The sequence below is a fragment of the Mycobacterium kansasii ATCC 12478 genome (assembly GCF_000157895.3).
GTDB lineage: Bacteria > Actinomycetota > Actinomycetes > Mycobacteriales > Mycobacteriaceae > Mycobacterium > Mycobacterium kansasii.
Genome location: NC_022663.1, coordinates 3,396,311 through 3,511,653, shown reverse-complemented (window position 1 = coordinate 3,511,653; position 115,343 = coordinate 3,396,311). Strand labels below are relative to the sequence as shown.

Below are 115,343 nucleotides of genomic sequence, written 5' to 3'. Positions count from 1 at the left end.
GCGTTGCCGCCGCCCGAGATACTGGCTCCGCCGACGTCGATCGACGGCTTGATCACCGACCTGCAGGCCGCGAACACTTATCTCAGCAACACCATTTCCGGTGGGCTGTCCAGCGCTTACGAGTCGCTGCTTCCGACCGCAGACATCCTCAACGCCGGCCTGACCGAGGTCCCGTCTTATAACCTCAACCTCTTCCTGGACGGCATCGAACAAGCGGTCAACGGCGACCCGGTCGGGCTGATCAATGCCATCGGTTATCCGATCGCCGCCGACGTGGGATTGCTTGCGCTTGCCGGCGGGCTCGAAGGGCTGGTCCTGCTGGGCGTCGTGGTCACCGACTTCTAACGTGACCCGGCGTCGAAGCCCCCATTGCGACCGTCCGCGAGATCGGGTCCCTGATCGCCTGACGGCGGCGCCAGTCGGCCGTCGAGCACCCGTGTGACGCCGGGTTCGGCTGAGTTCGGCTGAGTTCGGCTGAGTTCGGCTGAGTTCGGCTGAGATAGCCAAACTCGCAATATGTTCCAACGGACCGATCTAGGCTGACAGATGCCAGACCTCCCGATGGGCGGTGCCGCCCGGGCCATCGGTTTCGCCTCATCGGCGCTATCACAACGAAACACCCTGGGTTTGAAGGAAATTGATCGAATGACCAGCATGATCGCGCAACCGCAATTGATGGCCGACGCCGCCGCGAACATCGAGGGAATTCGCTCGGCGATCGCCGCAGCCAATGCCGCCGCCGCCGGCCCTACCACCGGTCTGGCGGCGGCCGCCGCCGACGAGGTGTCGGCAGCGGCTGCGACGCTGTTCGGCGCATACGCACAGGAATACCAGGCGGTCATCAAGCAGGCCGCGGTGTTCCATGACACATTCGCCCAGGCCCTGGCCACCGCCGCGACGGCCTACACAGAGGCGGAGGCGGCCAACGCGGCCATGGTGTCCGGGGCGCTTCGAGCGGTGACCTCGCCCATCGCGTCGTTGCTAGGCGGAGGCGGAGCCGCTGCAGCCCCGGCTGGGGTCGCGGCGCCGGCGCCGGCGGCGCTCGCGTCGCCGTTCGACGCGTTGATCATGACCGGCAGCGGCACACCGATTCCATCACTGGCGTACATGCAGGCCGTTGTGCCCTATATTTCGGGCACGCCCAGCCAGTTGATCCCCCTCAACACCCCCGAAGGCCTGTATCCGCTCACCCAGATCAAGGACTTGCCGCTCACCCAGTCAGTGACCACCGGTGTGCAGATCCTCCACGACGCGCTCTTCGGGCCGCAAGGGATGATCACAGCCGGAGGCAACGTCGCGGTGTTGGGCTATTCGCAGAGCGCGATCCTCTCCTCGATGGAGATGCGCCAACTCATTCTGCAGGGGAGCCCGAACACGGCCAACCTCAGCTTCACGCTGCTGGGTAACCCGATGGCCCCCAACGGCGGCCTGCTGTCGCGCTTCCCCGGGCTGTCCATGCCGGCGATGGGCCTGGAGTTCTACGGGGCGACGCCGTCGAATTCGGGTTACCAGCTCAGCCAGTACACACTTCAATACGACGGATTCGCCGACTTCCCGCGTTACCCGATCAACTTCCTCGCGGACCTCAACGCATTCATGGGCATCCAGTTCGTGCACACCGACTACTCGTATCTGGATCCGAACAACCTCCCTCCCGGCTACAACCTGGTGGAGTTGCCGGTGTCGCCCGCCAACAACGGCCTCGAGCACTACTACATGATCACCTACCCCGGGCTGCCGCTACTGGAGCCGCTACGGGCGCTGCCGGTGATCGGCGACCCGCTGGCGGACCTGGTCGAACCGAACCTGACATATCTGGTCAACCTCGGCTACGGCGATCCCCACTTCGGCTATTCGACCGGATATGCGGATGTGCCCACCCGATTCGGGCTGTTCCCGTCGATCGACCCGGTGACCTTTGCCGGCGATATGGTCGGCGCAGCCCAGCAGGGGGTGAACGCCTTCGCCGGCGATATCGGCGCCATGCTGCCGACGTCGCTGCCTGACTTCTCACTGCCGGCCGCCGCGCTGACCGGCGGCTCGCCGACGGCGTGGGCGTTACCGACTCTGCCTGCGCCCACCGGTTCACCCATCGACGGCATCATCGATACCCTCAAGGCGGCCAACACCCACATCACCAACGCCATCAGCAGCGCTGCCGCCGACACCTACGCGATGGCGCTACCGACTGCGGACATCGTCAACACCCTGGCTACCAAGGTTCCGTCGTATAACGTCAACCTCTTCCTGGACGGGATCCAAGAGCTGGCCAACGGTGACCCGGCCGGCTTAGTCAACGCATTCGGCTATCCGGTCGCTGCAGATGTGGCCCTGCTGACCCTCGCGGGCGGCTTCCAGACCATCGTCTTGCTGAACGGAGTCGAATCGGTTATCGGCGACCTCACCGGTGCGGCCTAGCCGTCGTCACGGTAACCAAAACCGCTGCGGCGCAGCTGTTCTGAGCTGGGCGACCCGGGCGAACTGACCGTCCGCGACATCGGGGCCGAGCATCCTGCGGGGCCGCGGCGCGTTCCCCGTGGCCCCGGCGGGCAAGGGGAGCGTTCCGCGCGGCCGATTTTCCGGCCAAATCGCAAGCGGCCCACGGTGACCCGGCAAGTCTGGTCAATGCGATCGGCCGTCCGATTGCGGCCAACATGGGACTGCTGACATTCGGTGCCGGGTTTTCGAGCTCATCGTCATCGGCAATGCCGTCGTCTCGATGCTCGGCGGTCAGATCGAGCCGGGCTAAGGCTCGAGGACCACCTTGCCGAGCACACCTCCGTCGGCCAGGCTCTGTAACGCGGCCTGGGCCTCGGACAGCGGATAGCGTTGCGGCGGAGGCGGTCTCAACCCCAGAGCGACCAGATAGTTCAAACCCCAGGAGAACAACGCCGCCGAACCGGGGACCTTGTTGAGGTACTCGCCCCACGCGACGCCGAGCACACCGACGTTGCGGAGCAGCAGCCGGTTGACGGTGAGCGTCGGGATGCTGCCCGCGGCAAAGCCGATGACTAGTAACTTGCCGTCGATGGCCAGCACCCGGATGGCGTCGTCGAAGCTCGGGCCGCCGATGGGGTCGACGACGATGTCCACACCGCGGCCGTGAGTGTGCTTGTGCACCTGTGCAACCCAGCCGTCCGTCAATCGCAGCACCACGTCGGCGCCGAGCGCGCCGACGTAGTCAACCGCCCCCTCGCGGTGCACCACGGCGATCACCTGGCGTGCGCCCATCGCCTTGGCAAGCTGGACGGCGGCCGTGCCCACCCCGCCGGCGGCACCGAGCACCAGCACCGTGTTGCCCGGCCGCATCGCGGCACGCCGGGCCAGCGCGAAGTACATGGTGTTGTAGTTGACCAACAACGACACGGCTTCGGCGTCGTCGAGTTCGGCTGGGCTGCGCACCACGTTGGAAACCGGAACGGCCACCTTTTCGGCGTAGCAGCCGAGCACCCCGAATGCCGAGACCCGTTCGCCCACATGGAAACCCGAGCCGGGCGGCGCATAGCGCACCACGCCAGCGGTTTCCAGGCCGGGCACGAACGGCGGCGGCAACTTCAGCTGGTACTCACCCTTGCTCAGCAGCAGGTCCGGAAAGCACACGCCGGCAGCGCGAACGTCGACGACGATCTTGTCGCCGTCATCGGGAATATCGTCGATATCGGTATAGACTATGCCGGATGGGCCGGAAAGCTCTTGTACGACACAGGCTTTCATGCAAACTACAGCTTGAATCCGGCTTTTTGCGCGCCGGACAGGTCGGTGATCTCGGCCCAGTGTGCCGCCACATCCTGCACCGAAGGCGGGGTGTCGAAGGTGACCCCGGCGTTCTGGAACAACGCGGCCCGCTGTACCTTGCCGCCGCCGACGATGAACACCGACGCGTTGTCCGCGCATTCTTCGGTGCACAGGTAGGCCACCACCGGCGCGACGAAGTCCGGCGTGAGCTTCTCGAACACCTCGGGCGGCAGGATGTCCTGGGTCATCCGGGTGGCCGCGATCGGGGCGACCGCGTTGGCGTGAATGTTGTACTTGGCGCCCTCCAGCGCCAGCGTGTTGATCATGCCGACCAGACCGAGCTTGGCAGCACCGTAGTTGGTCTGGCCGAAGTTGCCGAACAGCCCGCTGGTGGAGGTGGCGACGACGACGCGGCCGTAACTCTGCTCGCGGAAGTGTGGCCAGGCCGCGCGGATCACGTTGTAGCCGCCATAGAGGTGCACCTTGAGCACGGCGTCCCAGTTCTCGAACGACATCTTGTGGAAGGTGCCGTCGCGCAGGATCCCGGCGTTGCTGACCACGCCGTGCACCGCCCCGAACTCCTCGATCGCGGTCTTGACGATGTTGGCCGCCCCCTCGGGTTCGGCAACGCTGTCATAGTTGGCCACCGCGCGGCCGCCGGCGTCCTTGATCTCGGCGACAACCTGGTCGGCCATCGCCGACCCGGCACCGGTGCCGTCACGGGCGCCGCCGAGGTCGTTGACGACCACGCTGGCCCCTTCCTTGGCAAGGGTCAGGGCGTATTCACGGCCCAATCCCCCGCCGGCTCCGGTAACGACGACGACGCGATCCTGCACTCCGGGCATCAGGTTCCTCTCTATAGGTGCGGGGGTTGGCACGGTCAGGGTCGGCCCGGCAGCCGACCGGGTCGTGCGGGCGTCTGCGTCAGGCTAGAACAGCTTGCGCGCCAGCTTGAAGGCGCGCTCGGTGTAGGGCGGGTAGATGATCTTCGAGAAGTCGGGGCGGGTCGGCTTGGTCAGCACCGATTTGCGGTGGCTGAACTCGTCGAAGCCCCATTTACCGTGGTAGGCACCCATTCCGGAGGCGCCCACGCCGCCGAACGGCAGCTTGGCCGTCGACACCTGGAAGGCCAGGTGGTTGACCAGCATGCCGCCGGCCGGCACCTCCTTGATCACCCGTTCGCGGATTTCCCGTGACTTGGTGAACAGGTACGCCGACAACGGCTTGGGCCGTGAGTTGACGAACTTGATCGCCTCGTCCAAAGAATTGACCGTGAGCACCGGGAGGATCGGGCCGAAGATCTCGTTGGACATCAACGGGCCGGCCGGATCGGGGTCGACGACGACGGTCGGCTGGATGCGCAGGCTCGACGTGTCGCACCTGCCGCCCACCGCGACCTTGGCCTTGCCGTCGGCTTCGCCCTGGTTTTCGACAGCGGCGAGGTAACCGCTCAACCGGTCAAACTGGCGCTGGTTGACAATCCGCAAGCCCGCCGGGTTGTCCTGGGAGCGGAACCTGCCGATGGCGGCCCCGATCTTGGTGACGAGTTCGTCGCGGATCGTCGCGTCGGCCAGCACGTAGTCAGGGGCGACGCAGGTCTGGCCACCGTTGAGTAGCTTGATCCAGGCGATGCGCTTGGCGGCCACGTCGATGTCCGCGTCGGCGGCGACGATCACCGGGCTCTTGCCGCCGAGTTCCAGCGTGACCGGGGTCAGATGGGGCGCCGCGCCTTCGTAGACCTTGCGGCCGATCTCGGTGCCACCGGTGAACATCACCCGGTCCAGGCCCTGCGCGATCAGCGCCTGACTTACCGTGCCGTCGCCTTCGACCACGGCGATCGCGTCGCGGTCGAGGTAGCGGGGCACCAGCTCGGCGATCAGGCGCGACGACGCCGCGGCGATCTCCGAGGGTTTGAGGATGACCGTGTTGCCGGCGGCGATCGCGCCGACCGCCGGGCCCAGAGTCAGATAGAACGGGTAATTCCAGGCGCCGATGATCAGCACGGTGCCGTAGGGTTCGTACTCCACCCAGCCCCGGCCGGGTAGCTGCGGCGCCTCGAGGAGCAGGTACTTGCGGCGCATCCACTTGCGCACCTTTTTGGCCGCGTACTTGGCTTCGCTGACCGTAACCGCGATATCGGCGATATACGCCTCGACCGGGTTGCGGTCCAGGTCCTCGGCAAGCGCATCGGTGATCGCGTCCTCGTTCTCCTCCATCAACCGCTGCAACTGCAGCAATTGGTTCCTGCGCCACTCGACACTGCGAGTGCGTCCGGTGGCGAACGTCTTACGCAGCCGCGCCACGGTTTCGGCGACTGTTTCGGCGACATGGGTCGGCTTCGATGCTCTGGCTTCAGCGGACGTGGCGGCGGTTTCAGCGGCTTCAGCAGCTGCGGGTTGGGCCGCCTTGAGTTCCTGAGCTTTCGGTGCAACCGATTCGGTGGTCATCGTTGTCCTTTCTGTCCGGGTCCTATCCGGTTTCCGATCCGGGGCTTTCCGGGCTTCACGGGAAGTGACCCGGAGTGCTCAGCCACATCACGTGGTCGCACATCGGTGATATTGGCGATCCTAGTCATGCGGTTACGGCAGGAATAGGAAAGATCCGGTCCGATCTGCGCTACACCGGGGCAGCGGGTGACACTCTGCTACCGCCCGGAGGGCGTTCGGCACGAAACAGCGGTATCGCGACCGCCCCGGCGAGCAGCGACAAACCCGCAAACCAGGCAAAGGCGCCGGAGAAGCCGAGTGGCAGCAGGATGGCCTGGAAGACGAGGCTGCCAATCCCCATGCCAACCCACAGGACGCACGAGTTGAGCCCGATCGCCTGCCCACGCTGGCCGGAAAGGTCCGTGACGATGACGACCAGGGCCGGTTGGGTCATGTCGTACCCGAGCGACAGCGAGACGACGGCGGCTTGGAGGAATAGCAACGACGGCTCGCTGGCGAACACCGCGGCGCAGGCGGCGGTCAGGGCCAACCCGAGCGGGATGACGCGCGCCCGCCCGTAGCGATCGGCCAATCGGCCGATGGCGGGGCCGAGCACCAGGCCCGGGATGCCGTACCCGAGCAGAACCAGCCCGATCTGTTCCTCGTCGAGCTGAACGTGGTCATGCAGATAGACCCCCAGCCAGGTGTAGACCCCGGCGTGCAACACCGCGTTGACCAGCACGTAGCCGTAGGTCCGGCGACCGCGGGAGGTGCTTAGCAGCTCCGCGAATCCGGCCGCGACCTGGCGGACCGACGACGGGTGCGGCGCCGCGGCGGTGTCGGGAACCAACCACAGCCCCAGCACCAGCAGCACCAGTCCGCCGACCGCCACCACACCGAACAATCCGTGCCAGCCGACCAGAGGTTCACCCAGCGCGCCACCGGCCGCGCCGAAGGCCATGCCACCGGCTGCTCCACCGAAGACCCATCCCAGCACCCGGCCTCGGCGCCGGTACGGCACCAGGTCACCGATCAGTGCGACGCTGATCGGCACCACGCCGCCGGCGGCAACCCCGGTCACGAATCGAAGCGCGATGAATTGCCCGACATCGGTTGCCAGCGGGGTGACTATGGTCAGGACCACGAAGGCGCACAGCGACATGAGGATGACGCGACGGCGTCCCCACCGGTCCGATACCGTGCCCCACACCAGGACCGTCCACCCGTAGGGCACCAAGAACGCCGGCACCCCGAGGCCGACCATGCCCTCGGTGCTGCCGAAGTCGCGGGCCAGCGCCGGCAGGATCGGGGCAACCATGAAGATCTGCGCGAAAAGCAGGAACGCAGTCGAGGTCAGCAGAGCCAGCGTCAGCGCGAAAGAGGTTGCGTCAGAGTCCGAAGGGATCCCGCGCCCCGATACGTCGCCGCGGCCAACATGGCCCGGCGTGCCGGGCAGCAGGCCGTGACCATCGGCGCTCCGGGTCGACACGGCCACAACCCCGGGTTTGGCGGTTAGTCCGCGCCCGCCTGATGAGGTGGGTCACCCACCGATACCGGCGATACCGGCGATTCCGGCGATACCGGCGATAAGGAGAAGCCCCTGGTAGTTACCGATACGAGGGCTACCGTGCTGACCGCGGCGTCGAGGTCCATGCAACCACTTCCTTACCGGGTGACCGGACGGAGCCTCAGACTAACCCAGCCGCCGTCGGCCGGCCGTGGCTTTGAAAGCTTTGCTGCAGCGAATCCGAGCGCGCCTTGGCTTCGGATGCTTTGTCGTGTCAGGGTTTGGCCGCCGTGGTCGCAATGTCCCGGGAGTCGTCCGCGGTGCGCGGCATTACAGCCGATCCGCCGTCACGAACTCGGAGAACGCATCCTTGTCGTCGGCCATCGGTACGCCCTCGACCCAACGGCCCACCCGGCGCATCTCGTCGCCGGCGTTTCGCGCGGTGGCGCGCCAACCGTGTTCGTTGAGCCAGCCGGCGACCTTCGCCCGGTCGGGGTCGTGGTAGATGAGCTCCTGCACATCGACGGTCTCCTCCAGGCCCAGCGTCTCGGCCACCTTCTTGAATCGCTCCCGCATCTGTTCGCGCCGTTCGTCGGCGTGGTTGCCCGCGGTTTCGGCGGCGATCCGGCTCCCCGGCGGGCTGAGCTCGCCGATCTGGATGAACAGCCGGTCCTGGGCGTCGGCGGGCAGGTACATCAACAGCCCCTCGGCCAGCCATGCGGTCCGGGCCGTCGGGTCGAACCCGGCGGCACGCAGCGCGGCAGGCCAGTCCAAGCGCAAGTCGATCGGCACCTCACGGCGATCGGCCGACGGCGTCACCCCGTTTCCCGCCAGCGTCGCGGACTTATAGGCAAGAACCTGGGGCTGATCGATCTCGTAGACCGTCGTCCCGGCCGGCCAGTCCAGCCGGTAAGCGCGGGAATCCAGTCCCGAGGCCAGGATTACGACCTGACGGATCCCGTCGGCGACCGCGTCGGCGAAGTAGGTGTCGAAGAAGTTCGTCCGCACGGCCTGGTAGCTGCGCATGTGCTGGACGGTCGCGGCGGTCTCGGCGTCGAGAGCCTGCATCTTGGCCACCATCTGCTCGTCGAGCATCGCCTCCCACAGGACGCCGGCATTGGCGTTGGTGACCAGTAATTTGGCATACGGGTCGCGGATCAGCGGGGCGGGCTGTTCGGTTTCGACGGCCCGCGCCGCGGCCACCATCACCGCGGTGGCGCCGACGCTGGTTCTGATGTCCCAGGTGTCGTCATGCGTACGCAGGGTGCTCATTCGCGTGCTCCCGTTCTCTAGCGAATCTCTCGTTGGATGGGTCGGCGAAAAGTGGTGCGAGACCGTGGGATTCGTCCCAGCGGCGCGCAACGAAGGCAAACCAGGAAACGCCGGCCGGATCAGTCATACCGTGGCCAATGCTACCTAATAAGTTAGGCAACCTATACACTTTGTGGGCCAGGTCACTGCCGCCGGTCGGCTATTGGCGATCAGGCCTCCGACTTCCAGAGCGTGCCGGCCATCAACTGCCGCAGCGCCGCGATGATGTCCGCCATTTCCCGGTAGCTGCCCACGAAGCCGGCATAGAAGCCGACCCCGCACAAGACGAGCAGCAGCGCCTCGGCCAACGGAGCGACCTGGATACCGGCGGTCAGTTCGCCGCGCTCAACGGCATCGTGGACCGCCCAGATCAGGAATTTCCGGGAGCCGGCGACGGGGTCGTTTTCGGATCGCCCCAATTCCGGATGCCGCTGCGACTCGAGCACGGCGGTGGCCAAGAACGCAGCAGTGGAAGGATTTTTCTCGTCTGCCTCCATTGCCACGGTGATGAACGCGGCCAGCCGCCGGAGCAGCGTCGTCTCGCGCCGTGCCCGCTCGATACCGGCGGTGACGACCAGCTCGTTGGTTTGGTCCACCACTTCCCGATACAGCACCCGCTTGCTGGCGAAGTAATGGTTGATAGCCGGCCGGGTCAGGTCGGCGCGGACGGCGATCGCCTGGAAGGTCGCGCCGTCATAACCACGTTCACTGAACACCTGCCGGGCGGCGCTGACGATACGCCGTCGCGTCTCGTCCGATTTTGTGGCAGGCGGACGTCCGGGGCCGCGACGTGCGGCGGTGGGCGGCATGCCTAGAGTGTGCCACCGCCGCGGTGCGGCATCAGCGCGTTCGGCGGGATGCTACGAAACTTGCCGGCCTGGTAGTCCTCGAGCGCCTCGATCACTTCGGCCCGGGTGTTCATCACGAAGGGCCCGTAGTGGAATACCGGCTCACGGATGGGTCGCCCGCCCAGCAGCAGCACGTCAAGGGCTGTTGTCCGGTGGGCATCCGGCGCCGGGCCGGCGGTCACGGTGATCCGGTCGCCGGGGCCCATCACCGCCAACTGACCCCGGTGAATCGGATGTCCGGCCGCGCCGACCGAACCACGCCCGGACAGCACATAGACCAGCGAATTGAAATCCCGTCGCCACGGGATGTTCAGCCGGGCGCCGGGTGCGATCGTGGCGTGCGCCAGTGTGATCGGCGTGTGGGTGATCCCGGGTCCAGGGTGGCCGTCGATCTCCCCGGCGATGATGCGAACCAGGGCTCCGCCGTCGCCCGAGGCGATCAGCGTGACGTCGCCGCCCTCGATGGCCTGGTAGCGAGGCTGGGCGAACTTGTCCTTCTTCGGCAGGTTCACCCACAACTGGACGCCGTGGAAGATTCCGCCGCGCTTCACGGTGTCGATGGGCGGGGTCTCGATGTGCAAGATGCCGGATCCCGCCGTCATCCACTGCGTCGCGCCGTCGGTGATCAGGCCGCCGCCTCCGTAGGAATCCTGGTGCGCGAGTTTTCCGTCGATCATGTAGGTGACGGTTTCGAAGCCCCGGTGCGGGTGCCAGTCGGTGCCCCGGGGCTCGCCCGGCTGGTAGTCCACCTCACCGATCTGGTCCATATGCACGAACGGGTCCAGAGCGGCGGTGCCGATGCCGGCGAATGCCCGGACAACGGGAAATCCCTCGCCCTCGTAGCCTCGCGGGCCGGACGTGATGGAGCGGACCGGCCGCTCGGTCGCGTCGGCGCCGGGCGCAGCCACCCGCGCCAAGGTCAACGTATCGGCGGTTACAGCGGGCATTCCTACCTACTCCTCGGGAACTCATCAAGTAACTAGGTGATATAACCGGACCAGAGTCCACTTATTCCCGGTTGTCATAGGATGACCTGATGCTTGCGAGGCTCGCGCGGTGAACGACCCGACCCCGGACGCCCTGGAACCCCGAGAGGCGCCGCTCGCTGCCGCCGGCGGACGATTCGGCGCATCGATCAGAAGTGCCGGCTATTTGCGCAAGTGGTTGTTGCTGGGCGTCACGATCGGCGTCATCGCCGGCCTGGGCGCGGTGGTGTTCTATCTGGCGCTGAAATACACCGGCGAGTTCCTGCTCGGCTATCTCGCCGACTACCACATTCCGACTCCGCTGGGCGAGGGCGGTAGCCGTGGGTCCAGCGGTTTCGCCCGCCCATGGGCCATTCCACTGGTGACGACGGGCGGGGCGCTGCTCTCGGCCTTCATCGTGGCCAGGTTCGCACCGGAAGCCACCGGTCACGGCACCGACGAGGCCATCGAGGCGGTCCACACGGATCCGCGGGCCATCCGCGGACGGGCGGTGCTGGTGAAGATGGTGGCCAGCGCGCTGACCATCGGATCGGGAGGTTCCGGCGGGCGTGAGGGGCCGACGGCGCAGATCTCGGCCGGTTTCTGCTCGTTGCTGACGCGACGGCTGGGCCTGTCCGACGAGGATGGCCGGATTGCGGTGGCGCTGGGCATCGGCGCGGGTATCGGCGCGATCTTCGCCGCCCCGCTGGGCGGAGCGGTGCTGGCGGCGTCGATCACCTATCGCGACGATTTCGACTATCGCAGCCTGCTGCCCGGCTTCATCACCTCCGGGACGGCGTACGCGGTGCTCGGCGCCTTCCTGGGATTCGACCCGCTGTTCGGCTACATCGACGCCGAGTACCGCTTCGAGCGGGCATGGCCGCTGTTGTGGTTCGTCGTGATCGGGCTGGTTGCCGCGGCCGTCGGCTACCTGTATGCCCGCATCTTCCACGCGTCGGTGGCTCTCACCCGCCGGCTTCCCGGCGGGTCGGTGATCAAGCCGACCGTCGGCGGGCTGCTGGTCGGGTTGCTGGGGCTACTGATCCCGCAAATCCTGAGCAGCGGCTACGGCTGGGCGCAGCTGGCCGCCGACCGCGGATCGCTGATGAGCATCCCGTTGTGGATCATCGTCGTCCTGCCGATCGCCAAGATCATCGCCACCTCGCTGTCGATCGGCACCGGCGGTTCGGGCGGGCTGTTCGGGCCCGGCATCGTCATCGGTGCGTTCGTCGGCGCCGCGGTCTGGCGGCTCGGGGAGCTCTCCGGGATACCGGGCGTGCCCGACGCACCGGGAATCTTCGTGGTGGTGGGCATGATGGCGTGTTTCGGCAGCGTGGCACGGGCACCGCTGGCGATCATGATCATGGTCGCCGAGATGACCGGCTCGTTCTCGGTGGTGCCGGGGGCGATCCTGGCCGTGGGGATCGCCGCATTGCTGATGTCACGCACCAACGTCACCATCTACGAAGCGCAGCGGTTGAACCGCGAAGCCGCCGAGGCGGAACGAGCCGAACGCGCGCGCAAGGCGCCGCCCGGCTAGGACTGCTGCCGTGCGGTGCTGGCGGCATCGCGTTCACTCGTCGAACCGTCGTGGGTCAGTTTGCCGCCCGCGTTCTCCAGGTGCGCCCGGACGAACCACTGGAACTTCTCCAGGTCCGCGGCGTGCTCGATCAGCACGTCCTGGGTGACCCGGTCGAGTTCCTCGGTCTCGTCGATGGCTTTGCGGATGTCTTCGATCACGCCGGTGTAGACCAGGTCCAGCGCAGCCAGATGCGCCTGCACGCAGTCGCGGCCGACCGAGTAGTCGTCCCAGGTGCGATCCTTGATGATCGCTCCCGGGGTGCCCTGCGGCGACGCGCCCAGGGCCGCGATACGTTCGGCCACCTCGTCGGCATAGCCGCGCACCGACTCGACCTGCGGGTCGATCATCTCGTGCACGCCGATGAAGTTGGGCCCCACCACGTTCCAGTGGATGTGCTTGAGCGTCAGGTGCAGGTCGTTGTAGGTGCTCAGCTGCTTCTGCAGGAGTTCGGCGAGTCGCGCGCCCTGTTTGTCGGTCAATCCCGGAATGGTGAACTGTGTCATCGATCAGCCCCCTGAAGTTCGCCTACGGTCACTTTCCGGCAGGGATACCCGACGGCGACGGCGCTCACACGGGTCTGCTTGCGTCACAGCGAGTGGATCTGCTGCACCGGCAGTCGCGGCCCGCGGCGCGGCTCATAGGCCAGGCCGCTGGCTTCGAGCAGCCGGACCACCCGATGCCGGTGCGGCCGCATCGGCTCCAGCAGCTCGAGCATGCCGGCGTCGTCGACGGGACGGCCCAGCAGCGTCCAGCCGACCATTTTCGGGATGTGGTAGTCGCCCACCGACACCGCGTCGGGGTCACCGAAGGCCCGCTGCGCCGTCTCGGCCGCCGTCCACACGCCGACTCCGGGCAGCGACGTCAGCGCCTCGCGCGCCTGCGCGGCCGGCAGCGCGGTCAACCGCTCCAGCGACGCCGCCCGCCGGGCGCAGCTCACCACCGTCCGGGCCCGCCCGGGGTCGACATTGGCGCGGTGGAACTCCCACGACGGGATGTGCCGCCAGGCCTCGGCCGACGGCGGCACCCGCATGCCGTCGGGCGCCGGTCCCGGGGCCGGTGTGCCGTACTTGGTCACCAGCACGCGCCACGACCGGAAGGCGTCGGCGCCGGGGACCCGCTGCTCGATGACCGCCGGGACCAACGCCTCCAGCACCTGTCCGGTACGGCCCAGGCGCAGGTGCGGCAGCCGCCGGTGCGCGGCCGCGACCGTCGGCTCACTCGGCACGAAATCCGAGGCGTCGTCGTCGGCGCCCAGCAGCGCCGGCAGCAACCCGAGGAACTGCTCGGCGCCGGGGCCCCACGCCACGCAGTGGGCCGCGTCGGGGGTCGCCCGGCTGATGCACGCCGTAACCGGCCCGCTGGTCAGCAGGCTGGTGCGCCAGATCGTGCCGTCACCGGGGACGCGAAAGCAGGGATCGCCGCGGCCGCGCCGCAATGGCGCCAGGGTGTGCCCGAAGCCCGCCGCCCCGGGGAATGTGACTGTGCGTGCGCTGATCACCTGAGCCTGCCATGACTCCGGCGAGCGAACCGCGAACGGGACCTCGATTGACCGCTGTCGCCCTGCCGGGACAGGATGGCGATGTGATGACGCCGTTCGACGACCCACAGGCCGAACTGGCATGGATGTTCATGCAGAGCATGTGCGAGGGCGGAGACCTCGACGAGGGCTTCGCATTGCTCAGCGACGACTTCACCTACTGGAGCATCGCCACGCGTTCGGCGATCGATAAGGCGACGCTGCGGCGCGCGGTCGAACGCCGCAAGAAGAGGTCCGAGGTCAACATCGACCTGATCCGCTGCGTCAACGAAGGCGAGACGGTTGTCGTCGAAGGCCGAGTCGAGGCCGTCGCCGCCGGCGGCACCCGCTACGACAGCCCGTTCGTCTGCATCTTCGAATGCCACGACGGCCAGATCGTGTCGCTGCGCGAATACAGCGATACCCAGTCGTTGGCGAAGGTGTTTGCCTGAGCGGGTCTTACGCCGGCTCGACGCTGACGTCGGCCTTGTCGGGATAGAACGCGACGTGCCCGGCTATCGCAGCCACTGCGGGATAGGGCTGTTCGTAGGTCCAGATCGCATCCTCGACGGTGTCGCCGGCTAAGGTGGTCACGCTGTAATAGCCGGCCTCACCCTTGAACGGGCAGTAGCTGCGGGTGTCACTTCGGGTGAGCCGGTCCCGGGCGACGTCGGCCAGCGGAATGTATTGCACCGCAGGCAAAGTGGCCTCCCGCAATTCCAATGCCGCGGTCGTGTCCGCGACGAGTTCGCCGTGGATGCGGACCCGTATCCGGCCGGTGGCCGGTTCGATGGTGATCGGGTGCCCAGCGTTGGGTTCCAAGACTTTCCGGTGGCTCATGAGGTTTTCAACGCCGGCCGGCGATCAACATTCCCGGCCGAACGCGTAGCGGTGGTACTGCGACATGTTGGCCAGCGCCGGCACCCGGGACATCAGCCGGCCCATCACCTGGTAGGCGCGCGGCAACCGCGCGAAGGTGTCCGATTCGAACCAGCGGACCCAGGCCAGCAGGCGGGTGCCGGGCACCGCCCGCAGGATGTCGTCGGGCCCGTCGATGCCCCAGCGCAGCGTAGATCCGGATCGGCGCACCACGGTGTTCATCCACTGCGACTTGATGCCCAGCCGGTTGAACGCGTCGAACTGCAACTCACCGGATGGAAAGCGGTCGACCACGCGTCGCAGTAACCCAACCCCGTCCGGTTCGTTGAGGTACATGGTCAGCCCCTCGCCGATCAGCAGCGCGGGCCGGTCGTTCGGAATGTCGGCGAGCCAGGCCGGATCGGTGACCGACGCGGCGACGACGTGGTGGTGGGCAGCTGCGGGGTACAGCCGGGTGAACAGCGCTGCGACCTCGGGATGGTCGACGTCATACCATTCCACCGCCGAAACGGGCCGCACCCGGAAATATCGACTGTCCAGCCCGCAACCGAGATGAAGCACCACAGCGCCAGGGTGCACGGCCAGGAATTGGCGGGCCCAGGTGTCGAAGTGCGCCGTCCGCGTCGTCACCGCCGCCGAGTTGCGTGCGGTGATGGAGGTTCGTGACCAGTCATAGTCGATGCGCTCGACGACCTCCTTGGCATAGCGATCGCCCAGGATCGGATGCGGCAGGTCAGCGTCGAGCGCCTTGGCATACAGGGTCGCGAGCATGGTCTGCGGCGGCCCGCTGAGGTCGACCGCGACTTTGTCCATGCTGTTGCTTACTCCGGGCCTACTCTGATGCCGCGGTCTTGGCGTCCGGCCGGGCCGTGCGCATCGCGGCCCAGAACCGGGCGGCCTCGCGAATCGAGTCTTCGACCGGCCGTGGCTGCCAGCCCAGCTCGCGGACGGCCTTGCCGTGATCGAGCTCGGCTTCGGCGCGCATCATCCGCACCGACTGCAGGCTGAGTTCGGCGTCTTTGCCGGTGAGCCGGGCCCGCAGGCTGCCCAGCGCACCCAGCGCATAGAGCACCGGCACCGAGATCGAACGTCGCGGCGGCGGCACACCGGCCTCGTCCGCGGCGATCCGCACCACCTCGGTCAACGCGATCATCTTCTCCGAGACCAGGTAACGCTCGCCGTTGCGGCCGCGCTCGGCCGCCAGGATCATCGCTGTGGCGGCATCGTCGACACCCACGGCTTCCAGGTGGATCCCGGTCATCAGGAAGGGCAACTTGCCGAATACCGCGCCGGCGATGAAAGCGCCATGGGGTGTGCGGCCCCAGTCGCCGCTGCCGTAGGTCGTTGAGACGCACAGTGCGACGGCGGGCAGGCCTGCCTCTGACACGTACCGCATCACCAGGTTTTCGGCCGCAACCCGGGATTGGACGTAGGGACTCACCCGGTGGACGTCGACGACGTCGGCCTCGGTCGCCACGTGCCCGTGCCGGCGGCCCACGGTGGCATAGGTGCTGGTGAAGACGAACCTGTGCAGGTCCGCGGCTATCGGGCTTTCGACGGCCACGTCCAAGACGTTGCGCAGGCCTTCGACGTTGGTGCGAAACAGCGGCGACGGGTCGCGCAACCAGGCGCGCGTGTCGACCACGCAGTAGTACACGTCGTCGCAGCCGGCCATCGCCTCGCGCACCACCGCGGTGTCGAAGACGTCGCCGTGAAACCGGGTGAGCTCCAGGTCGTCGATCGACCGGGTATTGGCTTTGGGGCGCACCATCGCCCGTACCTGTTCGCCTGCTTCGACGAGCTGGCGGGCCACGTGTGAACCCAGGAAGCCGTTGGCGCCGATGACGAGTTTGGGCTTGGTGCTCATCGCGTCCCCCCATACCGTTGCATCCACTGCGCCGCGTCCTCGTCGAGAGTGCCCAGCGCCTGCGCCTTGCGACACCAGGTCAGTCCCGCCTTCAGGAAGCGCAGCGGGTTGTAGATGTCTTCCTGGCGGCACCATTGGCCGTGGCCGGCGTAGGTGATGATCGAGATGTTCGTCGCGCTGATCACGCTGCCGTCGCCGGGGTCGCGCATCGGGTTGTCCAGTTCCATGATGATGCGGCCGGTGGACTCGTCGATGACCGACCACAACGACGGAAACGCCACCATGTGACTGCCCGGGAAGGTCGACATCGTTTGCTGAATCCAGGCGCGCACCTGCTCGCGCCCGTGCATCGTGCCGGCGGCGTGCTCGATGTATTCGACGTCGGGCGTGTACTGGTCGACCCAGTCGTCCCAGTTCCGCGTCTGCGCCGCACGGGCGACCGTTCGCTCGAATTCGCCGAACGCCGCGGACAGTTCGTCGCGGCTGAACACCGGGCCGGTCACATCAGCTCCTCAGGACGGCCCGGCGCATGCCGTCCGTCGGTTTCTCGAAGGCGAGATGAGGCGAATCGTACGACGTCCGGCGCCGGCGAACTCGACGCGCACCGCGGGTGCGCCCGTCAGCCGCGGCCGACCATCCGTAACCGCCAGCTCAGCGCACCCGTCCACAGCACGCCGAAGACGAGCAGTATGCCCATGGCCGACAGCCACCAGCCCGGCGAATGTGTCCACAACTGGTCGTGACCGACCGCGGCCAGGTCCATGGTGGACGCCGAAGCAGCGAAGCCCCATCGCGATGGCACCAGCCAGGAGATCTGGTTGAGGCCGACCCGGTGGGCAAGCGGGAACACACCACCGGCAAAGACGACGGCGACCAGGCTCGCCAGCAGGAACAGCGCCGGCAGCTCCCGTCGGTGCTCGGCCAGTGCGGACAGCGTCAGGCCGACGACGGCCGAGACGACGGCCGTCGCGGCCAACGTCAGGTACAGCTCGACGAAGGGGCGATCGGGCAACACCGTCCCCCGGGCGGGGGCGGTCTTCCCTACCGCCGCGATGGCTGTCAACGCAGCGGTCTGCACGATCGCGACGAGACCGAAAACGAGGATCTTGGCGGCCACGTACGCGGGCACCGCTAACCCGACGGAGTGCTCGTGCCGGAAGATGCCCCGCTCGGCAACCAGGTCGCGGATGGTCGTCGCGGTGCCCATGAGGACCGCGCCGACGTTGAGAACCACCAGGAGCTGCACGGCTTCATACGGGTTGTCCCGGTGCGGCACCACCAGCGACAACGCACCGAAGACCACCGGCAAGACCGCCATCACGACGAGGTAGCCGCGGTCGGCGGCGATGAGCCGGACCTGACGGCGGATCAGCATGGAGGTTTGGCGCCACAGGCTGGTGCGCCGGCTGCGTTCGGGCGCCTCGCCGGGAGCCTCCGGCGGCTGTTCGGGTGCGTCGTCCGGCCGGTCGGTCGGGTCGGCGTCGTCTCCACCGCCGGCGTCGGCACCTTCCCGCGGAAAGGCGTGCGACCAGCGGGCCTTGCTCACCGCCTGCTCGATGTCCGCCGGTGACCCGGCGAAGGCTACCCCGCCCGACGCGAGCAGCAACACCTGGTCGCACAGGTTCAAAGCGGCCAGCGATTGGGTCGCCACCACGACGACACGGCCGGCGTCGGCGAGCCGGCGCGCCGTCGTCATCACCTGACGGTCCAGCCCGCGATCCGGTTTGCCGGTCGCGTCCTCGAACAGGACCAGCGACGGCCCGGTGAGCAATTCAATCGCCACCGACACGCGCTTGCGCTCGCCGGCGGAAAGGTTGCCCGCCTTGACCGCACGGTGCGCGCCCAGGTCGGCCTCGTCGATGACCTGGTTGATCGCCGCACGGCGTTCCGCGGCCGATGTGTCGGGCGGCAGCCGCAGCTCGGCGGCGTAGCCCAAGATCTGCTCGACAGCGAGCTGATCGTGCATGACGTCGTGATGCGGCACCATCGCGATGCGTGACCGCATCGACGGGTCGCCGGCATGCAGATTGCGACCGTCACAGGTCACCAGTCCGGACGTGGGCCGCGCCGCGCCGCTCAGCAGCGCGATCAAGCTTGATTTGCCGGCGCCCGGCGGGCCGATGACCGCGGTCAGCGTGCCCGGACGAGCGGTGAAGGAGACATCGGTCAGCAGCTGATGGCCGTCGACGACGAGGCCGAGCCCGTCAGCCGTCACTCCGCCGCCCGCCGAAGTCGGTCGGTGCACCAAGGTGGTGTCGCGGAATGCGAAATCCGCGTTGCCGACGGTCACGGTGTCGCCCTCGCGCAGCAGCGCGCGGCCCACCTGGTCGGCGTTGACGTAGGTGCCGTTGCGGCTGCCCTTGTCCCGAATCTCCCAGCCGTCATCGGTCGGCTGCAGCACGGCGTGCACGCGCGACACCAGCGGGTCGTGCACCGTGATGTCGCTGCCGGGCGACCTGCCGATCCGCAACGACCGGTGGCGATACCGGAGCAGCCGTTGGGTGGTGGCGATAACCCGTTTGCCGAGGGTTCGCTCCGGCTCCCCGGGCTCCTGGCCGACGCTTGGCGCCGGCTGCCGCAGATGTTCGGTGGGTTCGCCGGAGCCCGGCTCGGCGGGCAGCTCGGCCGTCGCCGCGTCGCGTTCGGCCAGTTCGCCAGTCGGGTTTACCGCCGCGGCATCGGCCGCCGGGGCCGGGTCGGCGGCTGGCGGCTCGCTGGATGGCGCCGGCTTACTCGGTGGCTCAGTCGGTGGCTTGCAGGGCTGAAGCCGGATCGCCGGAAATCCGGGCAGCGTCGGGGCCTGAGTCGGCAGTGGATTCGGCGCGGCCGGCGGCTCGGGCTGCCTACTCGGCGCGGCAGCCGACGGTGGAGCCGGGCCGACCCGGGTGCCCGGTACCGCCGCGCCGGGCGGGACACCGACCTGCAAGACCAGCCGTGGCCCCCGCTGCGGATCACCGGCTGTGATGCGCTGACCACTACGGATGATCGCCGTGGACACCCGCACGCCGTCCAGATAGGTGCCGTTTCGGCTGCAGTCGATCACCACCCAGTGGCCGCCGTCGAACCGCAGCACGAAGTGCTCGCGGGAGACCCATGTGCTGTCCGGCCCGTCGAGGCAGATGTCCGACCGGATGTCGCGACCGACAGTGACGTCGCGGCCGGGCGCAAAGGCGTACATCGTCGTGCCGGCCCACACGGTCAACGGCGCCGCGAACGTCGTGGTTCGCATGACTGCCACCTTCGGTCGCCTTCCGTCGCCGAACACGCTGACTTGGTACAAGGACCGCCCGTTATCTACCCGCCGACCGGCCGTCGCAACCGCATCCAGCACCATGAGGCACTGCCAGCCCGTGCCCGTGTTGCAGTCCGGGCAGATCGGAGCGGGCCACCGCGTTAACGACAGAACATTTGCGGGTAGCCCAGACCGAGCAGCCAGCCTGTGTCCATCAACCGACGAAAAGTCTGGAGACTCTCATCGTGCTTTGCCCTCGCTTGACGGCCCGAGTGTGGCGCCGAGTTGCCGACTCGGCGGCAGACTTGCGGACCTCATTGTCCCCCTGCATGTTTGACGCCACAGAATAGCCCGGCCAAAGTCTCGAAATGCTGCGCCGCGACCCCAACCACGGCCTGCCGACCGGCGGTGCCTTCCCCCGGTTGGCCCGCCTGGTGGTGCGCAGACCGTTGATCGTCATCGGTTTCTGGGTCGCGCTGGCGGCCGCCCTTTCGATGGCCTTGCCGGCCCTCACACAGGTGGTTCGCGAGCACACGGTGGAGATCCTGCCCGAGGACGCGCCCGTCATGGTCACCGCCAAGCAGATGGCCGAGGCGTTTCACGAACCGGGATCGCAAAACGTCGCCGTGGTGGTGCTCACCGACGAGCACGGGCTGAGCCAGGCCGACGAAGAGGTCTACCGCACGCTGGTCGACCGGCTGCGCCACGACACCCGCGACGTCGTCGCGGTACAAGACTTCATCAGCGCGCCTCCGCTGCGCGAAGTCGTGGAGAGCAAGGACCACAAAGCGTGGTTCATCCCCGTCAGCATTGCCGGCGAACTGGGCTCACCACAATCCACCGAGGCCTACACGCGGGTGGCCGACGTCGTCAAGCACACGGTGGCCGGGTCCACGCTGACCGCGAACCTGACCGGGCTGCCGGCCACCATCGCCGACATGTCCGCGATCGGGCAACGTGATCTGCAGGTGATCGAGACGGCGACCATCGTCATGGTGCTGTTGATCCTGCTGGTGGTCTACCGCAACCCCGTCACCATGTTCCTGCCGTTGCTGACCATCGGCTTGTCGCTGGTGACGGCTCAGCAAGTCGTTGCCGGCCTGGCCCGGCTGGGGTTGGGCATCTCCGACCAGACCGTGGTGTTCATGACAGCGATGATGATCGGCGCCGGCACCGATTACGCGGTATTCCTCATCAGCCGCTACCACGAATGCCTGCGCCGCGGAGTGGATTCCGACCAGGCCGTTGCCCGCGCCCTAGCGTCCATCGGCAAGGTGATCGCGGCCTCCGCGGCAACCGTCGCGGTCACCTTCGTCTTCATGACGTTCACCCGACTGGGGGTGTTCTCCACCGTCGGGCCCGCCTTGGCGGTGTCGATCGCGATCGCGTTCCTGGCCGCCGTCACCCTGCTGCCGGCGGTCATGGTGCTCGCCGGGCGGCGCGGGTGGATCGCGCCGCGACGAGACCTCACCAGCCGGTTGTGGCGGCGTTCGGGAGTGCACATCGTCCGCCGCCCGATCGCACACCTGACGGCCAGCCTGGTGGTGCTGATCGCGCTGGCCGGTTGCGCGACCGTGGTGCGCTACACCTACGACGCGCGCGCCGCGTTGCCGTCCGGGGTGGAAAGCAACATCGGATATGAAGCGATGGACCGCCACTTCTCGCCGAGTTCGACCATCCCGCAATACATTTACATCCACTCGCCGCACGACCTGCGCAATCCGCAGGCGCTCGCCGACCTCGAGCAGATGGCCCAGCGGGTCAGCCAGCTGCCCGGCATCGCCATGGTCCGCGGCATCACGCGGCCCAAGGGTGAACCGCTCGAGGAAGCCAAGCTCAGCTATCAAGCCGGCGAGGTCGGCGGGAAGCTGTCGGATGCGTCGCAACAGATCGCCGGCGCCAACGGGGACCTGGACGCGCTGACCGCCGGCTCCCGCAAGCTCGCCGACGCCCTGGCCGCGATCACCGGCCAGGTCAACCAGGCGATCGCGGTGATCAACGGCCTGGCCGGCGAGGTGGCGCGGGTGCAGAACCAAGTCGACGCCAGCGAAACACTCAAGCAGATCCAGCAACTGGCCGCGAGCCTGCGCAGCAACGCCGGCACCCTCGAGGAGGTGCTCAATATGGCCGGCCCGGTGCTGGCCGGCCTCAACGCCAGCCCGGTCTGCAACACCGACCCCGCCTGCGCCGCCGCCCGGGACCAACTGCAGCTGCTCGTCAACGCCCGCAATTCCGGGGCGTTCGACCAGATCGCCGACGTCGCCAGGCAGCTGCAGGCCACCCCGGACGTGCAGAATCTGATCGGCACGCTGCAGGCCATGCGAGCATCGCTGAACCAGGCGGTCCAGACGATTCAATCGCTCGGCCTGGGCAGTCCCGGCGGCTTGCGGCAGCAACTGGCCGAACTGCAGCAGGGAGCCAATGCGCTGGCCGACGGCAGCCAGCGGGTGGCCGACGGGGTACAAGCCCTGACCGAACAGACCAAACAGATGGGCCGCGGCCTGTCCGACGCCGCCGCATTCTTGTTGTCGATGAAGCTCAACGCATCCAAACCCGGCATGTCCGGCTTCTACATCCCGCCAGAAGCGATGAACGACGCCCGCTTCAAAGACCTGGCATCGATGTTCGTCTCACCCGACGGGCACGCGGTGCGCTACCTGGTCCAGTCGAAACTGGATCCGTTCAGCACCGCGGCCTTCGACCAGGACACGGCGATCGCCGACGCCGCCCACAGCGCCCAGCCCAATACGTCACTGGCCGATGCGTCGATCGCGATGGCGGGCACCACCCCGACGTATGCCCAGATGCGCGACTACTACAACCACGACATCCGGTTCATCATCGTGGTGACCATCGTCGTGGTCCTGTTCATCTTGATCATGCTGCTACGGGCGGTCGTCGCACCTCTGTATCTCGTTGCCTCCGTGGTTGTTTCGTATCTGTCGGCACTGGGCGTCGGGGTGATCGCATTCCAGCTCATCGGTGGCCGGCCCCTGGGGTGGAGCGTTCCGGGGATGGCGTTCATCGTGCTGGTCGCCGTCGGCGCCGACTACAACATGCTGTTGGTTTCGCGGATTCGCGACGAATCCCCCAACGGCATCCGCTCCGGTGTCATCCGCACCGTCGGCACGACCGGCGGCGTGATCACCTCCGCCGGAATCATCTTCGCCGCGTCGATGTTCGGCATGCTGTTCGCCAGCATCAGCACCATGGTCCAAGCGGGCTTCATCATCGGCGCCGGTTTGCTGCTCGACACCTTCCTGGTCCGCACCATTACGGTGCCCTCGCTTGCGGTGCTTGTCGGTAACGCCAACTGGTGGCCCTCCAGGCGGTTTGCAACCAGGCGACCGGCACGGCCGCCGCAGCCCACCCTGGTCCCGGCCGAGCCGTCGCGACCGAGCAGCGAACCCGATGTCCGACGACCCGAGCAGGCCGCCGCGGCCGAACTGGAGCCGGTACACGCCAGGGCATCGGGTAGCGGCAACCATGGCGCCGACGGCATCGACCCCGACTGTGTGGTCTGGCTCTGGGCGATGTCCGCCAGCCGCAACTAACCTCGGATCGTGGGCCCCTGACGACCCACCGAAGGAGAGACTGCAATGACGACCAACAAGGCAATCCTGGCGGGCGGATGCTTCTGGGGCATGCAGGACCTGATCCGCCGCCAGCCCGGTGTCATCTCGACCCGTGTCGGCTACAGCGGCGGCGACACCCCGAATGCCACCTATCGAAATCACGGCAGCCACGCCGAGGCCGTCGAAATCGTCTACGACCCGGCGGTCACCGACTATCGCACGCTGCTGGAGTTCTTCTTCCAGATCCACGATCCGACGACGAAGAACCGGCAGGGCAACGATGTCGGCACCAGCTACCGGTCGGCCATCTTCTACCTGGACGACGAGCAGCGACGGATCGCGTTGGACACCATCGCCGACGTCGAGGCCTCGGGTCTGTGGCCGGGCAAAGTGGTGACCGAAGTCAGCCCAGCCGGAGCATTCTGGGAAGCCGAGCCCGAGCACCAGGATTACCTGCAGCGCTACCCCTACGGGTACACCTGCCACTACGTCCGCCCGGGCTGGAAACTGCCGCGCCGGGCGTCAGCAAACCCGTAGGCAAACCCATAGGCGAACCATAGGCGAACCGGTCAGCGCCGGCGCACCACGATCCGTCCGCCGTCCTTGGGAATGTAGGCGACACCGCGGCAGCGCCACTTCTCGTCGGGTGCCGTCGTCGTCTCGATGACGAAGTGGCGCAACACAGTTCGCAGCACCACATCCATTTCCATGTTGGCGAACGCCGCGCCCACGCAGCGGCGGGTGCCGCCGCCGAACGGGATCCAGGCGAACGCCGACGGCTTGCTTGCGAGGTAGCGCTGCGGGTCGAAGCGCTGCGGGTCGGGGAATACGTCGGGGTTGTCGTGGATCTGCCCGATGTTGACGATGATCGAATCGCCGCGCGGGATCGCCCACTCGCCCAGGCGATAAACGTCGGAATAAATGTGCCGGGCCGCGAAATCGATGACGGTCCTGGCCCGCTGCACCTCGAGGATGGTCGCCTGGCGCAGCTCGTCACCGCCCGCATCGGCCTCCGCCACCAGGGCAGCCAGGAGCTGCGGGTGCCGGGTCAGCCGCTCGAACGCCCAGGCCAGCGTGGCCGCGGTGGTCTCGTGCCCGGCGGCCAGCAGGGTGAGCAGCTCGTCACCAATGTCCTTGCGGGACATGACCGAACCGTCCTCGTAGGTGCTGCGCAGCATCAACGCGAGCACGTCGGTCCGATCGGCGAAGTCCGGGTCGGACCGCTCGCGGTCGATCAGCGTGTCGAGGACGGCGTCGTACTGCCGCCGATACTCGGCCAGCCGGCCCCACGGGCTGTACCGGCCATAGTTGCGTTTCGGTTTGGGCATCGCCGCCAGCCGCGAACCCAGCGTGACCCACGGCGGGATCAGCCGGCGCAGTTCGTCGAGTTCGGCACCGTCGGCCCCGAACACCGCACGCAGGATGGCGTTGAGGGTGATGTGCATCATCGACGGCAGGGTCGCAAACGGCTCGCCCTGCGGCCAGCGAGCCGTCTCGCGCAAAGTCTCTTCCTCGATGATGGCCTCGTACTTCTTGATGCTCTTGCCGTGAAACGGCGGCGCCAGCAGGCGTCGCCGCCGGCGGTGGTCATCGCCGTCGAGCGCGAACACCGAACCGGAGCCGAACAGCCGGCTCAGGTTCGGCTGGATGTTGCCCAATTCGTCGGGACTGGTGGTGAACACCTGCCGGGCCAGCTGCGGGTCACCGACCACCACGACCCGCCCGTAGATGGGGATGTTCAGAGTGAAGACGTTGCCGTAGCGGCGCGCCAGCCGCCGCATCATGCCGCGGCGCGTGACCGCAAAAACCAGGCCCTGGACCAGACTCGGAATCCGCGGCGCCGGCGGCAACGTGACTTCGGGTTGCGCTGGTGCATCGGTGATTGCGTGGCTCATCGACATGGGCTCCCAACATCTGCCCCGGCTGCTCGGTCAGGAACACGGGGATGGTACCGCGGTGTACCGCAGGCTTATCCTGGCACGGTACTCTTTGGTACCAAGGCTGACAAGGTCCGCCCCGATCCGGGTAAGGAGGCACGTTGGTGACAGCAGTTGCCGGCAATGCCGCGCCGGCCGAGATTGACCCTTTTCGGCTTCGGCTGTTCGACGGCCTGGCCGCCGCTATCGGCGAGCGCGGCTACCGCGCGACCACCGTCGCCGACGTCGTGCGCCACGCGCGGACCTCGAAACGCACCTTCTACGACCAGTTCGCCAGCAAGGAGCAGTGCTTCCTGGAGCTGCTGCGGGCCGACGTCGAAAAGCTCGGCGAGAAGATCTCGGCCGCGGTCGATCCCGACGCCGACTGGCATCAGCAGATTCGCCAGGCGGTCGAGGCCTACGTCGGGCACATCGAGTCCCGGCCGGCCATCACGTTGAGCTGGATTCGCGAACTCCCGTCGCTGGGGGCCGTCGCGCGGCCCGTCCAGCGCCGCGGATTGCAGCTGCTGTCCACCCTGCTGATCGACCTCAGTGCCAGCCCGGGGTTCCGGCGGGCCGGCCTACCCCCGCTGACCGTGCCGTTGTCGGTCATATTGCTGGGCGGACTGCGCGAGCTGACCGCGCTTGCCGTCGAGGACGGGCGGCCGGTCCGCGACGTCGCCGAACCGGCGATCGATGCGTCGATAGCCCTCCTGGGCCCTCGTTCCTGAGCGGGCCGACTACGCTCGTCGCACACCCGGTGATTTGCGGAAAGGACTGCGATGCGGCTATCGACCAGGAACCAGCTCAAGGGCACCATCACCGAGGTCGACCTCGGCAGCGTGATGGCGATTGTCCGGGTCAAGCTCGACGGCGGTGACCAGATCGTCACGTCGTCGGTCACCAAGGACGCGGCGGTCGAACTCGGCCTGCAGGTCGGCCAGCCCGCAACGGTGTTCATCAAGTCGACCGAGGTCACGATCGGCGTCGAGTGACCATGGCCACCATGCGCGCCGAACGCTTCTATGCGGATACCAAAAACGTTGCACTGGAAGATGTTCCGATACCCGAGCCGGGTCCGGGCGAGGTCTTGGTCAAGGTTGCCTTCTGCGGGATCTGCCACTCGGATCTGAGCCTGATCAACGGCACGTTCCCGGCCCAGAAGCCGGTGGTGACCCAGGGCCACGAGGCCTCGGGCACCATCGCGAAACTGGGCCCCGACGTGACGGGATGGGCGGAGGGCGACCGGGTGGTGGTGGCCGCCGGCCGGCCCTGCCAAAGCTGCCCGAACTGCCGCCGCGGCGACGTCGTCAACTGCCTGAGCATCCAGTTGATGGCCTTCGCCTACGACGGCGCGTGGGCCGAATACACCGTGGCGCAGGCGGCCGGCCTGACCCGGGTGCCGGACAACGTTCCCCTGGAGCAGGCCGCGATCCTGGCCGACGCGGTGTCGACACCGTTCGGCGCCGTCGTCCGAACCGCGAAGGTGGGCGTCGGCGAATCGGTCGGGGTCTGGGGCGTCGGCGGGGTGGGCACCCACATCGTCCAGCTCGCCCGGCTGGTCGGCGCGGCACCGGTGATCGCTCTCGATATCAACCCGGCCGTTCTCGAACGCGCGCTGGAACTCGGCGCCGACTATGCGTTCGACACCCGTGACGACGGGCTGGCCGACAAGCTCGCCGAGGTCACCGGCGGGCGATTATTGGACGTCGCGTTCGATGCCGTCGGCCTGAAGGTGACCTTCGAGCAGGCCCTTGGCTCGCTGACCAACGGCGGGCGCCTGGTCGGGGTGGGAATGAGCGCGGAGTCGCCGACCATCGGGCCGACCGTGCTGTTCGGGGTGACCCGCAAGCAGGTGCTCGGTCATCTCGGTTACCAGAACGTCGACATCGAGACCCTGGCAAGACTGGTTTCGCTTGGGCGCCTTGATATTTCGCGGTCGATCAGCGAGGTCGTCGGGCTCGAAGACCTCCCGGCGGGTATCGAGAAGCTGGAGCGGCAGCAGGGCAACCCGATCCGTATCCTGGTCAAGCCGTAAGGAAGGCCCGCAACCGGTCCAGCACCAGGTCGGGCCGCTGCTCGACGATCCAATGACCGACACCGTCCACCAGCTCGACCTCGAAATCGCTTGCGCGATCTTCGTATCCGCGTAGCAGGTTGGGCGTGATCACCGGATCGCCGGTGCCGTGCAACCAGCGCACCGGCACCTCCACCCTTTTGTCGTTGTATTCGCCACGCAGCCAGCGCAGCATTTCCGTGGTCTGGAAGCTGCGGTACCACCGGGAGCCGGCTTCGGCGTGCCCGGGTTGGCGCATGCAGTCGACGTACATCCGGACGTCCTCGTCGGGCACTCTGTATCCGCCACCGACCCAGGACGTCAGCATCCGGAAGAAGCGGGCCTTGGGGTCGGCGATCAGCCGCGGACCGATGACCGGCAGCGACATCGGGACCTGGTACCAGAACCGCCACATGTGCCGCAACATTCCGAGGTCGCGGCGTACCCACGGCGCCGAGGTATTAAGCCCGAAGAAGCCGGTCACTTTGGCTGGGTAGCGCAGCATCATGATGAAGGCGACCGGCCCGCCCCAGTCATGGGCGACGAGTTTGACCTCTGCGACGCCCAGGCGGTCCAGCACCGCGGCCAGATCGTCGGCCATCTCGCTCTTGAGGTACCGGGAACGCGGCGCCGAGCTCCAGCCCGCGCCGCGCAGATCGGGGCACAGCACCCGGTAGCCGTCGGCGGCCAGCGGGCCGATCAGCTTGTGCCACTCCCACCAGTTCTCCGGAAAGCCGTGCACCAGCATCACCGCCGGGCCGTCGGCCGGACCGGCGTCGGCGACGTGGATGGTCACGCCGTCGCCTACATCGACAAACCGGTGTTCGACGCCGTCCAGGGCGGGCATTGTGGTCATGGTTTGAGAAGGTAGCGCTCGCCCCACCCAGCCGGCCACCGAGCCTGTAATTTCGCAGGCTGCTACTCGCACTTCTTCTGCCTATTTACAGGCTCGGCGTCAAGCTGGGTACCAGCCGCAACGCTAGGTCAGAAACCGCTCCACATAGGGCGCGAAGCGGGCACGTAAGTCCTCCTCTGTCAGCCCGAACATCTCGCAGGACGTTTCGACGTTGCCCAGTCGGCCGCGCCGGTGACCGGCCAGGTAGCCGGTGATCGCCGTGCGTGCCGGTTCGTCGAAAGGCTCGCCGGCCAGGGCGTATACCTGCCCCGCGACACCGAATTCGTTGGCCATGAAGTCGTCGAATCGGATGTCGATCGAGCGCCGCGGACCGATGGTGTCGCGATCGCGCACCAGCGCGGTGAGCATCCGGTCGAGCCGGTCCACCCAATATGCCGCAATCTCTGCCACCGGCACCGGCGAGCGGTGCATCCGGGCGGAATAGGTGATCATCGCCATCATCGACAGCGCCACCGGCACGGGGTCGCGGTGGGTGAACACCACGATGCAGCCGGGGAAAACCCGATCCAGCACCGGCACCTGCTCCAGGTGCTGGGGCGACTTGAGCAGCCACCGCCGCCCGCCGCGCAGGAACTGCATCGCCTTGAGCTGCCTGGCCAGGTGTCGGTAGTGGGGCGTTTGGTCGTGAGCCTGGTAGTAGTCGCGCCACCGGGGCACCTGGGCCAGCGTCTCGAAGAGCATCGTCGAGAAGTCGTTGGCCAGCAGCTGAATCTCTTCGTGCACATGGTCGGTGGTCATCTCGTGCATCAGCGGGAAGTAGGGCATCACGGTGTTGATCACCGCCACCGCGACGTCCATGCGTGCCCGTCGCGGATCCGGCTCGACTCCGGCCTCGGCGGGCAGTGGGAACGGCTCGACACTTTCCCAGTACGGCATGGTGCGAAAGGTGGGCGCCGCCGCCAGCATGTTGTGCAGATGTGTGGTGCCGGTGCGGGGCAGGCCGGCGATGAACAACGGTGGTCGCAGTTCGATGTCGTCGATCTCCGGATGCCTGGTGAGCAGATCGGTCAACAGCAGCCGGTTCTTGAGCAACTGCAGCAGTTGCCCGTAGAAGTTCACCACCCCGGCCGCGTCCAGCCCGTCGATGTCACGCAGCGCGGCCAGAAAGACGTCGAGTCGCTCGCGGTAGTCGTCGTCGCCGAAATCGTGCAGGCCGGTCTCGGCGCTGGCGCGTGCGTGCAACGCGTCGGCATCCAACGAGCATTGCGGGGCCATCGCGGCCATCATGTCGCGGATCTGCTGGGCCTCCGCGCTGAACCGGGGCTCGGCCAGGTCGTCGAGACGAACGGCATCACTCACGGCGACTTATGTTACTCTGAGTTACGTAATGGTAGTCGATTTCGGCCGACCCCGTGATCCGCGGATCGACGCGGCGGTGCTTCGCGCGACGGTTGAACTGCTCGCCGAAACGGGCTATGCCGGGCTGCTGATGTCCGCCATCGCCGAACGGGCCGGCACCAGCAAGCCCGCGATCTATCGGCGCTGGCCCAGCAAAGCGTATCTGGTGCACGAGGCGGTGTTTCCGATCAGCGCCCAGACCGCCGTTCCGGACACCGGATCGCTGGCGACGGATCTGCGCGAGATGGTGCGACGCACGATGGCGATCTTGGCGACGCCGGCCGCCCGCGCGGCGCTGCCCGGCCTGGTCGGCGAGATGGCGGCCGACCCGACCCTGCACGCCGCACTGTTGGAACGGTTTGCCGGCAGCATCGCGGGCGGCCTTGCCAGACGGCTCGAGACCGCCGCGGCCGCAGGCGAAATCCGGGCCGACGTAACCGCTGATGAACTGGTCGAGGCCATTGCCGGCATCACCCTGCTACGCCTGCTGACCCGCGGCGCCGACCTCGACGATGCCTGGGTCGACCGCACCACCACGTTGCTCCTGAGCGGAATCCTGAAAGGAATGCCTGAATGACGCACGAGTCGACTACGGCATGGCGGGAATTGCTCGACACCTTGGGCGCCCTGGACGGCGGTTTCCTCGAGGGCGACCGTGCGGTTACCGACGACCGGCACCTCGCCGACGGGTACCGGATGCTCGCCGCCACCCTGGGAGTGGCCTTCGACGCCTATCTATTCCCCGAGCCGGGCCGGCCGCAGTTCGTCGCGGTCAACACGCCGTTTCGTCGCGACCGCCGCTGGGGCGGCGACAACACCGACGCCTATTACCTCATGTGCCCGGTCGATCCGGCACGGCGCTACCGGATCAGCGGCAACAAGGGTGACAGCGCGTATTTCTCGGTGACCGCCTACAACGAACCCTCGCCCGGCGCGTGGTCGGACCGGGTCGTCGCGATCGTCCGCGACGGTGATCTCGATATCGATGCCGACGGCAACTTCTCCTTCGAGCTGGGTCCGACGCCCGATGCCGCCGTGCTGATGACCCGCGACTATCAGGCCGACCCGCTGACCGGCCGCCCGGTCACCTGGACTATCGAGGCGCTCGACGCGCCGGACCCGATACGCCACGGCGACGCGGAGACCGCCGCAAGGCTACGGGCGGCGGCCGCCTGGATGCGCACCATGTTCGCGGTCGTGCCGCTCGCCGTCGGGGACAGGGCCCGTGACGCGCATCGACTCGGACACGAGACCGCCCACGTCGCAAACCAATTCGCTGCCCCATATCAGGTGCCCGACGCCAACTTCGGCTGGTCTGCGCGCGATGCCTGTTACTCCTACGGCAGTTTCGCGCTCGACGACGACGAAGCGCTGGTCATCACCCATTGGCCGCCGCCGTGCCGGTTCTGGAACCTGGTGGTGTGGAACCAGTTCATGGCCACGTACGGCCCCGCCGAGGGCCCCGATGCCCGCTGCTCCATCAACGGTCACAGCGTGGTGGCCAATAGCGACGGCTCGGTGACGATCGTCTTGTCCCCCGGGACGACGGCCCATCCGAATTCGCTGACGACGCTTGGATATCCGCGGGGCAACCTCGCCTTCCGGTGGTTTCTGGCCGACGAACTGCCGACCCGGCCCGAGGTGAAACTGGTACCGGTCGCCGACGCGCCGACCGGCGTGGGTTAAACCTCGCGGACCAGCTCGATGGCCCGGCCGAGCGTCGAAAGCTTGGCATCGAGTGTGTCGCCCGCGGGATAGAGCCGCACCGTGTTCACACCGGCGTCCCGCCACACCCCAAGGCGGGCCCGGACCATGTCCTCGGTCCCGATCAGCGTGGTGGCCAGCACCATGTCGTCGGTGATCGACGCGACCGCGCGGTCGCGCTCACCGCGCTGCCACTGCTCCCGCACCGCGGCGGCGACGTCAGCCCAGCCTTGCCGGCTGTAGGCCCGGTTGTAGTAGTTGGTGCTGGCGGACCCCATGCCGCCCAGGCTGAACGCCAGCTCCTTCTTGCGACCGGCAACGATGCCGCGCAGCTGGTCCTCGTCCTTGGCGAACGCGACCTCTGCGCCCTGACAGATGTCGATGTCGGCCCGGGCGCGACCGGCGGCCGCCAGCCCGCTATCCAGATGCGCGAAGTAGGCGCCGGCAGCGCCTTCCGGGACAAAGCTGGTACCGAGCCAGCCGTCGGCGATCTGTCCCGTCAACCGCAGCATCGCCGGGGACAACGCGGCCAGATAGATCGGGATGGCGTGCTCGGGCCGCGTCGACAATCGCATCGGCACCGCCTCGCCACCGGGACGCGGAATCTGAAACTCGTTGCCGGAGTAGGAGATTTTGCCGCCCGTCAGGGCTTGCCGCACGATGTCGACGGTTTCGCGCATCCGCGCCAGCGGCCGGGCGAACGATACCCCGTGCAGGCCCTCGATCACCTGCGGACCCGAGGCGCCCAGGCCGAGCAGGAACCGCCCGCACGACAGGTTGGACAGCGTGATCGCGGTCTGGGCCACCGCAACGGGCGATCGGATACCGAGTTGCAGTACCCCCGAGCCCAGCAGCATCCGTTCGGTGCGCGCGCCGAGGTATCCGAGCGCCGACGGCCCGTCCGTACCCCATGCCTCGGCGACCCAGCAGACGTCCAGTCCAAGCTTTTCGGCCTCGACGACGAACTCCACGGTGTCTCGGCCGGCGCTGGAAAGTTCGACCGTGGTGGCGGTGCGCATCAGCGGACCCCGTGTTCGGCCAACCTCTTGATCGCTGCCAGCGTCTTGTCGATCGCGGTCTCGAACTCCCGCAACCGCACGAAGACGATCTTCTGCTCCTTGTCGGGCATCGCGTCGATGGCGCGCGACAACCCCGAACGGCCCGGCCCCATCTGTGTCCGGTAGGTCAGTACGGTGCCCCCGTCCCGGGGTGTCAGCCGGAACCGCCAGGTGGCCGAGGGATTGTCGGGTTCGCCTACCGCCCAAGCGAATTCGTGTGGCTCATCGCAGCTGACAATTTGTGACGTGGTGCTCCATTCACCGAACGCGTCGTGCTGGTTGTGACCGACGAACCGGGCGCCGATCCGGGGCCCGGTGGCCCCGTCGACCCATTCCACTGCTTGCAATTCGTTGCTGAGGGTCGGCATCAACTCGACGTCACAGACCAGACTCCAGACGCGCTCGGGATCGGCGTCGATCCACGTCGAAGCCTCCACGGTTGGCTTGTCTGAATAACGCGCGCCGGTCCATTCCACGGGCCCATTGTCCTCCAGTTGGGCTGTTGTGGCCCCGCGCTTACCACTTTGTTTCGCATTGAGACTGCGCACAGCGCTGCCTGCTCCCGCTTGGGAAAGCACGCGCTGTGCGCAGGCTCGACGGCGTGACCGCAGGCTCGATGAGCGTCATGCCACCGACAGCGCAACCGCTTCCTCCGCAGTGGCCTGACGCGGCGCACGCCCCGGCAAGGCGAGCTTCACGATCTTGCGCACCACGGTGGCGAACTGCCTGGGCAGCGGGCCGCTGTTGTAGGGGATGCCGTAACGCTCACAGATCTCCCGCACCTCCGGGGCGATCTCGGCGTACCGCCGGGCCGGCATGTCGGGGAACAGGTGGTGCTCGATCTGATGCGACAAGTTGCCGGACAACAAATGAAACAGCTTGCCGCCGGTCAGGTTTGCCGAACCCAGGACCTGACGGAAGTACCACTGGCCGCGGGTCTCGTCCTTGGTTTCCTCGACGCTGAATTCCTGAGTGCCGTCCGGGAAATGGCCGCAGAAGATGATCATGTAGGACCACACGTTGCGCATCAGGTTGGCCGTGAGGTTGCCCGTGAAGACGAACGGCGCGAACGGCCCGGCCAGCAGCGGGAAGGCCACATAGTCCTTGAGGGTCTGCCGGCGCGTCTTCTTCCAGATCTCCCGCAGCACCTCACGCTTGTCGGCGAGCCGGATCTCACCGGCCCGGATGCGCTCGGATTCCAGTTCGTGCAGTGCGACGCCGTATTGGAACAGCACCATCAACAGGAAGGCGTAGACCGGGTTACCCAGGAAGTAGGGCTCCCACGGCTGGTCCTCGCTCATCCGCAGGATGCCATAGCCGATGTCGCGGTCCATTCCCACGATGTTGGTATGGGTGTGGTGCATGTAGTTGTGCGAGTACCGCCACTGATCGGCCGGGCAGGCCGTGTCCCACTCGAAGGAACGCCCCGAGATGGCCGGGTCCCGCATCCAGTCGTACTGACCGTGCATGACGTTGTGGCCGATCTCCATGTTGTCCAGGATCTTGGACACGCCCAGCATCGCGGTTCCCAGCAGCCACGCCGGCGGCAGGAAGAGCAGTACTCGTCCGCCGACCTCCAGGGCGCGCTGCGCCTTGATGACCCGGCGGATGTAGTCGGCGTCTTCTTCGCCGAGATCCGCCATGACGCGTTCCTTGATGGCGTCGAGTTCGCGGCCGAACGCGTCGGCCTGTTCGGGGGTGAGGGTGATCTTGTTGGGTGTCATGTCAGAACTCCTTGAGATGTTGGGCGTTATAGGGCGAGGTCGACGTCGCCGACGGGAACGGACACGCAGATCTGCACGTCCTCGTCGGGGGCCGTCGAGACGGCGCCGGTGACCAGGTTTCGTACCGTCCCGGAGGTCTTGCGCCGGGTGCAGGTGTGGCAGATGCCCATCCGGCAGCCGCTCTCGGGTGTCAGCCCGGCCGATTCGGCCTGCTCGAGCAGCGAACGGCCGTCGTCGGCGACGTCAATCCGGCTGTCGCCGAACGTGATCCGGCCCCCCGAGGGGCCGGCCGGCGCCGCCAATACCGGTGGGACGAAGCTCTCGCTGAACACGTTGTCACAGTGCTCGCGCACCGCTTCGACCAACGGCGTCGGGCCGCAGACGAACACCGCATCCGGCGACGGCATGGCCGTGGCCAGGTGGTTTGCGCCGAAGCGGCCCACCAGATCACCGGCGCCGGAGCGGGTGTAGCCGTGCAACACCCGCACTCCGCGCAGACCATTATGGGAGCGCAGCTCGCCGCGGTAGCACGCCTCCGCAGGAGTCCGCGCGTAATGGACAAAGGCGATCTCGCCCTGATGGCCCTCGGCGACCAGCGTGCGCAGCATCGCCATGACCGGGGTGATGCCACTGCCGCCCGAGACGAGCAACACGCGCCGCGGCCGCTTCGCCGGTAACACGAAGTCCCCGCCGACACCGGCCAGACCGACCACCATGCCGCGGCGGGCCCGCTCGTACAGGTAGGTCGAGACCAGCCCGCCGTCGTGGTGACCGATCGTCAGCTCAAGGGTCGGGCTGCCTTCGGCATTGGCCGGTGAGTAACAGCGGGTGTGCCGGCGTCCGCCGATGTCGACGGTGAGGTTGACGTACTGACCGGCCTTGACGGTGTTAGTGGAGGTGAAGGTGTCGTTGGGAGCGAGGATGAGGGTGACGCTGCGCGGCGTGTCGCGGCGCACCTCTATGACCTTGGCGCGGGCCTCGCCCAGCGTCCACGTCGGCGCCACCAGCTCGGTGTAGCGGTCGACGCCGTGCGGACCGGTGAGCAGGTCGACCAGGTCGGAACCTAGGACTCGCTTCGTAACGGCTCGGTTGAAAGTTTGAGTGAACATATGTACACGGTGCGTCGGGATTTAGCTGCTCGTCAAGTATTTCCCCAGGTGTGTGGTAGGGTTCACACAGTGAACGACCGTACTCCTAACTCACGCTCGCACCGGTCCGGCACGGACCGGGCACGCGCCACCGTGTCGCGGGAGGAGCGCAAAGAAGCCACCCGGCGGGCCATCGTGGCCGCCGCGCTCAAACTGTTGCAGGACCGCAGCTTCAGCGGCCTGAGCCTGCGGGAGGTGACCCGAGAGGCCGGGATCGTGCCTGCGGCGTTCTACCGGCATTTCGAGTCGATGGAGGCCCTGGGGTTGGTCCTAATCGACGAGTCGTTTCGCACCCTGCGCGACACGTTGCGCGGGGCGCGCGCCGGCAAGCTGGACCCCAACCGGGTGATCGAGTCGTCCGTGGAGATCCTGGTGGGCAGCGTCGCCGACAAGCGCGAACACTGGCGTTTCATCGTCCGGGAGCGCTCCACCGGACTATCGGTGCTGCGCTACGCCATCCGCACCGAGATCCGGCTGATCACGTCGGAGCTGGCCACCGACCTGGCCCGCTTCCCGGGGCTCAACGAATGGAGCACCGAGGACCTCAACATTTTGGCGACGTTGTTCGTCAACGCGATGATCGTGATCGCCGAGGCGATCGAGGACGCTCAGAGCGCCGAGGCGCTCCAAGAGATCCACCGAATCGCGGTCAAGCAGCTGCGGATGATCGCGATCGGTGTCGCCGGCTGGAAAAGCAAGCTCTGATCAGGCGGGCACGCTATCGGTCTGTCGCTCCCAAACACGGTGTTTGGCAAGCACTTTGGCGAATGCCTCGGCGAAGTCGTCGGATAGGTCGTCGGCCGCAGCCTTGGTCGTGATCACCCCGTTGGAGACGAAGGCGTCGGTGCTCTCGGCGGTTTTCTCGGTTATCCCGGCCTTGGGCAGTAACTTGACGCCCGCACCGAAAGCCCCCACCGCCTTGAGGTGTTTGTAGGCCTCGGTGACGAAATGCATCACGTAGCCGTCTTCGGACAGGGCCTTGACGGCGTCGGGTCCGCACGGTATCACGACCGCGTCGTAGAGGACCGACGACATCGTGGTGATCGCCCGGTCCACCGGGAGTTCGCCGCCGGATCCGCCGGACAGCATGCCACCGGCCCTGGGCGCCAACACTTCTACGATGGCCCCGCGCTGCCGCATCGCCTCGATGAAGGTCTGGGTGCCCACCACGTCGACGCCGTCGGCGGCCAGCACGGCGATCTTGCGTGTTTCGACGCTGTCGGTGGCGGTATTGAGTTGCGAAAGCGCCGGGGAGGGGGGCATTTCGGCGCCCAGCTTGTCCGTTCCTTCGGGCGCGGGCAGCCCCAGCTCCCCGGCGACGCGGGTCGCCAGGTCATGGTCGACGCGGTTCAGCTGATCCACGACGCGCGAACGGATTTCCGGTGTTTCCACCTTGCCGAGCTCGAAGGCGTACGCGGCGACAATGTGTTTGGCCTCGACGGCAGACATGCTCTTCCAGAACATCCGGGCCTGGCTGTAGTGATCCTGGAAGCTTTCGGCCCGCTGGCGGATCTTGTGACCGTCGACCTTCTGGGTGTAGTGGCGGAACACGTTGTCGTCTGCCAGGGCCGGACAGCCGCCGCCAAGGCTGTTGTTGTAGTAGCTTGACCGGCCGCGTGGAATGGTGTGCTGGCCGTAGCCGTCGCGCTGGTTGTTGTGCACCTCGGCCACCGGCCGATTGACCGGCAGTTGCGCGAAATTGGGGCCGCCCAACCTGATCAGCTGGGTGTCGAGGTAGGAGAAGTTGCGGAACTGCAGCAGTGGGTCGTTGGTGAAGTCGATGCCGGGCACCACGTTGGCGGTGTGGAACGCCACCTGCTCGGTTTCGGCGAAGAAGTTGTCCGGGTTGCGGTTGAGCACCATCTTGCCCACCGGACGTACCGGAACCTGTTCCTCCGGAATGATTTTGGTGGCGTCGAGCAGGTCGAAGCCGAAGTTGAACTCGTCGCTTTCCGGAACCAGCTGCACCCCGAACTCCCACTCCGGATATTGGCCGGCCTCGATGGCTTCCCACAGGTCGCGCCGGTTGAAGTCGGGGTCCTTGCCGGCCACCTTCTGGCACTCCTCCCACACCAGCGAATGCACGCCAAGGCGTGGCTTCCAATGAAACTTCACGAAAGTGCCCTGGCCGTCGGCGTTGACCAGGCGGAAGGTGTGCACGCCGAAGCCCTCCATCATTCGGTAACTGCGCGGCAGCGCCCGGTCCGACATCAGCCACATGATGGTGTGCAGCGTCTCCGGCTGCAGCGACACGAAGTCCCACAGCGTGTCGTGGGCCGACTGCGCCTGCGGAATCTCGTTGTGTGGCTCGGGTTTAACCGCGTGCACCAAATCCGGGAACTTGATGCCGTCCTGGATGAAGAACACCGGGAAGTTGTTGCCCACCAGGTCGTAGTTGCCCTGGTCGGTGTAGAACTTGGTGGCGAATCCGCGGACATCGCGCACGGTGTCCGCCGAGCCGCGAGATCCCACGACGGTGGAAAACCGGACGAAGACCGGCGTCTGCTTACCCGGCGTGGTGAGGAATTTCGCCGCGGTGTATTCGGCAAGCCAATCGTCATAGGGCTCGAAGTATCCGTATGCTCCGGCCCCGCGGGCGTGTACCACTCGTTCGGGGATGCGCTCGTGATCGAAGTGGGTGATCTTTTCCCGGGCATGGAAGTCCTCGAGCAGGGTGGGCCCACGCTCCCCCGCGGTAAGTGCATCGTCGGTATGGTCCACTCGCACGCCCTGCTGCGTGGTCAGGTATCCGGTGCTCCCGTCTAGCCGGCAGTCGTCAAGCTGTCGTTGCTTCGGGTTGGAGTCGTTGGCTGCCATTCGTCCCTCCAGCGTTAGGAATTCCGGACTTGGGTACCCGGCTGAGGCCGTGGCAAACGGCGGGCCCGCTGTGCCCGGGACCGTCACTCGTCGTCGACGACCTCGAACAACGAGTCGCCGTCCTCGGGCGTACCGTCGATTTGGCCTCGATGGGCACGCCCGGGGCCGTCCTCTTCCCACAAGCCGTCCAGCCGGTCCGGTTCTTCGGCGGCAAGTCGGTCGTCAAGGGATTGCCCTTCGCGCTGCTCGCGCGCCGTCATGCCGAATCGGTCGGCCTCGCTCCAGTGCTCGGGTGGGTCCACCACGATGTCACCGTCGTCGTTGCGGAGCTCGTCGGAGTCGGTGGATTCGTTCGGGTTGAGCGTGTCGCCGGGACCGCCCTCCTCGGGGAAGTCCGCGGGATCGCTCAGCTCACCGGTAGCCATTGGCAACGGTTGCCCGCAGCGTTCACCCGCTAAACCGGCCCGCCGAACCGGCTGCCGGCCGGGATGCTCAGCGCGGTTCGCGCCACATCGGCCAAATCGGCGGCCCGCCCCGCGGCAGCATGATCTCGCCGGTGACGGTGAATCCGAAACGTTCGTAATACGGAATGTTTTCGGGTTTCGAGGACTCGAGATAGGCCGGGCAGTACTCGGCGTCGCAGCGGTCCAGCCGCGACCGCATCAAGGCCTGACCAAATCCCCGCCCGCGCACGCCCGGGTCGCTGCCGATGACGGCCAGGTACCAGTGCGGTTCTTCGGGATGCGCGCGCTTCATCGCCTCCTGGACCGCGCGTGCGGTCCCTCCGCGAAAGCCGAACACACGCAAGAATGCCGGGGTCATGGCCAGCTCCGCCCGGCGGGTCTCCCGCCATTGATTCGGCGGATCCCACAGGGCGGCTGCGCCGACGCCGGCGCCCTCGCACGCCACCTCGACGCCGCCGTGGGCCAGATGGTGGTGCCGGGTCATCGCCGCGAACACCCGATGCAGGTGCGCGAGCCGGGACTTGTCGTGGGGAAGCAACCACGTCATCACCGGGTCGTCGTAGAAGGCGCGAGCCAGGGTGCGGGACAGATCGCGGATGTCGGCCTTGTGCGCTGGGCGCGCCTGGGGGGTCACCAGCCCAAACTAGTGGTCGCGTCGACGGATCGGCCAATCGGCGTCTCGGCGGGCCCGATCGGCCATGCTGGTCAGTCGCTTCGACACAGCTCCGTGCGCGGCGGAGCCCGGTGCGCCGACGGCTGTCGCAGCCGGCCAGCGTGAGGCAAGCTCGATGGTGTGACAGGTCGCGTGAGGGGTAGTCGGAGCCGATGACCGGGATCTCGCGACGGACGTTCGCGCGACTAGCCGCCGGGACCGGCGTGCTGGGGGCGGGCACAGTATCCGCCGGGTGCGGCACCCGCGGCGAGTCGACCGGCGAGTCGACTCGCCCCACGCCGGCCGGGGACATTGGAATCGTGTTGTCGCACGAACAGTTCCGAACCGATCAGCTGGTGGCGCAAGCCCGGGCCGCCGAAAGTGCCGGGTTTGGGTACGTCTGGGCCAGTGACCACCTTCAGCCGTGGCAGGACAATCAGGGTCACTCGATGTTTCCCTGGCTGACCTTGGCGTTAGTGGGTCAAAGCACCACTCGTATCTCGTTCGGCAGCGGGGTGACCTGCCCTACTTACCGCTACCATCCGGCCACGGTGGCCCAGGCTTTCGCCTCGTTGGCAATGCTGAGTCCGGGACGGGTGTTCTTAGGGCTCGGCACTGGTGAGCGACTCAACGAACAGGCCGCCACCAACACGTTCGGTTCCTACCGGGAGCGCCACGACCGGCTGGTCGAGGCCATCAAGCTGATCCGCCAGCTGTGGAGCGGTGAGCGAATTTCGTTCGACGGACGTTATTTTCAGACGAACGCTCTAAAACTCTACGACCTGCCCGCCACGCCACCGCCGATCTTCGTGGCCGCCAGCGGTCCCAAAAGCGCAGCGCTGGCCGGCCGGCACGGGGACGGCTGGATTACCCAAGCCGGCGACCTCAAGAATCCGCGGCTGCTTGCCGCGTTCGCAGCGGGCGCAGCAGCCGCCGGGCGCGACCCCGCGAATCTCGGGAAGCGTGCCGAGCTGTTCGCTGTCGTCGGTGACCACACGGCGGCTACCCGGGCCGCCGGCCTGTGGCGATTTACCGCCGGGGCCGTCGACCAACCCAACCCGGTAGAGATCCAGCGTGCCGCCGAGTCGAACCCGATCGAAAAGGTGCTCGCCAACTGGGCCGTCGGCACCGACCCGTCGACCCATATCGGCGCGGTGCAAGCGGTGATCGATGCCGGTGCCATACCGTTTCTGCACTTTCCGCAGGACGACCCCACCGTCGCCATTCAGTTCTACGGCACCAACGTCTTGCCCAAGCTGCGCTAGCGAATCGGCCTTGAGCCGCAATCCCGGACGGGTGCACCGCCCCTTAGATCCGGATGGTCTCACGTGCTCACATATCCGCGACAATCTCCTCGACTGATCCGAGCCCCACGCGCAGATAGCTGCGGCCGTGCTTGGCCAGCCTAAGCCGAAGTGCCTATCCGCCAACGGAAATCGGCCTTGTCGAGGCCGTTTGAAACATGGCACGGGTGGGTAGCTCACTCGGTATCGCAACTGATACCGACGGAGGGAGGACCACCGGTGAGCATCGAAACGGGTCATGTGACCGGCACCCGCGACAAGACTTACAACCTGATCTGGTACACCGAACAGTGCCTGGACAACGCGCTCCGACTGGAGACCTACATCGAAGATGCCGAGCGTGACGACGACCGGGAGACGGCCGACTTGTTCCGCAAGGCACAAGCCGACAGCCGCAAGGGTGCCGAACTGGCCAAACAACTCCTCGCACAAAGACTCTGATTGTTTGGAGATTCTCGTGCGGTCCGGGTCGTGACGCGAAAACTGCGGCCGCGATCCGGCCCCGCGGATGTTGCGGCCTTGCCAGACCCACCACCGCCCTTACGATGGGGTAGCTCCATCAACAATGCCGGTGCGACGCTGCGCCGGAGGACGGTTGACGACGGTGTGGGATTTCGAAACAGAGCCGGAATACCAGGCGAAACTCGATTGGGTCGAGAAGTTCATGGCCGGCGAGGTGGAACCGCTGGATCTGGTGGCGCTCGATCCGTATGACAAAAAGAATCCCGAGACGATGACGGTCCTGCGGCCGTTGCAGCAGCAGGTGAAGGACCAGGGACTATGGGCCGCACATCTGCGGCCGGAACTCGGCGGCCAAGGCTTCGGTCAGGTCAAGCTGGCGCTGCTCAACGAGATCCTCGGGCGCTCGCGGTGGGCGCCGTCGGTGTTCGGCTGCCAGGCGCCGGACTCCGGCAACGCCGAGATCCTCGCACTCTTCGGCACCGAGGAACAGAAAGCGCGCTACCTGCAGCCGCTGCTGGACGGCGAGATCACGTCGTGCTACTCGATGACCGAACCGCAGGGCGGCTCGGATCCCGGCCTGTTCGTCACTGCCGCGACCCGCGATGGGGACAGCTGGATCATCAACGGCGAGAAGTGGTTTTCCACCAATGCCAAGCACGCGTCGTTCTTCATCGTCATGGCCGTCACCAACCCCGAGGCCCATACCCACGAGAAGATGTCGCTGTTCATCGTTCCTGGCGAGACACCCGGGATCGAGATCGTCCGCAATGTCGGTGTGGGTGCCGAATCGTCCAAGCATGCCAGCCACGGCTACGTCCGTTACCACGACGTCCGGGTGCCGGCCGATCATGTGCTGGGCGGGGAAGGCCAGGCGTTCATGATTGCGCAAACGCGGCTCGGCGGCGGCCGCATCCATCACGCGATGCGCACAATTGCCCTGGCGCGCAGGGCATTCGACATGATGTGTGAGCGCGCGGTGTCACGTAAGACGCGGCATGGACGGCTGGCCGATTTCCAGATGACCCAAGAGAAGATCGCCGACAGTTGGATCCAGATCGAGCAGTTCCGGCTGCTGGTGCTGCGGACGGCGTGGCTGATCGACAAACACCACGACTACCAGAAGGTTCGCCGCGACATCGCGGCGGTGAAAGTCGCGATGCCCCAGGTGCTGCATGATGTGGCGCAGCGCGCCATGCATCTGCATGGCGCGCTGGGGGTCTCCGACGAGATGCCGTTCGTCAAGATGTTGGTTGGCGCCGAATCACTGGGCATTGCCGATGGCGCCACTGAGCTGCACAAGATGACGGTGGCGCGGCGTACCCTGCGGGAATATGAGCCGGTGACAACACCTTTCCCATCGCAGCACATCCCGACGCGCCGGGCGGCCGCTGAGGCCCGGTTGGCCGAGCGCCTGGAGCACGCGGTCGCCGAGTTCTGACGGCCCCTGGTTTATGTCTCGCGCGACTGCGCTCAGGAGATGTAGCGAACGACGCTTTCGGCAACGCATGCGGGCTTGGGCGAACCCGCTATCTCGACTGTGGTCGACACCGTGGCCTGCACGGCGCCGTTACCGAGGTCTTCGACGCCGACCAACGAACTCTGCGCCCGTACCCTGGAGCCGACAGGAACCGGCGCGGGAAAGCGAACCTTGTTGAGTCCGTAATTGATTGCCAGTTTGATCCCTTTGACCGTGTACATGTCATGCTGCAACCGCGGCAGAAGTGACAGCGTCATGAAGCCGTGGGCAATGGTCGTGCCGAACGGGCCTTTGGCCGCTCGTTCCGGGTCCACGTGGATCCATTGGTGATCACCGGTGGCGTCGGCAAACAGATTGACGTCTTCTTGAGTGATGGTCACCCAGTCGCTCTGCCCGATGGTCTCACCCGCGGCGGCGGCCAGGTCGGCAACGGACTCGAAGGTGCGCATGAATGTCTCCTCTGGTCGGGGGTAAGCATAGATCGGGTTCGGTTGCTGCTGATTGCCGGACGCACCGATTAGCCCAGATCACCTACCGCAGCCGATGAAGCCACCGGTCACGGCGCTGCGGTGGCGACTGCCGGCCCGCGGTAAAGTCCCCGCGCCGCAACTCGGCCGACCGAGGCCCATAGAACATGGCGAATCCGCCGTTGGCACGGATCAGATGTTCGATACGCAACGCATTCTGGGCGACGGCAACTGGTCCGGTCAAGCGATTGAAGTGGTCATTGGTCGCCATCGTGTGGAACTGCAATACGCCAAGTCGATCATCTTGCTCGAACTCGTTGACCGCGCGAGCCAGAAAATTGCCGTGCATGGGAAGTGACGAATCAACATCAAGGAGGACAACATATTGCGCCGCCTCAATCAAAGTCTGCGCGAGATCGACATTGCCCGGCTTCAGCCCGCCCTTCCGACAGTTGTGGCGGAATACGACGCGAATGTCGTTGTCTTTTTCTGCGTGCGACTGGACGTACTGCCGCCACCGGGTGAAGTCAGTGCTGTTTGTATCGGGTGAATTATCGACGACAATGACTTCACGTGGACCGTGGTACGGGTCAGGTACGCGCAATCAAATGTCATCTTGGCCACCTCGAATGGCTCTTGGTGGGAAGCAATAATGATAGCCACCCCCGGAGCATCCGCAGAATAGCGGCGCTGCAGCGGCGTCTCGCGTGCCCACTCTCGGTGAAAGAGCACCGCTTTGGTGAAGAGCACCGTCTTGTAGACAGTGGCATAAACCGGTGCGATGGAACCACTAAACAGTACCCACCCCCACACGGTGTTGATGTTCTGGAGGAGCATGGCTAAACACAGAAGTGTCAGAATTACTGTTGCGAATAGAAACCATGGATCCACGATCCGTGCCGTCGGACCGGCCTTATCACTCAATAGTCACCCTCAAAAGAACTTTCAATTGGATGGGAACCGGATTTCCCGCACGGTGGTCGCGGAACCGAGGATGCCGCCGCGTGCATGCGGCACTACTTCATGAAGACCCGCAGTCCGTTATCAATTCGAAATGCATAGTAACGCACCGACATTAGGCGCAGTGCACTCACAGTAGACCAGGGGCGTGCTCACAGCAGGCTAGTGGTGCGCGGTCAGGATTGCCGAATCGAGTGGCACCCCTGCGGCGTTGTGCTCAGCAAGGAGCCTCGTATTGTTCACACCACAAACAGCGTCATTACGCATGACCTGGAGAGCAAGCTCGTCGGCCGCCGATGCGCGGTCCCGTTGAACAACACGCGACGCTCAATCGAGTTGACCGCCAATCGTCAACTGGACGAGCCGATTCCGGGCCGACGCCCAATCGTTAGCCAACCGCGATGTCCCGCTTCGGCGGCGACAGACCCGCCGCGGCGCCCTGCTGTGTTTCACTCGCCCAAGACAGGTTCGACCGCGACATGCGGCAGACGAGAGTTGGGATGGGTTACAAGCCATGAAGTTCGTTGAAAAGCTGCGTGGCGCAGCGAAAACCATGCCCCGCCGGCTGGGTATCGCGGCGGTGGGGGCCGCCCTGCTATCCGGTGTGATCGGCGCCGTCGGCGGCTCGGTGCCCGCGGCCGCGTTCTCCAGGCCGGGCCTTCCAGTCGAGTATCTGCAGATCCCGTCGCCGTCGATGGGCCGCAACATCAAGGTCCAATTCCAAGGCGGCGGACCGCATTCCGTCTACCTGCTGGACGGTCTTCGCGCACAGGACGACTACAGCGGTTGGGACATCAACACCCCCGCGTTCGAAGAGTTCTACCAATCCGGCCTGTCGGTGGTCATGCCAGTCGGCGGCCAGTCCAGCTTCTACAGCGACTGGTACCAGCCTTCGCAGGGCAACGGTCAGAGTTACACCTACAAGTGGGAGACCTTCCTCACCAGGGAAATGCCCGCCTGGCTACAGGCCAACAAGGGCGTTTCACCGGTCGGCAATGCGGCGGTGGGCCTTTCGATGTCGGGCGGTTCGGCGCTGATCATGGCCGCGTACTACCCGCAGCAATTCCCATACGCGGCGTCGTTGTCGGGATTCCTCAACCCGTCCGAAGGCTGGTGGCCGACACTGATCGGCCTGGCCATGAACGACTCCGGCGGTTACAACGCCAACAGCATGTGGGGCCCGTCCACCGACCCGGCGTGGAAGCGCAATGACCCGATGATTCAAATTCCACGACTGGTAGCCAACAACACTCGAGTCTGGGTGTACTGCGGCAACGGCACCCCCAGCGACCTCGGTGGCGACAACATGCCGGCCAAGTTCCTCGAAGGCCTGACGCTGCGCACCAACCAAACCTTCCGGGACACCTACCTGGCCTCGGGCGGCCGCAACGGGGTGTTCAACTTCCCGACGAACGGAACGCATTCATGGCCTTACTGGAACCAGCAACTGGTCGCCATGAAGCCGGACATGCTGCAGGTGCTCAACGGCCCCACCGCCCCTGCCACATGAGACCCGGCTGAGACACGAGCCAGCATCGGCAGCAGCGCACACGGCCAGCGCTGCTGCCGATGTTTCTTGTGCTCACCGGGGGCTCACCGGCTGATCCGGATCAGGACTCCGACAACAACGCACGCCGGTCGGAGTGGAAGTACGTGTAGCCCGTGGTGACCGCGCAGACGATCGTCGCCACCGCCAGCATCTGGGATCCGCCGACCACCAAGCTGATAACGCCTCCGGCCACGGCGCCCAGGCTGAAGCTGGCGTACAGCAAGAAGTAGCCGAGCCAGTCCTCCACCTTCCCGCCGGCCAGCTGACGTTCGATGCCCTGACCCATCTTGACCAGAGTGCCCGTCACGTAACTCAACGGCACCGACACCTCGCCATCCTTGACGAACGATGTGTTCAATGCGCCGATCCCAAACACCACGAACAGAATCGGGACGAAATCAAGCAGGGTCTGTTCCCATCCACCCAGGAGAATGTCGAGCGCGGTGGCCGCCACCAGACTGAAGGTGGTCAGCACGGTGGGGCCGTGCGGATGATCGACCCAGAAATGGCGCCGGCATATCGAGGCAACCACCACACCCGCGACAAAGCACACGATCAACAATGACGCGGTTATCGACAGCCACACATCGTCGCGGAAAACTCCGAGCACAGCTCGCTGCGCATTGCCGGTCATGAAAGTCACGAAGTAACCGGCGGAGTGGGTGAACGCCGTCGCCCCCAACACTCCGGCCAGCCCCGCCAGCACCCAGGACAACCTCGCTTCGCTGTCGTAAATCTCTTTCTGCACACGAGCATGCTTCCAGAGACTCGCGGGGTCCGCAGATATCAGCCGGTAACCTCAGCTCGCAGACCCGCGCCGGGCAACCGCGGAAAAGCCGGCTCAGGCGGTCAGCCGGGCGATCGACCGCAACGGAATCGGCAGCCATCCGGGCCGATGCCGCGCCTCGTAGCCCACCTCGTAGACCGCCTTGTCCAATTCGTAGGCGGCCAACAGTTGCGCCGAATCCCGGGGGTCGGTCCCCGATGCGGCCGCATAGCCCTCGCAGAATGCGGTGCGATTGCGCTCGACCCATTCCCGGGCGCGGGCGGCCAACTGCTTGTCGGTGGCCTGGTCCACCAACGGCCCGTAGGCGGCGTACTCGAAGGAGCGCAAGACACCGGCCACGTCGCGCAACGGCGAATCAGGTGCTCGCCGCTCATCGAGCGGCTGACCGGGTTCACCTTCGAAATCGATCAACAGCCAGCTCTCCGGGGTCCGTAACACCTGTCCCAGGTGCAGGTCGCCGTGGATCCGCTGGACGGTGATGGTCTCGCCGGCGAGCTTCTGGATTCGCTCTTCGATCGTCGCCGCGTACCCCTCCAGCTCCCGAACCGCCGCCACGGTCGACGACAGCCGCGCCAGCACGGTGTCCACCGGGAATGGCGCCGGGGCCGTTCCCAGGCAATCGGCCAGGGTGGCGTGCACCGACGCAACCGCCTCACCGAGCCGGTAAGACTCGCCGGCGAAGTCTCCGCCGACTTCGTGGGCATACAAGTCGCCCTCGGCGAACAGATCGCGGACGCTGGCGGTGGCCATCGCCCAGCCCTCGGCGGCGTTGGAGGCGAATTCGGTCACCATGCCCAACGGACACGCCTGCTCACCGGCCGCCGAACTGCCGGCATCCGGCCCGGCCATCTCGTAGGTCCCCAGCAACCGTGCTACGTGCGGGTTACCGGCACGGCCGAGCACCCGGTTCAATTCGATATCGGGACTGATGCCACTGGAAACCCGGCGAAACACCTTGAAGATCGCGCGCCGATCGAAGATGACGCTCGTGTTGCTCTGCTCGGCGTCGGAGACGTGCGGCGCCGCGTTCAACGGCAATTCGACGTCCGGTTCTTTGGCGAATGTCACCTCCACGCCGCAAGCAACGCGGACGGCTGACGAGTCGATCAACGAGAGCAGAAACGGCGGCGCATCGGTGTCGTAGAGGGCGTCGAAGCCCATGCGGTCTTGCGCCGACCCGATCGTTGCCACGGTGCTGTACTCGGACACCGGCGCGGCGTCCCAACCGACGATCACCTGGTAGCGCTCCGCCGAACCGTCGGCGTAGTCGGCGTCGACGAGCACCAAGTCGAGATCGTCCTTCAGCGGGACGACCACGTTGACCTCCGCGCGGGACAGCTCGCGGTTGCGCCCGGCGTACCACCGTTGCTGTGGCAGCCACTCAGACCAGGGCAGCTTGGCTGGCAGACTCATGTGCGCCGCTCCTCTTCGCTTCGCTTCGCATCGTCGCCGGCGCGGGTCATGCATTCTCCTCGGTTCTGGACAACTGGAACCAGTAAAAGCCGTGGCCCGGCAGGGTCAGCAGGTAGGGCAGGTGGCCGATAGGGGGAAATTCCACATGCCCGGTGAGCTCGATCGGTGTGTAGCTGTTCCATTGCTGCAGGTTCAGTTCGATGGGCTGCGGGAACCGGGAGAGGTTGTTCACGCAAAGCACCACATCACCGTCTCTGCCGTCACTGCCCGGCGTTTCCCGGACGAAAGCCAGGACCGACGGGTTGGACCCGCCCAGTTCCTGGAAGGACCCGACGGCGAACGCCTGGTGGCGCCGCCGCACCGCAAGCATGGTCCGGGTCCAGTTCAGCAGTGATGTCGAGGTGTCGCGCTGCGCCTCGACGTTGACCGCCTGGTAGCCGTAAACCGGATCCTGGCTCGGCGGCAGGTAGAGCCGGCCGGGGTTGGCTGTGGAGAATCCGGCGTTACGGTCCGGTGTCCACTGCATCGGGGTCCGCACGCCGTCGCGGTCCCCCAGCCAGATCACGTCACCCATGCCGATTTCGTCGCCGTAGTACAGCACCGGCGAGCCCGGCAACGAGAGCAGCAGCGCGTTGAACAACTGGATCTGGTTGCGGTCGTTATCCAGCAGCGGCGCCAGCCGGCGGCGGATGCCGACGTTCGCCTTCATCCGCGGGTCTTTGGCGTACTCGGCGTACATGTAGTCGCGCTCTTCGTCGGTGACCATTTCCAGCGTCAACTCATCATGGTTGCGCAGGAAGATCCCCCATTGCGCCATATCGGGTATCGGCGGCGTCTGCGCCAGGATCTCTGAAATCGGGAACCGCGACTCGCGGCGGACGGCCATGAAGATGCGCGGCATCAGCGGGAAGTGAAAGGCCATGTGGCATTCGTCGCCGCCGGTGGTGGCGTCGCCGAAGTACTCGACGACGTCGGCCGGCCACTGGTTGGCCTCGGCCAGCAGCACCCGGCCGGGAAATTCGTCGTCCACCACCTTGCGGACGCGCTTGAGGAAGGCGTGCGTCTCGGGCAGGTTTTCGCAGTTGGTGCCCTCGCGTTCGAAAAGGTAGGGGACCGCGTCCAGCCGGAACCCGTCGATGCCCAGGCCCAGCCAGAAGCGCATGACGTCGATCATCGCCTCTTGAACGGCCGGATTGTCGTAATTGAGGTCCGGCTGGTGGGAGAAGAAACGGTGCCAGTAGAACTGGCGGCGGACCGGGTCGAACGTCCAGTTCGACTCTTCGGTGTCGACGAAGATGATCCGGGCGTCGGTGTACTTCTGGCTGGTATCGCTCCACACGTAGTAGTCGCCGTACGGCCCGTCGGGGTCGCGGCGGGATTCCTGGAACCACGGGTGGGATTCCGAGGTGTGATTCATCACCAGGTCGGTGATCACCCGGATCCCCCGGCGGTGGGCGGCATCGACCAGGGCGACAAAGTCGTCGACGGTGCCGAAGTCGGGCAGCACCTTGTAGAAGTCGCGGATGTCGTAGCCGCCGTCACGCAGCGGTGAGTCGTAGAACGGGGGCAGCCAGATGCAGTCGATGCCGAGCCACTGCAGGTAGTCCAGCCGGTCCAGGAGTCCACGCAGATCACCCGAGCCGTCCGCGCTGGAATCGTAGAAAGCCCGGACCAGCACCTCGTAAAAAACGGCGTGCTTGAACCAGGTCGGGTCAGCGGGAAGCGCGGCGGCATTGCCGAAATCCTTGGCATCGGGGTGCTCGACCACACCCCCTTCGACATGGCTGCCCTCGGCGGGATGGTGCGCAGGATCGTGCCGGGAGGCTTCTCTTGCGTCGTTCATCAACTCCACGATGCCACGGGTACCCGAGGCGGAACCTCGGGAACCATGCGGGCAAACACTGCCGGTGCCAATCGAATTCGCCGGCCGGCTGTGATCATCCCCGCGTAGCTCAGGCCGGCGGCCCTTCCGCCAGCGTCACGTTCTCGGTGCGGGCGACCCCTGATTTGGACAGCCAGCTGATCGAGACGACGTCACCGGGATGATGCCCGTTGAGCACATCGGACAAGGCGGTAGCCGAACTGATCGCGATGCCGTCGACCGCGGTGACCACGTCGCCATTGGAGATCCCGATCGACGCGGCGGGCGCAGTCCCCACCACTCGCTGCACCCTGGCGCCGTTGCCGTTGTTGTCGACGACGCCCAGGCCGAGGAAGGCAGTCGGTCCGATGTGCACCGTGGGCGACCCGCCTCCGGAGCGGATCTGGTTGGCGATCGCCATAGCCTGGCCGATCGGAATGGCAAAGCCTTGCCCGCCCTGGGACAGTTGGAAGTTGTCGGAAGCGGCCGTGTTGATGCCGACAACCTGCCCCTGGCTGTTGACGATCGGCCCGCCCGAGTCGCCGGGCCGGATCGCGGCGTCGACCTGGATCAGCCCGTTGAGCGTCTCTTCGGCACCGGTGAGCGCGTCCGAGGCCTGGACGGTCTGGTTGAGGGCAACCACCCGCCCGGGCACCGCGCGCGGCGTTCCGCCCTGCCCACCGGTGTTGCCCAGCGCGACGATGGGCTCGCCGATGGACACTCCGCCACCGATCGCGGCGGTGGGCAGACCGCCCGCGCCCCGCAGCTGCAGCACCGCGATGTCCTGGGTGCGGTCATAGCCGACCACGTCGACGCCGTAGGTTTGGCCGTTGCCAACGTCGAACGCGCTGATGTCGGTGGCGCCCGAAATCACGTGGTTGTTGGTCAGCACGACGCCGTTGGGATCGATGACGATGCCGGTGCCGGCTCCTACCGCATTGTTGTAGCCCAGCTTCGTGTTGATGTTGACGATCTGCGGCCCTACCTGGCCGACCAACGCCGACGGGTCGAGCGGCAACGACGGGTAATCAGCGAACCGGTCCAGCGCGAAGGTGGACGGCGCCGCCGATGCGGGCGCCGGCGGTGTGGCCAGACCCAATCCGAGCACAGCCACTATGGCGACCAGCCATGACCACCTCACCGGGCGGTGGCGATCTTTGCTCATCCCGTAACCTCCTGCGTCGGGGGAAGAAGCTGAATTGTCCCAGCCTTAAGGTCCGGGCAGCACAACTTTGTCTACATCTACCGTAGTCCAAATACCCACCTCAGCAGGTCCCAAGACTTCGGGCGGCCAAGATTGCGGCTATTGCCTATACCCGCCTTAGGCCTTTACTAGGCCTTTACTAGGCCTTTACTAGGCCTTTACTAGGCCTGCGTAATGCCATAACTCAGATGGTGACTGATATCACCAACCATGTCGATCAGGGTCAGGTCGCGGTAGGAAAAACGCCAGGTCCCCTCGACGCATTCGAAGCGGTCGTGATAGCGGCCCGCAACAATGGCCTGAAGCGGAAAGTCGTCGGCCTGCTGCAGCACCGTGTAGTTACTGCGGCATTGCGCGGTTTTGGCGTGCCCGTCGATCTCGATGATCGGATTGGTGACCACATGCTTGGTTCGGGGTGTGCCGTCGGGATACAAGACGATCAGCGACTTCCAGATCCTCAGCAGCCCCGCCGCATCGATGGTGTCGTGGCCGGCAGCGTCGATCCGGATGCGAGCGTGCTCGAAGAGCGCGGCCGCCTCGTCCAGGTCGCCGGCGTCGATGCACTCCGCATAGCGGTAGAGGAGATTGGCGATCTGCGTCTCCGCCGGCATGGGGTAACCGTAGCCCGGCGAGGGAGTTTCCGGGGCGATCGGCCCGAGCCGCGCAACAGCCCGGCCTTTAGGCTGGGCCGGTGGGCGAATTCGACCCGACGGCCGCCTTCACGCAATCGCCGGTAGCGCGGCTGGCCACGATCACGCCCGCGGGCACGCCACACCTGGTGCCGGTGGTTTTCGCGGTGGATCGAGACGTCATCTTCACCGCCGTCGACGCGAAGCCGAAAACCACCAAGCGGCTGCAGCGCCTCACCAATATCGAAAGCAATCCGCATGTCAGCCTGCTCGTCGATCATTACGACGACGACTGGACGCAGTTGTGGTGGGTCAGGGCCGACGGAGTCGCCGCGATCCATCACGACGGCGCGGACATGCACACCGGATACCGGCTGCTGTGCACGAAATACCCTCAGTACCAGTCGATTCCGTTGGACGGACCGGTGGTCACCGTGTCGGTGCGACGTTGGTCCAGCTGGCACAGCTGACCCGACAGCCCACCAGCCCCACCGGTCACACCGATACCAGGCAAGCACGGCGTGACTTTGAGATGCGGTAGCGCATGCGCCTTTCGCGCGCGGAGGTGGTCGCCGGCGGATAGCCGCATCGGCCGACCGCGGGGGTCGACGACGGTGTCGCATTTGCGTTGCACCGCATCGGCCGGGCCTTGTGCTGGGCCGCGGTTGAGGGAAAAGTTGCTACTGCGTCCTGTGGGCTGGAACACACCGCTTGCGGGAGTGGGCGGGCTTGGATTCCTGATACCCGGAAGAACTGGAGGAAAGTCATGGCCGACAGAGCGAGTGCCTCCCAGGGGGCGGGAGCCGCACCCACAGCGGACGGCCCGGACGCCGTTCGCAACGTGGTTCTGGTGGGACCATCAGGCGGCGGCAAGACCACCCTCGTCGAGGCCCTGCTGGTCGCGGCCGGAGTGCTGTCCCGGCCGGGATCGGTCACCGACGGCACCACGATCTGCGACTACGACGACGCGGAGATCCGCCAGCAGCGCTCCGTCGGGCTCGCGGTGGCCTCGCTGTCGCACGACGGCATCAAGGTGAACCTCGTCGACACCCCTGGATACGCCGATTTCGTGGGTGAGCTGCGCGCCGGGCTGCGAGCCGCGGACTGCGCGCTGTTCGTGATCGCGGCAAACGAAGGCGTCGACGAACCCACCAAGTCGCTCTGGCAGGAATGCAGCCAGGTCGGCATGCCGCGCGCCGTGGTGATCACCAAGCTGGATCACGCCCGGGCGAACTATCCCGAGGCCCTGGCCGCCGCCCAGGACGCGTTCGGCGACAAAGTCTTACCGCTGTACCTTCCCGCCGGTGCGGGCCTGATCGGGTTGCTGTCACAAATCCACTACGAGTACTCCGGCGGCAAGCGCACCGCGCGACCCCCGGACCCGTCGGACGCCGATCGGATCGAGGAGGCCCGCGGCAGCCTGATCGAAGGGATCATCGAGGAGTCCGAGGACGAGTCGTTGATGGAGCGCTACCTCGGCGGCGAGGATATCGACGAATCCATCCTGATCCAGGATCTGGAGAAGGCCGTTGCCCGGGGCTCGTTCTTCCCGGTGATCCCGGTGTGCAGCGGCACCGGCGTCGGCACCCTGGAACTGCTGGAGGTCGCCACCCGCGGCTTCCCATCTCCGATGGAGCACCCGCTACCGGAGGTGTTCACCCCGCAGGGCGCCACACACGCCGAGTTGGCCTGCGACGTGAACGCGCCATTGCTCGCCGAGGTCGTGAAGACGACGTCGGACCCCTACGTCGGCCGGGTCAGCCTGGTGCGGGTGTTCTCCGGAACCATCAAACCCGACGCCACGGTTCATGTGTCGGGCCATTTCTCGTCCTTTTTCGGCGACCAGAACGGGTCGGCGAACACCCATCCCGACCACGACGAAGACGAACGCATCGGCCCGCTGTCGTTCCCGCTCGGCAAGCAGCAACGCCCCGCAACCGCGGTGGTGGCCGGCGACATCTGCGCCATCGGCAGGCTGAGCCGCGCGGAAACCGGCGACACCCTGTCGGACAAGTCCGAGCCTTTGGTGCTGAAACCCTGGACGATGCCGGAACCGCTGTTACCCATCGCGATTCAGGCGCACGCAAAGACCGACGAGGACAAATTGTCGGTCGGCTTGGGCCGTCTTGCCGCCGAAGACCCGACACTGCGGATCGAGCAGAACCAGGAGACCCACCAGATCGTGCTGTGGTGCATGGGCGAGGCCCATGCCGGCGTGGTGCTCGACGGGCTGGCCAATCGGTACGGCGTCACCGTGGACACCGTGGAGCTGCGGGTACCGCTGCGCGAAACGTTCGCCGGCAACGCCAAAGGCCACGGCCGTCACGTCAAGCAATCCGGCGGGCACGGCCAGTACGGGGTGTGCGACATCGAGGTGGAGCCGTTGCCGGAGGGCTCCGGGTTCGAGTTCGTCGACAAGGTGGTCGGTGGCGCGGTGCCACGCCAATTCATTCCGAGTGTGGAGAAGGGCGTCCGGGCGCAGATGGAAAAGGGGGTGCTCGCCGGTTACCCGGTGGTGGACTTGCGGGTCACCCTGCTCGACGGTAAGGCCCACAGCGTCGACTCCTCCGACTTCGCCTTCCAGATGGCCGGTGGACTGGCTTTGCGGGATGCGGCCGCTGCGACCAAGGTGATCCTGCTGGAGCCGATCGACGAGATCTCGGTGTTGGTGCCCGACGATTTCGTGGGCGCGGTGATGGGTGACCTGTCCGGGCGCCGCGGCCGCGTGCTGGGTACCGAGACCGCCGCCAACGAACGCACGGTAGTCAAAGCCGAAGTGCCTCAGGTCGAGTTGACCCGGTATGCCATCGACTTGCGCTCGCTCGCCCACGGTGCCGCATCGTTCACCCGCAGGTTCGCCCGATACGAACCGATGCCGGAATCCGCTGCGGCCCGGGTGAAGTCAACCGCGTAGCCGGCCCCATGTCGACGGTTGACGGACTACCGGCCCACATATTGCTCAACCATCTGGTCGTCGTGCTGGGTCCGTTGACGGCGATCCTGGCGATCATGTGCGCGCTGTGGCCGGCGGCCCGCCAACGACTGGTCTGGATGACTCTGGCCCTGGCCGTCATCACGCTGATCGTGACCCCGTTGACCGCGGACTCGGGCGAGTGGTTGGCCGGCAAGCTCGGCCAGTCGCCGGCGATCGATAAGCACGCGGATCTCGGCGAGACGATGTCCTACTTCGCGGCAGCACTGGCAGCGGCCGTCGTCGCGCTGGCGGTCGCCCACCTTCGCCGGGCCCGGGGACGCGCGGTCAAACCCGTTGTGCAGCTGGTGGTCACGCTGTTGGTGGTGGCCGCCGCCGCGGCCACGCTGGTCCAGACGTATCGCGTCGGCGACTCCGGCGCGCGAGCGGCGTGGGGTTCGGTCGCGTCGTCGCGGTGACCCGGGTTACGCCGGCGGACCGAACCGTTGGGCCACGGCGCGACGGTCGAGCGAACCCTTCGCGGTGTGCGGCAGCTCGCTCGCCAGCTCGAAGGTGGCGGGAATCTCGAAGGCCGCCAAGCGTTCCCGGCAGAACTCGGTGAGTTCTTCGGGAGTCGGCGCGGGCTGGCGAGGCACGATCACCGCCGCGACGGCTTCGCCGTAGAGCGGGTGGGGAACGCCGAAGACGGCTGGTTCCAAGACGTTGGGATGGGTGGCCAGCACGTGCTCGACGCGCTCCGGCGATATTTTCTCGCCGCCGCGGTTGATCAGCTCTTTGATCCGGCCGCGGATGCTCAGGTCGCCGTCGGCCGACAATGTCCCCAGATCGCCGGTGCGCAGCCACCCGTCGGTGAAGTTGGCTTCGGTGATCTTCGGGTCGCCGAGGTAGCCGCGCACCACGGTGGGGCCGCGCAGCCAGACCTCGCCGACCTCGCCGGGACCGACGGGCACTCCGCCGGATCCGACGATGCGGATTTCCGGCCCGGTCGACTTGCCCACCAGACCGGTCGACACTGCCGGATTTTCCTCCTCGTCGGGCCCCGTGGTGGCCACCTGGTGGGTGGCCTCGGTCATACCGAACGCGCAGACCACCGGCGCGCTGAACTCCGCGTGCAGCGCCTGTGCCGTCTCCGGGGTGAGCGGGGCGCTGCAACTGCGGATGAAACGCAGGGCAGCTTTGGTGCCGGACGGTTCAGTCTTCGCGCGCTCCAACAGGATCTGGTGAATGGTCGGCACCGCCGTGTACCAGGTGGCGTGCACCGCGTCGATGTCGTCCCAGAAGGTGTGCGCCGAGAACTTCCCCCGGGCCGGCAGCAACACCGCGCCTCCGGAGGCCAGGGTCGACAGCAACGCGGCCATCAAGCCGTGACCGTGATACAGCGGCATCACCGCGACCGTCGCATCCTGCGGGCCCAGCCGGTACCCGGCGACGATCGCCCGGATAGAACTGGCGATGTTTCCGTGCGTCCAGGGGACCATCTTGGGCAGGCCCGTCGTGCCGCCGGTGAACATGATCATGGCGTCGTCGGGCCGCAGCCCCTCGGGTGCGGACGTGACCGGCTTCGGTTCGCCGGCAGCCTCCAGACGGACCGACAGGGCGCCGTCATCGCGGCCCACGCTCACCGCCACCGGCCACCACCGGATCGCCGGATCTTCCCCGTTGTCGGGGCCGCTGCCGTCCACCAGCACCACGCGCGCTCCGGAGGCCTCGGCGCGGGCGCGCTGGTCGCTGACGGGCAGCGCCGGATCCAACGGGACCACCACCAGATCGGCTCGCGACGCGGCCAACAGCGTGACGACGAATTCGGCGTTGCTGCCTGAACGCAGCGCCACCCGGTCGCCCGGTAAGAGACCGGCCCTAGTCAGCTGCCCGGCCAGGTCGTCGGCCAACCGGATCACGTCGCGGTAGCTGATCGCGACGCGGTCGGCGGTCACGACCAGCGCGACCGCCTCCGGCCGCCGGGTTGCCGCCACCGTCACCAGATCGGCAATCCGCGGACTCGACGATTCGGTGGAACCATCGGCCGCGAACTGTTGCGCCACCGCATTGGTGATCGATGACATCGCACGCTCCTCTCGGGTGTTGCCGGTGCCGGATCGGCTCCTGATGGCCACCCTGCCGGTGACAATGCTGCTTGTCCAATACCGATCCGCTACCGCTCGATAGTCGGAACCTATCGAATGCACCCCGTAAGCTCCTGGCGGCCGCGGTCGATAGACAACGTAAATCACTGAATAGCGACCCGGTCTTGGACACAGCCCGGGCACTGGAACAAAGTGATGACCGAGACATCCGCGGCGGGGAACACTCCGGTCCCCCTCAGACACCAGGAGTCGCCACCATGACCACGCAATCGGCATCTCCCGGCGCAGCGGCGGCTGGACCGGCCAAGGATCGCCTGACCGACGGCTTTCACCTCATGGTGGATGCCCTCAAGGCCAACGACGTCGACACCATCTACGGCATCGTCGGCATCCCGATCACCGACCTCGCCCGAACCGCCCAGGCCGCTGGTATCCGTTACATCGGCTTCCGCCATGAGGGCTCGGCCGGGAATGCGGCGGCGGCCGCCGGTTTCCTTACGGCGCGTCCCGGCATCTGCCTGACGACGTCCGGCCCCGGCTTTCTCAACGGCCTGCCCGCGCTGGCCAACGCCACGGCAAACTGCTTCCCGATGATCCAGATCTCGGGTTCGAGCCGGCGGTCCATCGTGGACCTGCAGCGCGGCGACTACCAGGAGATCGACCAGCTCAATGCCGCCCGGCCGTTCGCCAAGGCGGCCTACCGGATTAACCGGGTGGAGGACATCGGGCTCGGGGTCGCGCGCGCCATTCGCACCGCGATTTCGGGTCGGCCGGGCGGTGTCTACCTCGACATCCCCGGTGAGGTGCTCGGTCAGGCATTGGAGGTCTCCGTTGCCGCCGACAGCATCTGGCGGCTGGTCGACCCGGCACCGCGACAACTTCCCGCGGCCGAGGCTGTCGACCGCGCCCTGCAGTTACTCGCCACGGCCCGGCGGCCGCTGATCGTACTCGGCAAAGGCGCGGCATATGCCCGGGCCGACAACGTGATTCGCGAGTTTATCGAGACCACGGGAATTCCGTTCCTGCCCATGTCGATGGCCAAGGGGCTACTGCCGGACTCCCATCCGCAGTCCGCCGGCGCGGCCCGCTCGCTGGCCATCGCGCGTGCCGACACCGTCGTGCTGGTCGGCGCCCGGCTGAATTGGCTTCTGGGCCACGGCGAGTCGCCGCAGTGGGCGGCCGACGCCAAGTTCATCCAGGTCGATATCGCGGCGTCGGAGTTCGACAGCAACCGGCCGGTGGCGGCTCCGCTGTCCGGTGACATCGGCTCGGTGATGTCGGCCCTGCTGGACGGCCTGGCCGGACGTCCCGTCGTGGCGCCGGCGCAATGGACCGGCGAGCTGTCGGATCGCAAGGCGCGCAACGACGCCAAGATGCGCGAGCGGCTGGCCGAAGACCCGCACCCGATGCGGTTCTACAACGCGCTCGGCGCCATTCGCGCCGTGCTGCAACGCAATCCCGATGTGTATGTGATCAACGAAGGTGCCAACGCGCTGGACCTGGCCCGCAACGTCATCGACATGCAGTTGCCGCGGCACCGGCTCGACACCGGTACCTGGGGGGTGATGGGCATCGGCCTGGGCTACTCGATCGCGGCCGCGGTGGAGACCGGGCGGCCGGTGATCGCGATCGAGGGGGACAGCGCATTCGGCTTTTCGGGCATGGAAGTCGAGACCATCTGCCGGTATCGACTTCCGGTGACCGTGGTCATCCTCAACAACGGCGGCGTCTACCGCGGCGACGAGGCGTCGGCGTCCGGCAGCGATCCGGCGCCTACCGTGCTGAACGCTCGGGCGCGTCACGAGCTGATCGCAGAAGCCTTCAGCGGCAAGGGATATCACGTCACCACACCGGCGGAACTGACCGCGGCACTGACCGAGGCGTTGGCGTCGGGGGGACCGTCGATCATCGATTGCGAGCTCAGCCCGGCCGCCGGGGTGGAGAGCGGACACCTGGCGAGCCTGAACCCCACCAGCGCCGCCACCGCCCCGCCGGCACCGGTCAGCGCCGGCGGCTGATTCCCGACATCCGGGCGTCGAAGAACTCGCCCAGGTCCAACTCCTGCGCACATGCGACGAGCGCGCGGGCGACGGGCGATCCCGGGCCGGCGGAGTTGGTGACCAAACCGATCTGGGCTTTGCGAATGGGGTCTACCAACGGGACCGGACGAATCTCGCCGCCGGTCGGCGTGGTCCATAGCCAGGTGTGCGGAACGATGGACGCCCAGTTGCCGGTGGCCACCTGGGCGATGAGCGAAGCGACAGAGTCCGTCTCGACCTGGGGGCTGACCGTGATGGCATGCTCGGCGAAGGCAGCGTTGATGATCTGGCGGTCCCGCATGTCCGGCGAGAGCAGCGCCAGCGGCAGTTGCGCGGCGTCCGGCCAGCGCACCGTCGACGCCCCCGCGGGCACCATGTCGGGCGGCACGAGCAGCACATAGCGCTCCTCGTAGAGCGGCACCACATCGACGTCGCGGCTGTCTTCTGTTGTCGGATGCACGATGATCGCGTCGAGTTCGAAGTCTCGTAGCCGGCGGTACAGCTCGGTTGAGGCCAGCCGGGAGCAGATTTGGGCCTTCACCAACGGGTGCGCCGAACAGAAACCGGACAGCACCAGGGACGCCGTCGTCGACGCGGACGGGACCGTACCCAGCCGCAGCGTCCCGGTGACACCGGAGCGCACCGCGTCCACCTCGGCCTTGAACGCGTCGTGCTCGGCCAGAATCCGCTTGGCCCACACCACCAACCGCTCCCCCTCGGGAGTCAGGCCCTCGAAGCTATGGCCGCGGTTGATCAGGGTGACGTTGAGTTCACGCTCGAGCTTGGCGATCGCCGACGACAGCGCGGGTTGTGAGACGTAACACTTCTCTGCCGCCCGGGCGAAGTGCCGCTCCTGGGCGACCGCCACGAAATACTCCAGCTGACGAAAGAGCACTTACACCTCCTCGGCGGTGGAGCACGATTTCGCTGAGGCTAACGTGTCGTCGGCCCGTCAGCCAGTCTCAACAGGCCGAGACCGCGCGCCCGGGGCGCCGGGCCAGCTTCGTGGCACGCGACGCCGGCCATCGCCCGGGCGCTGACTCGATGGGCAGCGACGCGATCGGCGCGTGGAGGGAGTGCTGCCGCAGCGGGGCGCCAGCCGCGCCGCAGCCCGGGCAAGGCTGATGACGGACCGCTACCATGACGACCGGAGCAAAGCCGGACCGCCAGTCCGAGATGTTTGCTGCAGCACGTAGCGGGTACACAGCCCTAGAATGCGGTTGTGTTGATTGCACCGTCCCGAAGGGTGACCGTCATGCGCCACGCAGTTCGTTATCTGTTCGTTATGGTTGCAATCACGACGATGGCCCTGGCCGGGTCGGGCGCTCTGGCGAGCGCCGCGGTGCCCCTGCCGCAGCCCGTGCCCGGAGTCGCCGCGGTGTTGCCGGCCAATGGCGCGGTGGTGGGCGTGGCACACCCGGTGGTGGTGACCTTCAGTGCTCCGGTCCTCGATCGCCGCGCCGCCGAACGAGCCATTCGTGTCACCTCCCCCAGCAACATGACCGGACATTTCGAGTGGGTCGACAGCTTCGTCGTGCAGTGGATTCCCGACCACTACTGGCCGGCCCATAGCCACATTTCGGTGGGTGTGCAGGAGCTGACGGACGGCTTCGAAACCGGTGACGAGCTGCTCGGGGTGGCCAGCATCTCGGCGCACACGTTCACCGTCAGCCGAAACGGAGAGGTCCTGCGCACCATGCCGGCGTCGATGGGCAAGCCCAGCCGTCCGACGCCGGTCGGCAACTTCAGTGCGCTGTCGAAAGAGCGCACCGTGGTGATGGATTCACGCACCATCGGCATTCCGCTGAACTCTTCCGACGGTTATCTGATCACCGCCTCCTATGCGGTTCGGGTCACCTGGAGCGGCGTGTACGTGCACTCGGCGCCGTGGTCGGTCAACTCACAGGGCTACGCCAACGTCAGCCATGGCTGCATCAACCTCAGCCCGGACAATGCCGCCTGGTACTTCAACACCGTCAACGTCGGCGATCCGATCGAAGTGGTCGCCTGAGACGGTGCTGATGTGGGTCACCGCGCTGCGCGGAGTCCTGGCTCCGCCGATCATTCCTTTTGGCGACAAGCCCAGGGGTGCAACGAATTTGTCGCTGACAGTCGGGCAAGGCGAGATACCCCGAACCCGCGGAGACTGATGCGGCTGATGGGAAAGCCGCGGTTGCGGACGACCACCGGGGGCGCTATTGGATCAGCGCCGTCGGGGTGGACAGTGCCGCGTGTGGTGGTCCCGGTTCAGCCCAGGCCGGCCTCGACGACCTTGACCACGACCAGCACGACCGCCACCACCAGGTAGCCGCGCAGGGTGAACAGGCCCGCACGACGGCCCGGTGACATGGTTGGGCGGGTAATGGTGGCCAGATCGGGGGTACGCCAGTTCGCCCGGTCCTGCCGGCGCACAGCACGCCGCTCGGCGCGGGTCAGCAACGAGGTGTCCTCGAGTTCGTCGACGTCTTGAGGATCCAGGCCGCCGCCGAATGCCTGCGAGATCGTCTCCGCTTCGCGGCGGTTACCCTTGCGCCGGCCGGCGATCAGCACGGCGGTGCCGCCGATGATGCCGGCCGCCGCTCCGGCCGCGAGCCCGGCCACCAGGGTGGTGGTGGACAGATGCGGGAAGAACGTCGCCGCCGTCAACGCGAGCGACAGCAACACCAGACACCACACCGTCGACCAGGCAAAGATGTTCTGCCGCAGCGTGTTTGTCCATGGCCCCAGAACCGCGCGGTCATTGCACAACAGGACCAGGAAGACGGTCGCCGAGGGCAACAGGATGCCGGCGAGCGCCTGCACGCCCTGGGTCACCAGGCCCAGGACCTGATCAGGACTGAACGCAATTGCGGCCGACACCGCAAGAAGGACCGCGTAGCCGCCGTAGAACAGTGGCGCTTCGCTGACCTTCCAGTGCAGTGAGTGCCGCTTGCCCATCGCGTCACCGACGGCATAGGTGGTGGCCAGGCCGATCGCGTTCGCCCCGATCAGTGACGCGTCGAGCAGAATGATCGCGAACAGCAGGCCCACCGTGCCGCTGAAGTGGTTGGCCAGCCCCGTCGCCACCGCCCCCGCGTCGGTGAAATGGCCGGCGTCGGCGGAGCCGGACAATCCGAACGCGGTCACCGCCATCAGCGCTGTCGCGCCGACCATCACGACGACGATGCCGAGCACCAAATCGGCTCGCGCATAAGAAATCCACTGCGTGGTGATGCGCTTGTCGACCACGTTGGACTGCTGGAAGAACAACTGCCATGGCGCGACGGTGGTGCCGACGATCGCGACGATCAACAACAGCACGGTGGCGTCGAGTCCGCCCGGGAACTGTGGCCGCAATCCGTCGACGGTCCCGGTGAAGGTCGGGTGCACCAGCAGCGCCATCGGGATGATCACCACGTTCACCGCGATCAGCAGGAACATCATCGCTTCCCAGCGGCGGAACGAGCCGCCGGCCACCACCGCGAACAACAGCACCGCAGCGGCCGGAACGGCAATGGCCTTGGGACAACCCAGGAACCCGAGTGCCATTGATACGCCGATGAATTCGGTGACGATCGTCAGTGCGTTGAGAATCAGCAGGTCGCCGACGCTGAATGCGCCCCAGAACTTGCCGAAGCGTTCGAATATCAACCGCGCGTGCCCAACCCGCGCGACAGCTCCGAGTCGCAGTACCATCTCCTGGTTGACATACAGCACCGGGATCAGCAACGTCAGCGTCCACAACAGCTTCATCCCGTAGTCCTGCCCGGCCTGTGCATATGTCGCGACACCGCCGGCGTCGTTGTCGCCGACCATCACGATCAGGCCGGGACCACTGATGACCATCAAGGTCCGCAGGCGTGCCCAGCGCTTGCGGCTCACACCCGCGCCGTCACGGGGAATCCGTCCGAAGGCACCGACGATGTCACCACAATGTGCTGTGTCCACCACCGCGGTGTCGGGCACGACGGGGGTGGGCGGGGTTTGGTCGGGTGTGCGACCGTGCGGGCCACCGTGGCGCCGGGTGGTGATCGAAGTCATCGGATTACTCGCTATCTCAGTCAAGTTGGCATGGCGGGCAGGCCGATTCAGCGGGTGGGACGCCGGATCGACGCCTCCCCCACTAAGTCGGTAGTGACACGTTGCGCTTAGTGCGGGCCGGTGATCACCGCAATGGGCATCCGCGCCAGGTACGCGTCGGCTCGCTGCTGTGGGGTCATCGTGAAGGACGCGCTCAGCTTGCCCGACAGCCTACGGCCGGCGCGCAGCACCGACCGGCGGCCTTTGGTCGCCCGGGTAAACAATTGTGGTGCAACGTGGTTCGTGGTTGTCGTGGTCATTGCTCTCTCCTGCCGGCAGCCCGATCGACTTGCGCCATTCGCCGGCGATTCGAGCGCCCGGTCAAGCGCCGCTAAGTGGCCTGTGCGCATGCGCACGCGGCAACGGCAGTCCGGGAAAGCTCAGGCGGCAGGGATGCCGGAGCCGGATCGGGACAAGACGGATTTCGGATAAGGACTATCGCCCGGACTACTCATCTCGCCCTCACCTCCTCACGGCCAGGACACACGCGGGTGTCACCATAGTCACCTGTACGAGGCGGGAACGCCCGGCGCCAACGGCTGGGCACACCCCTCTCGTCGGAGCTTCGGCACTGCACGGCGTATCCGGACCTCGTCCGGAAGCCACTTGGGCTCAACCCTTAAGCCGGGAAGAGCTGTCCTGACCCGGGGCGTCTCTCGACGTTCGGGGTCAGTGGCCTGTATCCATGCAGACGCCTCACCTACCGAGGTGCTTGCGGGTCTAATGCTTACACCGGTATCGGCGGCTCGTCAAACGGGCTACGCGGCCCCCACCTACCCTCGAAGCCATGGTCACTACTTTGCAGGAACCCAGGATCGCGGCGGCGCTCAATCGGATGTACCGCGAAACCGCTGATCAGATGACGCAGTTGCGCGACAAACGGGAGGATCTCGAGCAGCTCTCCTCGATGAGCAGCCGCGAACGCGCGGATGCGTTGAGTGCGTTCTACATCCCGGTGACCCCCGAAGCGGGCCAGCTGCTGTACGCGCTGGTGCGCGCTACTCGTCCCGGCACGGTCGTCGAATTCGGGATGTCCTTCGGTATTTCCGCGATCCATCTGGCCGCGGCGGTGCGCGACAACGGGACCGGCCGGGTGGTCACCACCGAGCTCAGCGCCACCAAGATCGCCGCCGCGAAACGGACTTTCGCCGAAGTCGGACTGGACGACCTCATCACCATTCTGGACGGAGATGCGCTCTCGACGCTGACCACCCTGGACGGCCCGGTCGGTTTCGTCCTGCTCGACGGCTGGAAAGAGCTGTACCTGCCGGTGATCCGGTTGCTCGAACCGTCGCTGTCCGCTGGTGCGTTGATCGTCGCCGACAACACCGAGGCCGCCGACACCCGGCCTTATTTGGATTATGTGCGTGATCCCGGCAACGGCTATGTGAGCTTCAACTTCCCCGCCAGGCGCCAAGACAGCATGGAACTGAGCTGCTGGGCGCGCACCTGACTACCTGAGCGACTCCTCGAGCCAGGGCAACAGCCACTTCACGCCTTCCGGAGTGAGGTGGACGCCGTCGCTGCGCACCTGGATCCCGTCGACCTTGGCGGTGTAAACGCCGTCGGGACACAGCTTCTTGTTCAGATCGATGATCCCGACATTTGGATGCTCGCGAACCGTGTTGCGCAGCATGGTGTTCCATTGGTTGACCCGGTCGGGCTGGTCCTCCGGGTAGAGGCGGCCGTCGGGTTTCTCGCCGCCGCGGCTATAGGGGACGGTGGCCACCATCACCCGGACACCGCTGGAGCCGACGATATTGAGAGCCCGTTGCAGCTCGAAGTTGAGGTAGCCGTCGAAAGTCGGGTCACCGATGTGGGTCCACTTTCCTTCGTTGACCCGGTCCACGGTCTCCCACCGACCGATGATCAGCAGCGCGACATCGGGCTGATCCTGACTGATCTGTGCCGACCATCTGTTGGGCCAGCCGTCGCATTCCGGTCTTTGCTCCAGGGTCTGGCCGATGTAGCGATACGGGGTGCCGCGCACCAGGCTGCAGCCGATCACCGTGTGGTCGACGAATCGGAACCCGGGCGTGGGTGGCAGGTAGTGCATCATGGTCCAGCCGATCGAATCACCGAACACCGAAACGGTGAACGGCCGGTTGGGATCCCGCGGCCCGGCGTTCGGCCCGGGCCGGCTCGGCCCCGGCGGCGACGGGGATACCGCCGCCACCGCCGAAACGCCGGGCGGCAGACCGACTTCGCGCAGACCGGGCCCGGTTGCGACGGGCACGACCAGCATGGTCGCCGCGGCCGCGGTCGCCACGGTGGCCGCGGCCAACGGCAGCAGCGGTACCCGCGCCGGCCGCCAGCGCCGGATGGGTTGCTCGATCAACCACCATGATGCGGCGGCCAAGGCGACGGTGACGGCACAGCGAACACCGAATAGTTTGAACCCGGTCCATCCGGTGCGTTCTCCGTTGAGCGCCAGGAAGATCGGCCAATGCCACAGATAGATGCCGTACGAAATGGCGCCCAGCCACACCAACGGCCGCCACGCCAACAGCCGCGCCACCGCGCCGCGCTGCTCGATCGCCACCGGGGCGACCACGAAGACGGCGGCCACGGCCACGCCGAGCAGCAGGCCGTGCCGGAATTCGGTGACACTGCCCGTGGCGAAGTGAGTCGCCGCCGCCAGGCCGGCCACGCCGATGACCGGCAGCACGCGGGCCATCCGCCGCCCCCACCGTGTCCGCAGCAGGCACCAGCCGCGGTTCATCGCGGGCCAATCCCGAATCAGCAGAGCCGATGCCGCGGCGCCGATCAACAGGGCCTGGGCCCGCGTGTCGGTGCCGAAATAGATCCGGTCACGCGTGGCCGCCGAGACAAAGACGATGGCCGCCGCGGCAGAGACCAGCGCACCCAGGGTGGCGATCACGAAGGCGGCGAACCGCACGTGCCCCACCGTGGTCTTGGCGAAGTAGCGTTTGGCGCGGACCGCCAACAGCAACGTCACCGCGATCAGTAGCAGCGGCCAGGCGATGTAGTACTGCTCCTCCACCCCCAGCGACCAGGTGTGCTGCAGCGGTGACGGCGGGGCGCCCTGGGTGAAGTAGTCGGTCTTCTGCGCCACGAACCGCCAGTTGGCCATCCACAGGAAAGCGGCGATGGCGTCGCTGCGAAGACCGGTAAGCGCTTGGTAGGGAAGGAATTCGCGCGCCGCGGTGACGGTGAGCACCATCAGGACCAGCGCCGGCAGCAGCCGTCGGGCGCGGCGAATCCAAAACGCGGTCAGGCTGATACGGCCGGTGTGGCGCAGCTCGTCGAGCAGCAGCGACGTGATCAGGAATCCGCTGAGGACGAAGAAGACGTCCACCCCGATGAACCCGCCGGACATGCCGGGAATGCCGCCATGGCCGGCGAGAACCAGGGCAACGGCGATCGCGCGCAGACCGTCCAGCGCCGGGATACCGCCGTGTCGCTCGGGCCGCTCCGAGACAGCTCGCCGTCCCGCGCGGCGCACCGGGGCCACCCAACGGGGCCGCGGTGCCGAACGTGCCGGTGCGGAATCCTTTCCGCCCGGCTCAGTGCTCGCTGTTAACGCGCCCTGACCAGATTGCCGCCCGGCGCCGTCGTTGCTGCCGATACGTCGCTGCCCCTCCTCGTGATCCCAGTCAGCTTAGCTACGGCAGCGCCGAAATCGTCTTCAAGACACGCGAGGACGGGCTCATTCGGCGGCGTCGGCCTCGACTCCCACCCCCAGCTCGTCGAGCACCGCCGCGGTATGTGCACCCAGTTCGGGGGCCGGACCGGCGACTCGGCCCGGCGTTCGGGAAAACCACGTCGGCACACCCGGAAAGCGCACCGGCCCTTGGGGAGTGTCCACCGTCTCGAAGAAATCCACGGCACGGAGGTGCGGGTCGTCGAACAGCGACGCGGGACTGGACAACGGCGACGCCGGTATCTCCAGCTCCCGGAACAAATCGAGCCATTCCCGGGTGGTGCGCTGGGCAATCGTTTCGGCCAGTAGCGCATATACCGTGTCGATCTCGCGCGCGCGTCCCTCCAGCGTGGCGTAACAACTACCGGCCCAGGGCGGCCGCACCGCGTCGACGAAGGCCGCCCAGTGCTTGTCGTTGTAGATCAGCGCGGCGATGTAGCCGTCGCTGGTCCGGTACGGCCGCCGGTTGGGAGCCACCGTGCGCGGATAGACCGCCGGACCCAGCGGCGGATCGAACATGGCGCCGTTGGCGTGCTCCACCAGCATGAAAGCGGCCATCGTTTCGAACATGCCGACTTCCACTTCTTGCCCTTCACCGGTGCGTTCCCGGTGAAACAACGCCATCATCGTGGCGTAGAGAGCGGTCAGACCGGCCACCTTGTCGGCCAAAATTGTTCCCACATAATTGGCTTCACCGGTCAGCTGCTCCTGGACGAACGGCAGACCGCACGCCGCCTGGATGGTGTCGTCATAGGCCGGCAGATCCCGGTAGGGTCCGCGCCGGCCGTATCCGTAGCAGTTCGTGTAGACGATGCCCGGATTGATGGCGGCTACCTCGGGATAGCTGAAGCCGAGCCGGTTGATCGCTTTGGACCGCATCGAGTGGATGAAGACGTCGGCCTGTTCGACGAGCGCGCGCAGCGCCGACTTGCCGGACTCGGAGCGCAGGTCCGCGGTGATGGCGCGCTTGCCCCGGTTGACGTTTACGAATACACCGCTCATTCCGCGGGCCGGGCCGACCGAAATGTAACGGGTGTCGTCGCCGTTCGGCGGCTCCACCTTGATGACGTCGGCACCCATGTCGGCCATGATCTGGGTGCAGTAGGGGCCCATCACCATTGCGGTCAGATCGACGACGCGCACCCCGGCCAGCGGGCCCGCGTTGTTGCTAGGCATGTCGCAATCCGCTACTGCGCGCGGCCATCTCGAAGCTGTATCGGATGTGTTCGCCGTGACCGTCCGGCACCACCGGAAAAACCTGAGGGTCCGCGAGGTCGCGGATGTCGCCGAGGTGCTCGGCCACGTCCTCGATCGTCCACGACGGACGATGCACGCCGGGCGATTCGGCCACCACCGCGGTGGCCACCCGGCCGGCCAGCGCCACCAGCATTTCGCCGGTGACCGGGCATGATTCGTGCGCCAGCAGCCCGACGACCGGTGCCACCAGCTCTGGCCCCATCGGCGGATACGCCGAAATATCCAGGCCCTCGGCCATTCTCGTCACCGCCGCGGGAACGATCACGTTGCAGAGCACTCCTTCCGGGGCTCCCTCGAGCGCCACGGCATTGGACAGGCCCACCAGGCCGGCTTTGGCGGCGGCGTAGTTGGCCACGCCATGATTGCCGTAGAGGCCGCCGATCGACGACGTCAATACGATACGGCCGTAGTGCGCAGCACACATGAGCGGGAACGCCGGCCGCACCACGTGGAAGGCTCCGCGCAAGTGCACGTCGATGACGGAATCGAAGTCCTGGTAACTCATCTCCTTCAACGAGGCGCGGCGCACCGTGCCGGCGTTGTGGATGAGGACGTCGATCCGCCCGTAGTGTTCCAGCGCCGTCTGGATGATCGCCTGGCCGCCCGCAGCGGTGGCCACCGATTCGACGCATGCGACGGCGTCCCCTCCGGCAGCCCGGATCTCGGCCACCACCCGGTGCGCCGGGCTCGGGTCCATACCGTCGCCGGTCAGGCTGGAGCCGATGTCGTTGACGACGACCTTGGCGCCCCGGGAAGCGAGCAGCAGCGCATAGGCGCGGCCCAGTCCGCGGCCGGCCCCGGTGACCACGGCCACCCGATCGTCGAATCTCAGTTGAGTCATCACGATTCCAGGACGAGGCCATCCAGGTCGCCCTGGTCACGCCAGGCGCTCAGCAGGTCACCAAAGGCGTAGAACCCGGGCCCGTACGGCTCGCCCAAATGTGACCGGATCCCTTCGCTGCCGCCGCCTTCGTTGTTGTAGTAGCCCGGCGTGCATTCCATGTCGAATTGGGTGTTGTCGATCGCCGTCTCCCGGATGATACGGCACCAATCATCTTGTGCCTCTTGGGTTGGCTCTACGGTCGTGGCGCCGCGTGCCAGCGCTTGCGCAATGATGTAGGCAATGTGCTCGCCCTGCAATTCGTAGTTTGCGGCGATGTTGGCAGAGATACCCACCTGGGTGAAGCCGGTGAAGAACTGGTTGGGGAACCCACAGCTGGTAAAGCCGTGGAATGTCCGGTAGCCGTTGCGCCAGTATTCGAAAAGCGAATGTCCGTCGCGGCCCTCGATCGCGTCGATCGAGTAGCGGCGGCTGATCTCGGTGGTGATCTCGAATCCGCTCGCGTAGATGATGCAGTCCAGCTCGTACTCGACACCGTTGGCTACCAAGCCCTTTTCGGTGGCCCGCTGCACTCCTTTGGTCGCGGACACGTCCACCAGCGTCACATTGGGGCGGTTGAAGGTCGGCAGGTACTCGTCGTTGGTACACGGCCGCTTGCACAGGAATCGGTAGTACGGTTTGAGCGCTTCGGCGGTTTCGCGGTCCTCGACGATGCTCGAGACCCGGCGCCGAAGGCGTTCCATGACCTTGTAGTCCTCCTCCTCCCGTATCGCCATGAACTGCTCCGGGGTCAGCGACGCCGGATCCGCCAGCGCGCGCACCCGTGCGGCGGTGTTGCGTCCCAGTTCGGTCCAGAAGTCGCAGACATAGTCGGGCTGGCCGAGCGCCATTCCCTCGAACGTCCAGGCGTGGAAGTTGCGTTGGCGTTCCTTCTGCCAGCCCGGCTTGAGCGATTTCACCCACGCAGCGTCGGTAGGCACATTGTTGCGCGGGCCCACGGATGACGGGGTGCGCTGAAAGACGTAGAGGTGCTTGGCATCCCGGCCCAGGTACGGCACGATCTGGACGGCGGTCGCCCCGGTGCCCACCACCCCGACTCGCTTGTCGCGAAGGTTGACCAGCCCACCGTTGCTGTCGCCGCCGGTGTAGTCGTAGTCCCAGCGGGAACTGTGAAAGCTGTGCCCCTTGAAGTCTTTGATACCGGGGATGCCGGGCAGCTTGGGCCGGTGGAATGGGCCGGAGGCCATCACCACGAAACGGGCCCGCAGGTCATCGTCGCGGTTGGTGCCGACCCGCCAGCGTTTGATCTCGTCGTCCCAGCGCAACGCTCGCACCTGGGTGGAGAAGATCGCTGAATCGTAGAGGCCGTAGTGCTTTCCGATGCGCCGGCAATGCTCGTAGATCTCGGTGCCGTCGGCGAACTTCTTGCTCGGAATGTAGTTCAGCTCTTCCAGGAGCGGTACGTAGCAGTAGGATTCGTTGTCGCACTGCAGTCCGGGATAGCGGTTCCAGTACCAGACGCCACCGAAATCACCGCCCAGCTCGATGATCCGCACGTCGTCGACGCCGGCCTTCTTCAGATACGCGCCGCACAGCAGCCCGCCGAAACCGCCGCCGAGCACCAGGACGTCGATGTCCGCCGATATCGGAGCGCGATCGGGCGGCGGCGTGTAGGGGTCGCTCTCGTAATAGCCCGCGAAGTCGTCGACGAGTTCGATGTACTGCCGCGAGCCCTCCGGCCGCAGCCGTTTTTCCCGCTCGCGGCGGTACTTTTCCCGCAGCGCAGGCAGGTCGATGTCCTGCGGCGTCTGGGTCGGCGGGCAGTCGGGGGCCGTCATGCCAGGGCGTTTTCCGGCAGCGCCGCCGGATGCAACGGCGCCGGCATGTCATGCGCCGCGGGCAGCACCTCCTTGGCGAACAGCTGGGTGCTCGCCATCGCCTCCTCGTAGGGCATGGTGCCGAACTGTGGGACGATGGTCAGCTCGCAGAACGAACACGCCTCCTGCGCGGCGCGAAGCCGCGTGAAGATTTCCTCCGGTGTCCCGATCAGCAGGTTGGAGGCGTGATAGCCCGGCGTCTTGGGAGCGCCCTTGGGGTCACCGGTCACCGACGAGGCCAGCACGGCGGTAGCGCTGGCCTCCCGGGCCGCATAGGCCTCATAGCCCTTGACACCCTTGAAGTTCGACGCATCGGCAAACCCGTAGTGCACCGTCACGTCGCGGTTCGCCGTCCAGATCCACTCCTCGGACTTGGCGGCGTCTTCGGGTTTGGCGGTGCAGTACATGAACATGACGTTCTTGGGCTGACAGGGCGGCAGACCCGCTTCTTTGCGGAAGATGTTGACCTGCTGGACTTCCCGGCCGGCGTCCGCGATGGGCTTGTTGCCCACGAACAGCGGAACCATACCGCGGCGGGCCAGGATCTCCAGCGACTCGGCCGTCGACGACGAACTGTAGATCCTGGAGAACAGGTCGCGGCTTTGAGGTTCCGGGCGCAGCGACATCTCCGGAACCGTGAAGATCTCGCCGTCGTAGGAGAACCGCTTCCCGGACAGCGCCAGCTGCAGGATGTCCAGCGTTTCGTTGAAGCGCTGGCGGCTTTCCTCGCGGGGGACGCCGACGGCGGCGAACTCCCCCTTCGACACCCCGCGTCCGATTCCGATCGTGGTATACCGCCCGTTGGAAAGAATGTCGAGATAGGCGATTTGGTGGGCCAGCCGGACCGGATGCCACCACGGTGCGACGACGACGAAGGTACCCAGGCTGACCCGCTCGGTGCGTCCGGCGAAATAGCTCAGCGCCTGAATCGGGTTGGGCGTCATGCCGTACGGGGTACCGCAGTGCTCGGGCAGCCAGATGCCGTCGAACCCCAGCGGTTCGGCCAGGTCGCCGAGTGCGAGCGTGGCCTGCACGCACTGCCAGTCGGGGGTGGCCGGCGGGTGGCCGAAATCCTCGGCCAGCACTCGTTCCCAGTCGTTCGAGTTGTGCGCGCCCAGACCGATGTTGACCTTCATCGCTGCGTCTCCGTTGTCAATTGGCGTGGGGCGCCGGTCCCCAGGTATTCGGCGAGATTTCGGTGCAGGTTGGCGGTGCTGCGTTCCATGTACGGGTTGGGTTTGGGGCCGAGGAATCCCAGTGACCTCATGCCCCGCTGAACCGCAGCCATGTTGGAGAAGTCCTGCGGCAGCACGGTGCGCCAGCCCGGGTCGTCCGGTGGTGTGTACACCCATTCGGTGTGTGGCTCTTCGCCTTTCGGGAATAGCTCGTAGCAGGCGGCTTCGAAGATGCACTGGTCGGGATGGTAGCCGTGCGGCCGGGCGCTGTAGCACAGTGCGGTGGTCAGGCCCTGCCCGATCTGGAAGTTCGGAAAGATCTGCCAGGCGGTGCCGCTGCTGGCCAGGTGTTCGGGATCGATGGCCGGCCAGACCACGCCCCGGGCCGCGTCGTCGCGTCGTGCGGAGGTGAGCCAGTGCTCGAGCACCCGACTCGCGGGGGTGTCCTCGGGCAGTTCGTCGACCAGCCGGAGCGCCGCGTCCACCAACGTCTTGGTGGTGGTCGCGTTGGTCTCGTCCAGGGTGTAGCGCTGCATTTCGGCTGTCGACACGCGCGGGTCGGTGCCGGTGCCGAGGCGGATCTTGGATTTGGTCTCTTCCAGACCTTTCGGCGCGTCGTAACCGATGTTGCTGTGCTTTCCGTGCGCCTTGGCCCAGCCGCGGAAGTTGCCGAACTTGTTGAATTGCGGATGGGTGGTGGCGACGTGGTAGGTCTCGTTGAAAGCCTCCATCGCCACCTTCCAATTACATTGGAAATACAGCCACTTCCGCCATTTGCAACGCATGTCCTGCAGGTGGAAGGGGTCGAGCATGGTAGCGGCGGGTTCGAGATAGTCCCGCAGGGGTTCTGCGCCCGGATCCATGTTGATCCAGATCCAGCCGCCCCAGGTGTCGACGTGAACGGGCGCCAGATGGGTGTTCTCCGGGGTCAGGGCTCCTTGCCAATCCTGTTGTTCGGGTACGTGAATGCAGTTGCCGTCCCGGTCGTAGGTCCAGCCGTGGAAACCGCAGACGAACGACTTCTTGTGGCCGCATGTGCTCTTGGCGCCCGCCGGGATATCCACCAGCCGGCGGCCGCGGTGCATGCAGACGTTGTGGTGTGCTTTGAGGGTGTCGGGTGCGGTGCGCACCACCACGATCGAGTCGTCGAGAATGTCGTACGTGAGGTAGCTGCCCACCTTCGGGAGATCTTCGACGCGCCCGACTTGCTGCCATACCTTGCGCCACAGCTTGTCTCGTTCGGCGCGGGCATAGTCCTCGGAAAGGTAGGCTTCGACGCCGATCGTGACCGGCGCGCTCAGCTCGGCATCGGTTTCTGCCGGGTCCATCGAATTCTCCATCCAGCTCAGGCCTCCCAGCGCTTGATCGCCGCGCGAAACGACTGGTCCTTGAGAAACAGCGAGGTGTTGTCGGTGTCCAGATGTCCCCACTTGAGGTTCAAGCCGCCGTCCACCAGCAGTGTTTGTCCGGTGATGTAGCTCGACAGGTCGGACAGCAGAAAGAGGACGGCGCCGGCCACCTCCGCCGGGCGTCCGCGCCGTCCCATCGCAATGGCTCGGCGGTCGCGGTCGGGGTCCTCGTCGGTGTAGGTGCGTGACGCCGGTGTCTCGGTGACCCCGGGCGCCACGGCATTCACCCGGATCGCGGCTTCGCCTGCGTCGCAGGCAAGTTCGAGGGCCATCGTGCGGGTCGCCGCCACAATCGCGGCCTTGGCGGTGCCGTAGGCAATGTGAAACGGCGCGGTGTTCAACCCGCTGATCGAGGAGAGGGAAACGATCGAGCCGGGCCGTTTTCGTCGCTTCAGTTCCGCGGCCACCGCCTGGCTCATGAAAAACATCGTCTCCAGATTGCGGGCGAACAGCTCGCGCCAGTCGCTGCGAGTTACCCGGGTCGCAGGCATCCAGGTCGACGGGTCGGCGCCGCCGGCGACATTGACCAGGCCGTGCAGTTCGCCGTCGGTGCGCCGGACCGCGTCCATGGTGGCCCCGATGCCGTCGTCGGTGGCGATATCGGCCGCCACCGGCACCACCGGAAGTCCCTCGGCGATCAACGGGTCCAGGTGCAGGTCGAGATTGTCCTGCCCGCGACTCACCGCGACCACCGTCGCCCCCGCCTGGGCAACCAGGCGCGTGACGGTGGTGCCGATACCGCCACCAGCGGCGCCGGCGATCACCACGACGCGTCCGGCCAAACTCAACAGATCGTCAGTCATCTAATTGTCTGGACAAGATAACGGCGTGCACCCACAAAAGAACATGATTCTCGTTGGCGGCGCTGTGCGTCAAGGTGGGCCCCGGATGGCGCCGGCAGTATTGTCTGGACCAGTGATCGATTGCTATGGTCCGAGCAGTGATAGCCGGAACCGGATCGAGACACCACACGGCCCACTCGCAAGGCCGCTACCCGGCCGAGCGGCCACCGCGCGTCGCCGAAGGCTGGAGCCTGACCCGGCTCACCGCGCCCAGCCGCCTGTTCGGCGCCAACGGTCTGCGCACGGGTCCGGACGGCCGCGTCTACATCGCGCAGGTGACCGGCAGTCAGATCAGCGCGCTCGATCTGGCGTCCGGGCACCTCGACACCATCAGCCCCAAAGGAGGCGAGATTGTCGCACCTGACGACATCGCCTTCGGCCCGGACGGCAACCTCTATGCGACCGAGGTGATGGACGGGCGGGTCAGCCTGCGCGACCAGGCCGGTCGCACCCGGGTGCTTCGGGACGACCTGCCGTCCGCAAACGGGATCACCTTTCATGACGGCCGGTTGTTCGTCGGCGAGTGCCGCGAGGCTGGACGCCTGCTGGAACTCGACCTCAACGGTGGTGAGCCGCGGGTCTTGCTGGAAAACGTGCCGTTGCCCAATGCCATGGAGGTCGGGCCGGACGGGTTGTTGTACTTTCCGGTCATGGGCGCCAACGAGATTTGGCGCATCGATCCCGACGGAGGCGTCCCGGAATGCGTGGCCGGCGACCTCGGTGTTCCCGACGCGGTGAAGTTCGATCCCGACGGCCGGCTCGTCTCCACCCAGGTGCACAGCGGGCAGGTGCTGGCGATCGATCCGCGCACCGGGGACCGCACGGTGCTGGCGACGCTGACTCCCGGCCTGGACAACCTGACGTTTGTCGGTGAGCGGCTGTTCGTCTCGAATTTCACCGGTGCGATCACCGAAATCCTTCGCGATGGTACCGCCCGCCCGGCGCTGGAAGGGGGGTTGAATTGGCCGCTGGACCTGACGGTCGGCACGGACGGAGATCTCTACATCGCCGACGGAACCTACTTCTACGGCTTTTCGGGGGACGGCACGCTGCGCACCGCCGGGATGCTGTTCACGCCGGGATATCCCGGCTTCCTGCGTGGCGTGACGGCCGGTTGCCCGGGGGAATTCGTGGTCACCACGTCCAACGGCGAGGTGGCCCGCTACCGGCCGGAAGCCGGCGAAAGTGACGTCCTGGCAAGCGGATTCGACCAACTCTACGGCGTGGTGGTGGCTCCCTCCGGAGCCGTGGTGGTGGCCGAGCTGGGGACCGGACGGGTGCTGTCGATCGATCGCGGCCGGGTCGACGTGCTGGCCTCGGGCCTGGTTGAGCCGATTGGCGTGGCAATCACAGCCGACGGCACCTGCCTGGTCTCCGAGGCAGGCGCCGGACGGGTGCGCGGTATCGGCGACAGCGGCACGCTGCTGATCGGGCTGCAGCGTCCCCAGGGCATTCTGGCGCTCGGCCGCCACGTATTCGTCGTCGACTCCGGCGCAAAGGAACTCGTCTGTTTCGACCTCGGCAGCGGCGACCGGCACACCATCGCATCCGATCTGCCGATCGGCGCGCCGCCCGGGGTCGCGCCCAAGCCGCTGCGCGGGATGCCGCCGTTCTCCGGACCACAGGGCCCCTTCGCCGGCATCGCCGCCGGCCCCGACGGCACCCTTTACGTGTCTGCGGACGCCGACGGCAGCATACTGGCCCTTCGCCCGTCGGCCCGGGAATCCTGAAGGGCGCCAACGTGTCCGAACCCAAGGCGATCGACCACCGCTATCTGCAGGTGGCACGGACGCTGCGCAAGGAGATCGTCGACGGGGTTTACCCGGTGGGGTCGCAGTTGCCGACCGAGCATGAGTTGTGCGAGCGGTTCGCGGTAAGCCGCTACACGGTTCGTGAGGCATTGCGGCGGCTGCGCGACGACAACCTGGTGTCGTCGCGGCCACGCACCGGCACGCTCGTCATGCCGCGGCCGTCGGCCGATTCCTATGTCCAGCACGTCATGTCGATCAACGATCTGCTCGCGTTCGCTACCAGCACCCGGTTCGCGATCGAGTCGATCGCCATGGTCACCGTCGACGACGAGTTGGCGGACCACACCGGACTGGTTGGCGGTGAGCAGTGGCTGGCCGTCCGTGGATTTCGGCTTACTGAAGGTGCCGAGCCTGCCGGGATCGCGCTGTGCCGCACCGAGTACTACGTCAACCGGGCGTTTGCCGCGGTCGGCAGGCTGCTGCAGCGCCACCACGGTCCCATTTTCCCGCTGATCGAAGATCTGTTCGGGCTCAGTATCATCGAGGTTCATCAAGAGATTGCCGCGGTCCTCATTTCACCGGCGCTGGCCGAAGGCCTCGATGTCGAACCGGGTGCGCCTGCCCTGCAGGTGCGGCGTACCTACACCGCGTCCGACGGGCGGGTCGCCCAGGTCACGCTCAACACCCATCCTGCATCGCGATTTCGTCACTCGATGACGATGCGGCGGATGCGTGGCTGACCATGGCCCCAGACCGCAAGCTGATCGGCGGCCGATGGATCCGTTGGGACGACGCACGCGCCGCCGAAGCGTATGCACGCGGCTGGTGGGCAGGCGAAACGCTGGCCGACGCGCTGCGTGAGGGCGCGCGGCACGCGCCGCACCGGGTGGCGCTGGTCGACGGCGATAAGCGGCTGGATTGCCAAACCCTCTACCGCCGGGCGACGATGCTGGCGCACGCGCTGTTGAGTCGCCTGCCCCGCAACAGTGTGGTGTCGTTCATGCTGCCCAACTGGCACGAGGCCGCGGTGATCTACCTCGCCGCAACGCTGGCGGGACTGGTGGCCAACCCGATCCTGCCGTCCCTGCGGGATCGCGAGCTGCGGTTCATCCTCGAAGACGCCGACAGCCGAATGGTGTTCGTCCCTGCGCGTTTCGGCCGCCAGGATTACTGCGCGATGTTGCGGCGGGTGACCGCCGGGCTGGCGTCGCCACCCGATGTCGTGGTCGTGCGGGGGGATTGCCTCCCGAGCCAGCTCCCATTCCGGTCGCTGTTCGCCGGACCGGTGACCGGCCGCCAGCTGCCTGAGCCGGATCCCGATGCGGTGCGCATGATCCTGTATACCTCGGGAACCAGCGGGCGCGCGAAAGGTGTGCTGCACACTCATAATTCGATTCATGCGCTGATCCGTCAGATTGGTGAGCACTGGCTGGTCGAGCCGGGCGACACCTTCCTGGTCCCGTCACCGATCGCCCACATCGGCGGCTCCATCTATGCGTTCGAATGCCCGCTGCTGCTGGGCACCACCGCTGTGCTGATGGACCGCTGGAACGCCGAGGACGCGCTTCGGCTCATGCACGCCGAACACTGCACGCATATGGCCGGCGCCACCCCGTTTTTGGAGCAACTGCTCGCCGCCGCGCAACGAGCCGATGCCCGGCTACCCGACCTGAAGCTGTTCGTGTGTGGCGGCGCATCCGTATCTCCGTCGCTGATCCGCAGGGCGAGCGCGTATTTCGGACCGGCCGTCGTCACCCGGGTGTACGGCTCGACAGAGGTGCCGGTCACCACCGTAGGTTCACCGAATGACCTCGACCACGCCGCCAACACCGACGGCCGGGTCGGTTTCGCCGACGTCAAGCTGGTGTCCGGGGAGATCCTGGTGCGCGGACCCCAGATGCTGGCCGGCTACCAGCACCCGGACGACGAGGCCGGATCGTTCGACGCCGAAGGCTATTTCCACACCGGAGATCTCGGACGCTGGGTCGACGATGACTACCTGGTGGTCACCGGGCGGGCCAAGGACGTCATCATCCGCAACGGCGAGAACATCTCCCCGAAGGAAGTCGAGGACATTCTGGTCAACCATCCCGGCATCGCCGAGATCTCGATCGTCGGACTGCCCGACGAGCGCACCGGGGAACGGGCCTGCGCCGTCGTCGTACCCACGAGTCCGCCCGGCCCGGAGCTGGCCCAGTTGTGCAGCTACCTGGAAGCCGCCGGCCTGGCGCGGTTCAAAATTCCCGAACAGCTGGTGATCTGGGATGACCTGCCGAAGAATGAGGCGGGAAAGGTGCTCAAGCATCACATCAAGGCGGCGCTGATGAAAGTCGAGTCGTGAGATGCAGGTGGCGGTCGTCACGGGTGCAACGGGTGGGATCGGTTTCGGTTGCGCGACAAGGCTTGCCGAGATGGGGATGGCGGTGCTGGCGACGGGACGCAATGCCGACAAGCTGGCTGAGTTGGCACGTGCCATCGGCGATCCCGACCGAGTGGCCACCTGTGCAGTCGATCTGACCGACGACGACGCCCCCCGGCGGATCACCGACGTCGTGGTAACCCGTTGGGATCACATCGATTTCCTGGTCAACGCCGCAGGGGTGGGCAACCCGAAGCCGCTGCACGAGACCGCCGACGAATCCCTGGACTACTTCCTGAACTTGATGTTGCGGGCGCCCTTTCGCCTCACCCGCGAAGTGTTGCCGCACATGCCCGCGGGCTCCGGGATCGTCAACATCACCTCGACGTTCGCTGTCGTCGGCGGATTGCGCGGCGGGGCCTATTCGGCGGCCAAGGGCGGCCTCACCGCGCTGACCACCCACATCGCCTGCCAATACGGTGCGCAGGGAATACGGTGCAACGCCGTGGCTCCCGGGGTCATTCAGACACCCATGACCGAGCATCGGCTGCAGGAGGAGCGGTTCCGGCGGATCAATATGGAGATGACGCCGCATACCCGGCTTGGCACCGTCGACGACGTCGCCAGCACCGTGGCGTTCCTGTGCTCCCCCGGCGGTTCGTTCATCAACGGCCAGACGATCGTCGTCGACGGCGGCTGGAGCTCCACGAAATACCTCTCCGAATCGGCGCTGACCGCGCGGTGGATAACCGAATAGATTCGGTCCGTCACGCGGGTTAGCAATTGGCTCGTCCTCGTCTGCGTGGAGGAGTTTTTCGGGATGGCGCATCGTGTTGATGCGGGGTTGGCCGCGCTCGAGACGCGGTGGGGGTATCCACTCGGTTTAGGCGCGATCTTTTTGACGATGGTCGGCGGTAGGTCGAAGAATATCTGCCCCGCCGGCAAGCCGCTCGGCGCACTGGGTGATCAGCTCCATGGCCTGTTGGGCTGTAAGTACATCAGCAAGCCCTCTGCGATGATGAATACGCCTTTGCTGCCGTCCACGTTGTCCACCCAGGTGTAGTCCGAAGCGGACCGCCTGAGACTGGTGATACTGCTCGCTTCGGGTCGCTGACCCGAGCCTCCCAAGTCGCCGTCGTCCTAGACGGTGAGCGACTTCCCGCGATACCCTAGGGGGTATACTATCGGATGAGCAGCCGCAAGTAGCCTGTTAGCCAAATTCGACAAGGAGCGACCATGGCACGAGTCGTTATCCTCGGCGCCGGCATCGCCGGACATACTGCCGCTCTGCATCTGCGCCGATGGCTTGCCCGCAAGCACGAAATCGTGGTGATCTCGCCGAACGCGGACTGGAACTGGATTCCGTCCAACATCTGGGTCGGCGTGGGCCGCATGGAACCGGCGCAGGTGTTGATCCCACTCAAGCCGATCTACCAGCGCAAGGGCATCATCTTCCACCAGGCGCTGGCGACTGCCATCCGACCTGAGGGCACCGGTGCACAGACGTCGTCATCGGTGGACTTCACTTACACCGATGACGCCCGCCACGGCGAGACCGGCAGCGTTACCTACGACTACCTCATCAATGCCACCGGCCCCCAGCTGAATTTCGCGGCCACACCTGGCCTCGGGCCCGACGGACACTCGTACTCGGTGTGCACCGCCGCCCACGCGGCCGAGGCCGCCAAGGCGCTTGACGCGGTCATCGCCAAGCTGAAAGCGGGCCAGAAGCAGCGCCTCGTCATCGGCGTCGGACACGGCACTTGCACCTGCGAAGGCGCGGCGTTCGAGTACACCTTCAACGTCGAGCACAGACTGCGCTCGGCCGGAGTGCGAGATCTGGCCGAGGTCATCTACCTGACCAACGAGTACGAACTGGGCGACTTCGGAGTCGACGGCATGAGGTTTGTCGACAAGGGCTTCATGCAATCCAGCCGGTTGTGGACCGAGTCGCTTTTTCGCGAACGCGGCGTCAGGGCCATCACGCAGGCCCATGTGCACGAGGTGATGGATTGCAAGCTGCGATACGAGCAGCTCGACGGCAAGGAGCACGATCTGGACTTCGACTTCGCGATGCTGCTGCCACCGTTCAGGGGCGCCAGCCTGGCTGCCTACGACAACGCCGGCAACGACATCACCTCAACGCTTTTCGCGCCGTCCGGTTTCCTCAAGGTCGACGCGGACTACTCGGGCAAGCCGTACGACCAGTGGTCCGCCGAGGACTGGCCACACACCTACGAGTCCGTCGCCTACCCGAACATCTTCGCGCCGGGCATTGCATTCGCGCCCCCGCACCCGATATCCCGACCGCGCAAAAGCCTCACCGGGACGGTCATCACCCCCAGCCCACCGCGCACCGGCATGCCGTCGGGCATCATGGCCAAGACGGTCGCGGAGACCATTCGCGACCGCATCACCAAAAACGCCACAGCTCCGGCCCATCGCGCCTCCATGGCTACCATGGGCGCCGCGTGCATCGCGTCGGCTGGGACCGGCTTTCGCGAAGGTTCGGCTGCCGCGATGACGATGTTTCCGGTCGTTCCCGACCGGGTGCGCTACCCGCAGACCGGCCGCGACATCGCCGGCACATCCGGCGAGCTCGGACTGGCCGGCCACTGGATCAAAGTGCTCCTGCACTACCTGTTCATCTACAAGGCCAAGGCCAGGCCGTTCTGGTGGCTGATCCCTGAATGAAAGGCGCTCCCATGGCCCCTATGGATGCGGACAACAGCGACTCGGAGGTGAACGTCCAGACCGCCGAGCGCATCGCCGACGCTCCTTTGCCCACCGGTGCGAAGCTTCGCATGCGGCAGAACCTTCTGGTCCAGTTCTGGCGTTTTGCTCGCATCAATCTGAAAATGATGCGAATCATCTTCAGCGGCCACGACTAACCCATCGCAGCCATCCTGCTGCAATCCGGTGTGATCGCCGTCGTTTTGGAACGTGCTGGTCCAAAATTTCCGCCGGGCATGCAGGCCGAGATCCGCGATGGCTACTGGGCCTGCTTCGACACCACCGACCTCACCACCGAACCCGGCCCGGGGCTGGTCGAACTCATCGACGCCCGGCTGGGCGCGTTGGCTACCCGCTGACCGAATTCTTGGGCGCGGGCCTCGGACTTCAGCGAGAGGTAAGCGCACGCTGGCAGCGCCATCGCAGCGGCAAGCTAACCTGCCGACAGGCGCTTGCCGGTCACGCCGAGCGGCATTCGAAGTGGCGACGGATGCCGGACAGCATTGCCCGATGCGCCTTGACCGCCTCGCGGGTGGTGAACGCGGCCAGTAGCCGCGGCGCGGTGATCCGGATTCGCTCGGTGAGCCGGGTCCCGGTGTCGATCGGCTCGAAACTCACCGTTGCGCATAACTGGACCCCCGGCCACTGGTCGGCCAAGGTGCTGACATCGCCGTCGGTGGGGACGTACAGCCGTGCCCGGTAGCTGGTCCGGATAGCAAACGGCCCCAACGGGATTCGATCTACCACTCGATAGCTCTGCAGATAACCCTGCGCGGTTTCGCGGCGGCCCGTCGGCTGAACCGACATGATCAGTGGGTGCGCGAGCTTGATCTTGTCCAGGTCCACGTAGAAATCGCGGACCCGATCCGGTGGCGCCGGTACCGATTCGGACAACGCCCGATCGGCGCACGCCACCCACCGGCTCATGCCGAAAACTCAGCGAGCAGACTGGCGGTGCGCCACCAGGTCAGCCCGGCCAACACAATCAGGACAATGACCGTCGCAGCGACTTGGACCGCGTTCCGGCGTTCCCGCGGCGGGTAGACGTAGGCCGCCGCGACCAGCCCCCCGGTGACCAGCCCGCCCACGTGTCCCTGCCAGCTGATCAGTTGTGAGCTGACCGCCGGAACGACGAAGGTGAAGACCAGGTTGATCACGATGACCGCGACGACCCAGCGCACGTCGAGGGCCAGCCGTTTTCCCACCACGAAGGTCGCACCGAACAGGCCGAAGATTGCCCCCGATGCGCCCGCGGTCGCCGTATTCAGCGGCGACAGCAAGTAGACCAACACCGACCCGCCAAGCCCGCTCAGGGCGTACAGCGCGCCGAAACGCAGTCGCCCCAGCCATATTTCGAGCGGTGGGCCCACGACATACAGCGCCCACATGTTCAGGAGCAGATGCGTCGCGCCGTAATGCAGGAACGCCGAGGTCACCAGCCGATACAGCTGGCCGTCGGCCACCGCGGGTGACCACAGGGCCAGTTGCTTTTCCAAATTCCCCGACGACATCTGCACGACGAAAGCCAGCACATTGATCACTATCAGCGTGTAGGTGAGCACCGGCGTGGCCGACCGCTGCCGACCGCCGAAGCGGGTCCGCGGCTGTCGAACGGTCCGGGCGCCCGCTTGGACGCACTGCACACATTGGTGTCCGACAGCGGCGTCGCGCATGCAGTCCGCGCAGATATACCGTTCGCAACGGTTGCAGCGCACGTAGGCCCGACGGCCCGGATGCCGGTAACAGGTCGGCGCTTCGGCCGGCGACTCCGGCGCGCTGGGACTACTCATCGCACCATTCTTGCCCGGGTCGCCACCGCCGGGGCGGCGGGTTGCCGAACGCATATCTCTTGGCGCTCTTAGTCTTGCTTGGTCCTGGTGGCTTGGTCTTTGGCCTTCTTGGAATCCGCCGCGTTGCCGTACTGTGATTTCCCGTGGAGTCCCCGGCGTCGGGCGCCGGCGTTGTCGAGCGCTACCTGACCTGCCTGGCTGACCATGATTGGGACGGCCTGGCCGCCACCATCGCCGACGACGGCCTGACGCGGGAGGGCCCGTTCTGCGATGTCATCGAGGGCAAACAGCACTATGTCGGCTACCTGCGTAAGGTGCTCACCGATCTCAAAGACCACCGGCTGCGGGTACAACGGGTCGCTAAGGTGGACGCGCGGCTGTCCTACGTCGAGTTGACCGAATCCTTCGAGATCGACGGCGCGCCCGCCGAATGGCCCGAATGCATCCTCTTCGAGCAGAACGACTCCGGCCTGATCTGCCGCGTCAGCGTGTTCTTCAAGCAACGCCGGGCTGACGCCGAAACCCCCACCGGCGCCGGCTAGCTCGCCCCCGAGGCACCGTCGGAGCCGAACAGGGTGCCGCCCGTGCCGCCGGCCCCTCCAGGCCCGCCGAAAATGCCGTCCCCACCGTCACCACCATCGCCGATCCAACGGGCGTTGCCGCCGTTACCACCGGCGGCCGGCTGTCCGATGCTGGTGCCGGCGACACCGCCGGCGCCGCCGCTGCCGATCAATCCGCCGAAGCCGCCGTCACCCCCGTCGCCACCGTTGGTGCCGCCGATACCGAAACCACCGGTACCACCGGTCCCGCCCTGGCCGAACAGCCCGATCGCGTTGCCACCGTTGCCGCCCTTGGCGCCCGGGACGCCCATGCCGCCCATGCCGCCGTTGCCGCCGTTGCCGATGACGATGCCGCCGTTACCGCCGATACCGCCGGCCGAGGAGGTGGTGCCGTATTGGCCATCGCCGCCGACGCCGCCGTTGCCGAAGAATCCGGCGTCGCCGCCCTTACCGCCGAGGCCACCGGCTAAACCGCCCCGTCCGCCGTCACCGCCGGCACCGCCGTCGCCGAACGTGCCGCCCCGGCCGCCGTGGCCGCCGCCACCACCAGTTCCGCCGGCGTTGCCCGCAACGCCGCCAAGCCCGCCGGCGCCGCCGGTTCCTATGACACCGCCGTTGCCGCCGTCGCCGCCATCACCGCCGTCGCCATTGCTGCCGAAGCCACCGGCCCCGCCGCCACCGCCGTCACCCACCAGCCCGCCGATGCCACCGGCACCGCCATGCCCGCCGGTATCGTCGCCGATGCCGCCGTCACCGCCAGCGCCACCGAATCCGAACATCCCGGCATCGCCACCGCTACCCCCTTTGCCGCCATCGCCGCCGGAAGGACTTGGCCCACTCACCCCGCCCGTACCACCGGGGCCACCGTTGCCGAACAGCCCGACGGCGTTACCGCCGTCACCGCCCGGCCCGCCATTGGCGTCCACGGCCAGCGCGCCCACGCCGCCCGGCCCTCCGCCACCACCGTTGCCGATCAGCCACCCGCCGCTGCCGCCCGCCCCGCCGGCTTTGCCGACCACCGAGGTGGGGGTGCCCGGGCCGCCCGCCCCGCCCGCCCCACCGTTGCCGATCAGTCCCGCCGAACCGCCGTTGCCGCCAAGCTGGCCCGGTCCGCCGGAGCCCCCGTTGCCGCCGTTGCCGTACAGCAGGCCACCCGGCCCGCCGTCCTGGCCGGTGTTGGGCAGCCCGTTGGTGCCATTGCCGATCAGCGGGCGGCCCAACAGGGCCTGGGTGGGCGCATTGACCGCATTGAGCACGTTCTGCTCCACGGTCTGCAATACCTGAAGGGGCGACGCGTTGGCCGCCTCGGCCCCCGCATAGGAGTTCGCGCCCGCGTCGAGCGCCCGGGCAAACTGGTCGTGAAAAGCCACCGCCCGGACACTCAATGCCTGATATGCCTGCGCGTGCGCGTCGAACAGCGCGGCGATGACTGCCGACACCTCGTCGGCACCGGCGGCCAAGACACCTGTGGTCGGGATCGCGGCGGCAGCGGTGGCCGAGCTGATCGCGGCGCGAATGCTCGCGAGATCCGCCGCGGCTGCCGCAACCATTTCGGGCGACGCGATCACAAATACCATCGCTCACATCTCCGATCGAGGCAGTGCCGAGAAGCCGGCAGGAATTGAGCGTAACGACGATCCGGCATCCGCCGGGAAGGAATGTTCCGCTCCAGCCGATATAAACATGGTCCTTCGGTTAACCGTAACCAGGGGCTCAAGACCTGCCGCCGGCCCGGCACCCGGCCGGGTCTCGACGTCGCTCGAGCATTCGGGGTGTTCCCTGGTGCACTGAATTGCCTTACTGTGTGTTCCGTGGAGTCACACGGAACCCCTGAATTGGTGGCCGTCGAAAATTTGCACTCGGGTGACCCGATCACCGATATCAACGGTGGTGGTCAAAGGTACATAGTTCTCGAATCGAAGACCGTCAGTGATGGCTGTGTGGTGCTCGAGCTCGAGTCCAGGGTGGACCATCGATTGCAGGTCATCGAAAAGTCCTTTCCCACCGGCTACCACGTTGGCCGGGCGAACCACCGCATTCTGTAGACGAAATTCAACCGCGAATATCTGTTCCGGGTAGCCCCGTCACCGGCGACCGGTTGACACAGCTCTCGCGGGCGCGGCCACGGTAATGTGCTGCGGGGCTCGTTCCGTGCATATCCTGACCCTGGGTGCCACCGGGATCGCCGCGATGACCGTCTTTCTCGATCCGAGCCTGTTTAGCTCATTCGGTTTGCCGTCAACTCGGTAGCCGGGCCCACCGCACGCCGTGTGGACAGGTCGTCGACACGCCGCGAGTATTAGGGCGCGGTAAGCCGCGGCAGGCCCCGGCAAGGCCCCGGCAAGGCCCCGGTAAGGCCCCTGTAAAGCCGAGGTAAGCACTGAGAGGTGGCGGAATGAGGGTTCCGGGTGTGGCCGACGTCGTCGGCGGGATCACCGGAGGGGCCGCACAGGCCGTGCGGGCCGGGGTGAGTGGTGTGGCCAGCGCTGCGGGTGCGGTGGAGATGCTGGCCAGCCCGATGCTGGAGCTGATCGTTCCGGTGGTGGAGGCCGCGGCTCAGTCGACCGGACATGCGCTCGGGATGACGAATGCGGCTACCGAACGGGCCGGGCGCCTCGCGCCGCCGATGCGTTGGCATAGCGGGCGTCGAGTTCACCTGGACCTCGATCCATTGCTGCCGTTTCCCCGATGGCACGAGCATGCGGCGGTGCTCGAGGAGCCGGTTCGCCGGATTCCGGGAGTCGCCAAGGCCCATGTGGAAGGCGCATTGGGCCGCTTGGTGCTCGAAATCGCGGCCGATGCCGACAGCGACGCCGTCGTGGACGAGGTGCGCGAAACGGTGTGTGCCGTCGCTGCGGACCTCACCTCCACCGTGTCGGCACCGCGGACCGCGCCCTTCGCCGACCCGGGAAACCCACTGGCCATTCTGGTGCCGTTGACCGCGGCGGCGATGGACGTGGTAGCGCTCGGGGCGTCGGTGACCGGCTGGTTCACCCGGCTGCCCGTCGCGCCGCGAAGTGCGCGCGCGGCGGCCGCGCTGCTGAACAACCAGCCTCGCGTGGTGGCGGTGCTGGAGTCCCGGCTGGGCCGGGTCGGCACCGACCTTGCCCTCAGCGCCTCGACGGCCGTGGCGTCCGGGTTGAGCCAATCGGTCGGCACCCCGCTGCTGAACCTGGCCCAGCGCGGCCTGCAGCTGTCCGAGGCCGCAGCGCATCGCCAACGATGGCGCGCCCGCGAGCCCGAGCTCGCCTCGCCCGACCGGCCCCAGGCGCCGGTGGTCCCGGTCATCTCGTCGGCGGGTCCGGATTCGCATGCGCCCCGGCACAACTGGGCGGCCACGGCCGCCGGCGACGCCTCGCACATCGTGGTCGACGGGGCGATCGACGCCGCGATCGACACCGCCAAGGGTTCGATGGCCGGGCCGGTCGAGACTTACGTGGACCAAGCCGCCAACGGCTCGGCGGTGGCAGCGGTGGGCGCGCTGCTGGCCGGCGGCGGACCCGCCGAGGCCGGCGAGGCCATCCTGGCCGGAGTGCCGAAGGCGGCCCACCTGGGTCGGCAGTCGTTCGCCACGATCCTGGGTCGCGGCCTGGCCAACTCCGGGCAACTGATCCTCGACCCGGGCGCGTTGCGGCGGCTCGATCGGGTGAAAGTCGTCGTCATCGACGGCGCCGCGCTACGCGGTGATCACCGTGCCGTCTTGCGGGCGCGCGGGGACGAGCCCGGCTGGGATGACGACCGCGTCTACGAGGTTGCCGACGCGCTGCTGCACGGCGAGGAGGCACCAGAGCCCGACCCCGACGAATTGCCCGCAACGGGCGCACGGTTGAAATGGGTTCGGGCACAAGGGTCCTCGGCGGCTCCGGCGCAGGGCCTCGAGCGTGCCGACCTGATTGTCGACGGCGAGGCCGTGGGCAGCGTCGACGTCGGATGGGAGGTCGACCCCTACGCGATCGCGTTGCTGCAGACCGCACACCGAACCGGAGCGCGGGTGGTCTTGCGCCATGTCGCCGGCACCGAGGACTTGGCCGCCAGCGTCGGCGCGACGCATCCGCCCGGTACGCCACTGCTGAGGTTGGTGCGCGAACTGCGGGCGGATCGTGGCCCGGTGCTGCTGATCACCGCGTTGCACCGGGATTTCGCCTCCACCGATACGTTGGCCGCGCTGGCCATCGCCGACATCGGGGTGGCCCTCGACGATCCCCGCGCGGCCACGCCGTGGACGGCGGACATCATCACCGGCACCGATCTCGCCGCCGCGGTGCGAATCCTGTCGGCGCTGCCGGTGGCGCGGTCGGCCAGCGAATCCGCGGTGCGCCTCGCTCAGGGCGGCACCACCCTGGCCGGCCTGCTGCTGGTCACCGGTGATCCGCGGCGGACCACCAATCCGCTCTCGTTGCGACGCTGGTTCAACCCCGTCAATGCCGCTGCCGCAACCGCTTTGGTGTCGGGCGCGTTCTCGGCCGGCAAGGTGCTGCGGCTGCCCGATCCCGCCCCGCAACCGCTGACCGCCTGGCACGCCCTGGACCCCGAGATCGTCTATTCGCGCCTGGCCGGCGGATCCCGGCCGTTGGCGGACGAGCCGGGGACCCCGGAATGGCGGCGTCGTCTCGACGACCTCTCTTACACCCCGGTGCTGGCGCCGCTGCGCAAACCGGCGCGGAACCTGGTGAAGCTGGCGGCCGCCACCCGGCACGAGCTCGCCGATCCGCTGACTCCGATCCTGGCCGTCGGCGCGGCGGCCTCGGCGATCGTCGGCAGCAACGTCGATGCACTGCTGGTCGCGGGCGTGATGACGATCAACGCGATCACCGGTGGGGCGCAACGGTTGCGGGCCGAGGCGGCGGCCGCCGAGCTGTTCGCCGAGCAGGACCAGTTGGTGCGCCGCGTCGTCGTCCCGGCGGTCGCGACCACCCGGCGCCGGCTGGAGGCGGCCCGCAACGCCACCCGCACCGTCACGGTGTCGGCGAAATCGCTGCGCGCCGGCGATGTCATCGACCTGGCCGCACCGGAGGTGGTTCCGGCCGACGCCCGAGTCTTGGTCGCCGAGGACCTCGAGGTCGACGAGTCCCTGCTCACCGGTGAGTCGCTGCCGGTGGGAAAGCAGGTGGAGCCGGTAGCCGTCAACGACGGCGAGCGGGCCAGCATGCTGTTCGAGGGCAGCACCATCGTGGCCGGTCGCGCCCGGGCCATCGTCGTGGCCACCGGCGTCGGTACCGCGGCACACCGCGCCATCTCGGCGGTCGCCGATGTCGAGACCTCGGCCGGGGTGCAGGCCCGGCTGCGGGATCTCACCAGCAAGGTCCTGCCGCTGACGCTCGCCGGCGGCGCCGCGGTGACCGGCTTGGCGCTGCTGCGGCGAGCTTCACTGCGTCAGGCGGTCGCCGACGGCGTCGCCATCGCGGTCGCCGCAGTTCCCGAAGGCTTGCCGTTGGTCGCCACCCTGTCCCAGCTGGCCGCCGCGCAGCGACTGACCGCGCGCGGTGCGCTGGTGCGCGCCCCGCGCACCATCGAAGCGCTGGGCCGAGTCGACACCATCTGCTTCGACAAGACCGGCACGCTGACCGAGAACCGGCTGCGGGTGGTGTGCGCCCTGCCAAGCTCGGCCACCCCGGAACAGCCATATCCCGACGATCCGCGCTCGGCGGCGGTGCTGCGGGCCGCCGCACGCGCCTCCACCCAGCCCCACGACGGACAAGGACATGCCCACGCCACCGATGAGGCGATCCTGGTTGCAGCGAATTCTCTTGATGGCCAAGGTGATTCGGAGTGGACCTTGGTGGCCGAGGTTCCCTTCGAATCCAGTCGGGGCTACGCGGCCGCTATCGGCAGGACGGGCGGGGACGACGCCACGCCGGTGCTGATGCTCAAGGGCGCCCCGGAGACGATACTGCCGCGCTGCCGGTTCGCCGACCCCGACGCCGACCTGGCACATGCCGAGTCGCTGGTGCACAGCCTCGCCGAGCAGGGCTTGCGGGTGCTGGCGGTCGCCCAGCGTCCCTGGGTGCATGACACCGCCGACGATGACGACACCGACGCGGACGCCGTCGACGCCGCGGCCCACGATCTGGAACTGCTGGGCTATGTCGGTCTGGCCGACACGGCGCGCCCCTCGGCGCGGCCGTTGATCGAGGCGCTGCTGGATGCCGAGCGGCACGTGGTGCTGATCACCGGCGACCATCCGGTCACCGCGCGGGCGATCGCACGTCAGCTGGGCCTGCCGCCGGACGTGCGGGTCGTGACCGGAGCCGAACTGGCCAACCTCGACGAGGACGGCTGCGCCAAAATCGCCGCCGACGTGCCAGTATTCGCCCGGGTCAGCCCGGAGCAGAAGGTACAGATTGTCGCCGCCCTGCAACGCTGCGGACGGGTGACCGCGATGGTCGGCGACGGCGCCAACGACGCCGCCGCCATCCGGATGGCCGACGTGGGTATCGGGGTGAGCGGTCGCGGTTCGTCGGCCGCCCGCGGTGCAGCCGACATCGTCTTGACCGACGACGATCTCAGCGCACTGCTCGACGCGCTGGTCGAGGGCCGCAGCATGTGGGCCGGGGTGCGCGACGCGGTCACCATCCTGGTCGGCGGCAACGTGGGCGAGGTGCTGTTCACCATCATCGGGACCGCGTTCGGGGCCGGCCGCGCGCCGGTGGGGACCCGCCAGCTGCTGCTGGTCAACCTGCTCACCGACATGTTCCCGGCCCTTGCCGTGGCCGTCACGTCGCAGTATGCCGCACCCGACGAGGCCGAATACGAGTCCGAGGAAGAGGCCGAGGAGGCCCGTCGCGCCCACCGTCGGGCGGTGCTGACCGGCCCGACGCCCTCCCTCGACGCGCCGCTGATGCGTCAGATCGTCACCCGCGGCGCGGTCACGGCGGCCGGTGCGACGGCGGCCTGGGCCATCGGCCGCTGGACACCGGGAACCGAACGCCGTACCTCGACAATGGGATTGACCGCGCTGGTGACCACCCAGTTGGCGCAGACTCTACTGACCCGGCGGCACAGCCCCCTGGTCGTGGCGACCGCGCTAGGCAGCGCGGCCGTCTTGGTGGGCATCATCCAAACCCCGGTTGTCAGCCACTTTTTCGGATGCACACCGCTGGGGCCGGTCGCCTGGACGGGTGTGTTCGGCGCCACCGCCGGAGCCACCGTGGTTTCGGTCCTGGCGCCGAAGTGGTTGGCCAGCACCATCGGCCTGGCACCCGACGACGATCAGGAGTGAGATTCCGGGGCCGCAAGGGCCAGTAGCTCCCTGCGCAGCACCTTGCCCGTCGAGTTGCGCGGGATAGCGCTGACGATGTGGATGTCTCTGGGCTGCTCGAATCGGGATACCTTGCCCTTCACGTACTCTCGGATTTCCTCGGGGTCGAGGTCGCAGTCGGGACGGGCAACGATGAACGCGGCCAATCGATTACCGAACCGTTCGTCGGGAACGCCGATGACAGCGTTCTCGGCGACGCCGGGGTGTTGGGCGAGCGCATTTTCCAGAGCACGCGGGTAGACGTTCTCACCGCCCGAGACGATCATGTCGTCTTCCCGCCCGACGATGTAGAGCCGGCCGGACCCGTCGAGATAACCCATGTCGCCGGTGCTGGCCATGCCGTCGATGACGGCTTTGCCGCCGCCGCCGGTATAGCCGTCGGAGTTCAGTTCGCCTCCGACGAAGATGCGCCCGGTGACCCGCGGACCGACGGGCCTGCCGTTGCGGTCGAAAATGCGGATCGGGCAGCCCGCAACGGGCCTGCCCACCGTTTCCGGGGCGACCCGCAAGTCGGCTGGCGTGGCCAGGGATCCGATGCCGACCTCGGTGGAGCCGTACAGGTTGTAGAGGATGTCGCCGTAGGTATCCATGAACCGTCGCGCCAGGCCCGGATCGAGCCGGTCTCCACTGGAGATCACCACCCGCAGGCACGGAACCGGGTTCCGCGCCCGCACCCGCTGGGGCAGATCCAGGATGCGGGCCAGCATGACCGGCACCGCGCTCAGCGCGTCGGCCCGGTGCAGCGACGCTTGCGCCAGCGCGGCTTCGGCATCGAAGCGCCGCCGGGTCAGTACCGTGCCGCCGAGGCCGATGGTCAGCGTGAGCATGCCGAAGCCCAGGCCGTGAAACATCGGCGTGGCCAAGGCCATTCGCGAGCCGACATGCAGGCGGGTGCGCTCGAGAATTGTCACACCGACCCCCACGCCGGAACTCACCTTGGGGGTGCGCGGCACCCCCTTGGGCACGCCCGTGGTACCCGAAGTCAACAGGATGATCCGGCCCGAAGCGACAACCTCGGGCCGGACACCACCGCGCGTGGTGGTGACCGTCTGCGGATCGATTACCGTTGCCAACTCCCCGGTTTCGGCGACTTGATCGACGAATTCCTTGTCGCACAGGATTATTCGGACTTGGTGAGAATTCAGTGCGGCCGCCAGTGCAGTGCTGCGGAATTCGGTGTTCACCAAGACCACGTCAGCGCCCACCAGGCTCGCGGCGAACACCGCCGTGACGAAATTGCGGCCGTTGCGGCACATCACGCCCACCGCCTGGCCGGCCCCGGCGCCGGAATCCGAGAGTTCGTGGGCAATCGACTCGGTCATCGACTGCAGTTCGCGGTAACTCAGCGCGCCGTCGTCGTCGATGATCGCGGTCCGGTCCGGCCATCGCGCCGCGGCAACAGCGAGCAGGGTGTACAGATTCATGCCGCCCCGATACAGCTCGCGGACCAGTCGCAGCAGCGCGACCGGGGCCGGCGGACTGAGCAGTCCGGAAAACAGCACCGCCCGAGCCGCCGTGCTGACCACGCTGCCGACCATCGTCACCCTTCCGTCCGCGCCGAGCCGGCGAAGAACCGGCGGTGCCACAACCCTGCGGCGCGTTCGGCCGGTCCGGCCAGCAATACCGAGGCAATTTCGGCGGGCCAGAGCCAGGGTGGTTCGTTGGTTCGGGGCCGCTCGATGATCGCTTTGGCGATTGAGTCGGCGGCCTCATCGGGATACAGGCCGGGAAGTCGACCGAGGATGGGTGTGGGCTCGATCATCCGAGTGCGCACCAGCGCAAAGTAAACCGTCGTCACATCCACACCGTCGACGTGCAACTCCGGTGAAACGCTGCGCAGCCAGCGATCGAAGGCTCCCTTGGATGCCTGGTAGGCGCCCCATTGCGGGCCGGGCACCACGCGTACTCCGACGCTGGAGACGTTGACGATGTGCCCGCGGCCGGCCTCACGCATCGCCGGCAGCAGTCCCAGCAACAGCCAGATCGGCCCCAGATAATTGATGTCGATGGTGCGCTGGAAGTCGTGCGGCCGGTCGTACTGGTCGTGCAGCGACCGGCGCAGCGACTTGCCCGCGTTGCTCACCACGATGTCCAGCGGACCGTGGTTCTCGTTGATGTGCTTCGTCAGTACGCTGACCGCGGCCTCGTCGGCGAGATCGGCCGGATAGGCGATCGCTGCGCCGCCGCCGGCGTTGATGGCAGCCGCGACATCGTCGAGCCGGTCGGCCGATCGGGCCACGATCAGCACGGTCGCTCCGGCTGCGGCCAGTTTGCGGGCGGTCGCCTCGCCGATACCGTAGGACGCGCCGGTCACCAACACGGTCTTGCCGGAGACGGCGCCGCGCAGTTTGTCGGGATCCGATAGGCGTGCCGGGTTGGCCAGTCTGGTGCCGGCCTGTTCAAGCGCCTGTTCAAAGGCCTTGGTAACCGCCTGCGTTGCCAGACTCATCCGACCAGATCTCCCCGTTGCGTTTTCACTATCTTGCCTATCTTGGCAATCTTGGCGCACGGCCGCCATCGCGATGCAAGGGGCTCCCGTCTGCGTGGTTCTACCCTGTCCCACGGCGGTTGTGCAGTTTGCGCGGGTCGACGCCGCAACGAGCCCACGCGTCGGCTGCCCACGGCGCGTAGACCAACCGCAGCGGTAGCCGGTTGATCAGCGGATTCAGCGCCCGGACCAGCGCCGCGAACCGCCGGAATCGCTTCTCCTTCCTGGCATCCCAGTCCAGGTCGCACACGTCGCGCATTTGCGGCGGCAACGTCCCTACGATGACCAGCCGGGCGTAGGCGTTCAGTGGCGCGGACAAGACCTTCCAGATCGGGCCGGGAACCTTGCGTGGACCCGGTATCCCTTTGCGCAGGTAACCGGTGCCGTACCGGACCGTCTGGTGCGGGACGAACCGCTCGAGCATGCCCTCCCAGTAGGTGCAGAACTCGTCGTAGGTCTGCGGCTGGCCCCGATCGCTGACGCCGTAAAGGCGGTACCAGGTCTTGCTTTCCTCGAAGATCTGCTCCTTCTCCGCGCGCGACAGCCGTCGGATGAACATGTCCGCGGTGTAGAGGACCTGGTCAACGAAGGTGGCGTGCGCCCAATAGAACAACTCCGGGTTCAGCGCGTGATACCTCGAGCCGTCGCTGATGGTGCCCTTGATCGACTTGTGGAAGTCGCGCACCGTGCGGCCCCACGAATGGGGATCCTCGGAGTACACCGTTTTCATCAGCGGCGGTGCCGTCCGCCTGGCTCGGCCCAGGGTGTCGCTGAAAATCACCGAATGATCGAAGACCCCCTGCGCGAGCTGCTCGATACAGTTTTCGGTGCCCGCGACGCGCTGGAAGCCGAAGATCTGCGTGCGGTGATCCCCGTAGAACTTCCAGATCAGCGAATCCGGACCCAGCCGCGGCAAGGCGCTTTGGTCAGCGGGTTGCTCGACGAGCACCGGCAGCCCTTCCCGAACACCGGTGTCGAATCTCGCTCCAGCGGTCAATTCAGACGTCATCGAGCCTCCGCGCCGCCTCCCCGTGAAGCAGTGACACAATTCTGTTTCTTTGTATCAAAGCTAGCTGGGCGGCCAGATGCCGGCAATGCAGCGTCCAGATTGCCGTGAAGGTCGTGGATCACCAGAAGACCGCAGCCGTGGCAGCAATCTCGGCACCCCCGCAGAACTATCATGCAGTCCAGGATGGGCGCCGAAACGAGCACCGACAGGGCCGAGTCGATCACCGGCCTCGACCGAACCATCCTGGACACCGCGCGCACCGTGTTCGAAACCTACGGCCTGCGCCGGGCCAACATCGAAGACGTCGCGGCGCGCGCCGGAGTGAGCCGCAGCACCATCTATCGGCGCTTCCCCACCAAGGACGAACTCTTCGAACGTGTCGTGCGCCGCGAAGCCGAACTGTTCTTCACCACGCTCGACACCGCCACCGAAGGCCTCGATCCACAGCAGGCGGTGATCGAGGCGTTCGCGCTCGGGGTGCGGCTCATCGAAGATTCGCCGCTGTATGCGCGCATCGCCGAGAGCGAACCCGAACTGTTCGGCATGTTCTCCAGATCGCACGTCTTCCCGATCGGCCAATTCGCCGACAGGATCGCGCGCACCCTGCGGCGCTGCGGTGCCGACCTCCCCGACGCCGACCTCGCCGACGTCGCCGACATCCTGCTGCGCGTGGCCGTGGGCATCATCATGTTCCCCACCGACCGCCTCGACACCTCCGACGATGCGGCCGTCCGCGACTACGCCGCGCGCTATCTCGTCCCGATCGTCAGCGGGTAGCCGTGTCACAGGTGCCCCCCACTCCCAGGACCCGCTACGCCAGGTGCGGCGACCTGGACATCGCCTACCAGGTGCTCGGCGACGGTCCGATCGACCTGCTCGTCGTGCCGGGGCCGACCATTCCGGTCGACACGATCGACGCCGAGCCGTCGATGTACCGCTTCCACCGGCGACTGGCCTCGTTCAGCCGGGTGATCCGGTTCGACCATCGCGGGGTCGGCCTGTCGTCTCGCGTTCCGTCAGCGGAGCTGCTCGGTCCCAAGTTCTGGGCCGAGGACGCGGTCGCGGTCATGGATGCGGCGGGATGCGAGCGGGCCACGGTGTTCACCTCCGGCTTCACCGCGACGACGGCGCTGGTTCTGGCCGCCCGCTATCCCGAACGGGTGCAGAGCCTGGTGGTCGTCGATGGCTCGGCACGCACGATGCGCGCGCCCGACTACGAGATCGGAATCGACCCGAAGACGGCCGACCCGTTCCTTACCGTCGCGATAGAGCCGGATGCCGTCGAGCAGGGTTTTGATGTGCTGCGCATCCTTGCCCCCAGCGTGGCCAGGGACGACGCTTTCCGCTCCTGGTGGGATCTCGCCGGTAACCGCGCGGCATCGCCCAGCGCGGCTCGCGCGTTCAACAACGCCGTGCGAGATTCCGATGCGCGCGACTGCCTGCAGCACATCAGCGCGCCGACGCTGATCCTGCACCGGGGGCGCTCGAGATATGTTCCGGTCGAACACGGCCGTTACCTGGCCGCTCACATCGCCGGATCACGCTTCATCGAGCTACCCGGCTCCGATTCGCTGTACTGGGTCGGCGACACCGCGGCGCTGCTCGACGAGGTCGAGGAATTCATCACCGGAGTGCGCGGCTCGCTCACCGAGCGGGTGCTCACCACGATCATGTTCACCGACATCGTCGGCTCGACCCAGCGCGCGGCCGCCCTCGGTGACGACCGGTGGCGCGACCTGCTCGACAACCACGACAGCCTGGTCCGTCACGAAATCCAGCGATTCGGCGGTCATGAGGTGAACACCGCGGGCGACGGGTTTGTTGCGACGTTCAGCAGCCCCAGCGCCGCGATCGCCTGCGCGGCCGCCGTTGTCGACGCGGTCCGGGTGCTCGGCATCGAGGTCAGAGTCGGCATCCACGCCGGTGAGGTCGAGGTGCGTAGCGCTCTCAAAGGCGATCACGGCGACGTCGCGGGCATGGCCGTGCACATCGCCGCACGCGTCATGGCGCTCGCCCAACCCGGGGAGGTGCTGGTGTCCTCGACGGTGCGCGACATCGTTACCGGCTCCAAACACAGCTTCGCCGAGCGCGGTGAACACGAACTCAAAGGCGTGCCGGGCCGGTGGCGGCTGTACGCACTGGTCAACGAGCATTCCCGATAGCGGGAACCGATAGCCGCCGGTGTCCGACTTGTAGGCTGATACCAGCACTTTGGCCAATCCCAGCCAATCCGAGCCAATCCGAGGAGGGCCGTGGCGGCTCCAGTTGTGGGGGACTCCGACCTCGGCTCTGCGCAGGCGTCGCCGGCATATATCCAGCTCGATATTGCCGGAATGTCCTGCGCCGCCTGCGCGAGCCGGGTCGAAACGAAGCTGAACAAGGTTCCCGGGGTGCGGGCATCGGTCAACTTCGCCACCCGCGTCGCGACGATCGATGCCGTCGGCCTAGCGGCCGACGAGCTGTGCCAGGTGGTCGAAAGCGCCGGATACCACGCGGTCCCGCATGCGGAGTCGGCCACCGACGAGCGTGATCCCGACGCCGAGCATGCCCGCAAACTGTTATGGCGGCTGCTGGTGGCGGCGGTGCTCTTCGTGCCGCTGGCCGATCTGTCGACCATGTGCGCGCTCGTGCCCAGCGCCAGGTTCCCCGGCTGGGGATTTGTGCTGACCGCGCTGGCCGCCCCCATCGTGACGTGGGCCGCTTGGCCGTTCCACTCGGTAGCGCTGCGGAACGCGCGGCACCGGACGGCGTCGATGGAAACGCTCATCTCGGTGGGCATCACTGCGGCCACCGCCTGGTCGCTGTCGACCGTGTTCGTCGACAAGCATCCGCGGGAGAGCCGCGGAATCTGGCAGGCGATCCTCAACAGCGACTCCATCTATCTCGAGGTCGCCGCCGGGGTCACGGTCTTCGTCCTGGCCGGCCGGTACTTCGAGGCCCGGGCCAAATCCAAGGCCGGTAGCGCGTTGCGCGCGCTGGCTGCGCTGGGCGCCAAGGATGTGACGGTGCTGCTGCCCGACGGGGCCGAACTGGTGATCCCGGCGGGCGAACTCAAAAAGCAGCAGCGCTTCGTGACCCGTCCCGGCGAAACCATCGCCGCCGACGGGGTCGTCGCCGACGGCACCGCGGCAGTCGACATGAGCGCGATGACCGGCGAGGCCAAGCCGGTCCGGGCGGCCCCGGACTCCCCGGTCCTGGGCGGCACCGTCGTGCTGGACGGCCGCCTGGTCATCGAGGCCACCGCCGTGGGCGCGGACACCCAATTCGCCGCGATGGTTCGCCTGGTCGAGGAAGCACAGGCGCAGAAGGCCGGCGCCCAGCGCCTGGCCGACCGGATCTCCGCGGTGTTCGTGCCGGTCGTCTTTGCCATCGCGATAGTGGCCGGTGGGTGCTGGCTCCTCAGCGGCGCCGGGGCGGACCGGGCATTCTCGGTGACGCTCGGAGTACTGGTGATCGCCTGCCCGTGTGCGCTGGGGCTGGCGACGCCGACGGCGATGATGGTGGCCTCCGGCCGGGGTGCGCAGCTGGGAATTTTCATCAAGGGTTACCGGGCGCTGGAAACCATCCACGGTATCGACACCGTGGTGTTCGACAAGACCGGCACCTTGACCGTCGGCCAGTTGCGGGTGAGCACGGTGACGACGGCCGGCGGGCGCGATTCCGCGGAGGTCCTGGCGCTCGCCGCCGCCGTGGAAGCGGCTTCCGAGCATGCGGTGGCGACTGCTATCGTCGCGGCGTCGCCGGCCCCGGCTCCAGTCGCCGAGTTCGCCGCGGTTGCCGGATGCGGCGTGTCGGGAATTGTCGACGGCCACCACGTCGAAGTCGGCAAACCCTCCTGGATCACCCGCGACACACCGTCGGACGCCGCGCTGGACGGTGCCCGTCGCGAAGGCGAGTCACGCGGCGAGACAATAGTTTTCGTGTCGGTGGACGGCGTGGCCTGCGCCGCCGTCACGATTGCCGACACGGTCAAGGAGTCGGCGGCCGACGCGATCCGGGCACTGCGCGCCCGCGGGCTGCAGACCCTGCTGCTCACCGGCGACAATCGGGCCGTGGCCGACGCGGTCGCATCCCGGGTCGGCATCGACACCGCCATCGCCGATGTGCTGCCCGAAGGCAAAGTCAGCGTGATCCAGCGCCTGCGCGACGAGGGACATACCGTCGCCATGGTCGGCGACGGTATCAACGACGGTCCCGCCCTGGCGGGTGCCGACCTGGGGCTCGCGATCGGGCGCGGCACCGACGTCGCGATCGGTGCGGCCGACATCATCCTGGTCCGCGACGACCTGCACATCGTCCCGCAGTCACTGGATCTGGCGCGCGCCACCTTGCGGACCATCCGGATGAATATGGTCTGGGCGTTCGGCTACAACGTCGCCGCCATCCCGATCGCCGCCGCCGGCCTGCTCAACCCGCTGATCGCCGGTGCCGCAATGGCGTTCTCGTCGTTCTTTGTGGTGTCAAACAGCCTGCGGTTACGTAACTTTGGGAGTCAATGATGGCCGAACAGACCTTCTCCGTCGACGGACTGCGCTGTGCGGGGTGCGTCGACACCGTCACCAACGCACTGACGGCCCTGCAGCGCGTCAACTCCGTCGCCGTCGATCTGGATGCCGACGGCCCGTCGACAGTGCGGATTTCGGCCGATGTGGAACTCACCCGCGAGCAGGTGCAGGCGGCATTGGCGGGAAGTGGCGACTTTTCCGTCGTCGGCCCGTCTTAATCCGTCTTAGTCCCGTGCTGATCTCGTCACCGCACTGCACGGAGTCCTGGACCAAGCAATCGCATCTTTCACATGGACCCCAGGTGGAGGTCCACACGTGCTCACCGAGTCGGCTGTCATACCGCCGTTTCGAGTGTGCAGTGACGGCTTTGACTGTGTATGTAGGGCGGGAACATGCGCCGCGGCCCGCCCTGACGGCACCGTCGGCGCCGTCAGCGCACGCTCGGCGCCATCAGCCGCCGAACCAGCGCCGGCCACGGCAGCCGCGCTCATCGCGGAGGATGTACGGATTCCGTGCTGATCTCCAAAGCATCAGCAGCGGAACGGATTTCGGGTAATCGAGCGGGATCGGAGAGCAACGCGACCAAGGTGAACTCCACGATCTCAACGGGATCGACCGCGAGATCCGGGAACGTCACTGCGTCGAACATCGCCTCGATCAGCCTCGCTGCCGAAACCGGATTCAGTTCGCGCACATCGCCTTCGTCCTGTCCCGCCCGAATGAGATCCACGATCACCGGCTCGATCTTCGAAACCAGCGCCTGTTCGGCCGCGAAAGCGTCGTCCTGCTGCAGTTCCGGAGTGATGATGAGGGCGGCCAGTACGTTGGGCGAGCGATTCACATACTCGTAGGCCTCCTGGAGCCAACGGTGCAGCTTGACCACCGCCGGGGCGCGCACCGCCGCAAGCTCGTCGGCCACCGCCAGTGGACGCTCCAGAGCAAGCCGCACCAACGCCGCGAGGATGTCTTTCTTCGAGGAGAAGTGCTTGTAGAGGGCCGGTTGCTCGACGCCGACAGCGGCGGCGATCTCCCGGGTCGAGGTGGCGGAGTAGCCCCGCAACGAGATGAGCTCGGCGGCCGCGCGCAGGATACGGTCCGCCGTTGGGCTGCGTCGTGCGGCTTCCCCGGACATGCACCTAAGGTAAGCCATCAGCCACCAGCGCAGCTGTGCGGTTGCGGTACGACACGAGCAGCATCGCGGCCCGGCCTCTCAGGCTTCTGCCGCGAGCCGTTGCGCCGGATGCGACCGTGACCGCGGCACGGTCGCGGGATGTTGGTTACGGGGCGCGACACCGGCACACTGACCGCGGTGGCCCTTGGCAGGTCTATCGGTCCTGGTCGGGTGGAATACCCCGATGTGGTAGGAGCTGCTGGCATATTCCTTGGCACCCACTAGTTGCGACAGCGGCGTCCGGACCGGTTCGCCGTCGGCCACCCGGGCTGCGACGGCATTCAGATCGAAGCGTGGATTCCATCCCAGTTCCTGGCGGGCCCGGGTGTTGACGTACACGCGGTCCAGCCGATCGGGGAACCGCCAGCCACGTTCGGCCCATACCGCTGCGGCATCGGGCACCCGACGCGCCAGCACCGCGGCTGCGTCGGTTCGCAGCTCGGCCATGTCTTCCACAGCGAACGGCGTGGTGGCGGAGATGATGTACCGGGCGAATCCAAGGCTCGGTGCGAGCTGCGCCGCTCTCAGATGCGCGTCGACCGCGTCCTCGAGAGCGACGCGCCGGCACGCGTATTCGTTGGCCTTGATGTTGTCGTCGGTGCGTCCGTCGTAATCGTCGGGCATGTCATCGAACTCGGCGAAGAACCGCGCCACCCGGAGTACCACACAGGCCAGGCCGTCGTTGCGATGCGCCAGCTGGCACAGGTCTTCGGCGGCGGCCTTGGTCACGCCGTAGATGTTTTTCGGTATCGGCACTACCGATTCGTCGATCCAGGCCGCGGGCTCACCCGGCGGCGGCACCAGCGCGTCCCCGAAAACCGTTGTCGAAGAGGTCATCACGAAGGAGCGGACGTTCGCCGCGACCGCAGCTTCGAGCAGATGATGGGTACCGCTGATGTTCGTCTCCACAAATTCGTGACTCGGTACGAAAGCCAGCTGCGGCTTGTGCAGGGTAGCCGTGTGGAATACCACCTCCACGCCGGCCATCACCTCGCGCAGCAAACCCGGGTCAGTCACGGACCCAACAACATCGGTCCACTTCGACGGCCGGCTGTCCAGGCCGACGACGTCGGCTCCGCGCTGCCGCAGGGTGCGCACCAGGGCCTCGCCCAGGTGGCCGGAGCTGCCGGTCACCAGGGTGCGCATGTTGAGTTCCGGCGTCCCGGCCCGGGAGTTCGTTGTGATCGCGGCTTCGCGTTGCTGGTTATCAGTAGATAACATGCGCTAATGGTATCGGTTGATAACCGGTTGTCAAGACCCCTTTTGGCGAGGCTCCATGAGGTATCGGGCGTCCGCCCGCAGCACCGACATTCCGCGGTCGCCAGCCCTTGACTGCCCCAGCTATCAGTTGATAACTTCGGTTATCATTCGATAGCCGACGTCAACTGCACCGCCCTCACTGGCAGCGCCGGGCAGTTAGCCCGGCACTCCAAGGAGGGTCCAAAAGGGAATGTCTATGTCCGTGGTGAAACCCGAGCCGGCGATCCGGTGGGTGGCGGGCCCGAAATGATCTCGGTGCCAGCGATGTTGATGCGGGGCGGCACCTCCAAAGGGGTCTACCTGCTCAAGTCGGATCTCGATCGCGTCAGCGCAGACCCGAATGTGTTGCTGCCTGCCGTCCTGGGCTCGCCGGATCACCGGCAGATCGACGGACTCGGCGGTGGCAGCTCAACGACCAGCAAGGTCGCGATAGTGGGTCCGGCGACCCGTGCCAGCTGCGACATCGACTATCTCTTCGCGCAGGTGGATGTCGAATCCATGCGGGTGGATTGGACACCGACGTGCGGGAACATCCTCGCCGGGGTGGGGCCGTTCGCGATCGAGCGCGGACTTGTCGCAACGGTTGACGGTTACACCCCGATCCGGGTCCATCTGGTCAACACCGGCGCTACCGTGACGGTTTCGGTGCCCACCCCCGGAGGACAGGTTCGGTATGCCGGCGGATTCGAGATCAGCGGTGTGCCCGGGCGCGCGGCGGCGATCGACATGGTGTTCAGCGAGTTCTGCGGCGGGAGTACCGGCACATTGTTCCCGACGGGAAATCCCGTCGACGATGTCGACGGGGTCGCGGTCACCGCGATCGACGCCGGGGTGTGCGCCATCATCGCCCACGCGGAAGCGTTCGGAATCGCGGGCGACGAATCGCCGCAGCGGCTCACCGGCGAGCGCGAATTGCTGCGCGATATCGAATACGTCCGGCTGCGTGCCGCGCTCGCGATGGGGCTTGGCGACGTCACCGGACGCGTTCTGCCGAAGGTCATGCTGATCTCCAAGTCGCACCGTGGCGATATCCGGTCACGTTACTTCGTGCCGAGCAGCTGCCATCCAACCCACGCGGTTTCCGGGGCGTTATGCCTGGCGACGGCAGCAACCTTCTCCGACACGGTCGTCGCAAGATTTCTCCCCTACCCCTTCACCGCCGGGTCGTTGGTGATCGAACATCCGGCCGGCACGATAAGCGTGGAAGTCATCGGCGGCGGCCGGGCCGACGGGATTTCCGCGGTACTGCGCAGCACAGCGCGAAAGCTGTTCGACGGCACCGTGTTTGCCGATCTGGACAAGATGGCCGCCTGAACGATGGGTATGCGACGAAAGCTGCGAACCGCCGGTTACTGGCTGTGCTGTCTGCTGCTCACGATGACACTTGGGCTGCTGTTCTCGGCATTTCACATGCCGATCGGATGGCTGATCGCCGCGCTGGCCGGTGCCGGATGCATGGCGGTGTTGGCGGGCCGGGAGTTTGTGCCGCACAAGTTTCTGCTCCGGCCGGCGCAAGGATGCATCGGCATGGCGGTCGCCGTGCCGCTGAGCGGCCTGGCCAGTACCACGATCGCCGGCTACCTCGGAATCTCTGCGGTGTGCTCCGCGGCGACGCTGATCTTGTGCCTGGTTTGCGGCCTTGTCTTGACCCGCGCCGCGAAAACGCTGTCGCCGGCGACCGCGTTGCTGTCGACATTGGCGGGTGGGGCCAGCGGAATATGCACCATGGCACCGGAATTGCGCGTCGATCATCGTTACGTGGCGCTGTCGCAATACCTTCGGGTGGTCGTGGTCGCGCTGACGGTTCCGCTGGTCCTGCAATGCGTCGGCGCTCCAGCAGCCCGGTCGCATCCAGCCGGGAGTCATGTCACGCTGGTCTCCAGCGTGGCCGCGATTGTGGTCATCGTCGCAGCCGGTTACGCCGGGTTGAAGTGGAAATGGCCCGCGCCGTTTCTGATCGCTCCCATGCTGGTCGCGCTGGTGACTCAACTCCCCGGCCCCGGGCAATTCGTGCTGGCCCTGCCGCCCGCGCTCAATGCCGTCGCATACGTGGTGATCGGGTGGCAGGCCGGAGGCGCCGTCACCCTCGGCGCCCTCCGTCAATGCCTACGACTACTGCCCTTGACGTGCGCCTTCATCGGAGTCGCCGTCGCTGGATGCCTGGTGTTGACGTTCGTTGTGTCGGCTTGGACCGGCGTGTCCTTTGCGCAGGCATATCTGGCAACCACACCGGGCGGAATCTATGTGGCGCTGGCAGCCAGCGACTCGGCGGCCGAGCCGCTGGTGGCGACCATGCAGGTGTTGCGTCTGCTGGTGATGAACATCGCCGCGATCATCGGCAGTAAACTGCTCACCACCCAAAAGAATTCGTTCCCGAACGAACCGCGAGAAGAGCCGGGACTACCGGCTGGCATGCGCGCCGGGGTCGGTCGGCCATGGCGACTGGTCCGCGCCGGCAGGTCGACGATCCCGGCCTTCGACGACCGGCAACGACGGTCGCTTTCCTCCTGCGCCACCGCGTCACCGTCGGCAACAGCGCCAGCCGCTGACACGGCATAGAGCTCGACTCGGGTGATGTGGTGATGGGAATGGTTGCTCAGTTCCGCAGCTTCAATCGTCCCAGCCGCGTGCTGATGGTCAACCAGTTCGCCATCAATGTGGGTTTCTACATGCTGATGCCTTACTTGGCCGGCTATCTGGCGGGCCCGCTCGGGCTGGCGGCCTGGGCGGTGGGCCTGGTGCTGGGTGTGCGTAACTTCGCCCAGCAGGGCATGTTCTTCGTGGGAGGCACGCTGGCCGACCGGTTCGGCTACAAGCCGATGATCGTAGCCGGATGTCTGGTGCGTACTGGCGGATTCGTGCTGCTGGTGCTCGCGCAGTCATTGCCGATTGTGGTAATCGCCTCGGCGGCAATGGGTTTCGCGGGTGCGCTGTTCAATCCCGCAGCGCGCGCCTACCTGGCGGCCGACGCCGAAAACCGCAGGATCGAAGCGTTTGCGATGTTCAACGTCTTCTACCAGTCGGGCATTCTGCTCGGCCCGCTGGTTGGATTGGCGTTGGTGGCAATGGACTTCCGGATATCGGTCATGGCCGCTGCGGTTGTTTTCGCGGCCCTCAGTGTCGCACAGCTGTTGGCGCTGCCCCCGGACAAAGCCGGCCGGGCCGCGGGCAATGCACGGAATTCGGAGAAGAGCTCGGTCATCGAGGACTGGCGCGTCGTCTTGGGCAACCGATCGGTATTGTGGTTCGCCGCAGCCATGATCGGCGCGTACGTGCTGGAATTCCAGATCAATCTCGCCCTTCCGCTGCATGCGTCGCGGCTGGCGCCGCAATCCCAGACATCCCTGGTGGCAGTGCTTTTCCTGATATCGAGTTTGGTCACAGTGGCCGGCCAGCGCCACCTCACCCGCTGGTTCGGGGCGCGGTGGGAACCCGGGCGCAGCCTCCCCGTCGGAGTCATGCTGCTGACGGCATCGTTCGTGCCCCTTGCGGTCGTTCCCAACGAGCAACGGTTCGGTATCGCCGCCGCGGTGCTGGCGCTGTTGCTGTCGGCGAGCATGCTCGCGCTTGCCGCGGCGGTGGTGTTTCCCTTCGAGCTGGACAGAGTGGTCTCGTTGTCCGGAAACCGGCTGGTGGCCACCCACTACGGCTTTTACAAGACCGTGGTCGGAATCGGTCTGCTCATCGGCAATCTCGCGACCGGGGCGCTGCTCAGCGCAGCACACCGCTTCAATGTCGACGAATTTGCCTGGGGGGCGTTGATTCTCGTGGGATTGGTGGCGGTGGCGGGCCTGTCTCGGCACGGCAGGCACACCGCACCGGTGAGCGGGCCGGGGCCGGCCCTGGGAGTCGCGGCCGGGTGATCAGCCCTCGGCCTTCGCCTTAGCACTTCGGGCGAGTATCAAAGCCGCTCCAGGGTCGACCCAAGCCTTTCCGACGGCGACCTTGACACCAGGTTATCTACTGATAACCTGGCAGGTGGGTGCTGGTTATCGCATGATAACTTCCCGGGCCTGCCGCGCTGACTCCAGGAGCAACCTCCATGTCTTCGATGAACCTCGAACCCGAAACGCTTTGTACACATTGGTCATTGGCCGTGCCGCAACGGCTGAATGGAATCCGGCCGGTGCCGGCGCCACGGCGCCTTGTCGAAGCTGCCGGTGGTTAGCCATGCTGGATTTCGCAGCATTGCCGCCGGAGATCAATTCGGGACGCATGTACGCCGGCGGCGGCTCGGGGTCGTTGCGGGCCGCGGCCGCGGCATGGGAAGTGCTGGCCGCCGACTTGTACGCGACGGCGGTCGAGTACCTGGCGGTGGTGTCGGTACTGACCGAGGGACCATGGCGGGGTTCCGTATCGGCATCCATGGCTGCGGCGGCGGCGCCGTATGTGTCCTGGCTTGCCACAACCGCGTCCCAGGCGCAGCACGCGGCAGGCCAGGCCAGGGCGGCCGCGCAAGCCTATGAGGTGGCGTTTCAGATGACCGTTCCACCGGCGGAGGTGGCGGCGAACAGGACCATGTTGTCCTGGCTCGTCGCGACCAATGCGCTGGGTCAAAACATCACGGCGATCGCGACCACCGAGTCACAGTACGCCGAAATGTGGGCTCAGGACGCTGCCGCGATGTACGCATATGCGTCCGCCTCCGCGGCCGCATCCCAGGTGGCGCCCTTCGCCGACCCGCCGCCAACCACCAGCGAGGCAGGATTGACCGCCCAGGCCGCAGCGGTGGCCAGGGCCGCGGAGTCGGACGCGCACCTGACCACGCTGTCGCAACTGCTGTCCCGGGTGCCCCTGGCCCTGCAGGAACTCGCATCACCGATGTTGTCCATGGACCCGCCGGATTGGCTGGACTTCATCTTCGTCACCGCTGTGCCCCTGATCCTGAGCTCGGTGAGTTCGTGTTTGGGGCTGACCCAGTCGCTGGCGTCGCTCTCGCTGGTGGCGGGGTCGGCGGCGCAGGTCGCCGCCGGCGACGCGGCGTCGTTGGGTTCGGCGCTGGCGGGTGGGCTTGGTTCGGCGGCCGGTATGTCGTCGGCCGGTGCGGCGCTGTCGGCGAGTTTGGGCGGAGCGGGATCGATCGGCGGGTTGTCGGTGCCGGCAAGCTGGGCCGCGCTTCCCGCGGCCGGCTCTGCCGCCGCGCCGCTCCCGACCAGCTGGGGCGTGATGCCCGAAAGCACGGCGGGCGTGCCGGGGATGCCGGGGGTTCCGATCGCCGGGACGGCCGGCCAGGGCATGGGCGGTGCGGTACCTCGATACGGTTTTCGTCCCATGGTCGTGCCACGTCCGCCGGCGGCCGGATAGGGCAAATCACGCGGACGAGCGCCCAGGCGGACAGGCGCTGTTGCCAGCGCTAAAGCTAAAAGGAGCTCATCTCGGTTGGCGGCTCGCTGCCATGGCGGTGCTGCTCTGCAGCGTTTGGGTGGTCGGCAGGGTAGGCGTGGATCAGCGCCGTGGTGAGTTTGGGGACGGCGTGGATGAGTCCGTGTTCGGCGTCGTGGGCAATGCGGTGGGCGTCAGCCAGGCTCAGGGTTGCATCGATGTCGAGTTCGGCGTCGGCGTGCAAGCGGTGACCGATCCAACGCATCCGTAGGCTGCGAACTGATCGAACCCCGGGCCGGGTGGCCAGGACGGCTTCGGCAGTGTCGATGAGGGCCGGGTCCACGCTGTCCAGCAGGCGGTGGAACACGTCGCGCACCGCAGTGCGCAGCACCGCCAGAATGGCCACGGTGATCACCAGACCGATGATCGGGTCGGCCAGCGGGACGCCCAGTGCGACAGCGCCGGCGGCAACAAGGACGGCCAGGGAAGTGAAGCCGTCGGTACGGGCGTGCAGGCCGTCGGCGACCAGGGCGGCTGAGCCGATGCGTCGGCCGACGCCGATCCGGTAGAGCGCGACCCATTCGTTGCCGATGAATCCTATTAGTCCGGCCAGGGCAACCCAGCCGACGTTTTCGACGGGCTGGGGGTGGATGAGCCGCACGACGGCCTCGTAGCCGGCGATGATCGCCGACATGGTGATCATCGCAACGACGAATAGGCCCGCCAGATCCTCGACGCGGCCGAAGCCGTAGGTGTAGCGGCGGGTGGCAGCCTTGGTGCTCAGTGCGAATGCGATCCACAACGGGACCGCGGTGAGCGCGTCGGAGAAGTTGTGGATGGTGTCGGCTGCCAGGGCAATCGACCCGGAGATCGTCACGACGGCAATCTGGGCGATCGCGGTGATCCCCAGGACCAACAGGCTGATCTTGACCGCACGGATTCCGGCCGCACTGGATTCCAGCGCATTGTCGATGCTGTCGGCGGCGTCATGAGAGTGCGGGGCGAAGATCTCTCTGACCACGGCTCGCCACCCCTTGGGGTGGTGGTGGTTGCCGTGGTCGTCGGCCGAGGGGTTGTGGCCGCCATAAGTGGCTGCGGCACTGAAGGTTTCGCTGTGATGATCGCTCATTTCGGACGAGCCTTTCGCGACGGAAGGTTGGCGGTGTTGCCCCGACCGGCGCGGGCCGGCCCGTCCGGTCGGTGAGCTCGTTGACCGACGACTCCTTGTCGGTCAACGCTCACAGCACCTGAAGGCGGGCTAACGTCCGGAACCTCGAGCGGCAGGCTTGGAGCGCACGTATCTGCGTTCATACGCAGATACTAAGCCATAGCGCGCGGTGGTGCCATCGCTCGCTATCTCGTCGGGCGTTCGCATGGCCCGAGATCGGACACCCGATCATCAACGTCGTATCGCAGGTGCCACCCCACGAGGACTACTCGGTGCCGAGCAACCCGCTAGCCGCCGCTCTTCATGGTCGGATTGCGGCTGGCTCGCTCAACGTGAGCCCCGTTCCGAGCCAGCCGAGAAGGAGCCATGGGCCGAACAGCCCGTGGGCGCGAGACTGCTCTGCGAGCATCGTCGCCAGCGAGCTGCAAGACCTACAGCTACAGAACGTAACTCTGTCGGGACCGAACGACTCCGAGCGACAAGGTCAAGAAGTCATGGATAATGTAGATTATCCATGACATATGGCGAAATATGCTGGTGCGGAGCAGGATTGGGCCAATCAAACCGTCACACTGACGTGTCGGCTGCCCATCGGGTGTCCGAACCATCGCGGCGAATCCGGCGTTTTTGGCCCGAACTCTTCTCGTTAGTGGTCGCCGTGCACATATTGCGGCGTGGACGCGCGGAGATGGCTTTGGTGCGCATGTGCGCGGTACGCGCCCTCGTTAAACCGCTGACTTTAGTTGACCATAACGTAGAGTATCGGCGTACTCGATTGCAGCACAATCAGTCTCGCGTCTTATTCTCTTAATGTACTACCAGCCTGCGGTGTCGAGGGTACAGATGATCTGTGAGATCAGTTCAACGGCATGGGCCGCGCCCGTCCTATGTGGCGGCGGCGCGGCGATTAGTGGCGTCGGCGCGCAGGTGTGCGAAAACGCAACGGGCGACTCGACGGTGGCTGCCCTTGAGGGAGGCGCCTTAAACGGGCGCGGTGTCGTACCGAGTGTGATGGCCATAACGCAACACGGCCGGTACTCATCGCAGATGTCAAATCTGGCGACGCCAGAGCCTGGATGGCAAGTCGGGCGTAATGTATCGGAGATCGCGGAACTTGGTGAATCATGAACTTGCACCATGCTGTTCAGCTGAACGCAACCCGTCTCGCCGAGTGCCTCATAACGGATATTATTTGAGGTATATGCCTAAAGTAGCTGTGCTGCAGCACCTTCCACGTACCGATAAGTGTCTGGTCTCAATGTTTTTGGCGGTTTTCGCATCGAACCTGACGGTCGACGGATCGCGCAACGATTCGCATTCGAACTGGCGGTCGTGGCGCCCGAGCAGCGAGGGCGTGAACCAGCACCGGGGTGGGTGGCATTTACGAGCTGGGAAGCAGTTGTCGTGCTTGGCGCAGAGCGTCGTAGATGCCCTGGCCGGGTGAGAACCACCGTGAGGCCGTGCCCGCACGGCAACGCACACGTGTGCTATAGTGTGCGATATGAAAGGGTCTGCAGCTCCCGCGCTAGGCGCTCTACTCGCGAAACATCAAATCGGCCTCACCGTCGACGAGGTCCTCAACGAGCTTGACTCTGCATTTGCAGCAATTCCTGCAGCGGCCACCTTGTCAGCGGCGGAAGTGGACTTCCTGCGCAAGCACGCCGAACCCAGCATGGCGACGGCTATTGACCGATGGTCAGCTGACGATGAACGGCAGGCTCGGGCCCGCGTCGCGTTGCGGCAACTCACCAGCGCAGTCTCAGGATCCGTCAGCATAAAAGAAGCCGCCGTCCTCCTCGGCGTCGACCGGTCCCGCGTGTCACGACGCATCACCGGAAAACAGTTATGGGCCTTCGACCTCCAAGGAACCCGGCGCCTCCCCAAGTGGCAGTTCCTTGGTAATGAACTGCTTCCCGGGTTGGACTTGATCGTCCCGGCGATACCACCTGGCAGCACCCCCGCGGTGCTCGATGTGTTCATGCATACTCCGCAGCCCGACTTTGACGGCCGGACACCGATCGAACACCTGGCCGCTGGCGGTGACGCCTCATTGGTCGCCGGATTCATACGGGATCTCGGCCGCTGGTGAGCCCGCGCTCCAAACCCAAGGTCCCCAGGACGCCCCCAGAAAAGCTCACCCGGCAACCTGACGACAGCACCAGCTACACCGGCACGCTCTGGCGGATCCACCGCACCGAAGGAGAGCACGTACTGCCCTGGAACAAGCTACGCACCTTCGGGCCGCTGCCCTCAATGCGCTGGGATCCACATCCCGACGCTGAACCCAGCATGCGCGCCGAGGGCGTCCTGTACGCGGCAGCCGATGTCGCAACCGGCCTCGCGGAGGTCTACCAAACCACGCGCGTGATCGATACCCGTGCCGGCGCTCCAACTCTCACCGCCTGGAAGCCCCAACGGAAACTACGTCTGCTCGACCTGTCTGGAACGTGGCTGCTCCGCAACAGTGCATCAGCTGCGCTGCTAGCGGCACCTCGCTCCATATGCCGCCGGTGGGCCCGCGCTATCTACACGACCTGGCCCGAACTCGACGGGCTATACGTCCCGTCGACTATGACTGGCCGCCCGAACATTGTGCTGTGGACTGCCGCCGCGGATTCGCTACCCGCGTTGCCTTCGTTCTCCCGCCCACTCAGCCACCCGCTGGTCTGGTCGATCACGCAAGCAGCAGCCTCTGAGATCGGCTACCGCATCCTGTGATTCGGCAGTCCTGGTGGCTGTTGGCGACATTCTCGACCCTGAGCCTCGTTGCGGCAACGATAAGGCTGTTCTAACTTGTGCAACGTCGGTCGACTTCTACCGCAGTGCGTGCTGTCGTTCTGCGCCAGGTGGTCCTAGGAGTCGCAACGATGTCGTGCTGCACGCAAAATATTGCGCGCCGGTGCCACCACTTCACCGCCTTTGCGGTGCTTCTTCGTCGCAGGGTGGCCGAGTAAATCGACTGTGCCGGTTGGCGTGGATCGCTAGCACGCTGACCGTGGCAGGACAGGACGCTGTGGGCGGTACGCCGTTCGGTCGCTACCGCTTGGTGGAGTTATTGGGTCACGGCGGCATGGGTGAGGTGTGGCGCGCGCATGACACCGGCACCGACAGAATCGTCGCAATCAAACTCCTTCACCCTCACTTCTCCGACAACGAGGAGTTTAAGCGGCGGTTTCGCCGCGAAGCCCACGCCGCGGCAAGGCTCAACACGCCACACGCGATCCCGATCTACGACTACGGCGAAATCGATGGCCGCCTGTATATGTGCATGCGCCTGATTGAGGGCCGTGACCTGCAAAGCGTGCTGGCCGAGGGGGCCGCTCGACCCCGCATGGGCCCTCCGCATCATCGAACAAGTCGCTAAGGCATTGCAGGCCGCCCACCGCATTGATCTGCTGCACCGCGACGTCAAACCCTCCAATATCCTGCTCGATGTCGATGGCTTCGCCTACCTTATCGATTTTGGCATTGCCCGTGCCCTCGATGAGACGTGAATGACCAAGTCCGGCAACATGATCGGCACGTTTGCTTACATCGCACCCGAGCGGTTAGGCGCCGGGGCAGAAGATGCCCGTGCCGACATCTACTCGTTGGCCTGCGTGCTATACGAATGCCTGACCGGACGCCCACCATTCGACGAGGCCACGATGGCTGGGCTGGTCGCCGCCCATCTCAACACTCCACCGCCGCGACCATCAACTACTCAACCGAACGTGCCCGCGCAATTCGACCGGGTTATCGCCACCGGCATGGCTAAAGACCCGGACAACCGGTATGCCACCACCGTCGAGTTAGCCGATGCCGCCCACGACGCCATCACCGAGCCCATCGCCCCTCCAACACCGAACAAGCCGACCCTTCCAGGTACCGAGCGGGCACCCCTCCCACCGACGGAGCAGGCACCCCTCCCACCGAAGGAGCAGGCATGCAATCGCGTCACCGCCCAACCGAGGATCGATCCGATCCGTACGACCGAGTTCCCGCTTCCCCCCATGCCCCCTCTAGCTCCACCGCCGCGCCGCCAACCAAACCTTGCAGCAAATTACCAACGTCTTGGCTTGTATTACTGGGCCCGGTCATGGAAGGTGTCCTCATCGGCTTCTGGCCACCCATCCGGGTCCAGCATCAGCTCGGCATATTCACCAGTCGGCCTCGCGATACTCATCGCTTACTCCCTTTCGGAAAACTGGAAGGCCACATCGATCACTATCACGAGTTGTTCGGGTGCGATCACGGCCGTATCGGCTGGCGAACACCTCTTTTTCTGCTGCGGCAGCCTGTTCCGGCGTCGGCAAGTTGAGCGTTGTGCCGACGAATTCACGCAGCTGGGCGTTTTGTTCCCCCAAGGTGTGTTGTTGCGGCCTGTGGCTTGGGCTGGTGATGGTGTTGGTGGCTAGAGCTTCGGCGTGTTGATCGGGCTACTCGGTGGCCTCACAGCACACGCTGCCGGCGCTGGAGGGAGCGGCTTGCATCGTCGACGGGAGCATGCTCTGCGGTGGTTGCGCCGGCGGCGGCGCCGGCGTTGTCGTCGTCTTTGGTGACCTGATCGGCCAGGCTGGCATGCTGTTGGGTGCCCTGCTGGGCCAGCGCGGAGATCATTTGTGCCTGTTGGCCGGCCATGGTGGTGAGTTGGCTAAGCCCGCCGGCCGCCCCCGACAGCCCGGTGAGCTGGCCCAGGGCTGCCGTTAGCTGAGCCATCGTGGGAACAGCGGCCAAGGCGCCCGAAAAGTCGGGCAGGGCCGCGAGTTCGCTTGCGGTGGCCGGATGGGGCAGTCCGGCCACCTCGGGGATAGCCAGCCCGGGCGCACCGAAATCGGGGAAACCGGGCCTCGGCAGGTCGGACACGCTGAATTCGGGCGAGCCGGTTAGGTCCGCCAACGCCAACGAGATGTCGGGTGTCTTGGGCAGGGGCCCGGTGTCGTCGGGCGGGCCGGTGATAGGCGACGGCGCTGCGGGTACGTCGGGTAGCCCGGGAATCGCATCCGGCAGTGTCGGTGACGTCGTGGCGATCGCGGTCAATCTCTGGGTCAGCCCCTGCAGGTTGTGCGCATTTTGGGATGTCGTGTGCTTTAACCACACCAATTTGTAAATGGCCACACCAAGTGCGGCGGTGCAAACAACTACTGCCACGGCAAGCGACACTTGTTGGCCTCCGGGCAGCCCCGATTCTTCCAGCGCCAGGCAACTAATGCCCACCGCCGCGACGATGATCATCTCGTGAATCAGCCAGGCGCGCGTGTCCGCAACGGCTTGGGCCTGAGTAGAAACCAGACCTCTGGTGCGCCGGTCGAGATCACGCATCAATTTCGCTCGTTGTGATTGCGCGAGGATCTGGGCCAAGTAGGCCTGCGCCGCGCTGCCCTGCCAGCCGCCGTCGGGGCCAAGGGCCGCGATGTGGGCGCTGACGTCGTCGAACATCGACCCGCTGGCCACCAACCGATCACCCGGATCGGGGCTTGCATGGCCCAGCCATCCCAGCATGCCGGCAAGGGCGCTGAAGGTCCCGAAGCAAACAACGGATCCCCGCAACAACCGCTGCTCCGGATTGTTGTCCGAGATGTCGGAAGTGTCCGGCTCGGGGGGCAACTCGGGGCCTGGTTCGGGCGCCAACTCGGGGACTAGTTCGGGCGGACCCTGGTTGCTGAACAGCGTCCCAACGTTCTCCTCCGTTAAGGCGTCGAGCAACTTGACAAATTCTGGATCTTCAACCCATCCAACAGGTCCTGTCATGAGTTCGGCCTTCCTCTAGGGTCTAATAAACGGTGCACCGCGCCGGCTGTGGTGCGTTGATGGCGAGGCCCGGGGGGCCGTACCGGACACGTGGCTGGCCCCTCTCAAAGTTCGAACTTTCCCTCTGGGCCTAACGTTGCACCGGCTCTGTTGGGCTGGTGAGGGCGTTTGCCGCGCCGGCTGTGGTGCGTTGATGGCTCGACCCAGTGGCAGTTGCGGCATCGGCGGGAGCGCGCGGGAAATCGGTTAATTTCTGTGTCGGCCCATGCAGGTTGCTCGCATTCTGGGATGTCGTGACCCGCAAATCGATCAGGAGACCGTAGACCACGGCACCGCTTGGCGGGCCTACTATCGAGAACTCCACCTCGCCGGCCCGGGCCAAAATATCACTCTGATTCACCGTCAGCGTGCACGGCTGAGACATAAACAGAATCTTTCTCCGCGGTGTTCCGGTAGAGTCGCTAAATTTACTCGTTCCTGCATCGAAATCCAAAATCCTGATTTCAGAACTGGTTTCCAAAAGCAAAGCAAAATCCGCTTCTAAAATAAATAAACCAGAAACGGCTTCTAGAATGGAGTGTTATGTAAAATAATCTCGCCGTTTGCGGCATCAACGGGAGCGCGCGGTGCGCTGGTTGTGCCCACTGCGGCGCCGAGGGTGTCGTCGTCTTCAGTGACATGATCGGCCCGGGTGGCGCGCTGTTCGGTTTGCGAGGCGATCATCTGTGCCTGCTGGCCGTGTTGACGGGTTGGTTGAGCCCACCGGCTGCGCCCGAGAGCTGGGTGAGCTGACTGAGGGGTGCCGTCAGCTGAGCCATCGTGGGTAGACCGGCCAAGGTTCCCGAAAAGTCGGGCAGCGCAGCTAATTCGGCTGTGGCGGGCAGCTTGGGCACGCCATTGGGGCGGCAGAACAAATCGGCCAAGCTGGGCATGGCAGGGAACGGGTTGGGCAAGGTTGGCATGCCGGTCAGCTGGGGGATGGGCAGGTCGGGTGTGCCGATCCCCCAGTTGACCGGCATCCCAAGCCCGCTGGACTCGTTGGCCGGCATCCCCAGCTTGGCCGACCTGCACGGTGGCCCGGGCGGCCTGCCCGTGGTCTCGGGGCTTCCAAATCCAAGCGATAGCCGGGAAAAAGAATCGTTGTCCCTGCTACAAAGCAAAGGGTGCTTCGATTGACTCGCGGATCGCCCCTCAGTAGTCGGTCGATTTCGTTCCGCCGCCCGTCCCGGAGCGCTTGCGCGTGAACCGATTGTTCTCGGCGTCATAAAAGAACCGCAGTGTTCGGACCGGCACATATCCCAGCATGAGAACGGCAATCGTTATACGTGCCGAACGACTCTTGACGCCGTGCGCCTTTGTCGTCCTGGTATAACGCGTCGCGTAGCGAAAAAAGTCGAGCGGTGAGCATTCCACCCGGCGGCCAGACGCGCCCACCACCATCGTGGATTCGTATGCGATCTCGAAATTATTCTTGAACAGTGTCAGTGCAAGATCGATGTCTTCGTGGAGTCGGTCTTCCAGATCCAGCTGCGTGAGATGACGTACCGCCTGCCACGCCGAGGTCCGGATTGCCATGTTGGCGCCCAAGAGGAACCGTTGATCGGTTGCCGTGCGATGCAGGTTGCGGCGGACCATGCGGTCGATTCTGAATATCGGCCCACGCAGCGGAATGTCGTAATAGTGGACCGGGCCGGTGACCGCGTCGATGGCGGAGTCTTGAAAACACTGGCGAATCGTCTCGACCCAATCCGTGTCAACAACGGAATCGGCATCGATCCGGCCGATGATCTGACTGCGCGCGTGGTCGAACCCACAGTTACGCGTCGGCGCGATACCCAGATGCTCATTCTGGTTGAGCAGCCGTATGTCGATATGGGGGTTCTCTTCTTGATACCGGCGCACGATCGATACGGTGTTGTCACTCGACTTGTTATTGACAACGATTATTTCGTCCGGCGCCGACGTTTGGCTGAGGCAGGCGTCAAGACATTTGCCGATAAAGCGTTCTTCATTATGCGCAGGGATAACGATTGCCACGGACAGCTGCTGAGACATGGCGATGGCCGCGCTAGATCGCAATGTCGCGCCGAGCCGGCCTGATGCGAAAGCATCAGCGGTGCAACGAATCCCGGCTAACGCATTGGGGTTCGAGACGTGTCGCTCTCGCGGGTGGTCGAAAACCTCTTCGAGCCCACGGCGGTTATCGCCCGATAGCAGCATGTGGTGATGTTATCAGCTGATAACCTCACGTCAAGTGGGTGCACTTGTCGGCCGCAGCTGCACATCGATAGCAGCCCCGGGCGCCCGCGAACGCCGAGCGAAGGCCCACGGTTGCCGGCATCCGATCGGCAACCCTTGACACGCTGGGTATCGGCCGATAACTTAGGTATCATTCGATAACCACCCGGCCAGCGCCGGCGTCGGAGCGTCAGCCACGGCACCTTTGCAGCGGTTATCGGCATGCTCCGTCACGCCAACGCAGCCCGCGGCGGAGGCCCCGCGGGCTTTCAGACCGCGTGATTGGCAACAACTTTGATCACCCGGCTACTGCTCGGGCTTCGCTGAACTGAGGAGGAAGCGGATGTTCGTTGCGGCCCAACCGCCAATGCTGCCGACGTCGACGAGAACCCTTGCACGCGGTGGGCCCGGCGCAGTGCGATATCAGGTGGTCAGTGCTTTGGGCGCCTTCGGGACCGGTTCCGGTTCGTACA

98 protein-coding genes, 4 pseudogenes and 1 riboswitch (1 of these 103 cut by a window edge) are annotated in these 115,343 nt (G+C 66.4%); of the genes and pseudogenes, 44 read left to right on the top strand and 58 right to left on the bottom strand.

Features of this window, described 5'->3' with window-relative positions; all coding sequences use genetic code 11:
• Positions 1-345: the 3' end of a PE family protein gene (locus MKAN_RS15335; protein WP_023369519.1), read on the top strand. It extends 1,338 nt beyond the left edge of the window; only the last 345 of its 1,683 coding nucleotides appear in the window; its start codon lies off the left edge, out of view; the stop codon is at positions 343-345.
• Between the two features lie 300 nt (positions 346-645).
• Entirely contained in the window at positions 646-2,418 is a 1,773-nt protein-coding gene (locus MKAN_RS15330; RefSeq protein ID WP_036395061.1) for a PE-PPE domain-containing protein, read from the top strand.
• A gap of 327 nt (positions 2,419-2,745) precedes the next feature.
• Here the strand turns inward: MKAN_RS15330 and MKAN_RS15325 are convergent, their stop codons facing one another.
• From MKAN_RS15325 to MKAN_RS15295, 7 genes are all read right to left on the bottom strand, one after another.
• Positions 2,746-3,714 (bottom strand): NADPH:quinone oxidoreductase family protein, encoded by a 969-nt coding sequence (locus MKAN_RS15325; protein WP_023369515.1) that lies wholly within the window; start codon positions 3,712-3,714, stop codon positions 2,746-2,748.
• Between the two features lie 5 nt (positions 3,715-3,719).
• Complete coding sequence (locus MKAN_RS15320) at positions 3,720-4,580, bottom strand: SDR family NAD(P)-dependent oxidoreductase (RefSeq protein ID WP_023369513.1); 861 nt, start codon at positions 4,578-4,580, stop codon at positions 3,720-3,722.
• 84 nt (positions 4,581-4,664) lie between these two features.
• Positions 4,665-6,182 carry an aldehyde dehydrogenase family protein gene (locus MKAN_RS15315; RefSeq protein WP_023369511.1) on the bottom strand — a complete coding sequence of 506 codons (1,518 nt, stop codon included), beginning with the start codon at positions 6,180-6,182 and terminating at the stop codon, positions 4,665-4,667.
• A 169-nt stretch (positions 6,183-6,351) separates the two neighbouring features.
• A complete protein-coding gene (locus tag MKAN_RS15310; RefSeq protein WP_225722903.1) occupies positions 6,352-7,650 on the bottom strand; it encodes an MFS transporter in 1,299 nt (432 codons plus the stop codon).
• A 348-nt stretch (positions 7,651-7,998) separates the two neighbouring features.
• Positions 7,999-8,931, bottom strand: a complete 933-nt coding sequence (locus MKAN_RS15305) for a class I SAM-dependent methyltransferase (RefSeq protein WP_099185034.1) — start codon at positions 8,929-8,931, stop codon at positions 7,999-8,001.
• Positions 8,932-9,149: 218 nt separating this feature from the next.
• Positions 9,150-9,788 carry a TetR/AcrR family transcriptional regulator gene (locus tag MKAN_RS15300; RefSeq protein WP_023369505.1) on the bottom strand — a complete coding sequence of 213 codons (639 nt, stop codon included), beginning with the start codon at positions 9,786-9,788 and terminating at the stop codon, positions 9,150-9,152.
• Positions 9,789-9,790: 2 nt separating this feature from the next.
• Positions 9,791-10,774, bottom strand: a complete 984-nt coding sequence (locus MKAN_RS15295) for a pirin family protein (RefSeq protein WP_023369503.1) — start codon at positions 10,772-10,774, stop codon at positions 9,791-9,793.
• Positions 10,775-10,883: 109 nt separating this feature from the next.
• On the opposite strand from MKAN_RS15295, the gene MKAN_RS15290 reads away from it, so the two are divergent.
• Positions 10,884-12,332 (top strand): chloride channel protein, encoded by a 1,449-nt coding sequence (locus MKAN_RS15290; RefSeq protein ID WP_023369500.1) that lies wholly within the window; start codon positions 10,884-10,886, stop codon positions 12,330-12,332.
• Here MKAN_RS15290 and dps read toward each other — a convergent pair.
• Positions 12,329-12,877, bottom strand: a complete 549-nt coding sequence (dps, locus tag MKAN_RS15285) for a DNA starvation/stationary phase protection protein Dps (RefSeq protein ID WP_023369498.1) — start codon at positions 12,875-12,877, stop codon at positions 12,329-12,331. The genes MKAN_RS15290 and dps overlap by 4 nt on opposite strands.
• A gap of 83 nt (positions 12,878-12,960) precedes the next feature.
• The gene (locus MKAN_RS15280) at positions 12,961-13,872 is read right to left on the bottom strand and encodes a DNA-3-methyladenine glycosylase family protein (protein WP_023369496.1); all 912 of its coding nucleotides are present in this window, start codon (positions 13,870-13,872) and stop codon (positions 12,961-12,963) included.
• A gap of 86 nt (positions 13,873-13,958) precedes the next feature.
• Here MKAN_RS15280 and MKAN_RS15275 point away from each other — a divergent pair, with 86 nt between their 5' ends.
• Positions 13,959-14,342, top strand: a complete 384-nt coding sequence (locus MKAN_RS15275) for a nuclear transport factor 2 family protein (protein ID WP_023369494.1) — start codon at positions 13,959-13,961, stop codon at positions 14,340-14,342.
• Positions 14,343-14,349: 7 nt separating this feature from the next.
• On the opposite strand, the gene MKAN_RS15270 is transcribed toward MKAN_RS15275, so the two are convergent.
• From MKAN_RS15270 to MKAN_RS15250, 5 genes are all read right to left on the bottom strand, one after another.
• Positions 14,350-14,730 carry a DUF427 domain-containing protein gene (locus tag MKAN_RS15270; RefSeq protein WP_023369492.1) on the bottom strand — a complete coding sequence of 127 codons (381 nt, stop codon included), beginning with the start codon at positions 14,728-14,730 and terminating at the stop codon, positions 14,350-14,352.
• A 24-nt stretch (positions 14,731-14,754) separates the two neighbouring features.
• Positions 14,755-15,582, bottom strand: coding sequence for a class I SAM-dependent methyltransferase (locus MKAN_RS15265; protein ID WP_023369490.1), 828 nt, complete (start codon positions 15,580-15,582; stop codon positions 14,755-14,757).
• 19 nt (positions 15,583-15,601) lie between these two features.
• On the bottom strand, positions 15,602-16,636 hold the full coding sequence (locus tag MKAN_RS15260; protein WP_023369488.1) for an NAD-dependent epimerase/dehydratase family protein: 1,035 nt from the start codon (positions 16,634-16,636) through the stop codon (positions 15,602-15,604).
• The gene (locus tag MKAN_RS15255) at positions 16,633-17,139 is read right to left on the bottom strand and encodes a nuclear transport factor 2 family protein (protein WP_023369486.1); all 507 of its coding nucleotides are present in this window, start codon (positions 17,137-17,139) and stop codon (positions 16,633-16,635) included. The genes MKAN_RS15260 and MKAN_RS15255 overlap by 4 nt, the downstream gene beginning before the upstream one ends.
• Positions 17,140-17,255: 116 nt before the next feature.
• On the bottom strand, positions 17,256-19,865 hold the full coding sequence (locus MKAN_RS15250; protein ID WP_036443908.1) for an FHA domain-containing protein: 2,610 nt from the start codon (positions 19,863-19,865) through the stop codon (positions 17,256-17,258).
• Positions 19,866-20,236: 371 nt separating this feature from the next.
• Here MKAN_RS15250 and MKAN_RS15245 point away from each other — a divergent pair, with 371 nt between their 5' ends.
• Positions 20,237-23,422, top strand: coding sequence for an MMPL/RND family transporter (locus MKAN_RS15245; RefSeq protein ID WP_023369482.1), 3,186 nt, complete (start codon positions 20,237-20,239; stop codon positions 23,420-23,422).
• A 45-nt stretch (positions 23,423-23,467) separates the two neighbouring features.
• A complete protein-coding gene (msrA, locus tag MKAN_RS15240) occupies positions 23,468-23,980 on the top strand; it encodes a peptide-methionine (S)-S-oxide reductase MsrA (protein ID WP_023369480.1) in 513 nt (170 codons plus the stop codon).
• A 32-nt stretch (positions 23,981-24,012) separates the two neighbouring features.
• Here msrA and MKAN_RS15235 read toward each other — a convergent pair whose 3' ends face one another.
• On the bottom strand, positions 24,013-25,338 hold the full coding sequence (locus MKAN_RS15235; RefSeq protein WP_036443906.1) for a cytochrome P450: 1,326 nt from the start codon (positions 25,336-25,338) through the stop codon (positions 24,013-24,015).
• A gap of 146 nt (positions 25,339-25,484) precedes the next feature.
• On the opposite strand from MKAN_RS15235, the gene MKAN_RS15230 reads away from it, so the two are divergent.
• From MKAN_RS15230 to MKAN_RS15220, 3 genes are read left to right on the top strand one after another with little or no spacing between them, the layout of a single operon-like run.
• The gene (locus MKAN_RS15230; RefSeq protein WP_023369476.1) at positions 25,485-26,090 is read left to right on the top strand and encodes a TetR/AcrR family transcriptional regulator; all 606 of its coding nucleotides are present in this window, start codon (positions 25,485-25,487) and stop codon (positions 26,088-26,090) included.
• Positions 26,091-26,141: 51 nt separating this feature from the next.
• A complete protein-coding gene (locus MKAN_RS15225; protein WP_023369474.1) occupies positions 26,142-26,354 on the top strand; it encodes a TOBE domain-containing protein in 213 nt (70 codons plus the stop codon).
• 2 nt (positions 26,355-26,356) lie between these two features.
• Positions 26,357-27,397, top strand: coding sequence for a zinc-binding dehydrogenase (locus MKAN_RS15220; RefSeq protein WP_036443893.1), 1,041 nt, complete (start codon positions 26,357-26,359; stop codon positions 27,395-27,397).
• On the opposite strand, the gene MKAN_RS15215 is transcribed toward MKAN_RS15220, so the two are convergent.
• Together MKAN_RS15215 and MKAN_RS15210 are read right to left on the bottom strand one after the other, a co-directional pair.
• A complete protein-coding gene (locus MKAN_RS15215) occupies positions 27,387-28,271 on the bottom strand; it encodes an alpha/beta fold hydrolase (RefSeq protein ID WP_023369470.1) in 885 nt (294 codons plus the stop codon). The two genes, MKAN_RS15220 and MKAN_RS15215, sit on opposite strands and share 11 nt — an antisense overlap.
• A gap of 123 nt (positions 28,272-28,394) precedes the next feature.
• The gene (locus tag MKAN_RS15210) at positions 28,395-29,630 is read right to left on the bottom strand and encodes a sulfotransferase family protein (RefSeq protein WP_023369468.1); all 1,236 of its coding nucleotides are present in this window, start codon (positions 29,628-29,630) and stop codon (positions 28,395-28,397) included.
• 28 nt (positions 29,631-29,658) lie between these two features.
• Between MKAN_RS15210 and MKAN_RS15205 the strand changes: the two genes are divergently transcribed.
• A complete protein-coding gene (locus MKAN_RS15205) occupies positions 29,659-30,246 on the top strand; it encodes a TetR/AcrR family transcriptional regulator (protein WP_023369466.1) in 588 nt (195 codons plus the stop codon).
• Complete coding sequence (locus MKAN_RS15200; protein ID WP_023369463.1) at positions 30,243-31,355, top strand: DUF1214 domain-containing protein; 1,113 nt, start codon at positions 30,243-30,245, stop codon at positions 31,353-31,355. The genes MKAN_RS15205 and MKAN_RS15200 overlap by 4 nt, the downstream gene beginning before the upstream one ends.
• On the opposite strand, the gene MKAN_RS15195 is transcribed toward MKAN_RS15200, so the two are convergent.
• The 4 genes from MKAN_RS15195 to MKAN_RS15180 all read right to left on the bottom strand — a co-directional run bounded on the left by MKAN_RS15195 (position 31,352) and on the right by MKAN_RS15180 (position 35,264).
• The gene (locus MKAN_RS15195; protein ID WP_023369461.1) at positions 31,352-32,392 is read right to left on the bottom strand and encodes an LLM class flavin-dependent oxidoreductase; all 1,041 of its coding nucleotides are present in this window, start codon (positions 32,390-32,392) and stop codon (positions 31,352-31,354) included. The genes MKAN_RS15200 and MKAN_RS15195 overlap by 4 nt on opposite strands.
• Positions 32,392-32,907, bottom strand: a complete 516-nt coding sequence (locus MKAN_RS15190; protein ID WP_023369459.1) for an SRPBCC family protein — start codon at positions 32,905-32,907, stop codon at positions 32,392-32,394. Before MKAN_RS15190 ends, MKAN_RS15195 begins: the two co-directional genes overlap by 1 nt.
• 147 nt (positions 32,908-33,054) lie before the next feature.
• A complete protein-coding gene (locus tag MKAN_RS15185; RefSeq protein WP_023369457.1) occupies positions 33,055-34,155 on the bottom strand; it encodes a fatty acid desaturase family protein in 1,101 nt (366 codons plus the stop codon).
• A gap of 26 nt (positions 34,156-34,181) precedes the next feature.
• A complete protein-coding gene (locus tag MKAN_RS15180) occupies positions 34,182-35,264 on the bottom strand; it encodes a flavin reductase family protein (protein WP_023369455.1) in 1,083 nt (360 codons plus the stop codon).
• A 69-nt stretch (positions 35,265-35,333) separates the two neighbouring features.
• Between MKAN_RS15180 and MKAN_RS15175 the strand changes: the two genes are divergently transcribed.
• Complete coding sequence (locus MKAN_RS15175; protein WP_036394925.1) at positions 35,334-36,008, top strand: TetR family transcriptional regulator; 675 nt, start codon at positions 35,334-35,336, stop codon at positions 36,006-36,008.
• On the opposite strand, the gene MKAN_RS15170 is transcribed toward MKAN_RS15175, so the two are convergent.
• The 3 genes from MKAN_RS15170 to MKAN_RS15160 all read right to left on the bottom strand — a co-directional run bounded on the left by MKAN_RS15170 (position 36,009) and on the right by MKAN_RS15160 (position 39,218).
• Positions 36,009-38,120, bottom strand: coding sequence for a catalase (locus MKAN_RS15170; protein WP_023369451.1), 2,112 nt, complete (start codon positions 38,118-38,120; stop codon positions 36,009-36,011). It abuts the gene before it with no gap.
• 83 nt (positions 38,121-38,203) lie between these two features.
• Positions 38,204-38,545, bottom strand: a complete 342-nt coding sequence (locus MKAN_RS15165; RefSeq protein WP_023369450.1) for a hypothetical protein — start codon at positions 38,543-38,545, stop codon at positions 38,204-38,206.
• A 67-nt stretch (positions 38,546-38,612) separates the two neighbouring features.
• Entirely contained in the window at positions 38,613-39,218 is a 606-nt protein-coding gene (locus tag MKAN_RS15160; RefSeq protein ID WP_023369448.1) for a GNAT family N-acetyltransferase, read from the bottom strand.
• Positions 39,219-39,409: 191 nt separating this feature from the next.
• Between MKAN_RS15160 and MKAN_RS15155 the strand changes: the two genes are divergently transcribed.
• The 3 genes from MKAN_RS15155 to MKAN_RS15145 all read left to right on the top strand — a co-directional run bounded on the left by MKAN_RS15155 (position 39,410) and on the right by MKAN_RS15145 (position 42,440).
• On the top strand, positions 39,410-40,501 hold the full coding sequence (locus MKAN_RS15155) for a F420-dependent hydroxymycolic acid dehydrogenase (protein WP_023369446.1): 1,092 nt from the start codon (positions 39,410-39,412) through the stop codon (positions 40,499-40,501).
• 258 nt (positions 40,502-40,759) lie between these two features.
• Positions 40,760-40,981: a hypothetical protein gene (locus MKAN_RS15150; RefSeq protein ID WP_023369444.1), complete on the top strand. Its 222-nt coding sequence runs from the start codon at positions 40,760-40,762 to the stop codon at positions 40,979-40,981.
• A gap of 163 nt (positions 40,982-41,144) precedes the next feature.
• Entirely contained in the window at positions 41,145-42,440 is a 1,296-nt protein-coding gene (locus MKAN_RS15145; protein WP_036395042.1) for an acyl-CoA dehydrogenase family protein, read from the top strand.
• Between the two features lie 32 nt (positions 42,441-42,472).
• On the opposite strand, the gene MKAN_RS15140 is transcribed toward MKAN_RS15145, so the two are convergent.
• Positions 42,473-42,928 carry a MaoC family dehydratase gene (locus tag MKAN_RS15140; RefSeq protein WP_023369440.1) on the bottom strand — a complete coding sequence of 152 codons (456 nt, stop codon included), beginning with the start codon at positions 42,926-42,928 and terminating at the stop codon, positions 42,473-42,475.
• A gap of 82 nt (positions 42,929-43,010) precedes the next feature.
• Positions 43,011-43,550: a glycosyltransferase family protein gene (locus MKAN_RS30530; RefSeq protein WP_082276729.1), complete on the bottom strand. Its 540-nt coding sequence runs from the start codon at positions 43,548-43,550 to the stop codon at positions 43,011-43,013.
• A gap of 870 nt (positions 43,551-44,420) precedes the next feature.
• Here MKAN_RS30530 and ag85C point away from each other — a divergent pair.
• A complete protein-coding gene (gene ag85C, locus MKAN_RS15125) occupies positions 44,421-45,416 on the top strand; it encodes a diacylglycerol acyltransferase/mycolyltransferase Ag85C (protein ID WP_023369434.1) in 996 nt (331 codons plus the stop codon).
• Positions 45,417-45,516: 100 nt separating this feature from the next.
• On the opposite strand, the gene MKAN_RS15120 is transcribed toward ag85C, so the two are convergent.
• From MKAN_RS15120 to MKAN_RS15100, 5 genes are all read right to left on the bottom strand, one after another.
• On the bottom strand, positions 45,517-46,203 hold the full coding sequence (locus tag MKAN_RS15120) for a YoaK family protein (RefSeq protein ID WP_023369432.1): 687 nt from the start codon (positions 46,201-46,203) through the stop codon (positions 45,517-45,519).
• Positions 46,204-46,296: 93 nt separating this feature from the next.
• On the bottom strand, positions 46,297-47,655 hold the full coding sequence (locus MKAN_RS15115; protein ID WP_023369430.1) for a maltokinase N-terminal cap-like domain-containing protein: 1,359 nt from the start codon (positions 47,653-47,655) through the stop codon (positions 46,297-46,299).
• Positions 47,656-47,701: 46 nt separating this feature from the next.
• Positions 47,702-49,498 carry a maltose alpha-D-glucosyltransferase gene (gene treS, locus MKAN_RS15110; RefSeq protein WP_036395041.1) on the bottom strand — a complete coding sequence of 599 codons (1,797 nt, stop codon included), beginning with the start codon at positions 49,496-49,498 and terminating at the stop codon, positions 47,702-47,704.
• A gap of 109 nt (positions 49,499-49,607) precedes the next feature.
• Positions 49,608-50,681: a S1C family serine protease gene (locus MKAN_RS15105; protein WP_023369426.1), complete on the bottom strand. Its 1,074-nt coding sequence runs from the start codon at positions 50,679-50,681 to the stop codon at positions 49,608-49,610.
• A gap of 200 nt (positions 50,682-50,881) precedes the next feature.
• Positions 50,882-51,331: a nuclear transport factor 2 family protein gene (locus MKAN_RS15100; RefSeq protein ID WP_023369423.1), complete on the bottom strand. Its 450-nt coding sequence runs from the start codon at positions 51,329-51,331 to the stop codon at positions 50,882-50,884.
• A gap of 80 nt (positions 51,332-51,411) precedes the next feature.
• On the opposite strand from MKAN_RS15100, the gene MKAN_RS15095 reads away from it, so the two are divergent.
• From MKAN_RS15095 to MKAN_RS15085, 3 genes are all read left to right on the top strand, one after another.
• The gene (locus MKAN_RS15095) at positions 51,412-51,819 is read left to right on the top strand and encodes a TIGR03668 family PPOX class F420-dependent oxidoreductase (RefSeq protein WP_023369422.1); all 408 of its coding nucleotides are present in this window, start codon (positions 51,412-51,414) and stop codon (positions 51,817-51,819) included.
• A gap of 296 nt (positions 51,820-52,115) precedes the next feature.
• Positions 52,116-54,263, top strand: a complete 2,148-nt coding sequence (locus MKAN_RS15090; protein WP_023369420.1) for an elongation factor G-like protein EF-G2 — start codon at positions 52,116-52,118, stop codon at positions 54,261-54,263.
• Positions 54,264-54,271: 8 nt separating this feature from the next.
• Positions 54,272-54,739, top strand: coding sequence for a DUF2231 domain-containing protein (locus MKAN_RS15085; protein ID WP_023369418.1), 468 nt, complete (start codon positions 54,272-54,274; stop codon positions 54,737-54,739).
• 6 nt (positions 54,740-54,745) lie between these two features.
• On the opposite strand, the gene MKAN_RS15080 is transcribed toward MKAN_RS15085, so the two are convergent.
• On the bottom strand, positions 54,746-56,344 hold the full coding sequence (locus tag MKAN_RS15080; RefSeq protein ID WP_042313697.1) for a FadD7 family fatty acid--CoA ligase: 1,599 nt from the start codon (positions 56,342-56,344) through the stop codon (positions 54,746-54,748).
• A gap of 278 nt (positions 56,345-56,622) precedes the next feature.
• Here MKAN_RS15080 and oxc point away from each other — a divergent pair, with 278 nt between their 5' ends.
• The gene (oxc, locus tag MKAN_RS15075) at positions 56,623-58,383 is read left to right on the top strand and encodes an oxalyl-CoA decarboxylase (RefSeq protein WP_023369414.1); all 1,761 of its coding nucleotides are present in this window, start codon (positions 56,623-56,625) and stop codon (positions 58,381-58,383) included.
• On the opposite strand, the gene MKAN_RS15070 is transcribed toward oxc, so the two are convergent.
• Entirely contained in the window at positions 58,367-59,299 is a 933-nt protein-coding gene (locus MKAN_RS15070) for a LysR family transcriptional regulator (protein WP_023369411.1), read from the bottom strand. The genes oxc and MKAN_RS15070 overlap by 17 nt on opposite strands.
• A gap of 360 nt (positions 59,300-59,659) precedes the next feature.
• On the opposite strand from MKAN_RS15070, the gene MKAN_RS15065 reads away from it, so the two are divergent.
• On the top strand, positions 59,660-60,415 hold the full coding sequence (locus MKAN_RS15065) for a L,D-transpeptidase (RefSeq protein ID WP_036443902.1): 756 nt from the start codon (positions 59,660-59,662) through the stop codon (positions 60,413-60,415).
• Positions 60,416-60,651: 236 nt separating this feature from the next.
• Here MKAN_RS15065 and MKAN_RS15060 read toward each other — a convergent pair whose 3' ends face one another.
• Together MKAN_RS15060 and MKAN_RS15055 are read right to left on the bottom strand one after the other, a co-directional pair.
• Positions 60,652-62,424, bottom strand: coding sequence for an NRAMP family divalent metal transporter (locus MKAN_RS15060; protein ID WP_023369408.1), 1,773 nt, complete (start codon positions 62,422-62,424; stop codon positions 60,652-60,654).
• Positions 62,425-62,531: 107 nt separating this feature from the next.
• Entirely contained in the window at positions 62,532-62,723 is a 192-nt protein-coding gene (locus MKAN_RS15055; RefSeq protein ID WP_023369406.1) for a hypothetical protein, read from the bottom strand.
• Between the two features lie 282 nt (positions 62,724-63,005).
• Positions 63,006-63,178: riboswitch (M-box (ykoK) riboswitch) on the bottom strand.
• Positions 63,179-63,250: 72 nt separating this feature from the next.
• Here MKAN_RS15055 and MKAN_RS15050 point away from each other — a divergent pair.
• Positions 63,251-63,916 (top strand): O-methyltransferase, encoded by a 666-nt coding sequence (locus MKAN_RS15050; RefSeq protein ID WP_023369404.1) that lies wholly within the window; start codon positions 63,251-63,253, stop codon positions 63,914-63,916.
• Here MKAN_RS15050 and MKAN_RS15045 read toward each other — a convergent pair whose 3' ends face one another.
• The 7 genes from MKAN_RS15045 to MKAN_RS15015 all read right to left on the bottom strand — a co-directional run bounded on the left by MKAN_RS15045 (position 63,917) and on the right by MKAN_RS15015 (position 73,489).
• Positions 63,917-65,929 carry an acyltransferase family protein gene (locus MKAN_RS15045; RefSeq protein WP_036443900.1) on the bottom strand — a complete coding sequence of 671 codons (2,013 nt, stop codon included), beginning with the start codon at positions 65,927-65,929 and terminating at the stop codon, positions 63,917-63,919.
• Between the two features lie 204 nt (positions 65,930-66,133).
• Positions 66,134-67,303: a CaiB/BaiF CoA transferase family protein gene (locus MKAN_RS15040; RefSeq protein ID WP_023369399.1), complete on the bottom strand. Its 1,170-nt coding sequence runs from the start codon at positions 67,301-67,303 to the stop codon at positions 66,134-66,136.
• Positions 67,296-68,225 (bottom strand): SDR family NAD(P)-dependent oxidoreductase, encoded by a 930-nt coding sequence (locus MKAN_RS15035; protein ID WP_023369398.1) that lies wholly within the window; start codon positions 68,223-68,225, stop codon positions 67,296-67,298. The genes MKAN_RS15040 and MKAN_RS15035 overlap by 8 nt, the downstream gene beginning before the upstream one ends.
• Entirely contained in the window at positions 68,225-70,063 is a 1,839-nt protein-coding gene (locus MKAN_RS15030; protein WP_023369396.1) for a flavin-containing monooxygenase, read from the bottom strand. Before MKAN_RS15030 ends, MKAN_RS15035 begins: the two co-directional genes overlap by 1 nt.
• Positions 70,060-71,238, bottom strand: coding sequence for an LLM class flavin-dependent oxidoreductase (locus MKAN_RS15025; RefSeq protein WP_023369394.1), 1,179 nt, complete (start codon positions 71,236-71,238; stop codon positions 70,060-70,062). Before MKAN_RS15025 ends, MKAN_RS15030 begins: the two co-directional genes overlap by 4 nt.
• Positions 71,235-72,605 (bottom strand): aromatic ring-hydroxylating oxygenase subunit alpha, encoded by a 1,371-nt coding sequence (locus MKAN_RS15020; RefSeq protein ID WP_036443898.1) that lies wholly within the window; start codon positions 72,603-72,605, stop codon positions 71,235-71,237. Before MKAN_RS15020 ends, MKAN_RS15025 begins: the two co-directional genes overlap by 4 nt.
• Positions 72,606-72,622: 17 nt before the next feature.
• On the bottom strand, positions 72,623-73,489 hold the full coding sequence (locus MKAN_RS15015) for an SDR family NAD(P)-dependent oxidoreductase (RefSeq protein WP_023369390.1): 867 nt from the start codon (positions 73,487-73,489) through the stop codon (positions 72,623-72,625).
• A gap of 125 nt (positions 73,490-73,614) precedes the next feature.
• Here MKAN_RS15015 and MKAN_RS15010 point away from each other — a divergent pair, with 125 nt between their 5' ends.
• From MKAN_RS15010 to MKAN_RS14995, 4 genes are read left to right on the top strand one after another with little or no spacing between them, the layout of a single operon-like run.
• Complete coding sequence (locus MKAN_RS15010) at positions 73,615-75,258, top strand: SMP-30/gluconolactonase/LRE family protein (RefSeq protein WP_023369387.1); 1,644 nt, start codon at positions 73,615-73,617, stop codon at positions 75,256-75,258.
• A gap of 11 nt (positions 75,259-75,269) precedes the next feature.
• Positions 75,270-76,019 (top strand): GntR family transcriptional regulator, encoded by a 750-nt coding sequence (locus MKAN_RS15005; RefSeq protein ID WP_023369385.1) that lies wholly within the window; start codon positions 75,270-75,272, stop codon positions 76,017-76,019.
• A gap of 2 nt (positions 76,020-76,021) precedes the next feature.
• Positions 76,022-77,620, top strand: coding sequence for an AMP-binding protein (locus MKAN_RS15000; protein ID WP_023369383.1), 1,599 nt, complete (start codon positions 76,022-76,024; stop codon positions 77,618-77,620).
• A 1-nt stretch (position 77,621) separates the two neighbouring features.
• Positions 77,622-78,395, top strand: a complete 774-nt coding sequence (locus tag MKAN_RS14995) for an SDR family NAD(P)-dependent oxidoreductase (protein ID WP_023369381.1) — start codon at positions 77,622-77,624, stop codon at positions 78,393-78,395.
• Between the two features lie 125 nt (positions 78,396-78,520).
• Here MKAN_RS14995 and MKAN_RS33035 read toward each other — a convergent pair.
• A pseudogene (locus MKAN_RS33035) lies at positions 78,521-78,721 on the bottom strand (class I SAM-dependent methyltransferase); the annotation flags it as partial.
• Positions 78,722-78,874: 153 nt separating this feature from the next.
• Between MKAN_RS33035 and MKAN_RS14985 the strand changes: the two are divergent.
• From MKAN_RS14985 to MKAN_RS32600, 3 genes and pseudogenes are all read left to right on the top strand, one after another.
• Positions 78,875-80,332, top strand: a complete 1,458-nt coding sequence (locus tag MKAN_RS14985) for an NAD(P)/FAD-dependent oxidoreductase (RefSeq protein ID WP_023369377.1) — start codon at positions 78,875-78,877, stop codon at positions 80,330-80,332.
• Between the two features lie 20 nt (positions 80,333-80,352).
• Positions 80,353-80,529 (top strand): hypothetical protein, encoded by a 177-nt coding sequence (locus tag MKAN_RS30520; RefSeq protein WP_023369375.1) that lies wholly within the window; start codon positions 80,353-80,355, stop codon positions 80,527-80,529.
• Positions 80,530-80,592: 63 nt separating this feature from the next.
• Positions 80,593-80,727, top strand: a pseudogene (locus MKAN_RS32600) (IS256 family transposase); the annotation flags it as partial.
• 103 nt (positions 80,728-80,830) lie between these two features.
• Here MKAN_RS32600 and MKAN_RS14980 read toward each other — a convergent pair.
• Positions 80,831-81,298, bottom strand: a complete 468-nt coding sequence (locus MKAN_RS14980; RefSeq protein WP_023369371.1) for an SRPBCC family protein — start codon at positions 81,296-81,298, stop codon at positions 80,831-80,833.
• On the bottom strand, positions 81,295-82,161 hold the full coding sequence (locus tag MKAN_RS14975) for a rhomboid family intramembrane serine protease (RefSeq protein WP_036395025.1): 867 nt from the start codon (positions 82,159-82,161) through the stop codon (positions 81,295-81,297). Before MKAN_RS14975 ends, MKAN_RS14980 begins: the two co-directional genes overlap by 4 nt.
• Positions 82,162-82,304: 143 nt before the next feature.
• Between MKAN_RS14975 and MKAN_RS14970 the strand changes: the two genes are divergently transcribed.
• Complete coding sequence (locus MKAN_RS14970) at positions 82,305-82,703, top strand: nuclear transport factor 2 family protein (protein ID WP_023369367.1); 399 nt, start codon at positions 82,305-82,307, stop codon at positions 82,701-82,703.
• Here MKAN_RS14970 and MKAN_RS14965 read toward each other — a convergent pair.
• The gene (locus MKAN_RS14965) at positions 82,700-84,298 is read right to left on the bottom strand and encodes a PE family protein (RefSeq protein ID WP_023369365.1); all 1,599 of its coding nucleotides are present in this window, start codon (positions 84,296-84,298) and stop codon (positions 82,700-82,702) included. The two genes, MKAN_RS14970 and MKAN_RS14965, sit on opposite strands and share 4 nt — an antisense overlap.
• Before the next feature lie 234 nt (positions 84,299-84,532).
• Here MKAN_RS14965 and MKAN_RS14960 point away from each other — a divergent pair, with 234 nt between their 5' ends.
• Both MKAN_RS14960 and MKAN_RS14955 read left to right on the top strand, forming a co-directional pair.
• Positions 84,533-84,766, top strand: coding sequence for a hypothetical protein (locus tag MKAN_RS14960; RefSeq protein ID WP_036394890.1), 234 nt, complete (start codon positions 84,533-84,535; stop codon positions 84,764-84,766).
• 350 nt (positions 84,767-85,116) lie between these two features.
• The gene (locus tag MKAN_RS14955; protein WP_036394888.1) at positions 85,117-89,940 is read left to right on the top strand and encodes a cation-translocating P-type ATPase; all 4,824 of its coding nucleotides are present in this window, start codon (positions 85,117-85,119) and stop codon (positions 89,938-89,940) included.
• Here the strand turns inward: MKAN_RS14955 and MKAN_RS14950 are convergent.
• The 3 genes from MKAN_RS14950 to MKAN_RS14940 form a co-directional block, all read right to left on the bottom strand.
• Positions 89,931-91,517 (bottom strand): AMP-binding protein, encoded by a 1,587-nt coding sequence (locus MKAN_RS14950; RefSeq protein WP_036395024.1) that lies wholly within the window; start codon positions 91,515-91,517, stop codon positions 89,931-89,933. The two genes, MKAN_RS14955 and MKAN_RS14950, sit on opposite strands and share 10 nt — an antisense overlap.
• Positions 91,518-91,519: 2 nt before the next feature.
• A complete protein-coding gene (locus MKAN_RS14945) occupies positions 91,520-92,428 on the bottom strand; it encodes an SDR family NAD(P)-dependent oxidoreductase (RefSeq protein ID WP_023369357.1) in 909 nt (302 codons plus the stop codon).
• A 100-nt stretch (positions 92,429-92,528) separates the two neighbouring features.
• Positions 92,529-93,476: an oxygenase MpaB family protein gene (locus tag MKAN_RS14940; RefSeq protein ID WP_023369355.1), complete on the bottom strand. Its 948-nt coding sequence runs from the start codon at positions 93,474-93,476 to the stop codon at positions 92,529-92,531.
• Between the two features lie 171 nt (positions 93,477-93,647).
• On the opposite strand from MKAN_RS14940, the gene MKAN_RS14935 reads away from it, so the two are divergent.
• The 4 genes from MKAN_RS14935 (at position 93,648) to MKAN_RS14920 (ending at position 98,199) form a co-directional block, all read left to right on the top strand.
• The gene (locus MKAN_RS14935) at positions 93,648-94,253 is read left to right on the top strand and encodes a TetR/AcrR family transcriptional regulator (protein ID WP_036394884.1); all 606 of its coding nucleotides are present in this window, start codon (positions 93,648-93,650) and stop codon (positions 94,251-94,253) included.
• Positions 94,254-94,255: 2 nt separating this feature from the next.
• Positions 94,256-95,638, top strand: coding sequence for an adenylate/guanylate cyclase domain-containing protein (locus tag MKAN_RS14930; RefSeq protein WP_036394881.1), 1,383 nt, complete (start codon positions 94,256-94,258; stop codon positions 95,636-95,638).
• 90 nt (positions 95,639-95,728) lie between these two features.
• Positions 95,729-97,975: a heavy metal translocating P-type ATPase gene (locus MKAN_RS14925; RefSeq protein WP_023369349.1), complete on the top strand. Its 2,247-nt coding sequence runs from the start codon at positions 95,729-95,731 to the stop codon at positions 97,973-97,975.
• Complete coding sequence (locus MKAN_RS14920; protein ID WP_036394879.1) at positions 97,975-98,199, top strand: heavy-metal-associated domain-containing protein; 225 nt, start codon at positions 97,975-97,977, stop codon at positions 98,197-98,199. Before MKAN_RS14925 ends, MKAN_RS14920 begins: the two co-directional genes overlap by 1 nt.
• Before the next feature lie 269 nt (positions 98,200-98,468).
• Here MKAN_RS14920 and MKAN_RS14915 read toward each other — a convergent pair whose 3' ends face one another.
• Positions 98,469-99,113: a TetR/AcrR family transcriptional regulator gene (locus MKAN_RS14915; protein ID WP_023369346.1), complete on the bottom strand. Its 645-nt coding sequence runs from the start codon at positions 99,111-99,113 to the stop codon at positions 98,469-98,471.
• Positions 99,114-99,191: 78 nt separating this feature from the next.
• On the bottom strand, positions 99,192-100,298 hold the full coding sequence (locus MKAN_RS14910) for an NAD-dependent epimerase/dehydratase family protein (protein WP_080674245.1): 1,107 nt from the start codon (positions 100,296-100,298) through the stop codon (positions 99,192-99,194).
• Positions 100,299-100,658: 360 nt separating this feature from the next.
• On the opposite strand from MKAN_RS14910, the gene MKAN_RS14905 reads away from it, so the two are divergent.
• The 4 genes from MKAN_RS14905 to MKAN_RS14890 all read left to right on the top strand — a co-directional run bounded on the left by MKAN_RS14905 (position 100,659) and on the right by MKAN_RS14890 (position 105,716).
• On the top strand, positions 100,659-101,726 hold the full coding sequence (locus MKAN_RS14905; protein WP_023369341.1) for a PrpF domain-containing protein: 1,068 nt from the start codon (positions 100,659-100,661) through the stop codon (positions 101,724-101,726).
• Positions 101,727-101,789: 63 nt separating this feature from the next.
• Positions 101,790-102,971, top strand: a complete 1,182-nt coding sequence (locus MKAN_RS14900) for an AbrB family transcriptional regulator (protein ID WP_161940151.1) — start codon at positions 101,790-101,792, stop codon at positions 102,969-102,971.
• Positions 102,972-102,994: 23 nt separating this feature from the next.
• On the top strand, positions 102,995-104,275 hold the full coding sequence (locus MKAN_RS14895; RefSeq protein ID WP_023369337.1) for an MFS transporter: 1,281 nt from the start codon (positions 102,995-102,997) through the stop codon (positions 104,273-104,275).
• Positions 104,276-104,582: 307 nt separating this feature from the next.
• Positions 104,583-105,716 (top strand): PPE family protein, encoded by a 1,134-nt coding sequence (locus MKAN_RS14890; protein WP_023369335.1) that lies wholly within the window; start codon positions 104,583-104,585, stop codon positions 105,714-105,716.
• Positions 105,717-105,771: 55 nt separating this feature from the next.
• Here MKAN_RS14890 and MKAN_RS14885 read toward each other — a convergent pair whose 3' ends face one another.
• Positions 105,772-106,863, bottom strand: a complete 1,092-nt coding sequence (locus MKAN_RS14885) for a cation diffusion facilitator family transporter (protein ID WP_023369333.1) — start codon at positions 106,861-106,863, stop codon at positions 105,772-105,774.
• Between the two features lie 1,540 nt (positions 106,864-108,403).
• Between MKAN_RS14885 and MKAN_RS14875 the strand changes: the two genes are divergently transcribed.
• The 4 genes and pseudogenes from MKAN_RS14875 to MKAN_RS33025 all read left to right on the top strand — a co-directional run.
• Positions 108,404-108,991: a DUF2384 domain-containing protein gene (locus tag MKAN_RS14875; protein WP_036394877.1), complete on the top strand. Its 588-nt coding sequence runs from the start codon at positions 108,404-108,406 to the stop codon at positions 108,989-108,991.
• Complete coding sequence (locus MKAN_RS14870) at positions 108,988-109,620, top strand: RES family NAD+ phosphorylase (RefSeq protein ID WP_023369327.1); 633 nt, start codon at positions 108,988-108,990, stop codon at positions 109,618-109,620. Before MKAN_RS14875 ends, MKAN_RS14870 begins: the two co-directional genes overlap by 4 nt.
• A 277-nt stretch (positions 109,621-109,897) precedes the next feature.
• Complete coding sequence (locus tag MKAN_RS33030; RefSeq protein ID WP_371686001.1) at positions 109,898-110,266, top strand: protein kinase domain-containing protein; 369 nt, start codon at positions 109,898-109,900, stop codon at positions 110,264-110,266.
• Positions 110,190-110,624, top strand: a pseudogene (locus MKAN_RS33025) (serine/threonine-protein kinase); the annotation flags it as partial. The gene MKAN_RS33030 and the pseudogene MKAN_RS33025, both read left to right, overlap by 77 nt.
• 344 nt (positions 110,625-110,968) lie before the next feature.
• Here the strand turns inward: MKAN_RS33025 and MKAN_RS33020 are convergent.
• The 6 genes and pseudogenes from MKAN_RS33020 to MKAN_RS14850 all read right to left on the bottom strand — a co-directional run.
• Positions 110,969-111,067: pseudogene (locus MKAN_RS33020) on the bottom strand (hypothetical protein); the annotation flags it as partial.
• A gap of 266 nt (positions 111,068-111,333) precedes the next feature.
• Positions 111,334-112,632: an EspA/EspE family type VII secretion system effector gene (locus MKAN_RS14860; protein ID WP_023369320.1), complete on the bottom strand. Its 1,299-nt coding sequence runs from the start codon at positions 112,630-112,632 to the stop codon at positions 111,334-111,336.
• Between the two features lie 130 nt (positions 112,633-112,762).
• Positions 112,763-113,152, bottom strand: coding sequence for a hypothetical protein (locus MKAN_RS30510; protein WP_133163560.1), 390 nt, complete (start codon positions 113,150-113,152; stop codon positions 112,763-112,765).
• A gap of 47 nt (positions 113,153-113,199) precedes the next feature.
• Positions 113,200-113,355 (bottom strand): hypothetical protein, encoded by a 156-nt coding sequence (locus MKAN_RS30505; protein WP_023369318.1) that lies wholly within the window; start codon positions 113,353-113,355, stop codon positions 113,200-113,202.
• A complete protein-coding gene (locus MKAN_RS14855) occupies positions 113,352-113,681 on the bottom strand; it encodes a hypothetical protein (RefSeq protein ID WP_023369316.1) in 330 nt (109 codons plus the stop codon). The genes MKAN_RS30505 and MKAN_RS14855 overlap by 4 nt, the downstream gene beginning before the upstream one ends.
• 142 nt (positions 113,682-113,823) lie before the next feature.
• Entirely contained in the window at positions 113,824-114,852 is a 1,029-nt protein-coding gene (locus MKAN_RS14850; protein ID WP_023369313.1) for a glycosyltransferase family 2 protein, read from the bottom strand.
• Positions 114,853-115,343: the final 491 nt, after the last annotated feature.

Coding starts and splice junctions, on each gene's coding strand:
- MKAN_RS14995 (WP_023369381.1), top strand. CDS start 77,622: ATGCAGGTGGCGGTCGTCACGGGTGCAACGGGTGGGATCGGTTTCGGT.
- MKAN_RS15295 (WP_023369503.1), bottom strand. CDS start 10,774: ATGCCCGCTGTAACCGCCGATACGTTGACCTTGGCGCGGGTGGCTGCG.
- treS (WP_036395041.1), bottom strand. CDS start 49,498: ATGAACGACGCAAGAGAAGCCTCCCGGCACGATCCTGCGCACCATCCC.
- MKAN_RS14975 (WP_036395025.1), bottom strand. CDS start 82,161: ATGAGTAGTCCCAGCGCGCCGGAGTCGCCGGCCGAAGCGCCGACCTGT.
- MKAN_RS30505 (WP_023369318.1), bottom strand. CDS start 113,355: ATGATCGCCTCGCAAACCGAACAGCGCGCCACCCGGGCCGATCATGTC.
- MKAN_RS14910 (WP_080674245.1), bottom strand. CDS start 100,298: ATGCGCACCCTGGTGACCGGCAGCTCCGGCCACCTGGGCGAGGCCCTG.
- MKAN_RS14920 (WP_036394879.1), top strand. CDS start 97,975: ATGGCCGAACAGACCTTCTCCGTCGACGGACTGCGCTGTGCGGGGTGC.
- MKAN_RS14965 (WP_023369365.1), bottom strand. CDS start 84,298: ATGGTATTTGTGATCGCGTCGCCCGAAATGGTTGCGGCAGCCGCGGCG.
- MKAN_RS14860 (WP_023369320.1), bottom strand. CDS start 112,632: ATGACAGGACCTGTTGGATGGGTTGAAGATCCAGAATTTGTCAAGTTG.
- MKAN_RS15315 (WP_023369511.1), bottom strand. CDS start 6,182: ATGACCACCGAATCGGTTGCACCGAAAGCTCAGGAACTCAAGGCGGCC.
- MKAN_RS30520 (WP_023369375.1), top strand. CDS start 80,353: ATGGATGCGGACAACAGCGACTCGGAGGTGAACGTCCAGACCGCCGAG.
- MKAN_RS14945 (WP_023369357.1), bottom strand. CDS start 92,428: ATGAGTCTGGCAACGCAGGCGGTTACCAAGGCCTTTGAACAGGCGCTT.
- MKAN_RS15235 (WP_036443906.1), bottom strand. CDS start 25,338: ATGAGCCACGCAATCACCGATGCACCAGCGCAACCCGAAGTCACGTTG.
- MKAN_RS15260 (WP_023369488.1), bottom strand. CDS start 16,636: ATGAGCACCAAGCCCAAACTCGTCATCGGCGCCAACGGCTTCCTGGGT.
- MKAN_RS14900 (WP_161940151.1), top strand. CDS start 101,790: ATGACACTTGGGCTGCTGTTCTCGGCATTTCACATGCCGATCGGATGG.
- MKAN_RS15010 (WP_023369387.1), top strand. CDS start 73,615: ATGGTCCGAGCAGTGATAGCCGGAACCGGATCGAGACACCACACGGCC.
- MKAN_RS15025 (WP_023369394.1), bottom strand. CDS start 71,238: ATGAAGGTCAACATCGGTCTGGGCGCGCACAACTCGAACGACTGGGAA.
- MKAN_RS15085 (WP_023369418.1), top strand. CDS start 54,272: ATGTCGACGGTTGACGGACTACCGGCCCACATATTGCTCAACCATCTG.
- MKAN_RS14890 (WP_023369335.1), top strand. CDS start 104,583: ATGCTGGATTTCGCAGCATTGCCGCCGGAGATCAATTCGGGACGCATG.
- MKAN_RS14935 (WP_036394884.1), top strand. CDS start 93,648: ATGCAGTCCAGGATGGGCGCCGAAACGAGCACCGACAGGGCCGAGTCG.
- MKAN_RS15185 (WP_023369457.1), bottom strand. CDS start 34,155: ATGACACCCAACAAGATCACCCTCACCCCCGAACAGGCCGACGCGTTC.
- MKAN_RS15065 (WP_036443902.1), top strand. CDS start 59,660: ATGCGCCACGCAGTTCGTTATCTGTTCGTTATGGTTGCAATCACGACG.
- MKAN_RS15300 (WP_023369505.1), bottom strand. CDS start 9,788: ATGCCGCCCACCGCCGCACGTCGCGGCCCCGGACGTCCGCCTGCCACA.
- MKAN_RS14915 (WP_023369346.1), bottom strand. CDS start 99,113: ATGTCCGGGGAAGCCGCACGACGCAGCCCAACGGCGGACCGTATCCTG.
- MKAN_RS15275 (WP_023369494.1), top strand. CDS start 13,959: ATGACGCCGTTCGACGACCCACAGGCCGAACTGGCATGGATGTTCATG.
- MKAN_RS15080 (WP_042313697.1), bottom strand. CDS start 56,344: ATGTCATCGATCACCAATGCGGTGGCGCAACAGTTCGCGGCCGATGGT.
- MKAN_RS15325 (WP_023369515.1), bottom strand. CDS start 3,714: ATGAAAGCCTGTGTCGTACAAGAGCTTTCCGGCCCATCCGGCATAGTC.
- MKAN_RS14950 (WP_036395024.1), bottom strand. CDS start 91,517: ATGGTCGGCAGCGTGGTCAGCACGGCGGCTCGGGCGGTGCTGTTTTCC.
- MKAN_RS14955 (WP_036394888.1), top strand. CDS start 85,117: ATGAGGGTTCCGGGTGTGGCCGACGTCGTCGGCGGGATCACCGGAGGG.
- msrA (WP_023369480.1), top strand. CDS start 23,468: ATGACGACCAACAAGGCAATCCTGGCGGGCGGATGCTTCTGGGGCATG.
- MKAN_RS15170 (WP_023369451.1), bottom strand. CDS start 38,120: ATGGCAGCCAACGACTCCAACCCGAAGCAACGACAGCTTGACGACTGC.
- MKAN_RS15205 (WP_023369466.1), top strand. CDS start 29,659: ATGGTAGTCGATTTCGGCCGACCCCGTGATCCGCGGATCGACGCGGCG.
- MKAN_RS15050 (WP_023369404.1), top strand. CDS start 63,251: ATGGTCACTACTTTGCAGGAACCCAGGATCGCGGCGGCGCTCAATCGG.
- dps (WP_023369498.1), bottom strand. CDS start 12,877: ATGACACAGTTCACCATTCCGGGATTGACCGACAAACAGGGCGCGCGA.
- MKAN_RS15015 (WP_023369390.1), bottom strand. CDS start 73,489: ATGACTGACGATCTGTTGAGTTTGGCCGGACGCGTCGTGGTGATCGCC.
- MKAN_RS14875 (WP_036394877.1), top strand. CDS start 108,404: ATGAAAGGGTCTGCAGCTCCCGCGCTAGGCGCTCTACTCGCGAAACAT.
- oxc (WP_023369414.1), top strand. CDS start 56,623: ATGACCACGCAATCGGCATCTCCCGGCGCAGCGGCGGCTGGACCGGCC.
- MKAN_RS15115 (WP_023369430.1), bottom strand. CDS start 47,655: ATGAGTCTGCCAGCCAAGCTGCCCTGGTCTGAGTGGCTGCCACAGCAA.
- MKAN_RS15265 (WP_023369490.1), bottom strand. CDS start 15,582: ATGGACAAAGTCGCGGTCGACCTCAGCGGGCCGCCGCAGACCATGCTC.
- MKAN_RS14980 (WP_023369371.1), bottom strand. CDS start 81,298: ATGAGCCGGTGGGTGGCGTGCGCCGATCGGGCGTTGTCCGAATCGGTA.
- MKAN_RS14855 (WP_023369316.1), bottom strand. CDS start 113,681: ATGCCGGCCAACGAGTCCAGCGGGCTTGGGATGCCGGTCAACTGGGGG.
- MKAN_RS14940 (WP_023369355.1), bottom strand. CDS start 93,476: ATGACGTCTGAATTGACCGCTGGAGCGAGATTCGACACCGGTGTTCGG.
- MKAN_RS15155 (WP_023369446.1), top strand. CDS start 39,410: ATGACCGGGATCTCGCGACGGACGTTCGCGCGACTAGCCGCCGGGACC.
- MKAN_RS15100 (WP_023369423.1), bottom strand. CDS start 51,331: ATGCCGGCGGAGACGCAGATCGCCAATCTCCTCTACCGCTATGCGGAG.
- MKAN_RS15180 (WP_023369455.1), bottom strand. CDS start 35,264: ATGTTCACTCAAACTTTCAACCGAGCCGTTACGAAGCGAGTCCTAGGT.
- ag85C (WP_023369434.1), top strand. CDS start 44,421: ATGAAGTTCGTTGAAAAGCTGCGTGGCGCAGCGAAAACCATGCCCCGC.
- MKAN_RS15040 (WP_023369399.1), bottom strand. CDS start 67,303: ATGCCTAGCAACAACGCGGGCCCGCTGGCCGGGGTGCGCGTCGTCGAT.
- MKAN_RS15035 (WP_023369398.1), bottom strand. CDS start 68,225: ATGACTCAACTGAGATTCGACGATCGGGTGGCCGTGGTCACCGGGGCC.
- MKAN_RS15320 (WP_023369513.1), bottom strand. CDS start 4,580: ATGCCCGGAGTGCAGGATCGCGTCGTCGTCGTTACCGGAGCCGGCGGG.
- MKAN_RS15270 (WP_023369492.1), bottom strand. CDS start 14,730: ATGAGCCACCGGAAAGTCTTGGAACCCAACGCTGGGCACCCGATCACC.
- MKAN_RS14985 (WP_023369377.1), top strand. CDS start 78,875: ATGGCACGAGTCGTTATCCTCGGCGCCGGCATCGCCGGACATACTGCC.
- MKAN_RS15060 (WP_023369408.1), bottom strand. CDS start 62,424: ATGACTTCGATCACCACCCGGCGCCACGGTGGCCCGCACGGTCGCACA.
- MKAN_RS15225 (WP_023369474.1), top strand. CDS start 26,142: ATGCGGCTATCGACCAGGAACCAGCTCAAGGGCACCATCACCGAGGTC.
- MKAN_RS15090 (WP_023369420.1), top strand. CDS start 52,116: ATGGCCGACAGAGCGAGTGCCTCCCAGGGGGCGGGAGCCGCACCCACA.
- MKAN_RS14885 (WP_023369333.1), bottom strand. CDS start 106,863: ATGAGCGATCATCACAGCGAAACCTTCAGTGCCGCAGCCACTTATGGC.
- MKAN_RS15220 (WP_036443893.1), top strand. CDS start 26,357: ATGGCCACCATGCGCGCCGAACGCTTCTATGCGGATACCAAAAACGTT.
- MKAN_RS15165 (WP_023369450.1), bottom strand. CDS start 38,545: ATGGCTACCGGTGAGCTGAGCGATCCCGCGGACTTCCCCGAGGAGGGC.
- MKAN_RS15200 (WP_023369463.1), top strand. CDS start 30,243: ATGACGCACGAGTCGACTACGGCATGGCGGGAATTGCTCGACACCTTG.
- MKAN_RS15140 (WP_023369440.1), bottom strand. CDS start 42,928: ATGCGCACCTTCGAGTCCGTTGCCGACCTGGCCGCCGCCGCGGGTGAG.
- MKAN_RS15105 (WP_023369426.1), bottom strand. CDS start 50,681: ATGAGCAAAGATCGCCACCGCCCGGTGAGGTGGTCATGGCTGGTCGCC.
- MKAN_RS15030 (WP_023369396.1), bottom strand. CDS start 70,063: ATGACGGCCCCCGACTGCCCGCCGACCCAGACGCCGCAGGACATCGAC.
- MKAN_RS14905 (WP_023369341.1), top strand. CDS start 100,659: ATGATCTCGGTGCCAGCGATGTTGATGCGGGGCGGCACCTCCAAAGGG.
- MKAN_RS15000 (WP_023369383.1), top strand. CDS start 76,022: ATGGCCCCAGACCGCAAGCTGATCGGCGGCCGATGGATCCGTTGGGAC.
- MKAN_RS15245 (WP_023369482.1), top strand. CDS start 20,237: ATGCTGCGCCGCGACCCCAACCACGGCCTGCCGACCGGCGGTGCCTTC.
- MKAN_RS14850 (WP_023369313.1), bottom strand. CDS start 114,852: ATGCTGCTATCGGGCGATAACCGCCGTGGGCTCGAAGAGGTTTTCGAC.
- MKAN_RS15020 (WP_036443898.1), bottom strand. CDS start 72,605: ATGGACCCGGCAGAAACCGATGCCGAGCTGAGCGCGCCGGTCACGATC.
- MKAN_RS15195 (WP_023369461.1), bottom strand. CDS start 32,392: ATGCGCACCGCCACCACGGTCGAACTTTCCAGCGCCGGCCGAGACACC.
- MKAN_RS15215 (WP_023369470.1), bottom strand. CDS start 28,271: ATGACCACAATGCCCGCCCTGGACGGCGTCGAACACCGGTTTGTCGAT.
- MKAN_RS15250 (WP_036443908.1), bottom strand. CDS start 19,865: ATGCGAACCACGACGTTCGCGGCGCCGTTGACCGTGTGGGCCGGCACG.
- MKAN_RS15055 (WP_023369406.1), bottom strand. CDS start 62,723: ATGACCACGACAACCACGAACCACGTTGCACCACAATTGTTTACCCGG.
- MKAN_RS14895 (WP_023369337.1), top strand. CDS start 102,995: ATGGGAATGGTTGCTCAGTTCCGCAGCTTCAATCGTCCCAGCCGCGTG.
- MKAN_RS15330 (WP_036395061.1), top strand. CDS start 646: ATGACCAGCATGATCGCGCAACCGCAATTGATGGCCGACGCCGCCGCG.